At 66.8% G+C, this 112,271-nt stretch carries 115 protein-coding genes and 1 pseudogene (2 of these 116 cut by a window edge); 49 read left to right on the top strand and 67 right to left on the bottom strand.

Annotation, left to right across the window (positions count from 1 at the left end):
- The 4 genes from G6N44_RS18770 to G6N44_RS18755 form a co-directional block, all read right to left on the bottom strand.
- On the bottom strand, positions 1–767 hold the 5' portion of the coding sequence (locus G6N44_RS18770) for an MBL fold metallo-hydrolase (protein WP_179964407.1). It extends 58 nt beyond the left edge of the window; 767 of the gene's 825 nt are visible here — the first part of the coding sequence; its start codon is at positions 765–767; the stop codon falls past the left edge of the window.
- Positions 768–801: 34 nt separating this feature from the next.
- Entirely contained in the window at positions 802–1,353 is a 552-nt protein-coding gene (locus tag G6N44_RS18765; protein ID WP_163666470.1) for a Dps family protein, read from the bottom strand.
- Between the two features lie 71 nt (positions 1,354–1,424).
- Complete coding sequence (locus G6N44_RS18760; protein WP_163666468.1) at positions 1,425–2,324, bottom strand: DNA-3-methyladenine glycosylase family protein; 900 nt, start codon at positions 2,322–2,324, stop codon at positions 1,425–1,427.
- A 9-nt stretch (positions 2,325–2,333) separates the two neighbouring features.
- The gene (locus G6N44_RS18755; protein ID WP_163666466.1) at positions 2,334–2,693 is read right to left on the bottom strand and encodes a DUF427 domain-containing protein; all 360 of its coding nucleotides are present in this window, start codon (positions 2,691–2,693) and stop codon (positions 2,334–2,336) included.
- Positions 2,694–2,767: 74 nt separating this feature from the next.
- On the opposite strand from G6N44_RS18755, the gene G6N44_RS18750 reads away from it, so the two are divergent.
- A complete protein-coding gene (locus tag G6N44_RS18750) occupies positions 2,768–2,920 on the top strand; it encodes a hypothetical protein (protein WP_163666464.1) in 153 nt (50 codons plus the stop codon).
- A gap of 20 nt (positions 2,921–2,940) precedes the next feature.
- Positions 2,941–3,396 carry an SRPBCC family protein gene (locus G6N44_RS18745; RefSeq protein WP_163666462.1) on the top strand — a complete coding sequence of 152 codons (456 nt, stop codon included), beginning with the start codon at positions 2,941–2,943 and terminating at the stop codon, positions 3,394–3,396.
- A 19-nt stretch (positions 3,397–3,415) separates the two neighbouring features.
- Here G6N44_RS18745 and G6N44_RS18740 read toward each other — a convergent pair whose 3' ends face one another.
- A complete protein-coding gene (locus tag G6N44_RS18740) occupies positions 3,416–4,810 on the bottom strand; it encodes an NAD(P)/FAD-dependent oxidoreductase (RefSeq protein ID WP_163670139.1) in 1,395 nt (464 codons plus the stop codon).
- A gap of 103 nt (positions 4,811–4,913) precedes the next feature.
- Here G6N44_RS18740 and G6N44_RS18735 point away from each other — a divergent pair, with 103 nt between their 5' ends.
- Positions 4,914–5,132, top strand: a complete 219-nt coding sequence (locus tag G6N44_RS18735) for a hypothetical protein (RefSeq protein ID WP_163666460.1) — start codon at positions 4,914–4,916, stop codon at positions 5,130–5,132.
- A gap of 78 nt (positions 5,133–5,210) precedes the next feature.
- Here the strand turns inward: G6N44_RS18735 and G6N44_RS18730 are convergent, their stop codons facing one another.
- The 5 genes from G6N44_RS18730 to G6N44_RS18710 all read right to left on the bottom strand — a co-directional run bounded on the left by G6N44_RS18730 (position 5,211) and on the right by G6N44_RS18710 (position 10,464).
- Complete coding sequence (locus tag G6N44_RS18730; protein ID WP_163666458.1) at positions 5,211–6,572, bottom strand: hypothetical protein; 1,362 nt, start codon at positions 6,570–6,572, stop codon at positions 5,211–5,213.
- Between the two features lie 261 nt (positions 6,573–6,833).
- Positions 6,834–7,850 carry an AraC family transcriptional regulator gene (locus G6N44_RS18725; RefSeq protein ID WP_163666456.1) on the bottom strand — a complete coding sequence of 339 codons (1,017 nt, stop codon included), beginning with the start codon at positions 7,848–7,850 and terminating at the stop codon, positions 6,834–6,836.
- Between the two features lie 213 nt (positions 7,851–8,063).
- Positions 8,064–8,882, bottom strand: a complete 819-nt coding sequence (locus G6N44_RS18720; protein WP_163666454.1) for a class I SAM-dependent methyltransferase — start codon at positions 8,880–8,882, stop codon at positions 8,064–8,066.
- 62 nt (positions 8,883–8,944) lie between these two features.
- On the bottom strand, positions 8,945–9,961 hold the full coding sequence (locus tag G6N44_RS18715) for an NAD-dependent epimerase/dehydratase family protein (RefSeq protein WP_163666452.1): 1,017 nt from the start codon (positions 9,959–9,961) through the stop codon (positions 8,945–8,947).
- A complete protein-coding gene (locus G6N44_RS18710) occupies positions 9,958–10,464 on the bottom strand; it encodes a nuclear transport factor 2-like protein (protein ID WP_163666450.1) in 507 nt (168 codons plus the stop codon). The genes G6N44_RS18715 and G6N44_RS18710 overlap by 4 nt, the downstream gene beginning before the upstream one ends.
- A gap of 50 nt (positions 10,465–10,514) precedes the next feature.
- On the opposite strand from G6N44_RS18710, the gene msrA reads away from it, so the two are divergent.
- The gene (msrA, locus tag G6N44_RS18705; protein ID WP_163666448.1) at positions 10,515–11,027 is read left to right on the top strand and encodes a peptide-methionine (S)-S-oxide reductase MsrA; all 513 of its coding nucleotides are present in this window, start codon (positions 10,515–10,517) and stop codon (positions 11,025–11,027) included.
- Between the two features lie 4 nt (positions 11,028–11,031).
- Here the strand turns inward: msrA and G6N44_RS18700 are convergent, their stop codons facing one another.
- Positions 11,032–12,393, bottom strand: coding sequence for a cytochrome P450 (locus tag G6N44_RS18700; RefSeq protein WP_163666446.1), 1,362 nt, complete (start codon positions 12,391–12,393; stop codon positions 11,032–11,034).
- A 93-nt stretch (positions 12,394–12,486) separates the two neighbouring features.
- Here G6N44_RS18700 and G6N44_RS18695 point away from each other — a divergent pair, with 93 nt between their 5' ends.
- Entirely contained in the window at positions 12,487–13,071 is a 585-nt protein-coding gene (locus G6N44_RS18695) for a TetR/AcrR family transcriptional regulator (protein WP_163666444.1), read from the top strand.
- On the opposite strand, the gene G6N44_RS18690 is transcribed toward G6N44_RS18695, so the two are convergent.
- Complete coding sequence (locus G6N44_RS18690; protein ID WP_163666442.1) at positions 13,048–13,617, bottom strand: TetR/AcrR family transcriptional regulator; 570 nt, start codon at positions 13,615–13,617, stop codon at positions 13,048–13,050. The two genes, G6N44_RS18695 and G6N44_RS18690, sit on opposite strands and share 24 nt — an antisense overlap.
- A gap of 54 nt (positions 13,618–13,671) precedes the next feature.
- Between G6N44_RS18690 and G6N44_RS18685 the strand changes: the two genes are divergently transcribed.
- The 3 genes from G6N44_RS18685 (at position 13,672) to G6N44_RS18675 (ending at position 15,443) form a co-directional block, all read left to right on the top strand.
- Entirely contained in the window at positions 13,672–14,367 is a 696-nt protein-coding gene (locus G6N44_RS18685) for a class I SAM-dependent methyltransferase (RefSeq protein ID WP_163666440.1), read from the top strand.
- A 102-nt stretch (positions 14,368–14,469) separates the two neighbouring features.
- Positions 14,470–14,862 carry an XRE family transcriptional regulator gene (locus G6N44_RS18680; RefSeq protein ID WP_163666438.1) on the top strand — a complete coding sequence of 131 codons (393 nt, stop codon included), beginning with the start codon at positions 14,470–14,472 and terminating at the stop codon, positions 14,860–14,862.
- 74 nt (positions 14,863–14,936) lie between these two features.
- The gene (locus tag G6N44_RS18675) at positions 14,937–15,443 is read left to right on the top strand and encodes a hypothetical protein (RefSeq protein WP_235682809.1); all 507 of its coding nucleotides are present in this window, start codon (positions 14,937–14,939) and stop codon (positions 15,441–15,443) included.
- 84 nt (positions 15,444–15,527) lie between these two features.
- On the opposite strand, the gene G6N44_RS18670 is transcribed toward G6N44_RS18675, so the two are convergent.
- The 5 genes from G6N44_RS18670 to G6N44_RS18650 form a co-directional block, all read right to left on the bottom strand.
- Entirely contained in the window at positions 15,528–16,616 is a 1,089-nt protein-coding gene (locus G6N44_RS18670) for an MMP endo-(1,4)-3-O-methyl-alpha-D-mannosidase (RefSeq protein WP_179964406.1), read from the bottom strand.
- A 9-nt stretch (positions 16,617–16,625) separates the two neighbouring features.
- On the bottom strand, positions 16,626–17,363 hold the full coding sequence (locus G6N44_RS18665) for a class I SAM-dependent methyltransferase (protein ID WP_163666436.1): 738 nt from the start codon (positions 17,361–17,363) through the stop codon (positions 16,626–16,628).
- Positions 17,357–18,604, bottom strand: a complete 1,248-nt coding sequence (locus G6N44_RS18660; RefSeq protein WP_163666435.1) for an MMP alpha-(1->4)-mannosyltransferase — start codon at positions 18,602–18,604, stop codon at positions 17,357–17,359. Before G6N44_RS18660 ends, G6N44_RS18665 begins: the two co-directional genes overlap by 7 nt.
- Before the next feature lie 130 nt (positions 18,605–18,734).
- A complete protein-coding gene (locus G6N44_RS18655; RefSeq protein WP_163666433.1) occupies positions 18,735–19,190 on the bottom strand; it encodes a PPOX class F420-dependent oxidoreductase in 456 nt (151 codons plus the stop codon).
- The gene (locus tag G6N44_RS18650) at positions 19,165–19,722 is read right to left on the bottom strand and encodes a hypothetical protein (protein ID WP_163670135.1); all 558 of its coding nucleotides are present in this window, start codon (positions 19,720–19,722) and stop codon (positions 19,165–19,167) included. The genes G6N44_RS18655 and G6N44_RS18650 overlap by 26 nt, the downstream gene beginning before the upstream one ends.
- Before the next feature lie 114 nt (positions 19,723–19,836).
- Here G6N44_RS18650 and G6N44_RS18645 point away from each other — a divergent pair, with 114 nt between their 5' ends.
- From G6N44_RS18645 to G6N44_RS18635, 3 genes are read left to right on the top strand one after another with little or no spacing between them, the layout of a single operon-like run.
- Positions 19,837–20,127, top strand: a complete 291-nt coding sequence (locus G6N44_RS18645) for a hypothetical protein (protein WP_372508134.1) — start codon at positions 19,837–19,839, stop codon at positions 20,125–20,127.
- Positions 20,128–20,162: 35 nt separating this feature from the next.
- On the top strand, positions 20,163–20,957 hold the full coding sequence (locus G6N44_RS18640; RefSeq protein WP_163666431.1) for a DUF427 domain-containing protein: 795 nt from the start codon (positions 20,163–20,165) through the stop codon (positions 20,955–20,957).
- Between the two features lie 40 nt (positions 20,958–20,997).
- Positions 20,998–21,564: an isochorismatase family protein gene (locus G6N44_RS18635; RefSeq protein WP_163666429.1), complete on the top strand. Its 567-nt coding sequence runs from the start codon at positions 20,998–21,000 to the stop codon at positions 21,562–21,564.
- Here G6N44_RS18635 and G6N44_RS18630 read toward each other — a convergent pair.
- On the bottom strand, positions 21,557–22,324 hold the full coding sequence (locus tag G6N44_RS18630; protein ID WP_163670131.1) for an enoyl-CoA hydratase/isomerase family protein: 768 nt from the start codon (positions 22,322–22,324) through the stop codon (positions 21,557–21,559). The genes G6N44_RS18635 and G6N44_RS18630 overlap by 8 nt on opposite strands.
- Before the next feature lie 545 nt (positions 22,325–22,869).
- Between G6N44_RS18630 and G6N44_RS18625 the strand changes: the two genes are divergently transcribed.
- Both G6N44_RS18625 and G6N44_RS18620 read left to right on the top strand, forming a co-directional pair.
- Positions 22,870–24,027 carry an acyl-CoA dehydrogenase family protein gene (locus tag G6N44_RS18625; RefSeq protein ID WP_163666426.1) on the top strand — a complete coding sequence of 386 codons (1,158 nt, stop codon included), beginning with the start codon at positions 22,870–22,872 and terminating at the stop codon, positions 24,025–24,027.
- An 8-nt stretch (positions 24,028–24,035) separates the two neighbouring features.
- A complete protein-coding gene (locus G6N44_RS18620) occupies positions 24,036–25,136 on the top strand; it encodes an acyl-CoA dehydrogenase family protein (protein WP_163666424.1) in 1,101 nt (366 codons plus the stop codon).
- On the opposite strand, the gene G6N44_RS18615 is transcribed toward G6N44_RS18620, so the two are convergent.
- From G6N44_RS18615 to treS, 3 genes are read right to left on the bottom strand one after another with little or no spacing between them, the layout of a single operon-like run.
- Positions 25,086–26,573, bottom strand: coding sequence for an MFS transporter (locus tag G6N44_RS18615; RefSeq protein WP_163666422.1), 1,488 nt, complete (start codon positions 26,571–26,573; stop codon positions 25,086–25,088). The genes G6N44_RS18620 and G6N44_RS18615 overlap by 51 nt on opposite strands.
- A 13-nt stretch (positions 26,574–26,586) precedes the next feature.
- Complete coding sequence (locus G6N44_RS18610) at positions 26,587–27,909, bottom strand: maltokinase N-terminal cap-like domain-containing protein (RefSeq protein WP_163666420.1); 1,323 nt, start codon at positions 27,907–27,909, stop codon at positions 26,587–26,589.
- On the bottom strand, positions 27,906–29,678 hold the full coding sequence (treS, locus tag G6N44_RS18605; protein ID WP_163666418.1) for a maltose alpha-D-glucosyltransferase: 1,773 nt from the start codon (positions 29,676–29,678) through the stop codon (positions 27,906–27,908). The genes G6N44_RS18610 and treS overlap by 4 nt, the downstream gene beginning before the upstream one ends.
- A gap of 282 nt (positions 29,679–29,960) precedes the next feature.
- On the opposite strand from treS, the gene G6N44_RS18600 reads away from it, so the two are divergent.
- The 3 genes from G6N44_RS18600 to pyrE are packed head-to-tail and all read left to right on the top strand — an operon-like array spanning position 29,961 to position 31,805.
- Positions 29,961–30,350: a hypothetical protein gene (locus tag G6N44_RS18600; RefSeq protein WP_163670129.1), complete on the top strand. Its 390-nt coding sequence runs from the start codon at positions 29,961–29,963 to the stop codon at positions 30,348–30,350.
- 30 nt (positions 30,351–30,380) lie between these two features.
- Positions 30,381–31,175, top strand: a complete 795-nt coding sequence (locus tag G6N44_RS18595) for a HugZ family pyridoxamine 5'-phosphate oxidase (protein WP_163666416.1) — start codon at positions 30,381–30,383, stop codon at positions 31,173–31,175.
- Between the two features lie 60 nt (positions 31,176–31,235).
- Positions 31,236–31,805, top strand: a complete 570-nt coding sequence (pyrE, locus tag G6N44_RS18590) for an orotate phosphoribosyltransferase (protein WP_163666414.1) — start codon at positions 31,236–31,238, stop codon at positions 31,803–31,805.
- Between the two features lie 103 nt (positions 31,806–31,908).
- On the opposite strand, the gene G6N44_RS18585 is transcribed toward pyrE, so the two are convergent.
- From G6N44_RS18585 to G6N44_RS18570, 4 genes are read right to left on the bottom strand one after another with little or no spacing between them, the layout of a single operon-like run.
- Positions 31,909–32,949 (bottom strand): ABC transporter ATP-binding protein, encoded by a 1,041-nt coding sequence (locus G6N44_RS18585; RefSeq protein WP_163666412.1) that lies wholly within the window; start codon positions 32,947–32,949, stop codon positions 31,909–31,911.
- Positions 32,946–33,719 (bottom strand): ABC transporter permease, encoded by a 774-nt coding sequence (locus G6N44_RS18580; RefSeq protein ID WP_163666410.1) that lies wholly within the window; start codon positions 33,717–33,719, stop codon positions 32,946–32,948. Before G6N44_RS18580 ends, G6N44_RS18585 begins: the two co-directional genes overlap by 4 nt.
- Positions 33,716–34,588 carry an ABC transporter permease gene (locus tag G6N44_RS18575; protein ID WP_163666407.1) on the bottom strand — a complete coding sequence of 291 codons (873 nt, stop codon included), beginning with the start codon at positions 34,586–34,588 and terminating at the stop codon, positions 33,716–33,718. Before G6N44_RS18575 ends, G6N44_RS18580 begins: the two co-directional genes overlap by 4 nt.
- Positions 34,589–34,596: 8 nt before the next feature.
- Positions 34,597–35,736 (bottom strand): ABC transporter substrate-binding protein, encoded by a 1,140-nt coding sequence (locus G6N44_RS18570; protein ID WP_163666406.1) that lies wholly within the window; start codon positions 35,734–35,736, stop codon positions 34,597–34,599.
- A 126-nt stretch (positions 35,737–35,862) separates the two neighbouring features.
- Between G6N44_RS18570 and G6N44_RS18565 the strand changes: the two genes are divergently transcribed.
- The 3 genes from G6N44_RS18565 (at position 35,863) to G6N44_RS18555 (ending at position 39,076) form a co-directional block, all read left to right on the top strand.
- Entirely contained in the window at positions 35,863–36,285 is a 423-nt protein-coding gene (locus G6N44_RS18565; RefSeq protein WP_163666404.1) for a hypothetical protein, read from the top strand.
- Between the two features lie 34 nt (positions 36,286–36,319).
- Positions 36,320–36,748, top strand: coding sequence for a TIGR03668 family PPOX class F420-dependent oxidoreductase (locus G6N44_RS18560; protein WP_163666402.1), 429 nt, complete (start codon positions 36,320–36,322; stop codon positions 36,746–36,748).
- A 120-nt stretch (positions 36,749–36,868) separates the two neighbouring features.
- Positions 36,869–39,076: an elongation factor G-like protein EF-G2 gene (locus G6N44_RS18555; RefSeq protein ID WP_163666399.1), complete on the top strand. Its 2,208-nt coding sequence runs from the start codon at positions 36,869–36,871 to the stop codon at positions 39,074–39,076.
- 10 nt (positions 39,077–39,086) lie between these two features.
- Here G6N44_RS18555 and G6N44_RS18550 read toward each other — a convergent pair whose 3' ends face one another.
- The gene (locus G6N44_RS18550; protein WP_163666398.1) at positions 39,087–40,361 is read right to left on the bottom strand and encodes a cytochrome P450; all 1,275 of its coding nucleotides are present in this window, start codon (positions 40,359–40,361) and stop codon (positions 39,087–39,089) included.
- Between the two features lies 1 nt (position 40,362).
- The gene (locus G6N44_RS18545; RefSeq protein ID WP_163666396.1) at positions 40,363–40,923 is read right to left on the bottom strand and encodes a carboxymuconolactone decarboxylase family protein; all 561 of its coding nucleotides are present in this window, start codon (positions 40,921–40,923) and stop codon (positions 40,363–40,365) included.
- 105 nt (positions 40,924–41,028) lie between these two features.
- Between G6N44_RS18545 and G6N44_RS18540 the strand changes: the two genes are divergently transcribed.
- From G6N44_RS18540 to G6N44_RS18530, 3 genes are all read left to right on the top strand, one after another.
- Positions 41,029–41,616 (top strand): TetR/AcrR family transcriptional regulator, encoded by a 588-nt coding sequence (locus tag G6N44_RS18540; protein ID WP_163666394.1) that lies wholly within the window; start codon positions 41,029–41,031, stop codon positions 41,614–41,616.
- A gap of 44 nt (positions 41,617–41,660) precedes the next feature.
- A complete protein-coding gene (locus tag G6N44_RS18535; RefSeq protein ID WP_163666392.1) occupies positions 41,661–42,377 on the top strand; it encodes an SDR family NAD(P)-dependent oxidoreductase in 717 nt (238 codons plus the stop codon).
- Between the two features lie 245 nt (positions 42,378–42,622).
- Positions 42,623–43,774: an MCE family protein gene (locus G6N44_RS18530; protein WP_163670127.1), complete on the top strand. Its 1,152-nt coding sequence runs from the start codon at positions 42,623–42,625 to the stop codon at positions 43,772–43,774.
- Here the strand turns inward: G6N44_RS18530 and G6N44_RS18525 are convergent.
- From G6N44_RS18525 to G6N44_RS18510, 4 genes are all read right to left on the bottom strand, one after another.
- Positions 43,764–44,663 carry a DMT family transporter gene (locus G6N44_RS18525; protein WP_163666390.1) on the bottom strand — a complete coding sequence of 300 codons (900 nt, stop codon included), beginning with the start codon at positions 44,661–44,663 and terminating at the stop codon, positions 43,764–43,766. The two genes, G6N44_RS18530 and G6N44_RS18525, sit on opposite strands and share 11 nt — an antisense overlap.
- 100 nt (positions 44,664–44,763) lie before the next feature.
- The gene (locus tag G6N44_RS18520) at positions 44,764–45,051 is read right to left on the bottom strand and encodes a hypothetical protein (RefSeq protein WP_163666388.1); all 288 of its coding nucleotides are present in this window, start codon (positions 45,049–45,051) and stop codon (positions 44,764–44,766) included.
- Positions 45,052–45,183: 132 nt separating this feature from the next.
- The gene (locus tag G6N44_RS18515; protein ID WP_163666386.1) at positions 45,184–45,891 is read right to left on the bottom strand and encodes a histidine phosphatase family protein; all 708 of its coding nucleotides are present in this window, start codon (positions 45,889–45,891) and stop codon (positions 45,184–45,186) included.
- Between the two features lie 15 nt (positions 45,892–45,906).
- Positions 45,907–46,743 carry an AraC family transcriptional regulator gene (locus G6N44_RS18510; protein ID WP_163666384.1) on the bottom strand — a complete coding sequence of 279 codons (837 nt, stop codon included), beginning with the start codon at positions 46,741–46,743 and terminating at the stop codon, positions 45,907–45,909.
- 24 nt (positions 46,744–46,767) lie between these two features.
- Between G6N44_RS18510 and G6N44_RS18505 the strand changes: the two genes are divergently transcribed.
- Positions 46,768–48,030, top strand: coding sequence for an amidohydrolase family protein (locus G6N44_RS18505; RefSeq protein ID WP_163666382.1), 1,263 nt, complete (start codon positions 46,768–46,770; stop codon positions 48,028–48,030).
- Positions 48,031–48,084: 54 nt separating this feature from the next.
- Here the strand turns inward: G6N44_RS18505 and G6N44_RS18500 are convergent, their stop codons facing one another.
- The 5 genes from G6N44_RS18500 to G6N44_RS18480 form a co-directional block, all read right to left on the bottom strand.
- The gene (locus G6N44_RS18500; RefSeq protein WP_163666380.1) at positions 48,085–48,570 is read right to left on the bottom strand and encodes a hypothetical protein; all 486 of its coding nucleotides are present in this window, start codon (positions 48,568–48,570) and stop codon (positions 48,085–48,087) included.
- The gene (locus tag G6N44_RS18495; RefSeq protein WP_372508132.1) at positions 48,567–49,775 is read right to left on the bottom strand and encodes a cytochrome P450; all 1,209 of its coding nucleotides are present in this window, start codon (positions 49,773–49,775) and stop codon (positions 48,567–48,569) included. The genes G6N44_RS18500 and G6N44_RS18495 overlap by 4 nt, the downstream gene beginning before the upstream one ends.
- A gap of 107 nt (positions 49,776–49,882) precedes the next feature.
- A complete protein-coding gene (locus G6N44_RS18490) occupies positions 49,883–51,619 on the bottom strand; it encodes an ABC transporter ATP-binding protein (RefSeq protein WP_163666377.1) in 1,737 nt (578 codons plus the stop codon).
- Positions 51,616–54,189 carry an ABC transporter ATP-binding protein/permease gene (locus G6N44_RS18485; protein ID WP_163666375.1) on the bottom strand — a complete coding sequence of 858 codons (2,574 nt, stop codon included), beginning with the start codon at positions 54,187–54,189 and terminating at the stop codon, positions 51,616–51,618. The genes G6N44_RS18490 and G6N44_RS18485 overlap by 4 nt, the downstream gene beginning before the upstream one ends.
- Entirely contained in the window at positions 54,189–54,902 is a 714-nt protein-coding gene (locus tag G6N44_RS18480; RefSeq protein WP_163666373.1) for a TetR/AcrR family transcriptional regulator, read from the bottom strand. Before G6N44_RS18480 ends, G6N44_RS18485 begins: the two co-directional genes overlap by 1 nt.
- A 100-nt stretch (positions 54,903–55,002) precedes the next feature.
- Here G6N44_RS18480 and G6N44_RS18475 point away from each other — a divergent pair, with 100 nt between their 5' ends.
- Entirely contained in the window at positions 55,003–55,635 is a 633-nt protein-coding gene (locus tag G6N44_RS18475) for a TetR/AcrR family transcriptional regulator (RefSeq protein WP_163666371.1), read from the top strand.
- On the top strand, positions 55,632–56,288 hold the full coding sequence (locus G6N44_RS18470) for an enoyl-CoA hydratase-related protein (RefSeq protein ID WP_163666369.1): 657 nt from the start codon (positions 55,632–55,634) through the stop codon (positions 56,286–56,288). The genes G6N44_RS18475 and G6N44_RS18470 overlap by 4 nt, the downstream gene beginning before the upstream one ends.
- Here the strand turns inward: G6N44_RS18470 and G6N44_RS18465 are convergent.
- Positions 56,285–56,932 (bottom strand): TetR/AcrR family transcriptional regulator, encoded by a 648-nt coding sequence (locus G6N44_RS18465; protein WP_163666367.1) that lies wholly within the window; start codon positions 56,930–56,932, stop codon positions 56,285–56,287. The genes G6N44_RS18470 and G6N44_RS18465 overlap by 4 nt on opposite strands.
- Before the next feature lie 142 nt (positions 56,933–57,074).
- Here G6N44_RS18465 and G6N44_RS18460 point away from each other — a divergent pair, with 142 nt between their 5' ends.
- The 4 genes from G6N44_RS18460 to G6N44_RS18445 are packed head-to-tail and all read left to right on the top strand — an operon-like array spanning position 57,075 to position 61,877.
- Positions 57,075–58,211, top strand: coding sequence for a VOC family protein (locus G6N44_RS18460; RefSeq protein ID WP_163666365.1), 1,137 nt, complete (start codon positions 57,075–57,077; stop codon positions 58,209–58,211).
- Positions 58,208–59,146 (top strand): fumarylacetoacetate hydrolase family protein, encoded by a 939-nt coding sequence (locus G6N44_RS18455; RefSeq protein ID WP_163666363.1) that lies wholly within the window; start codon positions 58,208–58,210, stop codon positions 59,144–59,146. The genes G6N44_RS18460 and G6N44_RS18455 overlap by 4 nt, the downstream gene beginning before the upstream one ends.
- Positions 59,143–60,690, top strand: a complete 1,548-nt coding sequence (gene mhpA, locus G6N44_RS18450) for a bifunctional 3-(3-hydroxy-phenyl)propionate/3-hydroxycinnamic acid hydroxylase MhpA (RefSeq protein ID WP_163666361.1) — start codon at positions 59,143–59,145, stop codon at positions 60,688–60,690. Before G6N44_RS18455 ends, mhpA begins: the two co-directional genes overlap by 4 nt.
- A complete protein-coding gene (locus G6N44_RS18445; protein WP_163666359.1) occupies positions 60,687–61,877 on the top strand; it encodes a cytochrome P450 in 1,191 nt (396 codons plus the stop codon). Before mhpA ends, G6N44_RS18445 begins: the two co-directional genes overlap by 4 nt.
- 31 nt (positions 61,878–61,908) lie before the next feature.
- On the opposite strand, the gene G6N44_RS18440 is transcribed toward G6N44_RS18445, so the two are convergent.
- From G6N44_RS18440 to G6N44_RS18420, 5 genes are read right to left on the bottom strand one after another with little or no spacing between them, the layout of a single operon-like run.
- On the bottom strand, positions 61,909–62,187 hold the full coding sequence (locus tag G6N44_RS18440; RefSeq protein ID WP_163666357.1) for a hypothetical protein: 279 nt from the start codon (positions 62,185–62,187) through the stop codon (positions 61,909–61,911).
- 44 nt (positions 62,188–62,231) lie between these two features.
- Positions 62,232–62,654, bottom strand: a complete 423-nt coding sequence (locus tag G6N44_RS18435) for a Zn-ribbon domain-containing OB-fold protein (RefSeq protein WP_163666355.1) — start codon at positions 62,652–62,654, stop codon at positions 62,232–62,234.
- 5 nt (positions 62,655–62,659) lie between these two features.
- Positions 62,660–63,880 (bottom strand): thiolase family protein, encoded by a 1,221-nt coding sequence (locus G6N44_RS18430; RefSeq protein WP_163666353.1) that lies wholly within the window; start codon positions 63,878–63,880, stop codon positions 62,660–62,662.
- A 9-nt stretch (positions 63,881–63,889) separates the two neighbouring features.
- Positions 63,890–66,124: an acyl-CoA dehydrogenase family protein gene (locus G6N44_RS18425; RefSeq protein ID WP_179964590.1), complete on the bottom strand. Its 2,235-nt coding sequence runs from the start codon at positions 66,122–66,124 to the stop codon at positions 63,890–63,892.
- A 5-nt stretch (positions 66,125–66,129) separates the two neighbouring features.
- A complete protein-coding gene (locus G6N44_RS18420) occupies positions 66,130–67,137 on the bottom strand; it encodes an NAD-dependent epimerase/dehydratase family protein (RefSeq protein ID WP_163666349.1) in 1,008 nt (335 codons plus the stop codon).
- A 120-nt stretch (positions 67,138–67,257) separates the two neighbouring features.
- Here G6N44_RS18420 and G6N44_RS18415 point away from each other — a divergent pair, with 120 nt between their 5' ends.
- Positions 67,258–67,851, top strand: a complete 594-nt coding sequence (locus G6N44_RS18415) for a TetR/AcrR family transcriptional regulator (protein ID WP_163666347.1) — start codon at positions 67,258–67,260, stop codon at positions 67,849–67,851.
- 2 nt (positions 67,852–67,853) lie between these two features.
- Here G6N44_RS18415 and G6N44_RS18410 read toward each other — a convergent pair whose 3' ends face one another.
- The 5 genes from G6N44_RS18410 to G6N44_RS18390 form a co-directional block, all read right to left on the bottom strand.
- A complete protein-coding gene (locus tag G6N44_RS18410; protein ID WP_163666344.1) occupies positions 67,854–68,522 on the bottom strand; it encodes a GNAT family N-acetyltransferase in 669 nt (222 codons plus the stop codon).
- A gap of 88 nt (positions 68,523–68,610) precedes the next feature.
- On the bottom strand, positions 68,611–69,819 hold the full coding sequence (locus G6N44_RS18405; RefSeq protein WP_163666343.1) for a Dyp-type peroxidase: 1,209 nt from the start codon (positions 69,817–69,819) through the stop codon (positions 68,611–68,613).
- Positions 69,812–70,318, bottom strand: coding sequence for a copper chaperone PCu(A)C (locus tag G6N44_RS18400; RefSeq protein WP_163666341.1), 507 nt, complete (start codon positions 70,316–70,318; stop codon positions 69,812–69,814). The genes G6N44_RS18405 and G6N44_RS18400 overlap by 8 nt, the downstream gene beginning before the upstream one ends.
- Positions 70,311–71,711 carry a PepSY-associated TM helix domain-containing protein gene (locus G6N44_RS18395; RefSeq protein ID WP_163666339.1) on the bottom strand — a complete coding sequence of 467 codons (1,401 nt, stop codon included), beginning with the start codon at positions 71,709–71,711 and terminating at the stop codon, positions 70,311–70,313. The genes G6N44_RS18400 and G6N44_RS18395 overlap by 8 nt, the downstream gene beginning before the upstream one ends.
- Positions 71,712–71,818: 107 nt before the next feature.
- Positions 71,819–72,361 carry a hypothetical protein gene (locus tag G6N44_RS18390; RefSeq protein ID WP_163666337.1) on the bottom strand — a complete coding sequence of 181 codons (543 nt, stop codon included), beginning with the start codon at positions 72,359–72,361 and terminating at the stop codon, positions 71,819–71,821.
- 62 nt (positions 72,362–72,423) lie between these two features.
- On the opposite strand from G6N44_RS18390, the gene G6N44_RS18385 reads away from it, so the two are divergent.
- The 9 genes from G6N44_RS18385 to G6N44_RS18345 all read left to right on the top strand — a co-directional run bounded on the left by G6N44_RS18385 (position 72,424) and on the right by G6N44_RS18345 (position 81,446).
- Positions 72,424–73,059 carry a class I SAM-dependent methyltransferase gene (locus G6N44_RS18385; protein ID WP_163666335.1) on the top strand — a complete coding sequence of 212 codons (636 nt, stop codon included), beginning with the start codon at positions 72,424–72,426 and terminating at the stop codon, positions 73,057–73,059.
- 55 nt (positions 73,060–73,114) lie between these two features.
- A complete protein-coding gene (locus G6N44_RS18380; RefSeq protein WP_163666333.1) occupies positions 73,115–73,468 on the top strand; it encodes an ArsR/SmtB family transcription factor in 354 nt (117 codons plus the stop codon).
- Positions 73,465–74,100, top strand: coding sequence for an SRPBCC family protein (locus G6N44_RS18375; RefSeq protein ID WP_163666331.1), 636 nt, complete (start codon positions 73,465–73,467; stop codon positions 74,098–74,100). Before G6N44_RS18380 ends, G6N44_RS18375 begins: the two co-directional genes overlap by 4 nt.
- Before the next feature lie 56 nt (positions 74,101–74,156).
- On the top strand, positions 74,157–74,642 hold the full coding sequence (locus G6N44_RS18370; protein ID WP_163666329.1) for a peroxynitrite isomerase: 486 nt from the start codon (positions 74,157–74,159) through the stop codon (positions 74,640–74,642).
- Positions 74,639–75,874, top strand: a complete 1,236-nt coding sequence (lipE, locus tag G6N44_RS18365; RefSeq protein WP_163666327.1) for a lipase LipE — start codon at positions 74,639–74,641, stop codon at positions 75,872–75,874. The genes G6N44_RS18370 and lipE overlap by 4 nt, the downstream gene beginning before the upstream one ends.
- Before the next feature lie 11 nt (positions 75,875–75,885).
- Complete coding sequence (locus G6N44_RS18360; protein WP_163666325.1) at positions 75,886–77,433, top strand: acyl-CoA carboxylase subunit beta; 1,548 nt, start codon at positions 75,886–75,888, stop codon at positions 77,431–77,433.
- A 294-nt stretch (positions 77,434–77,727) separates the two neighbouring features.
- Positions 77,728–78,126, top strand: a complete 399-nt coding sequence (locus G6N44_RS18355; protein WP_163666323.1) for a heme-binding protein — start codon at positions 77,728–77,730, stop codon at positions 78,124–78,126.
- 168 nt (positions 78,127–78,294) lie between these two features.
- Entirely contained in the window at positions 78,295–80,130 is a 1,836-nt protein-coding gene (locus tag G6N44_RS18350) for a CocE/NonD family hydrolase (RefSeq protein ID WP_163670123.1), read from the top strand.
- A gap of 125 nt (positions 80,131–80,255) precedes the next feature.
- Positions 80,256–81,446 (top strand): esterase family protein, encoded by a 1,191-nt coding sequence (locus G6N44_RS18345; protein ID WP_163670121.1) that lies wholly within the window; start codon positions 80,256–80,258, stop codon positions 81,444–81,446.
- A gap of 62 nt (positions 81,447–81,508) precedes the next feature.
- On the opposite strand, the gene G6N44_RS18340 is transcribed toward G6N44_RS18345, so the two are convergent.
- On the bottom strand, positions 81,509–82,645 hold the full coding sequence (locus G6N44_RS18340) for an FAD-dependent oxidoreductase (RefSeq protein WP_163666321.1): 1,137 nt from the start codon (positions 82,643–82,645) through the stop codon (positions 81,509–81,511).
- 59 nt (positions 82,646–82,704) lie between these two features.
- Between G6N44_RS18340 and G6N44_RS18335 the strand changes: the two genes are divergently transcribed.
- From G6N44_RS18335 to G6N44_RS18315, 5 genes are all read left to right on the top strand, one after another.
- Positions 82,705–83,904 (top strand): acyl-CoA dehydrogenase family protein, encoded by a 1,200-nt coding sequence (locus G6N44_RS18335; protein ID WP_163666319.1) that lies wholly within the window; start codon positions 82,705–82,707, stop codon positions 83,902–83,904.
- Positions 83,897–85,093, top strand: a complete 1,197-nt coding sequence (locus G6N44_RS18330; protein ID WP_235682803.1) for an acyl-CoA dehydrogenase family protein — start codon at positions 83,897–83,899, stop codon at positions 85,091–85,093. Before G6N44_RS18335 ends, G6N44_RS18330 begins: the two co-directional genes overlap by 8 nt.
- A 48-nt stretch (positions 85,094–85,141) precedes the next feature.
- Complete coding sequence (locus tag G6N44_RS18325) at positions 85,142–85,990, top strand: alpha/beta fold hydrolase (RefSeq protein ID WP_163666317.1); 849 nt, start codon at positions 85,142–85,144, stop codon at positions 85,988–85,990.
- Positions 85,987–86,895 (top strand): fumarylacetoacetate hydrolase family protein, encoded by a 909-nt coding sequence (locus G6N44_RS18320; RefSeq protein WP_163670117.1) that lies wholly within the window; start codon positions 85,987–85,989, stop codon positions 86,893–86,895. Before G6N44_RS18325 ends, G6N44_RS18320 begins: the two co-directional genes overlap by 4 nt.
- Positions 86,896–87,199: 304 nt before the next feature.
- Positions 87,200–89,698 (top strand): cadherin-like domain-containing protein, encoded by a 2,499-nt coding sequence (locus G6N44_RS18315; protein WP_163666315.1) that lies wholly within the window; start codon positions 87,200–87,202, stop codon positions 89,696–89,698.
- 3 nt (positions 89,699–89,701) lie between these two features.
- Here the strand turns inward: G6N44_RS18315 and hrpA are convergent, their stop codons facing one another.
- Both hrpA and G6N44_RS18305 read right to left on the bottom strand, forming a co-directional pair.
- Entirely contained in the window at positions 89,702–93,619 is a 3,918-nt protein-coding gene (gene hrpA, locus G6N44_RS18310) for an ATP-dependent RNA helicase HrpA (RefSeq protein WP_163666313.1), read from the bottom strand.
- Positions 93,620–93,810: 191 nt separating this feature from the next.
- A complete protein-coding gene (locus G6N44_RS18305; RefSeq protein WP_163670115.1) occupies positions 93,811–94,632 on the bottom strand; it encodes an IclR family transcriptional regulator in 822 nt (273 codons plus the stop codon).
- 190 nt (positions 94,633–94,822) lie between these two features.
- Between G6N44_RS18305 and G6N44_RS18300 the strand changes: the two genes are divergently transcribed.
- Positions 94,823–95,218 (top strand): nuclear transport factor 2 family protein, encoded by a 396-nt coding sequence (locus G6N44_RS18300; RefSeq protein WP_163666311.1) that lies wholly within the window; start codon positions 94,823–94,825, stop codon positions 95,216–95,218.
- On the top strand, positions 95,211–96,029 hold the full coding sequence (locus tag G6N44_RS18295; protein WP_163666309.1) for an SDR family NAD(P)-dependent oxidoreductase: 819 nt from the start codon (positions 95,211–95,213) through the stop codon (positions 96,027–96,029). Before G6N44_RS18300 ends, G6N44_RS18295 begins: the two co-directional genes overlap by 8 nt.
- A 272-nt stretch (positions 96,030–96,301) precedes the next feature.
- Here the strand turns inward: G6N44_RS18295 and G6N44_RS18290 are convergent.
- The 3 genes and pseudogenes from G6N44_RS18290 to G6N44_RS18280 all read right to left on the bottom strand — a co-directional run.
- Positions 96,302–97,807, bottom strand: a pseudogene (locus G6N44_RS18290) (DUF222 domain-containing protein); the annotation flags it as partial.
- 57 nt (positions 97,808–97,864) lie between these two features.
- A complete protein-coding gene (locus tag G6N44_RS18285) occupies positions 97,865–98,056 on the bottom strand; it encodes a hypothetical protein (protein ID WP_179964404.1) in 192 nt (63 codons plus the stop codon).
- Positions 98,057–98,096: 40 nt separating this feature from the next.
- Positions 98,097–98,990: a mycobacterial-type methylenetetrahydrofolate reductase gene (locus G6N44_RS18280; protein ID WP_163666306.1), complete on the bottom strand. Its 894-nt coding sequence runs from the start codon at positions 98,988–98,990 to the stop codon at positions 98,097–98,099.
- A 171-nt stretch (positions 98,991–99,161) separates the two neighbouring features.
- Between G6N44_RS18280 and G6N44_RS18275 the strand changes: the two genes are divergently transcribed.
- Both G6N44_RS18275 and G6N44_RS18270 read left to right on the top strand, forming a co-directional pair.
- Positions 99,162–99,923, top strand: coding sequence for an alpha/beta hydrolase family protein (locus G6N44_RS18275; RefSeq protein ID WP_163666305.1), 762 nt, complete (start codon positions 99,162–99,164; stop codon positions 99,921–99,923).
- A gap of 9 nt (positions 99,924–99,932) precedes the next feature.
- Positions 99,933–100,385, top strand: coding sequence for a 6,7-dimethyl-8-ribityllumazine synthase (locus G6N44_RS18270; protein ID WP_163666303.1), 453 nt, complete (start codon positions 99,933–99,935; stop codon positions 100,383–100,385).
- Here G6N44_RS18270 and G6N44_RS18265 read toward each other — a convergent pair.
- On the bottom strand, positions 100,382–101,287 hold the full coding sequence (locus tag G6N44_RS18265; RefSeq protein ID WP_163666301.1) for an alpha/beta hydrolase: 906 nt from the start codon (positions 101,285–101,287) through the stop codon (positions 100,382–100,384). The two genes, G6N44_RS18270 and G6N44_RS18265, sit on opposite strands and share 4 nt — an antisense overlap.
- Positions 101,288–101,563: 276 nt before the next feature.
- On the opposite strand from G6N44_RS18265, the gene G6N44_RS18260 reads away from it, so the two are divergent.
- Positions 101,564–102,184: a TetR/AcrR family transcriptional regulator gene (locus G6N44_RS18260; RefSeq protein ID WP_163666299.1), complete on the top strand. Its 621-nt coding sequence runs from the start codon at positions 101,564–101,566 to the stop codon at positions 102,182–102,184.
- Here G6N44_RS18260 and G6N44_RS18255 read toward each other — a convergent pair.
- From G6N44_RS18255 to G6N44_RS18200, 13 genes are all read right to left on the bottom strand, one after another.
- Positions 102,163–102,603 (bottom strand): hypothetical protein, encoded by a 441-nt coding sequence (locus G6N44_RS18255; RefSeq protein ID WP_163666298.1) that lies wholly within the window; start codon positions 102,601–102,603, stop codon positions 102,163–102,165. The genes G6N44_RS18260 and G6N44_RS18255 overlap by 22 nt on opposite strands.
- A gap of 66 nt (positions 102,604–102,669) precedes the next feature.
- A complete protein-coding gene (locus tag G6N44_RS18250; RefSeq protein WP_163666296.1) occupies positions 102,670–103,167 on the bottom strand; it encodes a hypothetical protein in 498 nt (165 codons plus the stop codon).
- Between the two features lie 39 nt (positions 103,168–103,206).
- Positions 103,207–104,454: a cytochrome P450 gene (locus G6N44_RS18245; protein WP_163666294.1), complete on the bottom strand. Its 1,248-nt coding sequence runs from the start codon at positions 104,452–104,454 to the stop codon at positions 103,207–103,209.
- A complete protein-coding gene (locus G6N44_RS18240; protein WP_163666292.1) occupies positions 104,455–104,871 on the bottom strand; it encodes a hypothetical protein in 417 nt (138 codons plus the stop codon).
- 21 nt (positions 104,872–104,892) lie between these two features.
- Positions 104,893–105,600: a hypothetical protein gene (locus tag G6N44_RS18235; RefSeq protein WP_163666290.1), complete on the bottom strand. Its 708-nt coding sequence runs from the start codon at positions 105,598–105,600 to the stop codon at positions 104,893–104,895.
- Positions 105,585–105,713 carry a hypothetical protein gene (locus G6N44_RS29705; RefSeq protein WP_264012348.1) on the bottom strand — a complete coding sequence of 43 codons (129 nt, stop codon included), beginning with the start codon at positions 105,711–105,713 and terminating at the stop codon, positions 105,585–105,587. Before G6N44_RS29705 ends, G6N44_RS18235 begins: the two co-directional genes overlap by 16 nt.
- A complete protein-coding gene (locus G6N44_RS18230) occupies positions 105,713–106,522 on the bottom strand; it encodes a CbbQ/NirQ/NorQ/GpvN family protein (protein ID WP_163666288.1) in 810 nt (269 codons plus the stop codon). The genes G6N44_RS29705 and G6N44_RS18230 overlap by 1 nt, the downstream gene beginning before the upstream one ends.
- 15 nt (positions 106,523–106,537) lie before the next feature.
- Positions 106,538–108,061, bottom strand: coding sequence for a nitric oxide reductase activation protein NorD (locus G6N44_RS18225; RefSeq protein ID WP_163666286.1), 1,524 nt, complete (start codon positions 108,059–108,061; stop codon positions 106,538–106,540).
- 154 nt (positions 108,062–108,215) lie between these two features.
- Complete coding sequence (locus G6N44_RS18220) at positions 108,216–108,935, bottom strand: hypothetical protein (protein WP_407666095.1); 720 nt, start codon at positions 108,933–108,935, stop codon at positions 108,216–108,218.
- 194 nt (positions 108,936–109,129) lie between these two features.
- Complete coding sequence (locus G6N44_RS18215; RefSeq protein ID WP_163666284.1) at positions 109,130–109,729, bottom strand: TetR/AcrR family transcriptional regulator; 600 nt, start codon at positions 109,727–109,729, stop codon at positions 109,130–109,132.
- Between the two features lie 48 nt (positions 109,730–109,777).
- Complete coding sequence (locus G6N44_RS18210; RefSeq protein ID WP_179964403.1) at positions 109,778–110,425, bottom strand: hypothetical protein; 648 nt, start codon at positions 110,423–110,425, stop codon at positions 109,778–109,780.
- Positions 110,422–111,330 (bottom strand): VWA domain-containing protein, encoded by a 909-nt coding sequence (locus tag G6N44_RS18205; RefSeq protein WP_163666282.1) that lies wholly within the window; start codon positions 111,328–111,330, stop codon positions 110,422–110,424. Before G6N44_RS18205 ends, G6N44_RS18210 begins: the two co-directional genes overlap by 4 nt.
- Positions 111,327–112,271, bottom strand: partial view of a hypothetical protein gene (locus G6N44_RS18200; protein WP_163666280.1) — the 3' portion only. It continues 15 nt past the right edge of the window; 945 of the gene's 960 nt are visible here — the last part of the coding sequence; its start codon lies beyond the right edge, outside the window — the gene reads right to left on this strand; the stop codon is at positions 111,327–111,329. The genes G6N44_RS18205 and G6N44_RS18200 overlap by 4 nt, the downstream gene beginning before the upstream one ends.

The following is a 112,271-nucleotide window of genomic DNA, read 5'->3' as shown; positions in this document are numbered from 1 at the left end:
CGCACCACACCCTTGGCGGCGCTGTCGATCTCGTCGCCGCCAAGGGTGTAGAGCCTGTCGTAGTCGTATCGATCGAGCCGATCCACGATCCTTCGCACCACCGCGGCCGACAGCGGGACGTGCTTGGGGAAGTTCCGCTGGAACGACACCCAGTTCCTGGCCAGGCCACCGGAGATGGTGTCCCCCACCAGCAGCGTGCCGTCAGCCGTCAGCGCCACCGAACTCCCCCGCATATGACCGCCCACGTGGATCAGCCGCACTCCGGCCAACGGTTCCAGCTCGCCACTCCAGAGCTGGATCAGTGGATCGGGACCCGGAAGCCATTCCTCATCAAGGGCATTCACGTACACCGGTACTCCGCCGAATGCCCGGCTCCAACTGAGTTGCGCACCGAACATGTGGGGATGGCTGGCAGCGACGGCATCGACGCCACCGAGGCCATGAACGAGGTCGGTGATCTCGTCGTCCAGGTAGCCCGGCGCGTCCCACAGCAGGTTTCCCTGCGCGGTCCGCGCCAGAAACGACCGGTGTCCGATGGCGAACCTGGGCGCCCGCCGCAGACTGTGCACTCCGCGACCGTGGTCGACGTGTTCGGTGTGATGAGGTTGCGCCGCCAGCGCCTCAAGCGTGGTCCAGGTCCCGTGCGGCGGTAGGTCCCCGCGTTCCTCGATCGACACGATCTCGGAGGTCAACACACAGCTGTCAGCGGGCTCGGTGGCGGAATCCGGGTGCTCCACACCGCATCCCGTGCAAATCCAGGTAGGCATACCGCCGAGCTTGGCACCTCAACAATGATTCAGGTCAAGCGCTCTTGCGTCGCGCCTTCCCGGCCGCACCGCGCTCGGTGGGTGCGCCCTCATGGGCCAGCGTGCCTCCGGCACTCTCCAGATGGGCCCGGACGAACCATTGGAACTTCTCGAGTTCGGCGGCGTGATCAATGAGGATGTCCTGGGAGACCAGGTCGAGTTTCTCCATCCGGGCGATCGCCTTGCGGATGTCCTCGATCACCCCGTTGTAGACGAGGTCGAGCGCCGCGAGGTGGGCTTGCACCTTGTCACGCCCGACGGAGTAGTCGTCCCAGGTGCGGTCAGCGACGATGGCGCCCGGGGTGCCCTTGGGCGATTTGCCCAGTGCGGCAATCCGTTCAGCGACCTCGTCGGCGTAGGCTCGCACCAGCTCCACCTGCGGGTCGATCATCTCGTGCACTCCGATGAAGTTCGGACCGACGACGTTCCAGTGGACGTGCTTGAGCGTGAGATGTAGGTCGTTGTATGTGCTGAGCTGCTTCTGCAACAGCTCGGCCACGTCGCTCCCTTGCTTGTCGGTCAGTCCGGGAATGGTGAACGAGGTCATTGCGGCTCCTTTCGATTCACGATGGGTTCCGTCCCCGGGTACCCGACAATCGCGGCGCGCAATCAGCCGGCCTACAGGGCCCGCAGGTTCGGAATGGCCTGACGCGCTCCGAATCGCGGATTACGGGCCAGCCCGCTGGCTTCCAGCAGGCGGACGGCCCGCTGCCGATGCGGGCGCAGCGGTTCGAGCAGTTCCACCATGGCCGCATCATCGATCGGCCGGCCGAGCAGGGTGCGTCCCACCATCGTCGCCAGGTGATAGTCGCCCACCGACAGCGCGTCCGCGTCGCCGAAGGCACGTTGCACGGTCTCTGCCGCCGTCCACTCACCGACACCGGGCAGCGAGCGCAGCGCCGTCATGGCCCGCTCGGCGGTGAGTCTCTCGAGGGTATCGGCGCGCTGCGCGCAGCCGACGATGGTGCGCGCCCGGCCCGGGTCCACGTTGGCCCGGTGGAATTCCCAGGAGGGGATGCGTCGCCACGCCTCGGCGGTGGGCGGTACCCGCATCCCGGCGGGCGCCGGGCCAGGGGCCGGGGCTCCGTACTTCGTCACCAACCGCCGCCACGCCCGCCAGGCATCCATGCCCGAGACCCGCTGCTCGATGATCGCGGGCACCAGTGCCTCCAACACCAGGCTGCTGCGCCCGAGACGCAGATGCGGCACGCGCCGGTGCGCCTCGGCGACGGTCGGCTCGCCGGGGTCGAAGCCGCCGGCGTCGTCGTCGGCTCCCACCAGCGCCGCAAATCCGTCCAGGAACTCCGTGCTACCGGGGCCCCACGCCTCGCAGTCCACGGTTTCGGGCGCCGATTTGGTGATTCGCGCGGTGACCGCACCGCTGGACATCGCCGATACCCGCCAGATCGCGCCGTCGGCACTCACCCGGTTGCAGGGGTCACCGCCGCCGCGCCGCCACGGAGCCAGCGTCAGGCCCGGGCTGGCCGGGCCCTCGAATACGACGCTCGTTGAGGGCACTGCACCAGGTTAAGCCAGGACGATCTGGGCCTTCTCCGGGTAGAACGCCAGGTGGCCGGCGATTTCGGCGACGGCCGGATACGGGTCCTCATAGGTCCAGGTCACGTCGGCGACCCCGCCGACGTCGTAGTAGTTGGCCTCGCCCTTAAACGGACAGTAGGTGGTGGTGGCGCTCCGGGTCAGCGTCTCCCACACGACATCGGCGCGCGGAATATATTGCACGGCCGGATAAGTCGACTCCTGCAGAGTCAGGGCATCATCGGTCTGCGCGATGATCGCTCCACCGACGGTGACGGTAACCCGCTGTCCGGTCGGGGCGACGGTGATGGGGTGGGCTGCGCTCGGCTGCAGCACCTGGCGCTCGGTCATATGCGGCACAACGTCACGGCGCGGCCGCCGATTCCCGGGCAGACTGGGCGATCGGAACTTTGCAGACTGCACGGTTGGGTGGCCTCGAAGTAGCTCGGATCGGTCTGGGCATCGTCGCCGCCGATGCGGTGACACTCAGTCCCGACCAGCTGTCCAGGCTCGACATTCTCGCCGAGCCCGCCGGCGACCATCACACCGCGGCCCAGACGTGGATGATCGACCGGTAGCCCGGGTCTACGATCGGCCCATGACCACACCTGTGAACGCGACTGTGACGATCGCCGCCGACCCCGCAGCCGTGTACGCACTCATCACCGACCTGCCCACCTTGGCCTCGCTCGCCGAGGAGGCGCATGCGATGGAGTGGCAGAAGGGCAACTCGGCCACTCCCGGATCGGTCTTCAAGGGGCAGAACCGCAACGGCTCGAAGGCCTGGAGCACCACCTGCACCGTCACCGACGCCGAGCCGGGCAAGACGTTCGCCTTCGACGTGAAGTCTCTGGTGTTCCCGGTCGCGCACTGGCGCTACGACATCACTGCCTCGGACGGCGGATGCACGGTGACGGAGTCCACCTGGGACCGTCGCGCGGGGTGGTTCAAGAAGGTCGCAGGGCTGGCCACCGGGGTGGCCGACCGCGATGGCGCCAACGCCGAGCACATCGAGCTCACCTTGCAACGGCTGAAGGAACGCGCCGAAGGTTGATCGGCCACCCCGCCCAGGGCTAATGCGGCTTTCGGGTGATGACGTCGGCGACGCCGGCAATCGGCGAGGTTCGAGCCCGCCCTCCGGCCTCGTGCTTGTCGGCCAGCTTGTAGGCGGCATAGAGGCCGCGCACCCCGAGCCAGCGCAGCGGCTCGGGCTCCCAGTTACGTGATCGGTGCCCGACCCACGGCAGCTCGGTAAGGGGAGTATCGCGACGCAGTACCAGGTCGGCCAGGGTGCGCCCGGCGAGGTTGGTCGCGGTGACCCCGTGCCCGACATAGCCGCCGGCCCAGCCCAATCCGCTGGCGTGGTCCAAGACGACACCCGCCTGCCAGTCGCGCGGGACGCCCAGCACCCCGCACCAACCATGGGCGATCGGTATGTCGCGCACCTGCGGCAGGATCGAGTGGAGCACGTCGGTGAGCAGCGCAACGGTGCGGGCAGGCACCTGCCCGTCGACATCGGTTCGCGACGCGAACCGGTAAGGGACGCTGCGTCCGCCGATGGCGATGCGATCGTCGACCGTGCGCTGCGCGTAGAAGAAGCCATGGGCACTGTCCCCCACGGTTTCCCTTCCTTGCCAACCGATTTCGTCCCACAATGCGTCCGGGATCGGGTCGGTGGCGATCATCGAGCTGTTCATCGGAAGCCACGTGCGACGCAGGCCCGGCAGCGCCGAGGTGAAGCCTTCGGTGGCACGCAGGATGATCGGCGCCCGCACCGTGCCGCGGGCTGTGACGGCGCGGCCCGACGCGATCTCGGTGACCGGGGTGTCTTCGTAGATCGTCACACCATGGCGTTCCGCCGCCTCGGCCACCCCTCGAACCAGTCGGGCCGGCTGGATCCGGGCGCAATGCGGAGTGTGGTAGGCGGAAACCACGCCTTTGAATCGAATGCGCTCGGCCGCTTCGTCTTTCGTCAGCTCCGCCACGTCGATACCCCACGACCGCTCCTCGGCGATCGCTGCCGCCAACCGGACGGCCTGGGCAGGGTTGCGGGCGATCTCCAGGGTGCCGCCCTTCACCGCCCCGGCGTCGATCCCCTCGCGGTCCGCCACCGCGATGACCTCATCGACAGCCTCATTGAGGGCTTGCTGCCACGCCAGCACGCGGTCGCGGCCGTGCGCTTCGGCCATCCGGTGCCGGTCACCGGGCACCAGGCCCGACAGCCAGCCACCATTGCGGCCCGAAGCTCCGAAACCCGCGAACCGGGCCTCCAGCACGGTGATCCGCAGCGACGGGTCGGCCTTGGCGAGGTAGTAGGCGGTCCACAGTCCGGTGTATCCCGCACCGACGATGCACACGTCGGCGTCGCGGTCGCCGGGTAGTACGGGCCGGGAAGCCGGCAACTCGTCGAACCAGTGGGAGACCTGACCGTTGACCGTGGTGGGCACGGCAGGATTGTGCCTGAACATACTTCTTTCTGCCATGAGTCGATCAATTTCTGCCACCGGAAATTACCACCCTGAGCTTGCGGTTTAGACAGTCATAACCGCATGAGACAGGAAGAAGCAGGAAATGAAGAAGTTCGGATTCGCCGTCATCGCCGCCAGCGGACTGGGTGCAGCCGTCCTGGGTCTGGCCGCACCGGCCTTGGCTACTGAGCCCGCTCACGTCGCCGCCCCCAGCAGCGTCACCATCTCCGCGGGTGTCGACCACCTCGACTGGCTGAACCAGATCCACCCCAAGGCCACCGCACCCAAGGTGGACACCACTGTTCGCCACAGCGGTCGCTGAGATCTCGACAGCAAAAGAGGGGCAGCCCGGAAGGGCCGCCCCTCTTCGCTTTTCGAACGGGAACCCGTCGACGAGTGACTACTCGCTGTCGTTCGACTTGGAGGCGTTGGCGGCGCTACCCGGCTTCTTGCTCGGCGCATCCGACGCCGAAGATCCGGTACGGTCACCGAACTTGGCCTTGACCTTGTCCGTCACCTGGGACTTCAACTTGGCCGCCAACTTACCGGCCGGTGTCGCACTCACATGCGGCTTGGATGCCGACCCAGCCTTGTCGGCTGCCGGCGAATCAACCTTAAGCACAGGCGATTTGACGGCCGGGTCTGCCGCGACCTTGGTGGCAGCGCGCGGTGCGTCATCGGTGGCGGTATCGGCCTTGACGTCGAGCGTCACCGCGTTGGTCGCAGATGCGGTCAGTGCGGGCACCGATGCCGGATCCGATGGAGCATTGACGGCTGGAGCCTTGGCGGTGATGGCCTTGGGAGCCGACTCGGTGTTCAGCGCGGCGGTTGCGCCGGTCGGAAGATTCAATCCCGCACCGATCGCGGCGACGAGTTTGTCGACGCTTGCGGACAGGGCAGCCAACCCGGCCTCCAGGGTTCCATCCTTGAAGATGTTCTGCGCTCCGGGCGCAACGACGCCTGCCGCGATCAGCTGGGGGATGCGCGTGGTCATCTGGCCGAGGAATCCGGTCGGGCTCAGGAGGCCCCCGGTCGGGTTGTTGAGTACATCTTCGACCAACAAGCCAGGAATGTTTGCCGCATTGCTCAGCGCACCCAACGCGTCACCCTCCTTGGCGGAGTCGACCACACCCTGCAGTCCTTCGGCGAAGGCCGCGCCGGTACCGAGGAGGGCGGAGAGTCCTCCCGTGCCGACAGCGCTCAAACCGCTACCGGCCAATACCTTTATCGCCGCGGCCATGTTCGTCAGCATGTACGCCGGAATGTTGGCAATATTGGTCAGCGGTCCGACCAACAGGAATCCGGCGCTGACCAGCTTGCTGTGAATAGACCTCCAGGCCGTCTCGATGTTGCCCTCTTGGATGTTGCTGACGAGTGCATCAACGAATGCGGGGTCGGTCAATTGACCCGCGATCCGGTCGATGGTGGAGATCTCGGAGGTCATCGACGTGGTGACGATGGTGGCGTACCTGATCCAGTTGGCCGCGACCTGCTGTGCGAGCGGGGCCGGCCGGGCCTGCCAGTTGTTGGCGACCGTCTGCAGGTTGGCAGCGGTCACCTGCAGCGCATCCATCAGGGTTTCGAACGGATTCACCTGCGCCACGAGTTGTGTGGCCGCACTGCTCACCTTGACGGGATCGGGGAGCTGAGTCGCATGCGGCAACAACCCGATGGATGCTGCGGCGATAGCAGTTGCGCCGACCAGCGCGATGCCCTTGGACTTGCGTTGATCTGAACTGTTGGGTTGTACAGCTACGTACATTGAGCGGCTCCTTGCCGACCGAGACGGGACGTGACCGGGACAACATACTCCCTAGTTACCGGTTAGTAGCACTCGAGTCCAACGAAGCGATCTGCGCCACCCGCTATATTCGCAGGTCAGAGCATTGAAAATTTGAGCGAAAATCGACGGCGGCCGGAGCCGCCGATTCAGCGGGTGTGCGACTCAACTCTTCGCGCGGGTCAAATGATCGTGGTCTCGTTCACCATCGAGCGTCCAGCAAACTCGATGACCGCCATGCCGTCATTTCAGCGCGGCTTGTTGTTGGCGCCATGCACGCGGAGCAACGCCGAAACGCTGCCGAAACCAGCGCGTGAAGTTCCCCGGTGTCGAGAACATCAGCATCACCGAGATGTCGGTGAGTGAGTTGCTTGGATTGGTGAGCAGGTGTCTGACGAGCTCGACCCGGGTGGTATCGAGCTGTTCGGTGAATGTCGTTCCGGCGCTGTGAAGTTGCCGGTGAAGCGTTCGCCTGTTGGTACCGAGGCTTCGTGCGACGTGGTCGACGGTGCATCGTCCGGCAGGCAACAGCAGCTCGATGACCTCACGGGTGCGATTGACGATGGCCGCATCCGACGAGTCAGTCGCAGGCTTGAGAAGTTGTTGCGAATACGACAGGAAAGACGGGTTGGCCAGCGCATTGCTGATGTCGAGATCGGCCGAGCGCATCACGATGCCGTTGAAATCACGGTCGAAGCACAGATTGTCGCCGAGTATTCGTCGATGCCGGTCGATGTCGAGGGGTCGAGAATGGCTGAAATAGGTGGCGAGTGGGTACCAGCTCTCGCCGACGAGATCGTTCAGTATCGCGACCAACGTTGCGACCGCCAGCTCGATGGATTGCCTTGGCGGCCTTGATCCTCCGACATTCAAGTCCAAACGGATCGTCGTGATCTCGTCGGCTTCGACAACTCGAATTCGCAGTCCTTCGTTGAGCATGTGGCTGTAGCGGATCAGGGTCTGCACCGCGTCGCGAAGCCGTGGTTCGTCCCGGATCACCAGACCCATCGGTCCGAGATTGGTCAGGTGCCGGTTCTCGGCCAGACGCAAGCCCACGTCGTCGATCCCGGAACACGCCGCAGCGTCCTCGAGCAGGCCGGCGACAGCCTCTGCCGACTCCCACCGGTCCGGTTGCGTGAGTCCGACCAGGTCCAACCCGGACCGGGCGAACAACTCTCCGGCATCCACCCCGATGTCGCCGGCGACCTGCAAGAACCCGGTGAGCGCGGCGTACCGAGTCTGCACCTCGCGATTCCCCATGTCGGTGGCTCCAAATGATCAGAAAGATGTCTCCTGAGGATAAGCATTGCCCCCACCGTCGGTCTATGGTCAAGGCTGCAGCAAGGATGCGGTGGTAGAGGGGTCGCGGAGACAGGGGGCGCAGAGGTACCGCACCGGGGAAATAAGGCTCTCGGCGGCCGACGTTGAACCCACGCAACAATACGTCACGTGACGGTTTATTCGACCGCGCTCTCAGAATGCGTATCGGTGATACTGCGCCATGTATCGGAGCACCGGCACAGGTTTCATGACGGCCAGCATCATCCGGTAGTACCAGGGCAGCGTGTTGAACACCGAATCGTCGAAGGGCGAGGTCCGGGCCAGCAGCCTGGTGCCCGGCACCGCACCCAGGATGTCCTCGGCTTCGTTGATCGCCCAATGCAGTTTGGCGCCGGAGCGACGGACAACCGTGTTGCTCCACTGCGATTTGATACCGAGCGTGTTGAACGCATCGAATTGCAGTTCCCCGGAAGGGAATCCGTCGACGATGCGGCGCAGCAGTGCCACCCCGTCGTGCTCGGTGAGGTACATCGTGATTCCCTCGGCGATCATCAGGGTCGGCCGGTCCGCGGGAATGTCACGCAACCATGCCGGGTCGGTCACCGTGGCGGCGACGACGTGATAGTGCTCGGCCGGCGGGTAGAGCTGTTCACGCAGGTGCGCGACGTCGGGGTAGTCGACGTCGTACCACTCGACTCCGGGACCCGGCTGCAGCCGGAAGAAGCGGCCGTCCAGGCCGCACCCGAGATGCAACACCACGGCTTCGGGGTGCACCGCCAGGAACTGGCGGGTCCACCGGTCGAAGTGCGCGCTGCGGGTGGTCACCGACGGTGACGTCGCCTCGGTGATCGAGGTACGGCTCCAGTCGTAGTCGATGCGGTCGGCGATCTCCTTGGCCAGCTGGTCGCCCAGGATCGGATTGGGCATCCCGGCGTCGAGCGCCTTGGCGTAGAACGTCGCCAACATGGTCTGCGGCGCCCCGGTGAGGTCGACTTTCAGCTTGTCGGTCATATCGCCAGGTTAGGCCGCAATACGCTTGCCGCCCAGTGGCTTAACACCTCACGGCGCGGTGTTCAGCTGCTTTTGCGCGCACGCTTGGCGGCGCGCAGGCCGACCCAGAACTTCGCCGCCTCGGCGATCGATTCCTCGACCGGCCTTGGCTGCCAACCGAGTTCACGCACGGCCTTGGAGTGGTCGAGCTCGGCTTCGGCCCGCATGAGTCGCAGGGATTCCAGCGACAACTGTTCGTCGGTACCGCGCAGTCTGCCCTTGAGGGTGCCCGCGGCGGCCATCGCATAGGACAGCGCCAGCGGAATCGACCGCTGCGGCGGTGCCACACCGGCGGCTTCGGCAGCCAGTCGGGCCACCTCGGCGTTGCTGATCATCTTCTCCGAGATCAGGTAGCGCTCACCGGGAGTGCCTCGGTCGGCGGCGAGCAGCAGGGCCTCGGCGGCGTCGTCGATGCCAACGGACTCCGCGTCGATCCCGCTCATCACGAACGGCAGTTTGCCGAACGCGGCTCCGGCGATGATCGCACCGTGCGGGGTGCGGCCCCAGTCGCCGCTGCCGTACGTGGTGGACACGCACATCGCGACGGCGGGCAACCCGCGGTCGCGCGCGTACTGCAGCACCAGATCTTCGGCCTGTACCCGCGAGCGCACGTACGGCGTCACCTTGGACACATCTACGATGTCGTCCTCGGTGGACCGCTGTCCCCGCTTGCGTTCGACGGTGACGTAACTGCTGGTGTAGACGAACTTTCGGAGCTCGGGGAATTCCGCCGCCACGTCCAGCACGTTGCGGGTGCCCTCGACGTTGGTGCGGAACAGCGGCGCCGGGTCGCGCAACCAACCGCGGGCATCGACGACACAGTGGTAGACGACGTCGCAGCCGCTCATCGCCTCGCGCAGGGCCTCGGTGTCGAAGACATCGCCGATCACCCGCTTCACCGGCAGGTCATCGATCCCGATGGTGTTGGCGTTCGGCCGCACCATGGCCCGGACCTCGGACCCGTCATCGGCGGCGACCAATTGCCGCAATACATGGGATCCCAGGAAGCCGTTGGCCCCGATGACCAGTTTGGCGCTCACTTACCGCCCCCGAACTGCTTCATCCACGCCTCGGCCTCCTCGGTGATCGTGCCGAGTTCGGCGGCCTTGCGGCACCACTTGCGGGCCGCGGAGGCGAAGCGCAACGGGTTGTAGACGTCTTCCTGGCGCGACCACAGGCCGTCGCCGGCGTAGGTCAGGATCGAGATGTTGGTGGCGCTGATGATGGTGCCGTCACCCGGATCCCGCATGGGGTTGTCCAGCTCGCAGATAATGCGCCCGGTCGGCTCGTCGATCACCGACCACAGCGACGGGAAGGCCGTCATGTAGCTGCCGGGGAAGGTGGTCATGGTCTTCCAGATCCACGGCCGTACCTGCTCACGGCCTCTCATTGTGCCCACGGCATGCTCGATGTAGTCGACGTCGACGGTGTAGTGGTCGGCCCACACATCCCAGTTCTTGGTCTGCGCGGCCCGGTCGACGGTCTGCTCGAACGTTTCGAAGGCAGCGGCGAGTTCTTCGCGGCTGAACGGGCTGCTCGTCACCCCAAGACTAGAACACGTTCTACTGCCTTTGTCGAGGCACAATGGAGCACATGGGTAACTATTCGACAGCGATCCTGGCGGGCGGCTGCTTCTGGGGCATGCAGGACCTCATCCGCAAGCAGCCCGGCGTGGTCTCCACCCGAGTGGGCTACACCGGCGGCCGCAACGACCACCCGACCTACCGCAATCATCCCGGCCACGCGGAGGCCGTCGAGATCGTCTACGACCCAGCGCTGACCGATTACCGCGCGTTGCTGGAGTTCTTCTTCCAGATCCACGATCCGTCCACCAGGGACCGGCAGGGCAACGACGTCGGCACCAGCTACCGGTCAGCGATCTTCTACCTCGACGACGAACAGAAGCGCGTTGCGCTGGACACCATCGCCGATGTGGACGCGTCGGGGCTGTGGCCGGGCAAGGTTGTCACCGAGGTGACTGCGGCGAGCGATTTCTGGGAAGCCGAGTCCGAGCACCAGGACTACCTGGTGCATTACCCGAATGGCTACACCTGTCACTTCCCGCGCGCGGGCTGGAAGCTGCCCCGGCGCCAGACCGCCGGATAAGCGGTCAGCCTCCCAGCGGCGTGGCCCGGCGATGCACGACGATACGCCCGCCTGCCGCCGGGGTGTAAGCCACGCCGCGGGAGTGAACCTTCTCGCCCCGTGCGGTGGTGGTCTCGATGACGAAGTGCCGCAGGATGGTTCGCAGCACCACATCCATCTCGACATTGGCGAACACTGCTCCGACGCAGCGGCGGGTACCGCCGCCGTACGGTAGCCACCCCAGGCCGGGCCGACTTCCGACGAATCGCTGCGGATCGAACCGGTCCGGATCCGGGAACTCCTTCTCCGACTCCTGGATCTGCGAGAGCGCCACGATGATCGAGTGTCCGCGTGGAATCTCCCACTCCCCCAGCCGGATTGACGGTGCGTAGACGTGGCGGCCGGAGAAGTCGATGACGGTGCGATTGCGCTGCACCTCCAGGATGGTGGCCTGACGGTATTCGTTGCCGTCCGTGGCCGCCTCGGCCACCAGTTCGGCCAGCACCTCGGGATGGCGGCTGATCCGCTCGAAAGCCCAGCCGAGGGTCGACGCCGTGGTTTCGTGCCCGGCGGCCAGCAAAGTCAGCAGCTCATCGCCTATGTCCTTGCGGGACATCGCCGATCCGTCTTCATACGTGCTACGCAGCAGCAACGCCAGGATGTCGTCACGCTGGTCGAAGTCCGGGTCGGCTTGGACCTTCTCGATCAGCCGATCGATGACGGCGTCATACTTCTGGCGGTACCTGGACAGCCGGCCCCACGGACTGAACCGACCGTAGTTGCGGGACGGGGTGGGCAACACGACCAGGCGCGAGCCCAGGGTGACCCAGGGCGGGATGATGCGGCGCAACTCGTCGAGTTGTTCGCCGTCGGCACCGAACACCGCGCGCAGGATCGCGTTGAGGGTGATCCGCATCATCGGTTCGAGAGTCTCGAACTGCTGACCCTGCGGCCAGTTCGCCGATTCCCGCAGCGCCTCTTCCTCGAAGATCGCCTCGTAGTTCTTGATGCTCTTGCCATGGAAGGGCGGGGTGAGCAGCTTGCGGCGGCGACGGTGATCGGTGCCGTCGAGGGCAAACACCGATCCGGATCCCAGGATTCGGCTCAGGTTGGGCTGAATGTTGCCGACGTCGTCGGGGTTGGTCGCAAAGAGCTGTTTGGCCAGTTGGGCGTCGGCGACCAACACCGTGGGTCCGAAGATCGGGAGTTTCAGGCGGAAGACATCGCCTTGACGACGGGCGATCTGTTTGATGATCCTGCGCCTGGCCAGGGCAAAGCCGATGGCCTGCAACGGCTTCGGTAACCGCGCCGGCGGCGGTATCCGGCCCGGTGCACTGCTCGCGGTGGACTTCTCGGTGGTGGTCTCAGCTGCTGCCAGCTCGGTCATACCATCTCCAGCCAGTTCTGGTACCGATCGGTACCACGGGGTTATGGGGTACGGTACCCCCAGGTACCAGGCAAATCAAGGGGGTCAGCCACGATGACCTACCGGCTGCGGTTGCTCGACGGACTCACGGCGGCGATCAACGACAAGGGCTATCGCGAGACCACGGTGGCCGACATCGTCCGCCATGCCCGCACATCCAAGCGCACGTTCTACGACGAGTTCGGCACCAAAGAGGACGGCTTCCTCGAGCTGCTTCGCGCCAACAACGCCACCCTCGTCGAGCGCATTCAGGCCGCCGTCGACCCCGAGGCGGCCTGGCCCGACCAGATCGGGCAGGCCGTGGGCGCCTATGTCGACCACATCGCGTCCGCCCCGGCCATCACGCTGAGCTGGATCCGCGAACTGCCCGCACTGGGCAGCAGGGCCCGGCCGCTGCAGCGGGCCGCGTTGCGGGAACTGACCGATCTACTGATCGAACTCAGCGGCAGCGCGGGCTTCCGGCGCGCGGGTCTGCCGCGGCTCACCGAGCCGATGGCCATCATCCTGCTGGGCGGACTGCGCGAACTGACCGCGCTGATCGTCGAGGACGGCGGCGACATTCAGGCGATCTACGGACCCGCAGTCGCCGCATCGACAGCGATCATGACGGCGAATTCAGCCCAGCACCAACCGCGCTGACTTCTCCAATCGGCGCGAGATCGCGGCGTAGGACTCGTATCCCATCCCCGCCCACACCAGCGTGCCGGTGTAGAGCAACTCGAGCGCTTCGATCACGTCGAGGTCCACGTCGGGCCCGAGAGCGGCGACCAGCCGGCCCCGCACGTCGGCGCCGATGCGCTGCCGCAGCGCATCCACGTCGGGGTCCTTGCCGAGCAGAGCGTTGGTAACCGCCCCGGCGAACTCTGGCTCGTCGGCCACCAGCGACGCGATGTCCTGCAACACATCGACCACCCGCGTGGCCAGGTCGGCCGACTCGTGCGCGACCGGCGGCGCGGCGGACAGCCTGCGCCAGAACACCTCGGCCACGAGGTGTTCCTTGGAGGAGAAGTAGGTGTAGGCCGTCGCCGCCCCGACTCCGGCCTCGGCGGCCACCTTGCGCACGGTCAGTCCGGCGAATCCGTCCCGGATGATCAGCTGTAACGCGGCCTTACCCAGACGTTCGACGGTATCTGCCTGCCGCGCACTCAGACGGCGGCGCGTCGACTCCAGGGCCGTCTCGGACACGTGTCCGGACGCTACTACAACCGCCGGTGGCCAGCAACGGTAGGTTGGGCATCCATGAGCACCGCTGACACCGCCCCGCCGCCCGGCGCGCAAGCCCCATTGCCGCCCCGCGCCGGGCGCCTGTTCACCCTCGCCGAGCAGGTCACCGGCTTCATGCCCGCCGACGAGGGCCGCGCCCTCTACGACGCCGGGGTGCGCTACCTGGGCGGCGGGGTCGGTGTCGAGATCGGCACCTACTGCGGTAAGTCGACGGTAATGCTGGGCGCGGCCGCACAGGAGACGGACTCAGTGCTGTACACCGTGGACCATCACCACGGCTCCGAAGAGCATCAGGTCGGCTGGGAGTACCACGACACCACGATGGTCGATCCGGTCACCGGACTGTTCGACACGCTGCCCACGATGCGCCACACCCTAGATGCGGCCGGCCTGGACGAGCATGTGGTCGCCGTGGTCGGCCGCTCACCCGTGGTGGCCCGGGGATGGCGAACTCCGTTGCGGCTGTTGTTCATCGACGGTGGTCACACCGAAGAGGCAGCACAGCGCGACTTCGACGGTTGGGCCCGCTGGGTCGAGGTGGGCGGCTCGCTGATCATCCACGACGTATTTCCCGATCCCGACGACGGCGGCCAGGCGCCGTTCCACATCTACCAGCGCGCCCTGGCGACCGGCGCGTTCGACGAGGTCGTGACGATGGGGTCGATGCGGGTGCTCGAGCGGACCTCCGGCGCGCCGGGAGAACTGGACTAATCGCCGCGGAGCGGCTTCAAGGTTGTCCGGTGTGGTTTTAGGGGGTATTTCGAGGTAGAATTCGGGGGTGAAGTAGCGGGGCCGACCGGATGGAGATGCACAATGACCGTTCTGACTGCCTCCGCCGCCGAACGACTTGATTTCGAGGCGACGTCACTATCGGTCGGCGAAATTGCGGAGTACCTACAAGACACGCTGGGTCAGCGGATCAGCGCTGCGATCGCCGGTCTAGCGGACGCAAAGCAAATCGGCCGCTACGCCCGTTCCGATTCCCGCCCGCACGCCACCACTGAGCGGCGACTGCGGGAGGGCTACAAAGTCGTCAGGATGCTCGTCGACGCCTACGACGCGACCACCGCCAAGGCGTGGCTGTTTGGCACGAACAGCCGTCTGGATGACCAGGCCCCGATCGAGGTATTGGGCGACGCGACTGAGACCGCAGATTTCACGACGGTCGTGCAGGCCGCTCGGCAGGTAGCTAGCTTTCAAGGGTGAATGAAACCACCGAGGCCGGCCCGTTGTGGCGGGTCGGGTATCACGCGGCGCCGCTGGAGTTCACACCGCTGGACATGTACGCGTTCAACCATCGATTCGATGATATTGCCGAGCTGCATCGTTTCCGGACAATGTATTTCGCTGACTTCCAGGAGACCTGTCTGCGGGAGGTCCTGACGGACTTCCGCCCAAATCTGGCGGCCCGCCAACGCCATATCAAGCGCTACGGCCCCGAGGCCGCCGACGATATTCCAACTGAGTCGGTGACGGCGAAATGGCGCCGGGAGATTGTTCTCGCGTCGGCCATCCTCGAACTACATGGTGAATTGGTCGACCTGTTCGATCCCGCCACCCGACAGACGTTGGAGGATCGCCACCAGTCACTGCTTGTCGCTCACGAGATGGAACACCTAGACCTGCACGAGATCACGGCCAAACGGCGCATCGTGACCCAGACGATCGCGGGCGATCTCTTCGAACGGGGCGCAGCGGGTGTGCAGTTCCGCCTCGCCTTGATGGCGGCACATGCATCGCGTTGTTCGAGCACAGGGGCACGCCGCGGCAGGTCGGCAACCTCGTAGCACTGACGGACCCGGCGCCTGGGGCCCTTCTCGCAGTGACGGAACAGTGGAAGTTGAAGATGCAACCCGCGCAATAGCTACTGGCTACGCCCGTTTATCCAGGTGCGACCGCCCCGCCACACACTCGCAGTCGTACTCGCCCTCCAGGCCTCGCGGCAGCCCGACGCCCCGGAAGATGCCGCCGGCCGTGGTGGTCTGCGACAGCGCGTCGGCGGCCAGGATCATGGCCGCGCCGGTCCAGGTGGTGCGTTCCTCCGGCCAGCGCTTGCCGTCGGCGAAAACCAAACCGGTCCAATAGGAACCGTCGTCTTCGCGTAGGTGCTGCATGGCCGCGAACTGCTCCTGGGCTCGCCGGGTGTCACCGATCGCGTCCAGGGCCATCACCAGTTCGCAGGTCTCTGCGCCGGTGACCCACGGCCGGTGATCGACGCAACGGATGCCCAGTCCGGGCACCACGAAGTCGGCCCACCGGTCGTCGATGCGCGCTCGGGCCGCTGCCCCGCGCAGCGCACCGCCGAGTACCGGGTAATACCACTCCATCGCGTGGGTGTCCTTGGCGGAGAACGCCTCTGGGTGTGTGGCGATAGCGTGGCCGAGTCGCCCTACGGCGACTTCCCATTCCGGCTGGGGGTCGTCGAGATAGTCGGCGAGCGCCAGCCCGCACCGGATGCTGTGGTACACACTGGCGCAGCCCGTCAGCAGCGCCTCTTCAACCGGGCCGGACGGGCTTGCCGCCCAGTAGATCTCGCCGCCGGGGGCCTGCAGGCCCAACACGAAGTCGAGCGCGCGGGTCACCACCGGCCACATCAACTCGGCGAAGGTGCGGTCCCCGGTGATCATCACGTGGTGCCAGACTCCGGTCGCCACATAGGCACAGAAGTTGCTGTCGCTGTTGGCGTCCTCGATGACACCGTTACGCAATTGGATCGGCCAGGAACCGTCCGGACGCTGCACGGTGCGGCACCAGTCGAAGGCCGCCCGGGCCGGTTCGATCAACCCGGCCACGGTCAGCGCCATGGCGTTCTCCACGTGGTCCCACGGGTCGGTGTGGCCACCGTCGAACCACGGCAACGCCCCCGAAGATTCCTGGGTCGCGGCAATCGACCGCGCCGTCTGCAGGCAGTCTTCGGGCGTCAAAACTCCGGGCACACCGGGGATCTCAGGAACTCGCACCGCTACGGCCTACCCGTTCGATTCCGGCTCGCGGACGGCGGGCTTGACGAAATACATGGCGACGCTCTTGCCGATCACCGGGTTCAGTACCGACTCGGCGGTGCGGGTGACCCAGGGCTTGCCCATCATGTCCCACACCAGCAACTGGTGATAGGCCTTGACCGCGAAGTGGTCGTTCTTCTCGGTGCCGACCAGACATTTCAGCCACCAGTACGGTGAGTGCAGCGCGTGCTCGTGGTGCGTATGGGTGAGCGTGAGCCCGTGCGCCAGCACCTTGTCGCGCAATTCATCGGCCTTGTAGATGCGGATGTGTCCGCCCTCGTTGGCATGGTACTCGTCCGACAGCAGCCAGCACAGCTTCTCCGGGAGCCAGCGCGGGACGGTGATGGCCAGCGCGCCACCGGGTTTGAGGACGCGCACGAGTTCGGCGATGGCGCGCTCGTCCTGCGGGACGTGCTCCAGGATCTCCGAGGCGATCACGCAGTCGAAGCTGGCGTCGGGATACGGGAGGTCGAGCGCGTCACCCTTGACGGCCTCGCCCTTGGCCGACAGCGGGACCTCGCCCTCTTCCCGCATGGCCTGCAGCATCGTGTCGACATCGTTGAGGTCGGACACGCTCTGGTCGAAGCCGACGACGGACGCGCCGCGCCGGTAGGCCTCGAAGGTGTGCCGGCCCGCGCCACAGCCGACGTCGATCACCGTGGTGCCTGGTCCGACACCGAGACGGTCGAAATCGACGGTCAGCATGACGCCTCCTTCTTCGCTACCCGCGCACGGGCCATCTCGTACACCGATACCGTCTGTGCGGCAACCGATTCCCAACTGAAGACCTCGAGCGCCCGCTGGCGTCCGGCGGCGCCGAGCCTGCGGCGCTCCGACGGCGAGTCGAGCAGTTCGCCGAGCACGGCGGTCAGTTCGTCGACGTCGGCCGGGCGCACCAACCGGGCGCAGGCCCCGTCGTCGCCGACCACCTCGGGCAGGGCACCCGCGCGACTGGCCACGATCGGGGTTCCGCTGGCCATGGCTTCCACGGCCGGCAGGGAGAAGCCCTCGTACAGCGACGGGATGCAGGCCACCTCGGCGGAGGACAGCAGCGCGGCGAGCTCCTCATCGCTCAGCCCGCTGGAGCTGTGCACGATGTCGGAAATACCAAGCTCGGCAATGAGTTTCTCGGTCGGCCCGTTCGGTTCGAGCTTGGACACCAACTGCACGTCGAGGTCGCGCGCCACGCGCAACCGGGCCACGGCATGCAGGAGGTGACTGACCCCCTTGAGCGGCACATCAGCGCTCGCGATCGCGATGATGCGCCCGCGCACCCGATGCTCGGCAGGCTTGAACAGTTCGGTGTCCACCCCGAGCGGCACGATATGCAGCTGATTCGGTGTCACCCCGAAGTCCTCGGCGATGTCGGCAGCCGAGGATGACGACACCGTGAGCAGTTCGGGGATCTTGCGGGCCACCTTCTTCTGCATCTCGGCGAACCCGTACCAGCGCCGCACCAGCGGTTTGCGCCACCACTTGGCGGCAGCGACGTCGACCACCCGGTCGCGGGTGATCGGGTGGTGCACGGTCGCGACGACCGGCAGGCCGAGGCCGGCGATCTTCAACAGTGCCGAACCCAGGCTCTGGTTGTCGTGCACCACGTCGAACTCGTCGCGGCGCGCCGCCAGGATCCGGGCCACCCGCATCGTGAACGTCCGCGGCTCCGGGAACCCGGCGCTCCACATCGTGCCCAGTTCCAGGGCGTCGATGTGGTCGCGGATCTCGCTGGGCTTGGGCACCCGGAACGGGTCCGGTTCGCGGTAGAGGTCGAGGCTCGGTACCTTGGTGAGCGTCACCCGCGGATCCAGACCCTCGGGATAGGGCTGGCCCGAGAACACCTCGACGTGATGGCCGAGTTCGGCGAGACCGCGGCTCAGATAACGCACGTAGACGCCCTGGCCACCGCAGTGGGTCTTGCTCCGATAGGACAGCAACGCGATACGCATAATCAGATCACCCGACGGCCGGAATCGTGCTGAGCTGGGAATACACGCTCACGCGTCGACTCCGAACCCTCTGGACATGTGTCCAGACTATAGTTTGACCTGCTAGCCAACGCAACGCGTCGGCCGGCGCTCACGCCGGAGGGAAGCCACCCGTGGCAACGGGCCCCCAGCGCGTAGGCGTGATCCGGATCAGACACTTGCGCTGATCCACCATCGCCTGCCGGTACTCATCCCAATCGGGGTGTTCACCGGCGACCGTGCGGAAGTAGTCGACCAGCGGCTCCACCGCATCCGGCAATCCGATCACCTCGGCGTCGCCGTCGATCTGCACGTACGGTCCGTTGAACTCCTCGGACAGCACGGTCACGCTGGCCCGGGGCGTGCGCCGGAGGTTGGCTGCCTTGGCCCGCTGCGGGTAGCTCGCGATCACGACGCGCCCGTGCTCATCCACCCCGCCGGTCACCGGTGACGTCTGCAGCGAGCCGTCGGCCCGGAACGTGGTCAGCACCATGTGGTGTCTGGGGCGCACGAAATCCAGGAGTTCGTCGATGCCCACTCGGTCAGCGGTCGCGTATTTCCGGGCCATGCGTCGACGGTAGAACAAACGCGTAGGGCCGGGGAAAACCCAATCCGGTCAGCCGCGCGCCGCGCACCGCCGCGACGCCGACCGCCACCACGTTGCCCGACGACGGTTCGTAGCACTCCAGAACATCCCGGCCCTCGCCGACGATCAGCACCCAGTGCCGTGGCACCGCTCGCCGGCCGACGAGCATCGGCACCGGCCAGCCCTCCGCGACAGCGCGGCACACATCCGACAATGCATCGCCGGAACCACGGAAGCGTCGCCATCGATACGTCACTCCACGTTTCGCGCTGTGGTCGGTCAGTGCACGGGCCATCCCCGCGGGCGTGGTCCCCAGTCGCCGGGGCCAAATCCTGTTGACCGCCGCGTGAATTCGGCCCTGCTCCGCAGCGAACCAGGTATCACCATCGGGGTGCAGCAACTCCGCTCGGTAGACGTGATCGAGCATGGCACCGGCCACCACCGCGACCGTCGGGCCACAGGTGACGCCGTCGCGCTGCCGCAGCCGCAGGGCTGCTAATTTCGCTGCCTTCACACAGATCCGGTCATTGAAGCGATCAATTTCTGCCATCGGAACTAAAGCGCCTGAGCTGCCGGTTTCATCCGGCATCGGCAAGCGTAGCGAATATCGGAAACGAGAGGCAGTCCCGTGCGAACCAGAATTGGAAAGTCCCGGATCATCGTCGCCGTGGTCGCAGGCGTCGCCGCGGTGACCATCAGCCTCGCAGGCCCCGCAGCTGCCGCACCCGACGGACCCAGCAACGCCCAAGAGACCATCAAAGAGCTGCAGTCCCAGGGTTACACGGTGATCGTCAACCGCCTGGGTTCCTCACCGCTGAGCGAGGCGACCGTCGTCGCCGTGCGGCCCGGGCCCAACTTCAGTCGCACCGACACACTGAGCGCCGTCACGCAGCGCACGGTGTATATCGACGTCAAGTAGCAGACAGCCACTGCCATCGCCGCGATAATGATCCGATGGCAGTGAAGATGGCCGACCTGCTGGGCAGCGAGTTGGGTGCCCTGCGATACCAGCCCACTGCCAAGCGAATTCGGATCTGCCTGGGCGGTGAGCCGGTGGCCGACACCGGCGCAGCCATCCTGGTCTGGGAGCCGCGCCGGATAGTCCCGACATATGCGGTGCCGCGGTCGGCATTGACGGCACAGCTGGTTCCGGCCGGCGGGGACGTGGGCGACGACGAGATCCCCGGCTTCCTGGATCCGTCGGTGCCGTTCACCGCGCACACGTGTTCCGGCACGGCATTCGACGTCATCGCCGGTGATGAAAGCGGTCCCGCCGCGGCCTTTCAGCCCGACGACCCAGACCTGGCCGACTACCTGATCCTGGACTTCTCGACCTTCGGATGGCGTGAGGAAGACGAGGCGATCGTCGCGCACCCGCACGACCCGTTCCACCGGATCGATATCCGGCGCAGCCGACGACGCATCCGCGTCGAACTCGACGGACGGATACTGGCCGAATCCTGCGATCCCATGCTGTTGTTCGAGACCGGGCTACCCACCCGCTACTACCTGCCCCGCGCGGACGTCACGACCCCGCTCGACGTCAGCAACACCGCCACATACTGCGCGTACAAAGGCCGGGCCACCTACTATTCCGTGCCCGGCGGTGCCCCCGATCTGGCCTGGTCCTATCATGAACCGCTGAGCGACGCGGTACCGGTCGGCGACCGCATCTGCTTTTTCGACGAGCACGTCGATGTGTATGTCGACGGCCAGCGGATGGATCGTCCGGTCACTCCGTGGAGCTGACGGAAGAACAGAAGGCTGGTCGACGGGTAGCGTCGGGACCATGTCGTCCAGGCAGACCCGGGCACTCATCGTCACCGACGTGCAGAACGATTTCTGTGAGGGTGGCTCGCTCGCGGTCGCCGGTGGCGCCGCGGTGGCGCGGGGTATCACCGCACTGCTGGCTACCGACCACGGCTACGACTACGTGGTGGCCACCAAGGATTTCCACATCGACCCGGGTGAGCATTTCGCCGATGTCCCCGACTATCGGACGTCGTGGCCGCGGCACTGCGTGGCCGATACCCCTGGTGCGGCGTTCCACCCCGATCTCGACACGACCACGGTGGATGCGGTGTTCGAGAAGGGCCACCGGTCGGCGGCCTACAGCGGGTTCGAAGGGGTCGACTCTTGCGGGACCACGCTGGCGGACTGGCTCGCCGAGCGCGGTGTCGAAGCAGTCGACGTGGTGGGCATCGCCACCGACTACTGCGTCGCGGCCACCGCCTCCGACGCGGTGAAGGCGGGGCTGCACACCCGTGTGCTCACCGGGCTGACGGCCGGCATCTCGCCGGAAAGCTGCGATACGGCCTTGGCCGAATTACGTTCCGCCGGAGTCGAAGTCACCTAGTGGGGTCGACGGGCCGGCCTGTCCAGCGCGGATCCCGACGCTCGACGTAGGCGCGCACGCCCTCGCGCGCGTCGTCGTGTGCCATCAACTGCAGGTGTATCTCGGTCTCCCGGTTTCCGACTCCCGCGCGGTCGAGGTCATAGGAATCCCACAGCAACCGCTTGCTGGCCGCGACCGACATCGGCGCGGTGTTGACCGCGATGTCGTGTGCGAGTTCCAGTGCCGCAGGCAGCACCTGCTCGGCTGGGAGTACCCGGCTGCCCAGTCCGAGTTCGACTGCGCGATGTCCGTCGAATGTGTCTCCGGTCAACAGGATCTCGGCGGCATTGGCCAGACCCACCAGTCGCGGAAGCACCCAGTGCGAGTAGGCGTCGCCGACCATTCCGCGCCGGGCCTGCACCACGCCGTACCGGGCATCGGCGGCGAAAAATCGGATATCGCACTGCAGTGCGAGGGTCAGGCCGATGCCGATGGCGTGTCCGTTGACGGCCGCGATCACCGGCTTGCCCAGGGTCCAGGCCGGTACGGCGAGGCCGGCGGCGCTGAACTCCTGCTCCGGGTCGGTGAAGGTCTGCTCCCCCGCGCCGAGATCCGCACCGGCACAGAACGCCGGCGGCGTGCCGGTCAGCACGATCACCCGGATCGCATCGTCGGCGTCGCAACGCAGATAGGCCTCGGCCAACTCCTCGCGCATCCCACCACCGAACGCGTTGCGCTGCTGCGGACGGTCCAGCGTGATGATCGCGACCGAGCCATTCATGTCGACCCGCACCGTCGGGCACTCGGGTAGATCGGGGCGACTGGCCACAGGGGTAACGTACCGCCGCCCGGTCGCCCGACCGATGGAGTCCGACAATCAGCACTTCGGCAAACTGAACGAGCGGCACGGTCGCTGCGGTGAACGTGGATGCGCACCCCGTTCTGATGCTGCAATCCGAATCAGATTGAGCGTCAATTCAAGAGCGTTGCTCTTCGCCCCGATATCCCTGCCCTCACCAGGAAATCTGGTAACTTGAACTTGTAGCAGCCGTGGCCGCCTAAGTAGACGTTGAACGCTTGTTCGATGTCACCGGCCGGGCGGGCTGGGGGGTACGAGCCGAAGAGCGGCGGCAACTGCCCTGCGGCCACGGCTGCGGTATCTCATCGGGTATCCGCGCGCCGTTTCGGGCCAGCGATGATCCATTCAATCAACGTCTTCACAACGCGACGGTTTCCGGTGCAGACCACCCTGTCGGCCAGACTCTGGCACCCCCAACCAACCGGGTGGTTTAGTGTGCAGTCAGATCCACCGACAGGGAGACGATCATGCAACTTGCGCTCACACCGGAGGAAGCAGCTTTCCGCGATGAGCTGCGCACCTTCTATACGACGAAGATTCCCGCCGAGCTTCGCGAACAGAACCGGCTGGGATTGCCGATCGGCAAAGAGGGCATCGTCACCGCGCATAAGATCCTGCACGAACACGGCCTGGCCGTCCCCAACTGGCCCGTCGAATGGGGCGGCAAGGACTGGACGCCCAATCAGATGCAGATCTGGCTCGACGAGATGCAGTTGGCCAGCGTCCCCGAGCCGCTGACCTTCAACGCCAGGATGGTCGGCCCGGTGATCGCCGAGTTCGGCTCCCAGGAGATCAAAGAACGCTTCCTTCCGCCCACCGCCGCGCTGGACATCTGGTGGTGCCAAGGGTTTTCCGAGCCGGAGGCCGGCTCGGACCTCGCCTCGCTGCGCACCACCGCGATCCGCGACGGGGACAGCTACGTGGTCAACGGTCAGAAGACCTGGACCACACTCGGCCAGTATGCCGACTGGATCTTCTGCCTGGTCCGCACCGACCCGCAGGCGCCCAAGAAGCAGGCGGGCATCTCGTTCCTGCTGATGGACATGAACACCCCCGGCATCACGCTGCGCCCGATCAAGCTGATCGACGGCAGCGTCGAGGTCAACGAGGTGTTCTTCGAGGACGTCCGGGTGCCCGCCGACCAACTCGTCGGCGAGGAGAACCAGGGCTGGACCTATGCGAAGTTCCTACTCGGCAACGAGCGCACCGGAATCGCCCAGGTGGCCCGCACCAAGGTGCGCCTCGCCGAGGTCAAGGAACGTGCTGCGGCCAACGGACTGCTGGCCGAACCGCTGTTCGCCGCGCGGCTGGCCGAGGCCGAGAACGACGTGCTCGCACTGGAACTCACGCAAATGCGGGTGACCTCAGATTCGGCCGACGGCAAGCCCAGCCCGGCCTCATCGGTACTCAAACTTCGCGGCAGCCAGCTGCAGCAGACCGCCACCGAACTGCTGGTCGAGGTGGCCGGCGCAGACGCCCTGCCGTACGAGGCCGGCGAGATCGCCTCACCGGACTGGGCACAGCACGCCGCCCCGCACTACCTCAACTACCGCAAGACGTCGATCTACGGCGGTAGCAACGAGGTACAGCGCACCATCATCGCTTCCACCATTCTCGGATTGTGAGTTGAACCATGGACTTTCAGCTGACCGACGAACAGACCCTGCTGGCCGATACCACTCGTGACCTGCTGTCGGGCTACGACACCGAAAAACGCAACAAGGTGGTCGAGACCGAACCCGGGTTCGACCGCGCAGTGTGGGGCCAGCTCGCCGAAGTCGGGGTTCTGGGACTGGGTTTCGATGAGGACTCCGGTGGCCAGATCGAGATCATGGTGGTGCTGAACGAGATCGGGCGCCGGCTGGCTCCCGAGCCCGTGCTGCACGGAGCCATCGGTCCCGGCGCGATAATCGCCGAGGTCGGGACCGACGCGCAACGTGCACTCCTCGACGAAGTCGCCTCCGGCAAAAGGATTTTGGCCTTCGCTCACGCTGAACCGGGAGTGCGGAGTTCCGACAGCGTGACGACCGCCGCGACACGCAGCGGGGATGGGTGGACGCTGAGCGGCACCAAGAACCCGGTGCTGGCCGGTGACGTCGCCGATACCTTGATCGTCAGCGCGGCCCTGCCGGATGGCGGTACCGGTCTGTTTCTGGTCGACGCGGCGAATGTCACGCGCCAGGGTTACCGCACGTTCGACGGACAACGCGGCGCCCAGATCGAGCTGGCTTCCGCTGCCGCCGAACCGCTCGGCGAAGCCGCCGACGCCGGCGATGCGATCGCCAACGCCCTGGTCCGCATCTCGGCGGGCCTGTGCGCCGAGGCGGTCGGAGCGATGGATGAATCCCTGCGGCTGACCGCCGATTATCTCAAGGCACGCAAGCAGTTCGGGGTCACGCTCAGCAAATTCCAGACGCTGACCCAGCGCGCCGCCGACATGTACATGTCGCTCGAGCTGGCGCAGAGCATGGGCACCTACGCCGCAATGTCCATTGCCGACGGCGAGCTTGACCCGGTGATCGCGGCGCGGGCCAAACTGCAGATCGGCCGCTCAGGCCGGCACATCGCGCAGGAGTCGATCCAGTTGCACGGTGGTATCGGAGTCACCGCGGAGTACCCGATCGGGCACTACGCCGCCCGGCTGACCGCGATCGAGCACACCCTGGGCTCGTCCGCCGATCAGCTACGGACGCTGGTCGACCAGCTCGACACCTACGAGATCGCCACGCTCTGATCGGAATTGCTTCGAGAGGGCCTCGTCCGGTGCCACCGGTCGGGGCCCTTTCGGTATCGCCATGGCGATGAGTGCGGCACCGGCGGCGGCGGCCGCGGCGATCAGCAGCGCGGTGCGGAACCCACCCAGCGACGGCAACGCCTGCCCGGCGAACATGATGCTCGTCTGGGCCAGCACCGCGGTCATCACCGCGCTCGACGTCGACGTGCCCAGCGAGCGGGCCAGTGAGTTGATGCTGTTGGCCGACGCGGTTTCTGACACCGGCACCGCCGAGTTGATCAGGGCGGGCAGCGCTGCAAAGGCGAATCCGACACCGAAGCTGACGATCAGGCCGAGCACCAGCAGACCGACGGGGCTGCCGAGCATCAAGGTGCCGGCCAGGTAGCCCGCTGCGATGATCGCGCAGCCGATCACCAACACGATCTTCGGCCCACGCGAGGACACCACCCGTGCCGCGACCGGGGCGGCCGCCATCATCGCCAGTCCGCCGGGCGCCATCCACAGGCCGGTGGCGATCATGCTCTGGCCCAGACCGAACCCGGTTTCGCGCGGCATCTCCAGCAGCTGGGGGCCGACCAGCGACAAGGCGAACATGCCGAAGCCCACCGCCACGGAGGCCAGGTTCGTCAGCAGCACAGGGCGTTTCAACGTGGTTCGGATGTCCACGATCGGCGAGGGCACCCGGTACTGCCACCAGGTGAACACCCCGAAGGTCGCCACCGCGGCGGCCAACATCCCCAACGTGGGGGCACTGGTCCAGCCCCACATCGCGCCCTTGGAGATCGGCAGCAACAGCAGCACCAGGCCGGCGCCCAGTGTGACGGCGCCGACCGGGTCGAAGCGGTGGTCGGCGGACACCGGTTCGAGGTCGGGCACCAGCAGGACGAACAGCAGTCCCGAGGCCAGGCCGAGTGCGGCCGCACACCAGAACAGGGCATGCCAGTTGAACTGTTCGGCGATCACCGCCGACAACGGCAGGCCCAGCGCACCGCCGACGCCCAATGACGCGCTCATCAACCCCATGGCCGAGGCCACCCGCTCGGGCGGCAGGGCGGCCCGCAGCACGCTGATGCCCAGCGGGATCACCGGGGCACCGAATCCCTGCAGCCCACGCCCGATGATCAGCGGGATCAGCGAGGTGGTCAGGGCCGCGACCACCGAGCCGACGAACAGCAGTGCCGCACACAACACCAGAATCCATTTGGGGCCGTACATATCCCCGAGCCGGCCCAGCATCGGTGTGGCGACGGCGCCGGTCAGCAGGGTGGCGGTGATGGCCCAGGACGCGTTGGCCGCGCTGGTGCCGAGCAGTGCGGGCAGTTGCGGGATCAACGGGATGATCAGGGTCTGCATGAGCGAGACACTGATGCCCGCTGCAGCAAGCACCGCGACCAGCAGCCCGCCGGACGCCGATCGGCGCGCAGGCTGATTAGGCATGCTAATGAAGGTATCAGCCGATCAGGCGAGTCACCGATCCCAGTGGAACGGGTAACCAACTCGGCCGGAACCGGGCCTCGTAGGCGGCCTCGTACACCGCCTTGTCCAGTTCGTAGGCCGCCAGCAGCGCGGCGTGCTCGCGCGGATCAGTGCCGAGCGCCTCGGTGTAACCGTCGCAGAACGCCGTGCTGTTGCGGTCGGCCCACTCCCGGGCCCGGGCAGACATCTGCCGGGCCCGGTCATCGTCTCCGGCCAGGTCCACCAGGCGGGCATACGCCGCGTAGTCGAACGACCTCAGCATGCCCGCGACGTCACGCAGCGGGGAGTCGGCGGTGCGCCGCAGCTCCAGCGGCCGGCCGGGCTCGCCTTCGAAGTCGATCAGGAGCCAGTGTTCCGGGGTGCGCAGCACCTGCCCGAGGTGCAGGTCCCCGTGCACCCGCTGCACCTTCACCTGCTCGTCGGCCAGTTTGCGGTAGCGGTCCTCGATCAACGAGACATGCTCGCGCAGTTCTGGTACCGCCTCGGCGGCGGCGGCCAGTCGGGTCGACATGAGCTCGGCCGGGAACGGAACCGCCGTGATGCCGAGCTGCTCGGCCAGGCAGGCGTGCACCGAGGCCACCGCCTCCCCCAGCCGGTAGGACTCGGCGGCAAAGTCACCGCCCACCTCGTCGGCGTACAGATCACCCTCGGCGAACAGGTCACGGGTGCTGGCGGTGGCCATATCCCAGCCTTCGGCCGAGTTGGCGGCGAATTCGGTCACCATCCCCAACGCGAAAGGCTCACCGTCCCAATCAATATCGATCGATCCGAGCAGCCTTGCCACGTGCGGGTTGCCGGCCCGGGCCAGCACGCGGTTGAGCTCGATGTCGGGGTTGATCCCCGGAGTGATCCGACGGAACACCTTGAGTACGGCATCCTGACCGAACACCACGCTGGTGTTGCTCTGCTCGGCCGCCGAAACCCGGGGCAGCGCGTCCAGCGACAGGGTGGCCCCCGGCTCCCTGGAACACCTCAGCGTGCCCACCGCCGCCGAACGGTCGACCATATCCAGCAGGTATCGCGCGGCGTCCTGGTCGTAGAGGGCGTCATAGCCGGTCCGCCCCTCATCGCTGCCGATGGTGGCCACCGAGCTGTACTCCTCGAGCGGTGCGCCATCCCACGCCACCAGCACCTGATAGCGCTCGGCGGTCCCGTCGACATAGGACACCTGCAGCAGCACCAGGTCGAGATCCTCGCGCAACTCACACACCAGACCTGTTGTAACAGAAGACAACTCGCGACCGCGGCCACCGTACCAGCGCTGTTGACTCAGCCAGTCACCGAATTCGAGGTTCATTGCTGTGCGGCCTCTCGCTCGGGCCCACGCAGTTCAAACCAGTAGAACCCGTGTCCGGGAAGGGTCAGCAGGTACGGCAGCTGACCGATACTGGGAAAGTCGACGTAGCCGGACATCTCGATGGGCGTATATCCGCTCCACTCCTGCAGATTCAGTTCGATGGGCTGCGGGAATCGCGACAGGTTGTTCACACAGAGGATGGCGTCCCCGCCGACTCCGGCTTCGTCTACGAGCTGGCGCACGTAGGCCAGCACCGACGGATTGGAGCCGCCGAGTTCGCGGAATGTCCCGAGCGCGAACGCGTCGTGGCGGCCACGCACGGCCAAAATGCTGCGGGTCCAGTTCAGCAGCGATGTCGAACTGTCCCGTTGGGCTTCGACATTCACCGACTGATACCCGTAGACCGCGTCCTGGTTGGGCGGCAGGTACAGCCGGCCCGGGTTGGCGGTGGAGAACCCGGTGTTGCGGTCCGGCGTCCACTGCATCGGGGTGCGCACGCTGTCGCGGTCGCCCAGCCAGATGATGTCGCCCATGCCGATCTCGTCGCCGTAGTAGAGCATCGGCGATCCGGGCAGGGACAGCAGCAGCGCGGTGAACAGCTCGATCTGGTTGCGGTCGTTCTCCAGCAGCGGAGCCAGCCGGCGGCGGATACCGACGTTGGCCTTCATCCGCGGATCCTTGGCGTACTCGGCATACATGTAGTCACGCTCGTCGTCGGTGACCATCTCCAAGGTCAGCTCGTCGTGGTTGCGCAGGAAGATCGCCCAGTGCGCCGTGTCCGGGATCGCCGGTGTCTGGGCCAGGATCTCCGAGATCGGGAACCGCGACTCGCGCCGCACCGCCATGAAGATCCGCGGCATCAACGGGAAATGGAACGCCATGTGGCATTCGTCGCCGCCGGTGGCCGGATCCCCGAAGTACTCGACCACATCGGCGGGCCATTGATTCGCTTCCGCCAGCAGCACCCGACCGGGGAACTCGTCGTCGACCACCTTGCGGCAGCGCTTGAGGAAGGCGTGCGTCTCGGGCAGGTTCTCGCAGTTGGTGCCTTCGCGTTCGAAGAGGTAGGGCACCGCGTCCAACCGGAAACCGTCGATGCCGAGATCGAGCCAGAACCGCAGGACGTCGATCATCGCCTCCTGCACCGCCGGATTGTCGTAGTTCAGATCGGGCTGATGCGAGAAGAACCGGTGCCAATAGAACTGCTTGCGCACTGCGTCAAATGTCCAGTTCGACTCCTCGGTGTCGACGAAGATGATGCGCGCATCGGCGTACTTGTCGCTGGTATCGCTCCAGACGTAGAAGTCGCCGTAGGGACCATCGGGGTGGTGGCGCGACTCCTGGAACCACGCGTGCGAGTCCGAGGTGTGGTTCATCACCAGGTCGGTGATGACCCGGATACCACGTCGATGCGCCGCGTCCAAGAGCGTGACGAAATCCTCCACGGTGCCGAACTCGGGTAACACCTTGTAGAAGTCCCGGATGTCGTACCCACCGTCGCGCAGTGGCGAATCGTAGAACGGGGGCAACCAGAGGCAGTCCACACCCAACCACTTGAGGTAGTCGAGTTGTTGGGTCAGGCCCCTCAGATCGCCGACGCCGTCGGCGTTCGAATCGTAGAACGCACGGACCAGCACCTCGTAGAACACCGCTCGCTTGAACCAGTCGCGGTCGGTGGGCAGCGTCCTGGCATGGCCGAAGTCCTCGGCGGTCGGATGCTCGACCACGCCGTGTTCGTCCGCAGGGTGATCGTGAGCGGCGGTGTCCATCAGCATCCCAACGTACCCACTTGGGCGGTACTCGACACCTCCTGGCGACGCCGCGAACCGAATTGATCCTGCAGCAACGTGATTCACCGTCCGGGCGGTGTTTGCGGGAAAACTAACGGTTGAATAAGAGACGGCGACGGGTTACGTTTCTCCCGCATTTGATCTCCTCGTCGGCTATGGGCCGGCGATAACACATTCGACGAGGGATGGCCTGTGGGTGAGTCCGCACCAAATGACGGTGAAGCACCAGTAATCGTTGGTCTGTCTGACGCCGCGATGCACATGTACATCGCCGCAATCGACGCACTTCCGCCGACCGGCGACCCGGAGTACGCCGACCGCGCCGCGGTGGTCCTCAGCGGTCTGCGCAAGCTGCAGACGTCGCTGTCGGAAGCAGCGGGCCGCAGCCGGGTCACCCCGTCGGTCATCGTCGCCCTCAGCGGCGTACGTCACCGCTACGACGAGTTGATGACGACGGCGTCCGAGGGCCCCGGTGCCACGCTCGGTCAGCGTCTCTACGTTGCCCGCGGCAACGCGAAGCTGTCCACCGAGGAAGCCGCCAACGGTGTCGGATTGCGTAAGGACCTCATCGAGGCCGTCGAGGCCGAGGAGCCCGCGACCGAAGCCGAGACCGCTCAGATCAAGGACCTCATCGCCGCGCTCGGCGGCTAGTGACGCAACGCCCGGCGGTAGGGTCGCGATGTGACGCGCGATCATGGCGACCCCGGTGATGCCCCTTCGGTTCCTCCCCCGCTGACGGAAGTGATCGAGGGGGCACGTCCGTCTGCGGCAGAGGAAGCCCGCACCGTCGCCGCCTCGACGAATGCCGGCACGTTGGCCTCGCTCACCGCCGACGGTGACCCGTGGGCGTCGTTCATCACCTATGGCCTCCTGGCCGGCGACCCGGTGCTGTGCGTGTCGAACATGGCCGAACACGGCCGCAACCTCGCCGGCGACCCACGGGCCAGCATCTCGATCGTGGCCCCCGACGCCGGCTCGGATCCGTTGGCCAGCAGCCGCATCACGTTGGCCGGGATCGCCGAGCGGCCCACCGGCGACGAGCTCGCCGCGGCCCGCCAGGCCCACCTGGACGCGGTGGCCGCCGCCCGCTACTACATCGACTACAGCGACTTCTCGCTCTGGGTGCTACGGGTACGACGCGTGCGCTGGGTCGGCGGATACGGCCGAATGGACTCGACCACCGGCGAGGCCTATGCCGCCGCCCAACCCGACCCCGTCGCCCCGCATGCCGCCGGTGCGATCGAGCACCTCAACGCCGACCACGCCGATTCGCTCACCGCGATGGCCCGTGTCCTCGGCGGCTATCCCGACACCAGCGCGGCGGTGTGCACGGGAGCCGACCGCTACGGCCTGGATCTGCGGGTCACCACCGAGCGTGGGATGGCCTACACCCGCGTCGGCTATGCCGCCCCGATCGGCTCGTACGACGAGTTGCGGGCGGCCACCGTCGAGTTGGCTCGGCGCGCTCAGGCTTGATCGGCGCACCGCGCCGGCCAGGCCCGAGACCCCGTCGGGCCGTGCAATACGATCGCGGGTATGCCCGAGCGCCCGGAGACCTGGCAAGCCGCCTTCGACCTGATCCGCACCCGCGGGTACGAACGCCGTGAGGAACCGTTCCGGCTGGCCAGCGGGCAGCTGAGCCACGACTACATCGACGGCAAGTTCGCCATCGACACGGGCGAGCGGATGACCATCGTCAGCCGCGCGGTCGCCGATCTGGCGGTCGCGAGCGGTATCGAGTTCGACGCCGTCGGCGGGCTCACCATGGGTGCCGACCCGCTGGCCCACGGGGTGGCGATGGTGACCGGCAAGGCCTGGTTCTCGGTGCGCAAGGAACAGAAGTCACGCGGCCGCGAGCAGTGGATCGAGGGCACCCGGCTCGAGCCCGGCACCCGCGTGCTGCTGGTCGACGACGTGATCAGCACCGGCGGCTCGACCGAGATCGCCTACGAGCGGGTCACCGCCGTCGGAGCCGTCGTCACCGGCGTCATCCCGATGGTCGACCGCGGCGATATCGCGACCGGACGGTTTGCCAAGCGCGGGGTCCCGTTCGCGGCACTGGTCACCTACCGCGACCTGGGCATCGAACCGGTCAAGGACGTCTGAGCCGCCGTCCGAGATTTTCCGCCGCCGTTTTCCACGCCACGGCTGCCCATCCACGAGAGTTACCGCCCTCTGGTAGAAGGCGACGGGCGTCGGCGACGGCGCGCTAGATCACCAGCACCGGGGTCCGCTCCAGCGCGAGGCTCACCACCACGCCGGGCTGGAAGGCGCGCGCCCGGGAGCTGGGCAGCTGCGCGTGGATCAGCGAGCCGTCGGGCAGCGACATGTACACGTGGGATGTCGGGCCCAGGAACGCCACGGATTCCACCACCGCGGGCCCGTCCGGATCGGCGCGCACCCGAATCGCCTCCGGACGCAGCATCGCGGTACCCGCGCCCGCGGTGATCGAACCGGGCAGGGTCGGCAACTCGGCGCCCAGCAGTCTGGCCCGGCCACCCGACACCCGCGCGCGCACCTTGTTGTGCAAGCCGACGAACTCGGCGACGAACGGCGTCGACGGGCGGGCGTAGAGCACGGCTGGCGTGGCGAGCTGCTCGAGTTTGCCGTGACTCATCACCCCGACCCGGTCCGCAACCGCCAGGGCCTCCTCCTGGTCGTGCGTCACGAACAACGTCGTGATGCCGACTTCGAGCTGCACCCGCCGGATCTCGTCACGCAATTGGGAGCGGACCTTGGCATCGAGTGCCGACAGCGGCTCATCGAGCAGCAGCACTCTCGGCTCGATCGCCAGTGCCCGGGCCAGTGCCACCCGCTGCTGTTCCCCCCCGGACAACTCGTGGGCGTATTTGTTCTTGTGCGCTGCCAGTCCGACCAGGTCAAGCATGTCCGCTGCCCGAAACAGCCTGTCCCGCTTGGTATTCCCGCGCATCTTCAGACCGAACGCGACGTTGTCCAGCACGGTCAGGTGCGGGAACAGGCTGTACGCCTGGAACACCATGCCCATGTCCCGCTTGTTGGCCGGCACCGAGCTGATGTCACGGCCGCCGGCAAGCACCGTGCCGGAGCTGGCCTCCTCCAGGCCGGCCAGGATGCGCAACGCGGTGGTTTTGCCGCAGCCAGACGGCCCGAGCAGCGCCACCAACTCCCCCGGCTCGATGCACAGGCTCAGCCCGTCGAGGGCGTGGACGCTGCCGTACGTGCGGGTGAGGTCACGGAGTTCAACGCGCACACCGGCCCCGAGACTCATGTCTGAACTCCCAACGTCCGGCGGCGGCCCCGCGTGAGCACCGCCAAGACCAACAACAGCGCGAACCCGAGCAACAAGGTGGCCAACGAGGCCGCCACCGACGTCGCGCCGTCGCTCTTGCCGATCGCCACGATCTGGACCGGGAGCGTCTCGAAGCCGATCAGCGAGGCGATGGTGTATTCACCGAGTACCACTGCGATGGAAATGAAGGCCGCAGACAGGATCCCCGACCAGATGTTGGGCACGATCACCCGGGCGATCGTCGACAACCATCCGGCTCCCAACGACCGGGCAGCCTCCGTCAAGGTTTGCAGGTCGATCGCGGACAGCGCGGAGTCGATTGCCCGGTAGGCGAACGGCAGGACCAGCACCACGTAGACGAACGTCAGGGTGAGCGCCGACTCGCCGAGAAGGTAAGTGACCCAGAGGTACACGTTGCGCAGGCCCACCACGATCACCAGGGCCGGGATCGTCAACGGCAGCAGGCACAGAAACTCCACCAACGGTGCGGCCCAGCGGACCCGCACGCGCACCCAGATCATCGTCGGCACCAGCAGCACCAGCATCGCGATGACGGTGAACACCGCGAGCAGCAGTGAAATCAGAATGGCGCGATACAGGGCATCGTCGGCCACCAGATTGCGCCAGGCTGCGCCGGTGCGCCCGCCGGCGAAAAGGTTCCGGGTGGAGAAGTCGGCCATCGCATACAGGGGAAACAGGAAGAACAGGCCGAACAGACCCCCGAGCGCCAGGCGGCCGGCACGGTTCATGTCAGCCACCTTGCCGTGCGGCGCACCAGCGCGTTGTAGGCGATCATCACGATTGCCACCACCACGATCATCTCGCACGCCAGCGCATAGGCGAAGCTGGACTGGCCCAGCACGACCTCGCTGGTGAGTGCGGCGCGGATCAACAACGGCACGATCGGACTGCCCTGACTGACCAGAGCGGCCGCGGTGGCATAGGCGGCAAACGCATTGGCGAACAACAACAACGCCGACCCCAGGAACGCGGGGGTCAGCAGCGGCACCGCGACCTCCCGCAGGTACTGCCACCGTGACGCGCCGAGGCTGACCGCGGCCTCGCGCCACTGCTCACGCAACCCCTCTAGGGCGGGCAGGAAGACGATCACCATCAGCGGGATCTGGAAATAGCTGTAGACCAGGATCAACCCGCCGAGTCCGTACAACCAGCCGGAGCCGACCAGGTCCCAGCCGAGGTTCTCCTTGACCCACAGCGTCAGCACACCGTTGAGCCCGATGGTGGCCAGAAATGCGAAAGCCAGTGCCACACCGCCGAACTGAGCCAGTACACTGCACAGAGCCAACACCGTGCGCCGAAGCATCGATGCCGGTGGACTGCTGACGATCAACCAGGCCAGCGCCGCTCCCAGCACCGCCCCGATCAGGGCTGTACTGGCCGACAGCGCAATACTTTTGGCGAGAGCCGTCAGTGCGGTTCCGGAGAACAGCGCCGCGATGCGGCCGAACGAGAAGGACCCGTCGGCGAAGAACGCCATCACGATCACCGTCACCGTCGGCACGATCAGGAACACCGTCACCACCGCCACGAACGGCAGCAATGGCAGCGCGTCCCGGATGTCCGCGCGTAGATCCCGGCGAGAAGTGCTACCCGGCATAGCGGAACTCAGCCGATCGCCTTGGCCCAGTTGTCGGCCAGATACTTGTTGGCCGTGTCGGTTTGGTCCTGGGTCGCCACCGTCACCGGACCGTCGATGGGAGGCAGTTGACCGAACGCCGCGCGGTCGGCGGTGCCCGCGATGAGCATCTGGTCGGCGCGCACGGGGCGAACCCCACCCTGGGCGTACAGGTTCTGGCCTTCGTCGCTGAACAGGAATTCCTGCCACAGCCGGGCCGCCGCCGGATGCGGAGCATCCTTGTTGATCGCCTGATGGTAGTACCCGGCGACCAGGGCCTCGTGCGGAACCATCACCTGCCAGCCGGGGACCTTCTGGCTCTCGGTGCCGTTGAGGTAATTCCAGTCGATCACCACCGGGGTCTGTCCCGATGCGATGGTGGCCGGCGTCGGGTCGAGTGGCAGGAAGTTGCCTGCCTCATTGAGCTTTTCGAAGAAGGCGACTCCGGGGGCGATGTCATCGGCCGAACCGCCCTGCGCCACCGCCGCCATCAGCACCCCGGCGAACGCCGCACCGGCCTGGGTCGGGTCCCCGTTGAGCGCGACCATGCCGTGGTATTCGGGTTTGAGCAGATCTTCGACGGACGTGACCTGCGGAACCTTCGTCGAATCGAACCCGATGGACATGAACCCGCCGTAGTCGTTGACCCAGGTGCCGTCGGGGTCCTTGAGCTTCTCCGGGATGTCATCGAACGTGGCCACCTTGTAGGGGGCGAACATCGACACATTCGCGAGCGCCACCGACTGCCCCAGATCGAACACGTCGGGCGCAGTGCCCTTGCCCTTCTGCTGGTTGGCCGCGTTGATCTCTTCCTGACTGGAACCGTCGGGTAGCGCCGAGTTCACCTTGATGCCGTACTTCTCGGAAAAGGCCTTGATGATGGCGCCGTAGTTGGCCCAATCCGGGGGCAGCGCAATCACATTGAGTTCGCCTTCGGCCTTGGCCGCTGCCACGAGCTTGTCCATCCCGCCGAAGTCGGCCGCTGACGTGGCCTCGGCGACCTTGACTCCGGTATCCGTGTCGCCGCCGGCAGCGCCCTTCTGCGGCGGCGCGCACGCCGCCAGACCGACAGCGACGACGGCCGATGCGGCCAGAGCCGCCGATGCCGTCACGATCCGGGACGTGATCATTGCCAAACCCTCCGTCGGTCACCAAGCGCGCACCGGCACCCTATCGCGGCCTCACCGCACGCGAGACGCATCGCGGGCCGCCCGGCGGTGGACGGTGGCGATACCGGCTGACTAGGGTTGGCGCCCATGACGCCGATGACGCCCCTCCGCGCGAGCCTCGCACGTCGCCGGCGTCCGCTCGCCACAGCCGCCGTCTTCGTGGGCATCTGTGCCGCAGCTCAGTGGGCGATCGCACCCGCCTCGGCGGCCTTCGACGTGCAGGGCTACGAGAGCTGTACCTCGACGGCCACACCCGGCCCCGACCAGAACTTCGACTCCGTCGCCACGAGCTGCTGCGTCGATAACGCCGGAGTCCCTGCCAACACCAACTACGGCGTCGGTTGTGTCGCGCCGGTCGAGAACCCGCCGGCGGACTACCGGCCCACGATCGTCCTGCCAGTCCGGCCCACGCCACCGGGTGAGGGCGAAGACCTGACCTACGACGAGCTCATGAAGCTGCCGCCACTACCGGATGACGGTGTGCTGCCCGGCGACGTACCGCCACCCTGAGACGTTGCCGGCGTCCTCCACCTAGTCTGGAGTGATGGCTGATCCCGATGCCATTGCCCAGTTCGCCGCCGCGCCCTCGGCGGTGCTCGCCACGCTGGGTTCCGACGGTGCGCCACATCTGGTCCCGGTGGTCTTCGCGGTCCTGCTGCCGGCCGCCCCGCAGACCCCGACCACCATCTACTCCGCGGTCGACGCCAAACCCAAGTCCACCCAACGCCTGCGCCGACTGGCCAACATCGAAGGCGATTCCCGGGTCAGCCTGCTGGTCGACCACTACACCGACGAGTGGGCGCACCTGTGGTGGGTCCGTGCCGACGGGCTGGCCACGGTTCATCACAGCGGTGACCAGATGGCGGCCGGCTATGGACTCTTACGTGCGAAATATCCGCAGTACGAGCGGATTGCGCTGAACGGGCCGGTCATCACCGTCGAGGTCACCCACTGGTCGTCCTGGCAGGTGTGACGTCCGGGACAGCGTCCACGCACCCGCGCAGACCTTGTGCTCCAGATCACATCGGGGAATTGTGGAGTGCAGGTCCGGCGGGCCGCAGCGGGGCGCCCCGGGGACACCAGGAGGAGTGCCATGGCGGATAAGACGCATTCGGCCGGCAACGGGGCTGTTCCCACCGCGGACAGCCCCGCCGCCATTCGCAACGTCGTGCTCGTCGGCCCCTCCGGTGGCGGCAAGACCACTCTCGTGGAGGCCCTGCTGGTCGCCGCCGGTGTACTGACCCGCGCGGGTTCGGTGGTCGACGGGTCGACGGTCTGTGATTTCGACGAGGCCGAGATCGGCCAGCAGCGCTCGGTCGGACTGGCGCTGGCCCCGTTGCAGCACAACGGGATCAAGGTCAATTTGATCGACACCCCCGGATACGCCGATTTCGTCGGGGAGTTGCGTGCCGGATTGCGGGCCGCCGACTGCGCGCTGTTCGTGATCGCGGCCAACGAGAACATCGACGAGCCGACGAAGGCGTTGTGGCAGGAATGCGCGGCGGTCGGTATGCCGCGGGCGGTGGTGATCACCAAGCTCGATCACGCCCGCGCCAACTACGCCAATGCACTGGCCGGCGCCCAGCAGGCTTTCGGTGACAAAGTGGCGCCGCTGTACTTCCCCGCGGGGGAGGGAGTCATCGGACTGCTCACCCGCACGCACTACGACTACAGCGGCGCCACCCGCACCACCCGTCCGCCCGACGGCGGCTACGACGACGAGATTGCCGAACTCCGCGGCTACCTGATCGAGGGAATCATCGAGGAGTCCGAGGACGAAACGCTGATGGAGCGCTACCTCGGAGGCGAGGAGATCGACGAGTCGGTGTTGATCGCCGACCTGGAGAAGGCCGTGGCCCGTGGGTCGTTCTTCCCGGTGATTCCGGTGTGCAGCGGATCCGGGGTCGGCACGCTCGAACTGCTCGAGATCGCCACCCGCGGCTTCCCGTCACCGCCCGAGCACCGCCTGCCTGAGGTGTTCGCCGCCAGCGGCGCTGCCCGCAAGCCGATGAGCTGCGACCCGTCCGGACCGCTGCTGGCCGAGGTGGTGAAGACGACGTCGGATCCCTATGTCGGCAGGGTCAGTCTGGTCCGGGTGTTCTCCGGCACCATCAGGCCCGACGCCACCGTGCATGTGTCGGGCCATTTTTCTGCCTTCGACGACTCCGTGGCTGCCGAGGGATCCCACGGCCACGCCGGCTCAGGCCCGATTGCCGGCCACGCCGGCTCAGGCCCGATTGCCGGCCACGCCGACCATGACGAGGACGAGCGCATCGGCACCCTGTCCTTCCCGCTGGGCAAGCAGCAGCGTCCGGCACCGTCGGTGGTGGCCGGTGACATCTGTGCGATCGGTCGGCTCAGCCGCGCCGAAACCGGTGACACCCTCAGCGACAAGGCCGATCCTCTGGTGCTGCGCCCGTGGACCATGCCCGACCCGCTCCTGCCCATCGCGGTGCAGCCTCGCGCCAAGACCGACGAGGACAAACTCTCGGTCGGGTTGCAGCGGCTGGCCGCCGAGGATCCCACGCTTCGCATCGAGCAGAATCCCGAAACCCACCAGATCGTGCTGTGGTGCATGGGTGAGGCGCATGCCGGGGTGGTCCTCGACGCGCTCTCACGCCGCTACGGGGTCTCGGTGGACACCGTCGAGCTGCGGGTACCACTGCGGGAAACGCTCGGCGGCAAGGCAAAAGGGCACGGCAGGCACGTCAAACAGTCCGGCGGGCACGGACAGTACGCGGTCTGCGACATCGAGGTCGAGCCACTGCCGGAGGGCGCCGGATTCGAGTTCGTCGACAAGGTCGTCGGTGGATCCGTACCGCGCCAGTTCATCCCGAGCGTCGAGAAAGGTGTGCGGGCCCAGATGGAGAAGGGAGTCGGGTCAGAGGTCGGGTACCCCGTCGTCGACGTCCGGGTGACGCTGGTCGACGGCAAGGCGCACAGTGTCGACTCGTCGGACTTCGCCTTCCAGATGGCCGGCGGGTTGGCATTGCGCGAGGCCGCTGCGGCTGCCGGTGTGAACCTGCTCGAGCCGATCGACGACGTGACCGTGGTGGTGCCCGACGATCTGGTCGGCTCGGTGATGAGCGATCTGGCGAGTCGGCGCGGACGGGTACTCGGCACCGACAAGGCCGACGAGGACAAGACGGTGGTGAAGGCGGAAATTCCCGCGGTCGAACTGGTCCGGTACGCGATCGACCTACGGTCCCTCTCACATGGCGCCGGCAGCTTCACCCGGCAGTTTGCCCGCTACGAGCCGATGCCCGACGCAGCCGCCGCCCGGATGCGCAAGGCGGTCTGATCGAGCGCCTTCATCGCGGGGTGACCTCGAGGTGCAGGGCGGTCAGACCACGCAGGATGTACGTCGGAACGTAGTCGAACCTACGACCGCCTTCCGGGCCATGCTCGGCCTCAGAAAGCCGGATCTGCTTGGTGCGAGCGAGAATTCGCTCCAGGCACACCCTGGTCTCGGCCCGGGCAAGTGGCGCACCCGGGCACGAGTGCACACCGCGGCCGAATGCGATGTGCCTGCGGGCGTTCGGGCGGTCGACGTCGAAGGTGTCCGGGTTCTCGAACTGGCGCGGGTCCCGGTTGGCCGCACCGTTGCACACCATCAGCGTGGCCCCGGCGGGCACGTCGACGCCGCCGATCGTGGTCGCGCTGCGCGCCAGCCGGAAGTCACCCTTGATGGGGCTCTCCCACCGCAACGCCTCCTCGATGAAGTTCGGGATCCTGGCGGGTTCGGCGCGCAGCAGGTCCTGCAGATCCTGGCGTTCGGCAAGCAGTTTGAGCGCGGAACTCAGCAGCCGCACCGTGGTTTCCTGCCCGGCCAGGTAGAGGTTGGCGGCCAACCGGACCACGTCGATGACCTCGGGGGTCGAGCCGTCCGGGAACTTCGCCGCGGCCATCCCGGTGAGGGTGTCTTCTCGCGGATTCTCCCGACGCTCGGCGATGTAGGTCGAGAACTTCTCGTACAGGTACTCCAGCGGATTCTGTTCGACGGACTGCTCGGCGGTGCTGCCGATGCCGGCCTGATCGTGCCCACCCATCCGGGCCGCGAACTCGGCGCGGTCATCCTCAGGGACACCGAGCAGGTCGGCGATCACCAGAAGCGTGAACGGACCGGCGAATTCAGAGATGAACTCACCGCCACCGCGGGCCAGGTAGGGCTCGAGTGTCTGATCTGCCAGCCGCCACATGAAGTCCTCGTTCTGCTTGAGGCGCTTCGGCGTGATCAGCCCCATCAACAGCGCGCGGTGCTGGGTGTGGGTGGGCGGGTCGAACGTGGTGATCTGGTCACTCATCGGCAGTTCGTCACGATGCCGGTCGATGAGCTCACTGACCTCTTGGTCGGAGTGGCCCTCCAACGCGACCGGGAATCCGGGAAATGGTCCGGTCACCGAGGTGGCCGACGAGAACGCCTCGGGGTCGCTGCACACCGCGACGGCCTCGTCGTAGCCGGTCACCATCACCACGTTCTGATGCGGTTCCCGCTGCACCGGACAACGCTCCCGCAGCCCGGCCAGGAACGGATAGGGGTCGGGCACCAGGCTTTCGTCGCGAAAGAAATCCCGATTGTCGTTCATCTCAGTTCTCCATCGACGCGTAGAACTCGTCGGTGCCCGCACCGTCTTCAAGCGGGACATCGAAGGTGTTCAGCGCGAAGGCCAAGGTGCTGTACCCGCCGACGGTGAACATCAGGTCCATCCGCTGCCGATCGTCGAGGCGCCGCCCCAGCCGCTCCCAGGTCGGCGCGGAGATCCGCGACCCGCTGTACAGTTCGTCGACCGCTTCGAGCACAGTCTGATCGAATTCGTCTGCCGCCGAGCCGGTTTGGGTGGAAGCGACATCGCCCTCGGTCAACCCCACCTGCCGGGCCATCGCGCTGTGATGACCCCACTCGTACACACAACCGTGGTGGAAGGCGGTACGCAGGATCACGAGTTCACGGAGCCGCTCCGGCAGCGTGGAGTCTTTCTGCAGGTAGGTGTTGAATGGTAGAAAGGCCCCGGCCAGGACCGGATGGTGGACCAGGGTCGAGAGCGCGTTGCCCGCCTTGTCGGGGCGGCGTCGCTCTGGCGGCACCGTGGAGGCCAGGGCCTCACGCGCCTGATCGTCCCACTCCTCTGCCGGCAACGGCGTCAGCATCCGCATAGTCCTTCCGATGGGCCGATCTGCTTTACGATCGACTAGCAACGTACTTTACGATCGTAAAGTAGATCGACTAAGAATGCACATGGAGCGGAGGGCTGAATGGACCACGCCGACGAGGCGGCCGGCGACACTGCCAGTGCAGGAGCCACCCGCGAGCGGCTCGTCGAAGCCGCCGTCCGGTTGATCACCCGCCACGGCTTCGCCGGGACATCGCTGCAGATGATCGCCGACGAGCTGGGCTTCACCAAGGCAGCGATCTACTACCACTTCCGCACCCGCGAACAGTTGTTGAGCGCGGTGGTCAAACCGTTCCTGGCCCGGTTGCAAACCGTGATCGAAAAGGCCGAGGGGCAGCGAAGCGCGTCCGGCCGCGCCGATCAGATGGTGCGCGGCTACGCGGAACTGGCGGTTGACAACCGCGCGCTGGTGTCGGTTCTGGCCAGTGATCCGAGCGTGAACGAGGCGCTGCGGAACCGGCCGGAATGGGACGGCGTGATCAACCGGCAGATGGCCCTGCTGGCCGATGTCGATCCGGGCCCGGCCGGGACGGTCAAGGCGGCGATGGTGTTCTCCGGCATCGCCGGGGGCGCTGGCGTCGCCGGCGAGGACACCTCCGATGCGGACCTCGCCCGCTACCTGATCGACGCGGCGCGCCGCACCCTCGGACTGCGGACTCCCCGGCACTGACGAAAACGATTGATATTCAAACGAATTACCGAAAGGAACTCCCGATGACCACCCCACGGCAGAAAACAGCTCTGGTGACCGGAGGCGCATCCGGAATCGGCAGGGCGATCACCGAGCGGCTGGCCGCCGACGGATACCGGGTCGCCACCCTCGACCTCAATTCGACGGACGACGAGCACTCCTACGCCGCCGACGTCACTGATCGGGCGCAGGTCGATGCGGTGTTCAAAGCGGTCCGCGAGCAGTTGGGCCCCGTCACGATCCTGGTGAACTCGGCTGGTCTCAGCGATTTCACGCCGTTCACCGAGCTCACCTTCGAGCGTTGGCAGAAGGTCGTCGACGTCAACCTCAATGGCGTCTTCCACGTCGTGCAGGCCGCCCTACCCGACATGATCACCGCCGGCTGGGGCCGCATCGTCAACATCTCCTCGTCGAGCACGCACTCCGGCGTGCCGTACATGTCGGACTATGTGGCGGCCAAGTCCGCGGTGAACGGGCTGACCAAGTCACTGGCCCTGGAGCTGGGACCGGCCGGCATCACGGTCAACGCCGTACCGCCGGGATTCATCGACACCCCGATGCTGCGCGCCGCCGAGTCCCGGGGCGAACTCGGCGATATTCAGCGCACGATCGACGCCACCCCGGTACGCCGAATGGGTCGGCCCGAGGACATTGCTGCCACGTGTTCGTTCCTCATTTCCGAAGAGGCCAGCTACATCACGGGCCAGATCGTTGGCGTGAACGGCGGTCGTAACACCTGATCGGCGCCTAGTCTGTGACATGGGTCTCCCAGAATCGGCAATTTGATGTTCGCCGCACTGGGTGGCTCGCAGTTGCAGTTGTCTCGGCTCGTTTGCGACAGTTTTCTCACTCACTAGCTGGCTGGCTGCGTCAATATGTCGGAGGTTTGCACGTGGCCTCATCCACCGCGTCGGTACGGGACCGCTTCGAACAGCGGTTCAAGCACTGGCGGTACGACCCGCCGTACAAGTCCGCGTGCGCGGGCATGGTCATCCTGCTGGTCGCGGTGCTGGTGCTGACATGGATGCAGTTCCGCGGGGCGTTTGAGGAAAAGACCCAGCTCACCGTGCTGTCCAACCGGTCAGGTCTGTCGATGGACCCCGGCTCGAAGGTCACCTTCAACGGCGTGCCCATCGGCCGCCTCACCGCGGTGGACGTGGCCGAAGTGGACGGCGATCAACAGGCCAGGCTGACTCTGGACATCAAGCCCAAGTACATGAAGCTGATCCCGGAGAACGTGACCGCCGAACTGAAGGCCACCACGGTGTTCGGCAACAAATACATCTCGTTCGTCGCACCGGAGAATCCGTCGCCGCAGCGGTTGTCCCCGGAGACACCGATCCGGGCGCAGGGTGTGACGACAGAGTTCAACACGCTGTTCGAGACGATCACCGCGATCTCCGAGCAGATCGACCCGATCAAGCTCAACGAAACTCTGACCGCGACCGCGCAGGCGCTCGACGGGCTGGGCGACAAGTTCGGCCAGTCGATCGTCAACGGCAACGACATCCTGGCCGACCTCAACCCACGGATGCCCCAGATCCGCCGCGACATCGCCGGCCTGGCCGACCTGGGTGAGATCTACGCCAACGCCGGCCCGGATCTGTTCGACGGACTGACCAACGCCGTCACCACCGCCCGCACCCTCAACGAGCAGCGCGCCAACCTGGACCAGGCGCTGGTGGCCGCGGTCGGCTTCGGCAACACCGGTGGCGACATCTTCGAGCGCGGCGGCCCGTACCTGGTCCGCGGAGCCCAGGACCTGCTGCCGGTCAGCGCGATGCTCGATCGCAACAGCCCGGCCTGGTACTGCATGATCCACACCTACGCCGAGGCCGCCCCGCGGTTCGCTCAGCAGACCCGCAACGGCTACGCGTTCGAGTTGCAGAACTTCGTGGTCGGCGTGGGCAACCCCTGGGTCTACCCCGACAACCTGCCCCGGGTGAACGCCACCGGCGGGCCCGAGGGCCGGCCGGGTTGCTGGCAGCCGATCACCAAGGATCTCTGGCCGGCCCCGTACCTGGTGCTCGACGTCGGTGCGTCCGTCGCGCCCTACAACCACCTGGAGATGGGCCAACCGCTGGTGGCCGAGTACGTGTGGGGCCGCCAGGTCGGCGAGCACACCATCAATCCCTAGTGGTCTTGACTTCCAGTTCGGCCTCGAGCTTCTCCTCGTAGGCGCCCTCGTCACGGCCCAGCGCGATGGTGGCTGCGGCCATCGCCCCGATGGCCACCGAGAGTGCCACCGGCTCCCAGCCGGTGACCGACAGGTGCTCGCCCAGCACGATGGAGCCGAGCACCACCGCGACGACGGGCTCGAGTACCAGCATGGCCGGCACCGAGGTCTGCAACGATCCGGCGTGAAATGCCGACTGTTGAAGCAGCGTCGCGACCAACCCGAGAGTGACCACCAGGTACAGGGCCGGCGTGGTCAGCACGGCGAGCACGCCGTCGACGACGATCGTGTGCATCACGATCTTGGTCAGCACCGCGACCACGCCGAACATCATGCCGACCGCCAATGCCAACAGCATCGCGCGGCGCCAGTCGGTGCTCCGCGTGGCAGCCAGCACACACAGGCCGACGGCCGCTGTGCACACCACGGCGACGGTGACGGTGGTGGCCACCGAAACGCCATAGGTTCCGGTGCTGGCCCTGGCCAGCGCGACGAATACGGTCAACGCCCCGGTCAGCAGCAGTGCCCAGGCCCATTCGGCGCGGCTGACCTTCCGGTGGGCCAGGCGGGCGCTGAGCGGGAGCGCGAACAGCAGTGCCGACACCAGCACCGGTTGGACGAGCAGCAGCGAACCGAACCCGAGTGCCAGCGCCTGGAATGCATACCCGGCCACTGCGGACGCGGTTCCCGCCCACCACAGCTTGCGACGCAGCAACGTGCGCAGCATGACGGTGCTGACGCCCTTCTCGGGCGGAACGTCCATGGTCGCGCGCTGCCGCACCACAATGCCTACAGCCGCGAAAACCGCTGCACACAGGGCGAACAACACGGCAAGACTGTTGCCGAGCAAGCCTCGTCAACCCCTCCCGGGCCGGTGTGTCGGCCCCTCCGGGGGAGCAGGCCAGTGCCCTTCAACCGTAGAACGTTGACGGTTGTCGCGCCGATCGGGGCTAGACGACCTGCAGGTGCCGCTTCGGTGGCTGGTCGGCGGAGTCCGCGGGATCGGTCTGCGGGGCGGGCGCGATCTTGTCGTTGACGCTGGCCACCGCATGGTCGACGCGGTTCACCGCGGTGTCGCACAGCTCGCGGACCCGGCCGCTGGCAGTCTCGACCTCGTCGGCGGCGCTGCGCAGGTAGGCCCGGAGGTTGACGCGCAGCCGTTCACCGGCCCTACGCGCCCGCAACCGGACCCGATCATCGACCTCGACGGTCACGTAGGGCAACAACCGAAACCTCATGACAGAAACCTCATGGCCACGCTCCCATCGCCGCTTGTCTTGGCACACAGTATCCGCGCCCCACCAAGGATCGAGCCAGACGTGACGGGCGCCGCATTCCGGCAGTTTACGGCCGGTGGAGCACATCGACAGCTAGCTCCCGGCGCCGTCCCAGTCGGTCAGCGTCCAGCCGTCGGTCGGATTGCCCACGACGACGACATAGCCCGTGTTGTCGAGCGGGTGTTCCATCAGCAGTTGAGGATTGGGGTTGTCGACGTTCATCTGGACCCACAACATGATCGCCGCGCCGTGCGAGTAGGCGACGGGATCGTCGTCGCCGGTGTCGTAGATCTGCTGCACCGCTCCGTCGAACCGGGCATCGAACTCGTTGCCGTCGATCGAACCGGGTATCCGGGCGCTGCGATCCCCACGCAACCACTGCTCAGGTGCCGCGAAGTAGGTCTGGACGGCGCTCGCCTCGGGCTGGCCCTCGTAGACGCCTGCCTCGACCTCGTGGAGCCCGGGCAGCACGGTGACCCGCTCGTGCAGGACGTCGGCCATGGGTTGAGCGGTCTGCTGGGTCCGGACCATCGTCGAGGCGAAGATGCCGTCGTAATGGTGGGGCGACAGCCGCTGCGCGCTGGCGACGGCCTGGGTCCGGCCCAGATCGGTGAGCGAAGGACCCGGCGTGGAGCTGTCGATGAGGCCGGAGGCGTTACCCGCCGACTGGGCGTGCCGGACAAAGGTCAGGGTGATGGAGCGGTAGCCGCCTGCGGCTGCGGTCGGGACCGGCAGTGTGGCGAGAGCAAGAACGAACGCGGCCAGCAGCGGGAGTGCACGTAGTTTTCGCACACCGGCCATCATTCCCCCTCGGTCCTAGTGCTCCTCACGCGCGCGGCTCCGGTACGCCGACGGGGTCTCCCCGCAGAACTGACTGAAGCATCGGGTGAACGAGCTGAGATTCTCGAAGCCGACGGCCGTCGCAGTCGCCTGCACCGATTGATCGGGCCCGGCCAGCAGCGCCATGGCCCGCAGCATCCGGGCGTGCAAAAGGTATGTCCGCCAAGATATTCCGATCGTCTTGGCGAACAGGCGACGCAGCGTCCGCTCGGATACCGCCACCGCCCGGCTGACATCCTCGGCTGTCACCGAGGCGAGGTGTTCCTTGGTGTAGGCCAGTGCCGCGGCCACGATCGGGTGGTCACTGGTCGGCAGGCTCAGCGGCGCCTCGTGATCGAGCGCGTCGGCGACGAGGTTGGCCAGGGTTCGGAAGAACGTGTCGGATGTGTCGTCGCCGTGCGGGCGATCGACCGGCCAGCGCAACCCGTAGATCATCATCTCGCGGATCAGCGGGGACACCGCGATGATGCGGGCCCGGTCCCCCGGGTCGGCGATCAGCTGCGGATCGAACATCACCGCGACGGTCTTGACGTCGGGGTTCATCACCGCCTGGTGTTGCAGGCCGGCCGGAATCCACGCGGCCTGCTGCGGCGGGAGCAGATAGTGCGCGGCGTCGGTCTCCACCTCGACCACGCCATGCAGGGCGTACTCGATCTGGTGGACCTCGTGGGAGTGCCACCCGGTGATCAGCCCGTCGCCTTCGTAGAGGTAGCTGCCGGCCGGCGCGTGCCCGCCGCGGCGCAGTTCGATCACCGGCCGAGGCAAGTTGGCCGATTGCGTTAAACCTCTGTCCGAAAGTGCAGAGACGGTCACGCCTCCCGAGGGTACTAGTTAGATATGCAGACTGACGACCTGATCCTCATCAGCATCGACGACCACGTCGTCGAACCGCCCGACATGTTCCTCAACCACGTCCCGGCGAAGTACAAGCCCGAGGCACCCATCGTGGTGACCGACGACAAGGGTGTCGATCAGTGGATGTACCAGGGCCGCCCGCAGGGCGTGTCCGGCCTGAACGCCGTGGTGTCCTGGCCGGCCGAGGAGTGGGGTCGTGATCCGGCGGGGTTCGCCGAGATGCGTCCCGGTGTGTACGACGTGCACGAGCGGGTCCGCGACATGGACCGCAACGGCATCCTGGCCTCGATGTGCTTCCCGACCTTCACCGGGTTCTCCGCTCGCCACCTCAACATGCACCGCGAAGAGGCGACGCTGGTCATGGTGTCGGCGTACAACGACTGGCACATCGACGAGTGGGCCGGGTCCTACCCCGGCCGGTTCGTCCCGATCGCGATCCTGCCGACGTGGAATCCCGAGGCCATGTGCCGCGAGATCCGCCGAGTCGCCGCCAAGGGCTGCCGGGCCGTCACGATGCCCGAACTGCCCCACCTGGAAGGACTTCCGAGCTACTTCGACGAGGGCTACTGGGGCCCGGTGTGGCAGACCCTGTCCGAGGAGAACGTGGTGATGTGCCTGCACATCGGCACGGGCTTCGGCGCGATCTCGATGGCCAAGGATGCGCCCATCGACAACCTGATCATCCTGGCCACCCAGGTATCGGCGATGTGTGCACAGGACCTGTTGTGGGGACCGGCGATGCGCAACTACCCCGACCTCAAGTTCGCCTTCTCCGAGGGCGGAATCGGTTGGATTCCTTTCTATCTGGACCGCAGCGACCGCCACTACACCAACCAGAAATGGCTGCGCCGCGACTTCGGCGACAAGCTACCGTCGGACGTGTTCCGCGAGCACTCGCTGGCCTGCTATGTCACCGACAAGACCTCGCTGAAGCTGCGCCACGAGATCGGGATCGACATCATCGCCTGGGAGTGCGACTACCCGCACAGCGACTGCTTCTGGCCCGATGCACCCGAACAGGTGCTGGCCGAGCTGAATGCCGCGGGCGCAAGCGATTCCGACATCAACAAGATCACCTGGGAGAACTCGGCGCGGTTCTTCAGTTGGGATCCCTTCAAGCACACCGCACGTGATCAGGCCAACGTCGGCGCACTGCGCGCCAAGGCCACCGACGTCGACACCTCGATCCGTCCGCGCGCGGAGTGGGCCCGACTCTACGAGCAGAAGCAGCTCACCCAGGCCTGACGGTTTGTCGTCGAGTCTGTGCTGAGGGCGCGAAAGTTCGAGTAATGACCGCCCTCAGCGCAGAGTCAACGATGTGGTGCTCGTCACCGACGTGAAGGCCTCGGCGGCTGGCACCTCGCCGGCGGCGATGCAGGCGACGGCGACGGCCAGTGTCTTGAATGACTGCGCGGCGGCACTCAGGGTGTGCCCGAACAAGCGGTTCGGATCCGGTGATTCACCCCAGACCAGCACCTCGGCGCACCCCGCGGGCAACTGTTGGCCGTCCCCCGAAATCGCATGGGCATATGCGTCGGCACTCATCACCAGCACGCACTGCTCTTCGTCCACAGGCCCCGGTGGGGTCGCCACATCGACAAGCTGGGCGCCGAGAATGTGCACCGGCCGAACGTCATCCGCGTCGGACAGTGCCACACTGACCCGCCAACCACTCATCATCCGGTCGACGATCAGCCCACCGGCGTTGGCGGCCAGTTCCGCGGCGTCTCGGGCCATCACGTGCATGCGGTATCCGACCGCGCCGCTGCCCTTTTCACCTTTCATCGCAGCACCCGCACCGGGACGTGGGCCCAGCCCGCGACGTTCTGCATGCTGACCCGTTCGCAGCGATCCCAATCGACCTCGTAGTGGGGCATGAAGTCCAGGAGCTTGTCCAGGGCGATGCTGCACTCCATGCGGGCCAGCGCCGCACCGAGGCAACTGTGGATCCCATATCCGAATCCGAGGTTCTGGGCTTCGGTACGGTCCCGGTCGATGTCGAAGGTATCGGGGTCCGTCCAGGCGTCGGGGTCACGGTTCGCCGAACCACCGACCAGGAACACCGGCTTGCCCTCGGGAATCGTCACTCCGTGCAGACGGATCTCACGCTGTGAGCGTCGAACGTTGTACTGGGCCGGGGCTTCGTAGCGAAGCAGTTCCTCGATCGCGGCCGGGATCTTGCTGCGGTCCTCGCGCAACCGCTGCCATTGTTCGGGGTGGCGGGCGAACATCACCACGGCAGCACCGACCAGCTTGGTCACCGTCTCCGCGCCGGCACCGCCGAGAAGGGTGGTGAATCCGGCGATCTCGGAGTTTCTCAGCCGGGTGAGCTCGCCGTCCTCCCGTTCGATTTCGGCGGAGATCAACCGGCTGATCATGTCGTCCTGCGGTTCGGCGCGGCGCTGTTTGATCAGGTCGTAGTACATCAGCCAGGTCTGGGCCATCGCCTCGACACCCGCTTCGGACACCTCGATCTGCCCTGGCTCACGGTGTAGTTGCTCGTCGATCCACAGCCGCACCTGCTGGCGCAGCTCCGCGGGGACTCCCAGCATCGTGGTGATGACCTCGACCGGGAAGTACGCCGAGAAGTCGGAGACCACATCGAACTCCACTGGATCGACGGCCTCGAGGTAGCGGTCGATCTGATCGGACACCATGCCCTGCAACGCACCGATGGCCCTCGGCGTGAACACCTTGTTGACCAGGCTGCGCATGTGCCGGTGCTCGGGAGGGTCCATCGAGATGATCATCTTCGCGGGGACCTTCTGCCCGGTGCGCACCATGGCCAGGTCGACCCCGTAGGCCGACGAGTAGGTCTCGAAGTCCTTGAACGCGGCCGCCACGTCGACGTGCCTGGTCAGCGCGTAGAAGTCGTATTCGGCGCTGTAGTAGACCGGGGCCTCTTCACGCATCCGCCGATACGTCTCGTACGGACCGTTGAAGAAATCCGCCGAGAACGGGTCGAAAACCACCTGCGACGTCGTCAACATGACCTCCGGCCGGATAGGCAACCTGCCCCGATATGGTTCCGGGACGCTCAACTGTAATGGTTACAGTAGCTTCGGTTCAAGTATCCGATCGGCTAGTCACAGCCATCTCAGTGCGTGATCTGCCAGTCCGCCGCCTCACGCTGCTGATTCCAGAACTCGTCAAAACGTCCGCGTGCAGCCAGCAGTTCATCGATGCTGCCGTCCTCGACGATGCGTCCGCCGTCCAGGAAGAGCACCCGGTCGGCGTGCCGGATGCTGGCCAGCCGGTGCGCGACGATCACCCGGGTCCGGGAACGCTCTTCGGCAGTCAGTGCATCGACCACCGCGGCCTCGTTCTCGGTGTCCAGCGCACTGGTCGCCTCGTCCACCAACAGCACGGGAGCCGGCTTGACCAGGGCCCGGGCGATGCTGACCCGCTGCCGCTCACCGCCCGACAGTGCGGTCCCCGCTTCACCAACCTTGGCGCGTTCACCGTCGGGCAACCGCGCGGTCAACTCGTCCACGCGGGCCAGTCGCGATGCGGTGGCGAGCTGCTCGGCATCGGCGGCCGGGTCGCCGACCAGGATGTTGTCCCGGATCGTCCCATCGAAAAGATAGGGATGCTGGAACACCACACTCGTTGCCGCCCTGCGCGTTTCGGCGTCCATCTGCGCGGTGTCGACTCCGTCGATCAACACTCGGCCCGCGTCCGGGTGGTACAACCCCGCGATGAGCGACAGGATGGTGCTCTTTCCCGAGCCGGACGGGCCGACTATCGCGGTGGTGCCGCCGGGCTCCAGGACGAAGCTGACGTCTCGGAGCACCGAGGTTTCTCCGTAACCGAAGCTCACCCGGGAGAATTCGATCCGGGCCGCGGTGTCCGCGGTCAGCGTGGCCGTGCCGGTGGCCATCACCGGGGCATCGAGGACGGCCCGGATCCGGCCGAGGGAGGACCGGGTGGTTTCGATCGCCGGGGCCAGTTCGGACAGTGAGGTGAACGGCTCGAGATAGCGCGCGGCGACGACGATCATCGCGATCGCCTCGGGCACACCGAGGGTGCCGCGCACCGTGAGGAAGGTCGCCATCCCAGCCAGGATCAGCAGGGCCAGTTGACTGGCGAGGCTGAACAGCAGCTGTCCCGGTACCTGCATGAGCAACAGCCGCATGCCGGCACCGTGCTGCGCCGCCAGGGCGTCACCGACCATGCTGCGGGCCGGCTCGACCCGCCGGGCCGCGCGCAGTGCCTGCTGGGTGCGGGCGAACTCGATGATGCGTTCGGTGAACGCCCGGTTCGTCTCGTCGGCCACCGTATCGGCCTTGCGGCTCAGCCGGCCCGAGGCCCAGAATGCACCGAGCAGGATCACCACGCCGGCCAGTGCGGCCAACCCGAGCGGGACCGAGATGAACAGCAGTGCAACGGCAATGGCCGCGGGCAACAGGATCGCACCGATCAACGGGGTCAGCAGGTTGACCACCAGGCCGACCAGTTCCGGTCCGGTGGCGGCGATCGCCTGACGGGCGTTGGCGGTGTTGGCGCCGCTGTTGCCACCCAGCCAGTCCATCCGGATGCCGGGCAGTCGGTCGGCCACGTCGTGCTGGGTGTGGTCCAGTAGCGCGAAGCCGAGGTCGAATCCGAGCCGTGAGGTCGCGGTGTCGACCATCCAGCCGATGACGGTCGCGGCGGTGAGCCAGCCCAGCCACGGCAGCGCATCGCGCGGCGCATCGCTGAACAACGCTGCCACCAACGGAATCAGCAACACGGTGCCGGCCGCACGGATCACCACCGACACCAGCGTGAGCACGGCGTAGCTGCCGACCCGTCCGCGGCGGTCGGCCGGGATGAGGGCGATCAGCGTGCGGATCATCGGGCGTCTCCTGCGGTGACGGCATCGCCGGGGTGCAGTGACCGTCCGGTCTGCCAGAGTTGGTGGTAGCGCCCGGCTTTTCCATTCACGCCGGCCAGCAAACCTTCATGCGTGCCGGTTTCGGCGATGTGTCCGCCGTCGAGGACCACGATCTGGTCGGCGTGGGTGATGGTGTGTAGCCGGTGCGCGATCACCAGCACCGTCCGGTCCTTGGTCAGCCGGTTGAGCGCCTGCTGCACAAGGTATTCCGATTCCGGATCGGCGAAGGCCGTGGCCTCGTCCAGGATCAGCACCGGGGTGTCGGCCAGGATGGCCCTGGCGATGGTGAGCCGCTGCCGTTCACCGCCGGACAATGCCGACGACGCGCCCAGCACGGTCTGATAGCCCTCAGGTAGCCGCAGTATCCGATCGTGGATCTGGGCGTCGCGCGCGGCCTGTTCGATCCGTGCGGGGTCGGCTTCCGGGTCGGCCAGCGCGATGTTCTCGGCGACGGTGCCGGCCACCAACTGGGCCTCCTGCAGCACAAAACCCACCCGGCGGTACAGCTCATCGGCAGTCAGTGACCGAATGTCTTTGCCGTCCAACCGGATCGACCCCGTATCGACATCGTGGAAGCGCGCCAGTAGCGCGGCGAGCGTCGACTTCCCCGATCCCGACGGGCCGACCAGTGCGGTCACGGTGCCCGGGCGCAGGGTCAACGACACGTCCTTGATCACCGGGACACTGGGCCGGTAGCCGAACGTCACCCCGTCGAACACGACCGCGTCCGGAGCCCCCTCTTCGCCCTGGTGCTCAAGGAGCGCCAGGTCCGCCTCGTCGAGCGTGTTCTGAATGCGACGCGCGGCCAGCATGCCGCCGCGGATTCCGCCCAGTCCGTAGCCCACTCCCAGCAGCCGGACCCCGAATGTGGTTCCCAGCAGCAGGAACGGCAGCAGATCGACCGGATCCATCGAGCCGCCGATGATCATCGGGGTGCCGACGGCGGCGATCAGCCACAGGAAGGTGGCGGGCCGGGTCACCAGGTCCATCAGCGACTTCTTACCGGTGAATGGCCGCTGCCAGTCGACGAGGAAACCGATGTACTCGTCGAGGCGGCGACGGAAACTCGACGACGCGGCACCGCCGAACACCCGGACGACGGGCTGGCCTTCGAGGTAGGCGCCGGCCTCGCCGCTCATCCGGTCGGCCCAGCGTTGCGCCTGGCCGATCTTGGCGCCGGACTGGATGGTCATCAGCGACATCAGCACCAGATAGGTGAGCACCGGGACGAACAGCACCAGGGCCAGCCGCCAGTCGACGGTGAACAGGTAGATCAGCACGGCCACCGGGGCGATCACTGCGGCGACGGCATCCGGGATGGCGTGGGTGACCAGGTAATGCAGCGACAGCGTGTCGTCTTGCACGAGTTGCTTGATCGAGCCCGAACCCCGTGCGGTGAACCAGCCCAGCGGTAGCCGCGACATCTTGGTCAACAACCGGGTCCGCAGTTCACGGGCGAACTGCGCGTCGAGGCGATGCAGCCACAGGGTGAGACCCGCGCCCAACAGCGCACCGAAACCCAGCAGCCAGACCGCGGTCAATCCCAGTGTCCACAACCGGGATTCCTCGGCCCCGGCCAACAACAGTCGAGCCAGCTCGACCAGCAGCACGAACGGAGCGAGCTGGATCAGGGTGATGAGCGCCTGCAGTACGCCAGAGATGATCAGCGGGGTTTTCAGCGGGGCCAGCAGGCGGCCCGCGCCCTGCGCCCGCCAGGTGCCGCGGGCGGGCGCGGCGGGGATGGGAGCGGGAGCGGGAGCGGAAACAGGCTCGGGCTCGGCGACTTCAGTGCGGTCGGTGCCCATCGCCCGGCCCTCGGTCCAGTAGGCCTGGGCGTGCAGTTCGGATTTGGGAAAGCCGAACTCATCCCGCAGCCGAGTACGCAGATGCTTGAGTGAGCCGGCCTCCGGCGTCACCCAGCAGTACCAGTCCGACCAGTCCCGCGCCTCGATCGCAGCCGCCAGCGACGTGGTGTCGTGGCGCTTGATCCAGTGCACCCGCAGCCGCGGATGCTCGGCGATCGGGATGAGTAGATCGTTCTCGTCGTGCTGCTCGAGGTAGACCTCGACCGGAATATCTTGCGGCAGAACGCCGATGATGCCGTTGATAGCCGGCGTGGCCGCCGCATCACCGATCAGCAGGTATCCGGCGGGCAGATCGTCCGGCACGGTGAATCCCGTCGAGCCCAGGGCCATCACCGGGATGGTGTCGCCCGGCTCGGCGGCCCTGGCCCACTTGGACGCCGGCCCCGACGGTTCATGCAACACGACGTCAACGGCGAAATGACCGGTGGCGGGGTCCATTTCGGACATGGTGTAGCCCCGCTGGAACTCGGTCTTCGAGCCGTCGGGGTCCGGAACCCAGAATCTCAGGTACGACGTCGGCTCGGCCACTGCGTCCTCGAACACCGTCGGCGACACCAGGCGCAGGCGCAGCAGGTTCGGCGTCAGGTAGGTGGTCTCGACCACGGTCGCCTGGTGATCGCGCGCGCCGAAGCCGCGCATCATCACTCCCTGAAATCCGCGTGCCATCAGCGGTCCTCTCCCCCGGCGGTCAGATCCGCCATGATGTCGTTTATCGGCCTGCCGGGAACCACGGACGTCAGCAGTCCCCGGATCAGTGCGTTCAGCAGAAGTTCCAGATACTGCGGACTGCTCAGCTGCATGCCCGCGCTGTGTACCGGGCCCAGTGCCGCGTCCCCGGCCAGCCGTTCGGCGGCGGCATCACGTTCCACGACGAATCCGTCGTCGCCACCGCTGGCCTCTGCCTTGAGCTCGTGCTGCGCGGCCAGTCCGATGGCCAGGACGGCCACCGAGCTGCTCAACAGCGCCGCACCCTCGGCGGTGTAGCCGCGTCGGCCCAGCGCGGCGATCTCGTCGGCCAGCAGCCGAGCGCCGGCTTCCCCACGCGGGAACAGCACCTGCATGTAGGTGGCCAGCCCGGGATTGTCCAGGGCGTAGCGGTGCAGGCTCACCCCGAAGGCCCGCAGGTGGTCTTCGGCCGACCGCGCCGGGTCGTCGACCAGCTCGAGTTCGGCGAGCAGACTCTCCCCGACCAGGCGTTCGAGCTCCCACCGGCCGCTGATGTGGCGGTACAGCGCGGTTGCCGACACCCCCAGCCGGGCGGCCACCGCGTTGATGCTGAGGTTGCGCATCCCGAGCTCACGCCCCGCGGAGACGATGTCGGACACCGCGATGAGGGGCGGGCGTCCGCCTACTCGCGCGGGGACACCAGATCCGGCCACGACCACCTCCACAGGAAAGTTACCCCCACAAACTAAGGGTCACCTTAGTGATCGTCAACCGGCCCCGATAACAGAGCAGTTGCTCTGTTAGGGTGGCGAGGTGCCACGCCCTCGCCTCTACGATCCGGATTCGGTACTCGACGCCGCAGAAGCCCTGGCCGTGCACTCCGGACCGGCATCCGTGACGGTCCGGGCGATCAGCGAAGCCGTCGGACTGTCCAACGGCGCGCTGTATCACTCCTTCGGTTCGCGGTCCGGCCTGCTTGGCCAGGTCTGGCTCCGCGCCGGACGCCGGTTCCTGACACTGCAGCGTGAACTGGTCGAGGCCGAGCACCACGGCGGCGACGCGATCGCTGCGGCCGCCTACGCGCCGGTGATCTTCGCCGAACGGCACCCCGCTTCGGCACGACTCCTGCTGCAGATCCGACGCGAGCAGGTACTCGGCAACGACCTGCCCGCGGAGTTGGCCGAGCAGGCGCACGAACTGGAAAAACAGTTGGTGGACTTGATGATCGAACTCGCGGTGGCCACCTGGGACCGGCGCGACCGGGCCGCCGTGGACACCGTGACGACGTGCATCGTGGACCTGCCGACAGCAATCCTGCTGCGCCGCAACCGACTCGACGACCCGACGGCCCGCCACCACCTCAACGCGGCGGTGGCGGCCGTGCTGACTGTGGGGCCCGCCCCGAAACCTGCGCCGAAACACGGCACCAAGAAAGGAATCACATGACCGCCACCCTGGATTACGACGGTGACATCGCCATTCTCAACCTCGGCGACGATGAGAACCGGTTCTCCCCCGAGTTCCTAGATACGGTCGACGCGCACCTCGACACGGTACTGGCCAAGGGCGCACAGGGTCTGGTGACGACCGCCGACAGCAAGTTCTATTCCAACGGGCTGGACCTGGATTGGCTTGGCGCCCACAGCGATCAGGGTGACTGGTACGTCGGCCGAGTACAGGGCCTGTTCGCGCGGGTGCTGACGTTTCCCCTCCCGACGGCCGCAGCTGTCGTCGGCCATGCGTTCGGCGCCGGTGCGATGCTGGCCATCGCCCACGATTTCCGGGTGATGCGCGACGACCGTGGCTTCTTCTGTTTCCCCGAGGTGGACATCAGGATCCCGTTCACGCCGGGCATGGCCGCGCTGATCCAGGCCAAGCTCACCCCACAGGCCGCCGTAGCGTCGATGACCACCGGACGCCGGTTCGGCGGTGTCGATGCGCAGGCATACGGAATCGTGGACGCGACCACGGGCGAGGGTGCGGTCACCTCCGCGGCCACCAACCTGCTGCGGCCCCTGGCCGGTAAGGACTCCGGCACGCTGGGCGCGATCAAACAGGGCATGTTCGGCACCGCGGTCCAAGCGCTGCAATCCAACTAGCCGAGATCGGGCAGCGGTTGCCGGCAGAGCCGGCCGGCCTCGTCGGCCGGCATGCCGAGCAGCACGAGCAGGTTCTGCGTCACCGTGTCCGCGGCTTCCGCGTCGTCGCGATCCAGTTCGTCGCTGAGCAGTTGGCCCAGCCCGAGGAGTGCCCCTCCGACGATGGCAAGTGCCAGGTTGACATCCGTGACGTGGAATCGGCCGGCCTCGACGGCGGCGGCGATGTCGCGCCGGGCCCGCGGTGCCAGGCCCCTGTCCGAGGACAGTAGGGACAGTCCGGTGGACAGCAGGACCCGGCACTCCTGGGGACGTCGACGGAACATCCGCCCGGTCAAGCGGAAACTGCACGCGAAGGCCTCAGCCGGGTCGTCGAGCGACTTGGCGTACGCGTCCAACAGATCGGCGTGCATGTCGAGCGCGTCGGCGAGGGCCGCGTCGAACAGTTCTTCCTTGCTGTCGAAGTGGTTGTAGAACGACCCCATCCCGACGTCGGCCGCCTGGGTGATCTCCAGAACCGGCGCGTTGAGCTTGCCGGCCGCGATGAACGATTGCGCCGCGGCGATCAGCGCCGCGCGGGTCCGCTGTTTGCGCCTAGCCAATCGGTTCGGCGGTTCGTCATGCCGGTCAGCCGGTTGCGTCGTCATCGCGCTGGCCCCCTTCGCCGCGGATCCTTCCGGGATTCAACTGATTCTAACCGGCTCATCAATTGTGAGGATTTCGTCAGAACAGCTTGACTGATGATTACGGCGCATGTGACGATTTCGTCAGAATTCAAGGGAGGCGGCCATGGGCGATGCCGTAGGCGCACATCAAGATCTGCACAGCGACCAGGGCGCACGGCGGGGCGAGCACTCAGGCCGGTCCCGCAATCCGGTGATCAAGGTGCGCGACATCGCCTGGTTGGAGTTCGAGAAACCTGACCTCGTCCGCACCGAGGCGTTCGCGGCGGCCTTCGGCTTCACCACCGCAGCAAGGATGTCCGACGAGTTGCAACTGCGGGGCACCGACGCCGGCGCACCGTGTCTGATCGTGCGCCGGCGCCCCCGTTCGAGATTCGCCGGCATCGCCTTCGCCGCCGCTGACGAGGCCGACGTGTTGCGCCTGGCCGAGGCGGCAGGCGCACCGACGCGCACGCTGCCCGAGAGCATCGGCGGACTCGCGGTCGACCTGGTCGACCCGAGCGGCGTCCCGGTGCACGTCGTCGCCGGCACCCACCAGCTGGCCCCGCTGCCGTCACAGACCCCGCTGGTCACGAACTTCGGACATGATCTGTTGCGCGCCAACAGAACCCAGCGACCGCCGCGCGTTGCAGCCGGTGTGCAGCGCCTGGGCCACGTCGTGATGCAGTGCAGCAAGTACGGCGAGACACTGAACTGGTACCTCGACAACCTCGGGATGATCGTCAGCGACTTCCAGTTCTTCCCCGGCCAGCGCGACCGAGGGCCCACGATGAGCTTCATCCGTTGCGACCGCGGCGACGTACCCACCGACCACCACACGCTCGCGATGACGCTCGGCCCGCGCAACCGGTACGTGCACTCCGCCTACCAGGTGGCCGATCTCGACGCGTTGGCCGCCGGCGGCGAATACCTGCGCGAGCGCGGATATCAGCGATCGTGGGGCATCGGCCGCCATGTCCAGGGCAGCCAACTCTTCGACTACTGGCGCGACCCTGACGGCTTCCTCGTCGAACACTTCACCGACGGCGACATGTTCGACAACACCGTCGAACCCGGATGGGCGCCATTCACCGCGTCCGGCCTGGCCCAGTGGGGACCGCCCGTCACCAAGGACTTCCTCGGGATCACTCCCAACCGGGAGTCGATCGACGAACTGCGCTCGATGCTCACCGCAGTCCGGGACCACGACAACGAATTCACCCTCACCCGCCTGCGCGGCCTCTTGAAAGTAGCCAGCTCGTGACCACAACAGTTCTCCGTACCGCCGACGCCTGGTACGTCCAAACCGACCGTGGCGCAGTGAAGATCGACACGTCGGCAACGACCACCGCCGAACTGCTCGGCGACCGGACCGCCATCGACGCGGCCACGACGGGCCCCGATCCGGTCCCGGTCGACACCCTCGACCTTGTCTCGCCGGTGACCGCACCCTGCCGGGTCGTCGCGCAGATGGCCAACTTCGCCTCGCACGCCAAGGATGCCGGCCTGAATCCCAAGACGCTCCCACTGGCGTTCTTCCGAAAGGCATCCGGGTCGATCAACGGGCCGAGCGACGATATCGTCAAGCCCAAACACGTCAAGCTCTTGGACTACGAGGTGGAGATCGGCCTGGTCTTCGGGCGCGAACTCCCGGTCGGCACCGTCCTGCACGAGGCGGACCTGCCCACCTACGTCGCCGGGCTGGTCGTCACCAATGACGTGTCGGCCCGCGACGTCCAGCTGCCGAAAACCCAGTTCTACGAGGCCAAGTCGTATCCGACGTTCACCCCGGTCGGGCCCGCGCTGGTGCTGCTCGACGCCGATGAGCTCAAGCGCTTCGGCGAGTTGCGCCTCCAGTTGCGGGTCAACGGCGAACTTCGTCAGGACGCCAAGGTGGCCGGCGACATGATCTACCTTCCGCTACGCGCTCTTACCGAACTGACGCGATTCCAGCGGATGGACGTCGGCGATCTGCTGCTGACCGGCACCCCGGTCGGGACCGCGTTGAGCGCACCCCCCAAGCCGATCGAGATCATCGGCGCGCTGCTACCGCCCGCCCTGAAGTGGAAGGCGTTCTTCAAGGCCCAGGCCAAGAACACGAAGTACCTGCGCGACGGCGACGTCGTCGAGACCAGCGTGGCAACCGATGACAAGGCAATCGATCTGGGCACCCAACGCGCGGTGGTCCGCTACGCATGACGGCGGCGGCGCACGTCCCCGTCGTCGTCATCGGCGCCGGGCCCACGGGAGTCACGGCGGCAACTCTGCTCGCGCAGTACGGTGTCGACTGCCTTGTTCTCGACCGTTGGGCGAAGGTCTATCCGCAGCCACGGGCCGTGCATCTGGACGACGAGATCTTCCGCATCGTGGCCCGTCTCGGCATCGCCGATGAGTTCGCGGCGATCTCACGCCCCACCCTGGGTCTTCGGCTACTCGACAAATCGATGCACACCCTCGCCGAGTTCAGGCGTGATACCTCGCTGAGCCGCAACGGCTTTCCGCAGGCAAACATGTTCGACCAGCCCGAATTCGAGGCCGTGCTACGGACAAACCTCGCACGCCGGCCGCACGCAGAGCTACGAGGTGACGTGGAGGTCACCGACATTGCCGACGAGGCGGGCGGGCGGGTCCGCGTCACCTACACCGACCGTACCGACGGCAGCGAGCACGTCGTCGTGGCGGACTACGTGCTCGGCTGCGATGGCGCCAACAGCATTACGCGGTCCCGGATCGGCTCCCGCATGCAGGATCTCGGCTTCGAGCAACGCTGGCTCGTCGTCGACGTCGCCACCGCCGCCGATCTGGCTCACTGGGAGGGCGTCGATCAAGTCTGCGACCCGGACCGGGCCGGCACGTACATGCGGATCGGCGAGACGCGCTACCGGTGGGAATTCCAGCTGCTGGACGGCGAGACCGCCGATGACTTCGACACTCTCGACGCACTCGGCCCGCTGATTCACCCCTGGGTCGACCACGTTTCGACCGCCGAATTGCAACTGCTGCGCGTCACCGAGTACACCTTCCGCGCGCAGCTTGCCGACCATTGGCGACGGGGCCCGATCTTCCTGCTCGGCGACGCCGCCCACCTCACGCCGCCGTTCGTCGGACAAGGCATGGGCGCCGGACTGCGCGACGCGATGAACCTCGCCTGGAAACTCGCCGGTGTACTGGCCGAGGCTTTGCCCGGTGATGTCCTGGAAACCTATGAGCAGGAGCGGAAACCGCATGCCCGGCACATGATCCGGCTTGCCCTCGCGGTCGGCCGGGCCATGACAGCAGGCGGCGAGTTCGGGAACCTGATCCGCCGGATGGTCGTGCCGCGACTGCACCGGTTGCCGGGCCTGAGCGCCAAACTCGTCGAGAGCGAAACACCGGCGTTGCATCGATCGGTGCTCGTCCAGAAGTCCAGGGCACCCCGGCAGCTGGCCGGCACGCTCTGCCCGAACCCGTTGGTGGCGAGCGGGACACGTCTCGACTCCGAAATAGGAAACGGCTTCGCTGTCGTCACCCGCACTGAACCAAGTGCCGCCGAGCGCGCCCTCGCCGACCAACGCGGTGCCGTTGTCCACTTCGCCGCACCGGGTTCCGCACTGGCGAACTGGCTGCGCCGCGGCCGCGCCGATGCCGCCATCGTTCGACCCGACCGCACCGTCATGCGCGCAGGCCGCGATCTGACCATCTTGTTCGACGCCCTGCCCAGCTCTTGCGGCGGGACCATCTGGAAAGCGACGCCGTCCCAATGATGCGGATGCACCACCGAATTCCCACCTATCGTTCCGACATCTACTCGACTTCGGCGATCGTCGACCCCTATCCGCACTACACACGGCTGCGTGCGCTCGGCCCCGTCGTCCGACTCACCCGGCACCGGGCCTACGCCATCCCCCGCTTCGCCGAGTGCAAATCGATCCTGCGCGACGACAAGACCTTCATCTCGGGCGCCGGGGTCGCACTGAACCCGATCCCGAACACCTTCTCGAAGGGCACCACCCTCACCAGCGATGGGGCGACCCACGACGAACGCCGCAAGCTCGTCGCCCACCGCCTGCTACCGCGTGCCCTGCGCGCGATGGCCGACGACATCGACCGGTTCGCCGCCGACATCGTCGACCAGGCCGTCGCGAAGGGTTCGGTGGACGGCGTCGACGACATCGCGTCGGCATTGCCCCTCGCGGTCGTCCCCGACCTCGTGGGCTGGCCGCGGAACCAGCGAGCGGACCTGATGGCTTGGGGCGGAGCCACCTTCGACCTGCTCGGGCCCTTCAATCGGCGTGCCGCGAAGGCCATCCCCGACTCTGCGCGGATGCTGCGCTTCGCTCACCAGGTCGTCAAGAACCGCTCGGTGCTCGACGGCAGCCTGGGTCATGACGTCCTGCTCGCTGCCGACAACGGCGAACTCTCCGACGCGGACTGCGCATCGCTGATGATCGACTACATCGTCCCGTCGCTGGACACCACCATCAGCGCCATCGCCAACGGCGTCCACCTGCTCGCCACCCACCCCGAACAGTTCGAACTACTCAAGAGTGATCCCGAACTGCTCCCGAACGCGGTCAACGAGATCATCCGGTACTCGTCGCCGCTCCGCGCGTTCACCCGCAAGGCTCGGCACGACGTCGAGATTGGCGGCGCCATCGTTCCCGGTGGTGCGCGGGTGCTGGTGATTTACGCGTCCGCGAACCGGGACGAACGTGAATGGGCTGACCCGGACGTGTTCGACATCCGCAACGACGCGACTCGTCAGCTCGGCTTCGGCAATGGCGCCCACGCGTGCGCCGGGCAGGGGCTCGCGCGCCTCGAGACGCAGGCCATGCTGTGCGCACTCATCGAGCGGGTGGACCGTATCGAGCTGACGGCGACACCAGTCTGGGCGCTCAACAACATCATTCGCCGGCATTCATCACTGCCGGTCAAGCTGACCGCCGCCTAGCCCCGTCGGTGACGGGGGTCAGCGGTACAGGTCAGTTGCCCCAGCCGCGCTGGCCGTCCCAGCCACCGCAGATGCCGTTGATGCAGCCATGGCCGAAGCCACCCTGGGTCGGGTTCCAGCCGCCGCAGCCGTTCCAGCCGGGACCGCTGTCGCAGCCACCGCCACCGCCGGCGTCACCGCCACCGCTGGGTTGAGCACTGATCGTCGTCGCGGGCGCGTCAGTCATGAGTACGGCGGTCGGTCCTGCTGCAATCGCCACCGCGGCTCCCGCTACGAACACTGACCCCATGAGTTTTCGTATGGTTAGCATGACTCCATAGTCCTCTCCTGTGAGCCTCCTGCCAAGGGATGTGATCAAGCCCGCGTGTAACGCAGCATCGTCACACCGCCTCCGGCAAAGGCGTCCGGGTAGTCGCAGAAAACAGGTTTGACCCGCATTCCGACGCTGAGCACTTCGGGTGCGACGTCAACCATTTCGGTGGAAAACCGCGGACCCTCGTCCCATTCTACTATCGCCAACATTTGCGGAACCGCGTCGGCGAAGTGCGGACCGACCGGGCGGCGGGCCACCGTGTACGAATACAGCGTGCCCATCCCCGAGATCTCCCGCCATTCCAGGTCATCGGCGAGGGTTCGGGGTGCCAGCACCCTCGGGTAGAACACGTAGGCCTGCGTCGATGGCGAGTACTGGATGACGATGCGGTGCTGTGCGAGCGCATCCCAGAACGGCGCGCTGGTAGGGGTTTTCACCGGCATGGGCCGGGCGAATCCGGTCATGGCTATCAGTCGCCTTCCAGGATCAGGGTGGTTTGCTCGGAGAGGATGCCGCCGTTACCGGAGACGAATGCACGATGACAGTCGGCGACCTGGGCGGCACCGCCGCGGCCCATGATCTGGCGGGTGGCATCGCAAACGTGATGCATGCCGCCGGCCAATCCTGCTTGTCCGAAACCGAGTTGGCCGCCGGCGGTGTTCAGCGGGAAATCACCGCGAAAGGTCAGGTCGTGATCGGACACGAAGGACATGCCCTTGCCCTTCTCGCAGAAGCCGGCATCTTCCAGGCTCAGCAGAACGGTGATGGTGTAGCAGTCGTAGATCGACACCATGTCCATCTGGTCGCGGGTCAGCCCGGTCATCCCGAACGCGGTGTCGGCCGCCTTGCGAATCGGTGTGTCGAGCAGCTCCTCGGCGTAGGTGGGCGTCTTGAACGGCACGTGCTCACCAAAACCCTTGACCCACACCGGCCGGTTACGGGCACGGGCGGCAACCTCGGCGCTGGCCACGACGACAGCGGCCCCGCCGACGCACGGCATCACGATCTCCAGCATGTGCAACGGATCGGCGATCACCGGGCTGGCCAACACGTCCTCGATGCTCAGCGGGGTGTCTTTCCAGATCGCGCCGTCGGTGTGGTTGGCGTTGACCCGTTGATCCACCACGATCTTGGCCATCGCCCGCTCGTCGTAGCCGTACTGGTAGGCGTAGCGCTGCGCCACCTGCCCGTACGGGCCGTTCTGCCCGAGGTTGCCGTAGGGAATCTCGAATTCGGCCTGCGGCGAGCCGAATTGGTTGCTGGACGAGCCGAAGAACACCGCGTCGGTCAACGTCGGGGGTTTCAGTTCGGAGGCCGCGGTGATGTAGCGCGCCGGAAGGGCGCACAGCACGACGTCGCACAGCCCGAGTTCGATAGCGGCGGCCGCCCGCCACACCATGCCCGCGGCACTTGCTCCGCCGAGGTCCAGCAACTCCGCGAAGTTCGCTCGTACACCCAGGTATTCGGCCACCGTGGAGGGTACGAAGATCTCCGACTCACCCAGGTGCGACGTGACGATGCCGTCGACCTGCTCGGCCGACAGGCCGGCATCGTCCAGGGCCGCCGCCGCCAGCAGCGCCCACTGTTCCAACGTGAATGGAGCCGGCGAGGCTTTGCTCATCTTTTCCGGCGGCAACTCGACGTATCCGACGATCGCGGCGTCGCCCTGTAGTCCCCTACGCGGTCTCATACGTGCTCCTCACTTTCGGGGTAGTCCCAGAATCAGCTGGGCGATGATGTTGAGCTGGATCTCGGTCGTTCCGCCGCCGATCAGCTCGGCGGGAAGGTCCAGGTAGGGCCCCACCACGGCCGGTTGGCTGTCCTGTTCCAGCGCAAGCGGTCCGGTGAGGCCGAGGGTGAGTTCGGCTGCCCGACGAAGCATCACGTTGGTGGCCACCTTGGCGATGCTCGACGCCGGACCGGGGGCCTGCCCGTCGAGCAGGCGCAACGTCTCCCGCACTCCCAATGCCTTGAGCGCGTTGGTGTAGGCGTCGATCTCGCCGATGGCATGCAGCACCGGATCGGGATCGGGGGTGACTGCGACGAGTTCGCGCAGAGCGCCCATCCGGTCGATGTTGACGTAGCCGCTGATCGCCACCCGCTCGTGGGCCATGGTGCTGATGGCCAGCTGCCAGCCCGATGCCGGGTCGCCGAGCAGCATCCCGTCGGGCACGAAGACATCGGTCAGGAACACCTCGTTGAACTCGGCTCGCCCGCTGGACTGAGTAATCTGGCGGACTTCCACTCCGGGCAAACGCATGTCGAGGATGAAATAGCCGATGCCACGATGCTTGGGAGCGTCGGGATCGGTCCGGGCCAGCAGCGCACCGTAATCGGCCCGGTGCGCCAGCGAGGTCCAGATCTTGTGCCCGTTGATACGCCAGCCACCCTCGACCCGCACGGCCCTGGTACTCAGCGCGGCGAGGTCGGAGCCCGCGCCCGGCTCACTGAACAGCTGACACCAGGACAGATCCCCGCGCAGGGTCGCGGGTACGAAACGTTCCTGTAGTTGCGGGGTTCCGGCCGCCATCACGCTCGGCAGAATCCATTCGGCGATACCGACCGACGGGCGCACCAGGCCGGCCCGCTTTCCGAACTCCTCTTCCACGATGAGCTGTTGACGCACGCTCGCGTCACACCCCCACGGTGCGGGCCAGTGCGGGGCGATCAGGCCAGAGTCGGCAAGCAGCTCACGTCGCGGTCCTACCGCGAACTCCGGATAGTCACCTTGACGACTGAAACCGTTGTCGGACAGGCCGAGTGCGCGGTCGAGGATCGCGACGACCCGAGCCCGGAAGTCGGCGTCGACCTCACCGAGGTTCACGGTCAGGTCGCGGGTGGCGGTTCCCGACAACGTGCCGAGGGTGCGGGTCCACCGCGACACCGGGCCGATCGAGGCGGCCAGGCTGGTGGCCCGTCGCCAGTACAGGTGCAGGTCGTGTTCCCAGGTGAAGCCGATCGCACCGAGCATGGTGAGCGCCTCGAGTACCAGGCCGGGAACCGGCATGACCGCCATCACCGCGGCCGAGCAGGCGGTCAGCCGGCGCTGGTCGGTATCGGCGGATCCGCTCAGTGCCCGCACCGCATCCCAGGCCGCTGCCGTTGCCAGCGCACTGTTCACCAGCAGCATCGCCGCCTTGTGCTGCAACGCCTGGAACGTCCCGATCGGCTTGCCGAACTGTTCGCGGGTACGCAGGTGTTCGGTGACAGTGTCGACGCACCATTGGGTGATCCCGGCGGCCGCAGCTGCGGTGAGCGCGACGGTCAGATCACTGACCCGGTCGGCGTCCAACCCGGTCAGGATCGCGCTGGCCGGCACTGCATGATCACGCAGGTGCAGGATGCCCAGATCGGTGGTCAGGTCCGTGCCGCGACGCGCTTCCACCTGCCCCTCAGCCGGATTCAACACCGCCCAGAGCAGGGCGCCCGTCTCTTCGGTGAACGGCACCACGGCGCGCTGCGCCGAGCACATTCCCAGGGTCAGGCCCGACGAACCGGTGAGGCGCCAACCGTCCCCGTCACGCCGGGCTGTGAACGCGGCCTGGTCACCGGACAGTACGGCCGCGGGGGCACCGGCCGCGATCTCTTTGAGCAGCGTCGCGGCGGCCGCACCTTCGTCTGAAGCGCCCGCTGAGGCCATTACTGAGGCCCCGGCTATCGCCGTGGTGAGCAGCGGCCCCGGCAACAGTGCCGATCCCGCGGCCTCCAACACACAGGCCATGTCCTCCAGCCTGCCGCCCTGTCCTCCGACGGATTCGGGCAGGTGCACAGCGTGGAAGCCGTTGTCTGTCAATGTGTCCCACCAGGACGGCAGGTGCCCGTCGGCCAGATCGTCCGATCCGGCCCGGGTCGCATCGATCGGTGCGTGCCGGGCCGCGAACTGCTCAACGGCCGCACTGAGCTGCTGCTGCTCCGGAGTCAGAGCTATGGACACATGGGTCATGAGCGCCTACTTGACTTGGAACGTCCGGCCGCGAAGAAGCGGGCGCCCTCGGCGATGGCCTCCGTCGTCGGCTTCGGCTGCCATCCGAGTTCTCGGACCGCCTTGCCGTGATCCATCGGCGACATCACATGCATCAGCCGTACGGTCAGCGGGCTGAGCTGGTTCTCCTTCTTGCGCAGCCGGGCCACGGGATCGATCACCGCGCCCGCGGCCGCCAGCAGGCGAATCGGGATACCACGCCGTGGAGGTGCGATATCAACAGCTGTACAGGCGGTTTGGTAGATCTCCTGAGCCGTCATGAAACGCTCGGACACGATGTAACGCTCACCGACCCGGCCCCGCTCACCCGCCAGGACCAGCGCCTCGGCGGCGTCGGTGATGCCGACAGTCTCGGCCCCTGCACCTTTGACGTAGAACGGCATCTTGCCCCGCACCGCTGCGGAGACCAGACCACCGTGGGGCGTCGGCAGCCAGTCTCCCGGGCCGTACGTATTCGCCACACACATCGCTACCGCGGGCAGGCCGTGCTCACGGGCGTAGCGCAGCACCATCTGCTCGGCGAGCATCCTGGTGTGTACGTATTCGCCACCCACGTCGAGCCAATTGTGTGCCAGATCTTCTGTGGCAAGCCCGGATTCGGCGATGCCGATGGTTGCGATCGAGCTGGTGAAGACGAACTTTTCCAGTCCCGCCTCGACGGCGACATCCAGGACCTCTTGCAGCCCTTCGATATTGGTTCGCCACAGCGGGGCCGGATCGTGTAGCCAGGCCCTGGCGTCGACGACGCAGTAGTACACCACGTCGCAGTCGTCCATTGCGGCGCGTACCGATTCGGGATCGAAGATGTCGCCGTAGACCCGCTCCACGTCGAGGTCGTCGATCCCGCGGGTGGAGCTGGTGCGGCGGATGAGCACCCGAACATCCTCGCCACGCTCGACGAGTCGCCTCGTGACATGCGAACCGAGGAATCCGCTGGCCCCGATGACCAATTTCTTTGTTGCCATGCGCCCTTGCGTCCGTCGTTCATCACCAAATTACGAGACGCTACGTCTCGTCTTGTGGGAGACTACGGGCGGTAGCTTTCTGTGTAAAGATCCCTGCGATGGAGCGACGAGGACGTGCCGATGGCCCCCAGCACCGATGAAGCTGCTCCCCCGCGGCGGCGCAGTGAGAAGTCACGGGTCGCCATCATCGAGGCCACGCGTGCACTGCTGCTGGACCGGGGTTTTGACGGGCTGAGTATCGAGGCTGTCGCCGCCCGAGCCGGGGTCGGCAAACAGACCATCTACCGCTGGTGGCCGAGCCGGCCCGCGCTGGTCGCCGACGTGCTCCTGGAAGACGCCGACAAGATCCTGTCCACCATGCCGCACACCGACGACGTCACCGCGGACCTGGTCTCCTGGGCCCGCACTCTGGCCGCCGCGCTGACCACCGAGCGCGGCTACGCGATGCTGCGCATCCTGACCGCCGCCTCACTGGAGCACGAAGACACCGCGGCGCGGCTGCGGGCCGGTTTCAGCCGGCCACTACTGGACTCGGTGCGCACCCGACTGCTGGCCGAGCACATCGAGCCCGACCTGGCGTCGGCCGCCGCCGACGCCCTGCTCGGCGGTGTGGTCTATCCGATGCTCTCCGAAGGACGGAGCTACCCGCGACAACGCGCCGAAATCTTGGCGCGCACCATCGTCGCGAGCCTGCTCCACCCGACTTCTGGCTGAGATCAGGCCGGAGGTTCGGCCCCGGGTGCCCGCACCACCATCGGGACGGCGGGGAAGTACGTTGCCATCTCCGAGCGGCACTTGCGCAAGGCGGCGGTTCCATAGCCGTGCTTGCGGAAGCCCGGGTGGATCCAGATCCGGACGTTGACCTCGCCGTGGGTCAGCTCGCCGAACACCATGCCGACCTTCTGGTCCCCCTCCAACGCCACGAACCAGGCGGCCTCTTCGGCGTCCACCCGGCCCAGGGCCGCGCGGATCTCGTCATCGACATCGGCCGCCGGGGCACCCGACCCGTCACCGGAGGCCCCGACATCGGTGGTCCGGGCGACGAAGATGTCGCGGTCGGTGTCGGCGGCGAACGCCCGCAACTCCAGCGAATCACCCGAGGCCGCCGGACGCTCGGACACCGTGAAGCTCAGCTGGCTGTTCAGGTCGTCGAGTTCGGCGGCGATCGCCTTCCGCGAATCCTTGGTGATGTGTGCGAAGGACAGCCCCACCACCGCTTCCGACGCCGCGTGGGAGGTGCCGAGCAGCTCGGCGACCGCCTCGACGGCGGCGGCCCGATCGTCGGCGTCCACAATCACGTCGAGCACCTCGTGGCGCCGGTTCAGGGCGTTGAGCAGAGCGTCGGCAATTTCACGCCGGGCTGCGGCTTTATCGTGATCGGTCATACCGCGAGCGTAGATCAGCATCGTGTGCTGTGTGCACGGCAACGTCAGCTCAGAGTCGGTCCATTTCTCGTGCCGTGGTGACCAGCGGTCAGCCGACCAACTCCTGCCCCAGGTAATCGTCCGGTGTCCGCACCCCGGGCGGCACGACGAACACCGACGACCCGATCGCGGTGGTCCACTGGTTGAGCGCATCGAACTGGGCGAGGCGGCGCTGCACCGGGAGGAACTGCTCGTCGATATCACGTTGGAAGGTCGCGAAGATCAAGCCGCTGTTCGACGTCTGGCCGGGTTCTGGCGGATCGTCGTAGTTGTAGGGCCGTCGCAGGAACCGCTCCCGCGTGCCGTGATGATGCGCCAGCGCGACATGGGAATTCTGCGGGATGACCGGAATCCCGTTCTGTGTCAACGTGAAATCCGGTTCGTCCGTCTCACGGGTGCCGGTCAGCGGTGCACCCGAATCCAGGGTGCGACCGACGGCGAACTCCTTGCTCTGGCGATCCAGCTCATCCCAGGTGTCCAGTTGCATCGCGATGCGCCGGATGACCAGCAACGTGCCGCCGACCAGTGCCGGGTGTACCGGACCGGCCATCCAGACCAGATCATCGAAGTCGGCGTCGGCGAGATTCGCCGTGCCGTCGACCTGCCCCATCAGGTTGCGCATGGTGGTACCGCTCGCGTCTGCGCCGCGGGCATTGCGGAACCCGGCCTGCCGCCAGCGTGGCATCGCCATCGACCGGACGTTCTTGGTCAGCACCCGGTTGGCATGCGCCACCGTCACCGGATCGTCGGCACAGATCTGCAACAGCAGATCACCGCCGGACCACCTGTCTTCGAGCCGGTCCACGTCGAACACCGGCAGTTCACGGGCCGACCGCGGTCGGGAACCCGGTGGCCCGATCCGATCGAACAGGCCGATCCCCAGACCGACCGTGATGGTCAATCTGGCCGGGCGGGTGGCGAGTTCGGGCTCGGTATCGGCCAACGCCGGGGCGCCGCGGGTCAGGCGGGCCGCATCGGCCGTCCACAACCTCAGGATCGCGGCGACGGTTTCCCGCTCGGTGCGCCGTCCGTCGGTCTTCAGGTCGAATGCCACGAACAACCCGTGTGACTGCGGTGCAGTGGCGATCCCGGCTTGGTGCGGTCCGTAGAACGGTTCCACGTCGACACCGAAACCCTTTTGCACGGTGGCCGAATGGGCCGCACCGGATTGGTTCAGCACCGCGCCGACGGCCAGTGCGGCCGCACCTCCGGTGAGGAGGCGCCGCCGGTTGACCGCCAGCCGGGACGGCTCAGCCATGTCCGTGTGGGGACGACGGCTGATAGCTCTCGTTTCCACCGGCGAAATCACGCACCTGGGCCGTGACCGGCAGTGACGAGCCGTCCTCGAATACCAGTGAAACCGGAACGTCCGCGCCGGGTTGGAGCGGGGCCTTGAGGTCCATCAGCATCAGGTGATCCCCGCCCGGGGCCAGTTCGTGCGTGGCTCCGCCCGCGATGGCGAGCCCACCTGCCTTGGGCTGCATGGTTTTCGATCCGCCGCCATCGCTGACGACCTCGTGCAGTTCCACCATGCCTGCCGCCGGCGAGGTCGCCGCGACGATGCGCACATCGTGGTGTCCGGTGTTCGTGAGAGTGCCGAAAACTGCGGTCATCCCGCCGTCTGCGGCGCTGGCCCATTGCTCGCTGACCTGCACCGTATCGGCCATGTTCTGCTCTTGATGGCTCTCGGTACACGCGGCCAACCCGACCGCCAAGGCCAATGCGGTCCCCGTCAAAACAGCTGCAAACTTAGACATTTGATCTTTCCTTCCAACGCATCACAGCAACATCGACCAGCAGGAAGGCCAGCAGGCTCAACCCGAACAACGGCAGGGACCACCCGACGACGACCGCCACGACCACCGCGGCCACCCTGCCCCAGAACGGCAACTGACGAAGAACCCCACGCAGCGGCGGACGACCCACCGCCCACGCCGAACCCCGCGTCGGCCTGCGCTGCCACCACATCCGATAACCGCGCACGATGACGGTGATCAACCCGACCATGGTGAGCGCCAACACGATCTGGTTGGCAACACCGAACAACAGGCCCATATGGGCGTCGATCGTCCAGTCCGTGAGCTTGGCCAACAGCGGCCACTGCGCGAAGTTGACCCGGTCGGTCACCTTGCCCGTATCGGGGTCGACCGCGATCTCGTCGGCACGGGTAGGCCAATCACGTTTGCGCTCAGCAACTTTCCAGGCCTCACCGGCCTCGGCCGGCGGATACATCCACATCGGGCCGCGCAGCCCGGCCTGCTCGGCGGTCCGCAGCACGGTGTCGGCGCCGCCCAACTCGGACGGGCCGCCGTGCTGACCGTGATGCTCAGCGGTAGCGGCCTGGGCACCCGACAGCGAGGTGTCGACGGCAGGCGCCGTGGTGTTCAACCTCGCCTGGATACCGTTGACCGTCTCCCCCGCATAACGGGACCAGGTGATACCCGACACCGACAGCGCGAGCAGGACCGCCACTATCCACACCCCCACCGCTCCGTGCCAGGACAGCGTGCGTCGACGCCCCGAAGCCGTACGGTCCGGCAGGACCAGATCACGCGGCGTGCGGTTCTCCCGGCGACGCAGGATCCACAGGGCCAGCCCAGCCAGCGCGATCACCCACATCCAGCTGGCCGCCAGCTCGCTGTAGTTGCGGCCGACCACCCCGAGATGCAGGTTGCGGTGCAACTCGTCGAACCAGGCCCGCACCGGCATCCACTGCCCGTAGGTGGTCAGCGCCCCGCGCACCTCCCCCGAGTAGGGGTCGACGAACACCGTGCGTGAGTAGTCCGGCGGAACGTCGGTGTATTCCGGGCCCACCAGCAGGCGGATCTGGGTGGTCTCGTCAGGCGCCGCGGGCGGGCGGATGCTCTCTACCGTGCCCTCCGGATGGGCATGACGCGCCGCGGCCAGCTGGTCGGCCAGCGGCAGCCGCTCGGTCCCGACGTGCTCGACCGTCAGCTCGTGCCGGTGGACGAACGTGTCGATCTGCGGGATCAGCGCGTAGAGCAGGCCGGTGACGGCCGCGATCAGGAGGAACGGGCCGACGAATACACCGGCATAGAAGTGCAGCCGCACCAGAAGGGGACGGATGGAATGGGGTTTGACGGGTGGAGGGGATTCCTCCCGTAGTTGATCGTCAGGGGTGATGGTCATGGAAATGCCTTCGCGGAAAAGAACGTGAAAGTGCCACAGGTGCACACGGGGCACCACGGGAAACAGCCCGGTCAGTGATCGACCGGCTCAGATGAAGGAGCGGGCGTTCAGAAGCCCATGCCGGGCACCGCCGGCGGTGCCCGCATTCCCAGACCGGCGCGCAGCAGAACCGGCCGCGCCACAACCACATTCGAAGGCCACCAGAGGTCACGGACCAACGGGTGGAGACGGGCGGTGCCGAAGATCCGCAACCAGGACAGCACCGATGCGCAGACCACGAACAGGTACTCGGCCATGCCGATGACCAGACCGAGACCCACCGCGGCCACGGCGTGCATCCCGATCATGGGTGCGGTGAGAAGCGATGCCGCGTGATGGTGCCCGCCGGACATCGCCAGTGCGAAGTGACCGAGTAGCTGCCCGGCGACCAGACCCGCAATCAGCAGACCGGTCTTGACCGAACGCGCCTGCGGATTCAGACCACCCACTGCGGCACCGAGCGCCGCGCACAGCAGCAACAACACGACCAGTGGGCTGCTGGTCGGAGCCATGCCGCCGGCCGCGGTGTGCGCGACCATCGCGGTCAGTGCCGAGCACGCGCCGACCAGACCACCGCGCAGGCGCGCGGCATGCTTGGCATACGTGCTCACCTGCGGAACCTTACCGTGCGGCCTGAGCAGGGCTTCCGGCATCTGGCCCTAGGGTGACGACCGTGACGAGCCCGGCACACGACCAGTACGAGTTGATCGCCCCCGAGTACGCCCGGACCTTCGCCGGCGAATTCGAATCCCGGCCCTTCGACCGTGCGGTTCTGCGGTCCTTCGCGGACCTGGTGGCGCGGGCCGGCGGACGCAACACCCTCGATGTGGGGTGCGGGCCCGGTGAGGCCGCCGCCGAGCTTGCCGACTGTGGATTGGAGACCGAAGGGATCGACGGCTCGGCTGCGATGGTGTCTCTCGCCAGGCAGAAATGGCCGGAGCTGCAGTTCCAGACCGCCGACATGTTCGACCTCCCGTACGCGCCGGGGACCTTCGATGCGGTGTGTGCCTGGTACTCGATCATCCACACCCCCGCCGAGGCGTTGCTGGAACTGTTCATCGAGTACCGCCGGGTCCTGACCAAACCGGGATGGGTGCTGTTGGCATTCCAGACCGACGGTGAGCCCGCGGTCTACGACCACGCCTTCGGCCACGATGTGGCGCTGACATTCCTGCGCCACGACACCGCCGCGGTGTGCACCGCCCTGGAGGCCACCGGGTTCACCGTGTACGCGACAACCAAGCGGGCGCGGCAGGTTCACCTCGATGAGCCCACGGCCCAGGCCATGGTCATCGCGCAGACGTCGTGACTCGGTGCAAGATTCAGCCTTGACTTATATAAGTAAGAGCTTTTAGAGTCGTGACGTGCACGCCTTCGACATCCTCGGAGATCCGGTGCGCAGGCGGATCCTGGAGCTCATCCAGGCGGGCGAACTGACCTCCGGCGCCATCACCGAGGTGATCCGAGCCGAGTTCGAGATCAGCCAGCCTGCGGTCTCGCAGCATCTCAAGGTGTTGCGGGACAACGGTTTCGCCAGTGTGCGGGCTGAAGGCACACGTCGGCTGTACCGCGTCGACACCGCACCGTTGCGTGAGGTCGACCAGTGGCTGGAGCGGTTCCGGCGCAACTGGACGCCGCATCTGGATGCGCTGGCGACCGAGATTGCCCGCGGCAAACGTGGGCGAAGAAGAACCGCGAACAAGGAGGGTTCCCCGTGATCGATGTCCAGCACCAGCTCAACGCAGTCCGCCGCAGCGTGGGCCGCACGACGTTCGAGGCCCGCGAGGCGCGCGTCGTGAGTGTCAGCCAGATCTATGACACCGACGCCGCCGACCTGTGGGACGCCTGCACCAGCATCGAGCGGATCCCCCGCTGGTTCCTGCCGATCACTGGTGAGCTGCAGGTGGGCGGTCGATTCCAGCTGGAAGGAAACGCCTCCGGCGAGGTGCTGACGTGCGAACCGCCGCGCTCCTTCACGACCACGTGGGAGGCCATGGGGGCGACCAGCTGGGTCGAGGTGACCATCACCGACGCGGGTGAAGGCCGGGCCACGTTCACTCTCGACCACATCATGCACTCTGGCGACGACGACGAGTTCTGGCTGCAATTCGGACCGGGGGCAGTCGGAGTCGGTTGGGACTCCGCACTTCTCGGACTTGCCGGATACCTCGGTAGCGGCGACCGCATCACGCCGGAAGAGGGGGCGGCCTGGGCGGCCGGCACCGAGGGTCGTGCCTTCATGTCCGGCGCAAGCGAACTCTGGTACCAGGCCGCGTTGGCCGCCGGCGAGGATCCCGCTCAGGCACGCGCCGCGGCGGATCGCACCACCGAGGCGTACACCGCGGGCTGACCTGGGCAGACGCGCCGTGACGCGGTGCCACCGGACCACCGCCGTACCCTGTCGGTGTGCCTGACCTCCACCCGAACCTGACTGCGCTGGCCCCTCTGCTCGGCACCTGGGCCGGCCCCGGAACGGGTGAATATCCGACGATCGAGTCGTTCGACTACCTCGAAGAGATCACCTTCGACCACGTCGGCAAGCCGTTCCTGACCTACAGTCAGCGCACCAAGGCCCGCGATGACGGTCGCCCATTGCACGCCGAGACCGGATACCTGCGGGTGCCGGCGCCCGGCCGGGTCGAGTGGGTGCTGGCTCACCCGACCGGCGTCACCGAGATCCAGGAGGGCACGGTCCGGGTCGTCGACGGCCGTATCGAGATAGAGCTGGTCGCGACGACCATCGGGCTGACCGCATCGGCCAAAAATGTTGCGGCACTGTCGCGTTCCATCCGGGTCGACGAAGACCGACTTACCTACGACCTGCAGATGGGCGCGGTCGGACAGCCACTGCAGCACCATCTTTCCGCGACGCTGACCAGGAAGAGCGCATGAGCCCAGACGGCAAGATCGCCCTCCCCTCCGACCTGGACGCGGTCACCGACATCGGCGACGAGGACCACTCGGAGATCGACCCGAAGACCGTCGAGCGGATCTGGGAATCCGTGCGGTACTGGTACGGATCCGGGTTGCACCCGGCCATCCAGGTGTGCTTGCGGCGCAACGGAAAAACCGTGCTGAACCGGGCCATCGGCCACGGCTGGGGCAACGGCCCCGACGAGGCACCGGATGCCGAGAAGATTCCGGTCACCACCGCGACCCCGTTCTGCGTCTACTCGGCGGCCAAGGCGATCAGCACCACGGTGGTGCACATGCTCGTCGAGCAGGGACATTTCTCCCTCGATGACCGAGTCTGCGACTACCTGCCGAGCTACACCAGTCACGGCAAGGACCGCACCACCATCCGGCATGTGATCACCCACAGCGCCGGAGTCCCGATCCACACCGGACCACGTCCCGACGTCACCCGCGTCGACGACAGCGAGTACACCCGTGAGCAATTGGCCCTGCTCAAGCCGGTCTACCGGCCGGGACTGGTGCACATCTACCACGGGCTGACCTGGGGCCCGTTGGTCCGCGAGATCGTCTCGGCGGCCACCGGTCGCAACATCCGAGACATCCTCGCCGACGAGATCCTCGACCCGCTGGGCTTCCGGTGGACCAATTACGGTGTTGCCCCAGAAGAGGTTCCACTGGTCGCGCCCAGCCACGTCACCGGCAAGCCGCTGCCCGCACCGATCGCCGCGGCGTTCCGGGCCGCGGTGGGCGGGACGCTGGACCGGATCATCCCGCTCAGCAACACCCCGTTGTTCCTCACCAGCGTCATCCCCTCGTCGACCACCGTCTCCAATGCCGATGAGCTGTCCCGGTTCGCCGAGATCCTGCGGCGCGGAGGCGAACTCGACGGGGTCCGGATCATGAAGCCCGAGACCCTGCAGGCCGCGACGGCACCGGCCCGGCGGATGCGACCGGACGTGGCGACCGGCCTGAAGCCGATGCGCTGGGGCACGGGGTACATGCTCGGCGGCAAACGGTTCGGGCCCTTCGGCCGTCACACCGAGGGTGCGTTCGGACACACCGGCCTGGTCGACATCGCGGTGTGGGCCGACCCGAAACGCAGCCTGTCGGCGGCGATCGTCAGCAGCGGCAAGCCCGGCGCGCACCGCGAAGCGAATCGCTATCCCGCCGTGCTGGACCGGATCGCGGCCGAGATCCCGGTCGACTGAGGAGTCAGCCGATGCCCGATGAACCACTCCGCGACGATCTCGCCGAACTGCTGCGCCGGAAAGCGCTGACAGAGGATGCGGGCAGACCGGAGGTGGTCTCCCGCCGCCGTGCCGCGGGGGGCCGCACCGCGCGCGAGAACATCACCGATCTGATCGACGACGGATCGTTCGTCGAGTACGGGCGGTTCGCGATCGCGGCTCAGCGACAGCGTCGCAGCCTCGAGGACCTCATCGAACGCACACCCGGTGACGGTCTGCTGGCCGGCACCGCACGGATCGGCGGAGTCGCGTGTGCGGTGCTCTCCTACGACTACACGGTGCTGGCCGGAACCCAGGGCGCCATCGGTCACCGCAAGAAAGACCGGTTGTTCGAGATCATCGAGCGGCTGAAGTTGCCGACGGTGTTCTTCGCCGAAGGCGGTGGCGGACGCCCGGGTGACACCGACATTCCGACGGTCTCGTCCCTGGACATCCGGGCATTCGCGTTGTGGGCCGGGCTGTCCGGCCTGGTGCCACGCATCGCCGTGGTCAAAGGCCGGTGTTTCGCGGGCAACGCGGTGATCGCCGGGGCGGCCGACCTGATCGTCGCGACCGAGGACAGCTCGATCGGGATGGGCGGACCGGCGATGATCGCCGGCGGTGGCCTCGGCGAGGTCGCCCCCGACGATGTCGGCCCCATCTCGGTGCAGGCGCCCAACGGTGTCGTCGACATCGTCGTGGCGGACGAACAGCAGGCGGTCGCGACCACCAGGACATTGCTGGGTTATTTCACCGGGCCGACCGAACCGGGCCCGGCTGCCGACCAAACTGCGCTACGCACAATGATTCCCGAACGGGCGCGGCGTGCCTATCTGGTGGCACCGATCATCGAGACACTGGCTGACGCCGGCTCGGTGACCTTCCTGCGGGAAAAGTTCGCCCCGGAGATGGTGACGGCTCTGGCGCGGATCGACGGTCGGCCCGTCGGCATCATCGCCAACAACACCATGGTGATGGCCGGCGCCATCACCGCAGCGGCGTCCGACAAGGCCGCCCGGTTCCTGCAGCTGTGCAATGCATTCGATCTGCCGGTCATCTCCCTGGTGGACTGCCCCGGTTACATGGTCGGCCCGGCCGCCGAGGCAGAAGCCCTGGTCCGGCGCGGTTCACGGATGCTGGTGGCGGGCGCGGCACTGACGGTGCCGTTGATCGCGGTGATCCTGCGGCGGGGGTACGGCCTTGGTGCCCAGGCGATGTGCGGCGGAAGTCTGCACGAGCCGCTGCTCACGCTGGCGTGGCCGGGTGCCCATCTGGGTCCGATGGGCCTGGAGGGTGCCGTGCGCCTGGGCCTGCGTAAGGAGCTGGAGGCCATCGCCGATCACGACGAGCGCGAGCAGGCGGTGCGGGCTGCCACCGCAGCTGCCGAGGAGAACGCCCGGGCGCTCAACTCCGCCGCACTGTTCGAGATCGACGATGTCATCGACCCGGCCGAAACCCGGGGATTGATCGCCGCCACGCTGGCCGCGGCCGCTCAGCACGAACGGCTGCCCACCCGTGCGCGGTTCATCGATACCTGGTGAATATTTCAGTTAGCTGGACGGCGCCCGGATAACAATTCGGTCACCACGCCGGACGGCGCAGATCACGATCAATTAAGAATGGCGCCCGGTCTCTGAGACAATTCAAGATCATCTACCGCTATTCGCTGATATTGAGGCGCAATTCACGCCGCCAGATGTAACGCCACCACACCCGCCACAGCCGTCTCTCAGTGGAGATGCTTTGCTCGGCGGCATGGGGGCTACCTTCGAATTCGGGTCGGGGATATCCGCGATCACGCATTGCGACCCAACACAATCCCGAAGGAAATGATCATGAAATTAACTGCTATCACCGCGCGCCGTGGAATTGCCGGCGCCTGCACGGCAGGTCTGCTGGGCGGCGTTGCCGCGGCGATGATCGGTGCGCCGACGGCGGCCGCAGCACCCGATTGCAGCGCCAGCGGGGTGGCCGGCACCGTCAGTAGTACCACCGGAGCCGCGCGCACGTATCTGAGCAGCCACCCGGGTGCGAACCAGGCGGTGACCGCTGCGTTCACCCAGTCGCGTCCGGAGGCTGCGGCCACGCTGCGCGGGTACTTCACCGCGAATCCGCAGGAGTACAACGACCTGCGGAGCATCCTGGCGCCGATCGGGGACACGCAGCGTGCATGCAATGTGACGGCGTTGTCGCCCGAGCTGGCCTCGGCCTACTCGGAGTTCATGGCCGGATAGCCCACTGGCTACCGTGGAACCAGGTCGAGACGTCGAGGAGGACGGATGGCGAACCGGTGGCCGAATGCCCGTGGCACGACCGTGGCCGGGCAGAAGACGGCGAGAGCCCGTAAACGCACACCGTCGCCGCTGCAGCCGGAATGGACACCTCCGCCGGCGCGCTACGGCATCGGAATCCACCACAATGTGGCCGTCCGCGTCTCCGACGGCACCGTGCTCCGAGCCGACATCCACTATCCGACGGTCCCCGAGACCGGCGCACCGGCGCCGGGGCCGTTCCCGGTGCTGTTGTCCATCACCCCGTACGGCAAGAAGGCCCCGCCGCCGGCCGCCCAGATCGGTGGCGGGGCCACCCCGTATCTGATCCGCCGCGGCTACATCGAGGTGATGGCCGATGTGCGTGGCACCGGCGCCTCGGGCGGATCCTTCGAGATGCTGGGTGCAGTCCAGGTCCAGGACGGGGTGGATCTGGTGAATTGGGCTGCACGACTGCCCAATTCCAACGGCCGGGTCGGGATGTTCGGCATCTCCTACCTGGCGATCAACCAACTGCTCACCGCTGCCGCGGTCGGCCCTGACTCGCCGTTGAAGGCGATCTTCCCGGTGATGGCCGGCAATGACTTCTACCGCGATGTGGTCACCATGGGCGGTGTGCCGCACATGCGCACGGTGCGGGCCTACGGCGCGGTCTATTCACTGCTGAACCTGGTCAACCCGGTCCTGGAGTTCACGAGGCGCGGCACACATGAGCGCCCGCGGGCCGGTGGCCTGGCCACGGTGCGCCAACGCGGACGCGACCAACGCCAGTACTTCCGCTCGATGATCTCCGACGCCGCCAGCGGCGGGGACACCGCCTTCGACGGGCCGTTCTGGGACACCATGAGGGCCTCGGACGTGCTGCCCGATATCGCGCACAACCAGGTAGCCGTGTTCCTCGTCGGCGGCTGGCACGACGCCTTCCAGCGCGGTGCCCCACTGAACTACACCGCGCTGCAGAACGCCTACACCGGTCGGCCGCCCAACGCTCCGATGGTGCCCGGCCAACCGGTGTCGGACCGGGTGCAACTGATCATGGGCCCCTGGTATCACGTATCGGATCTCGACGGCCTGCACATGCATGCCTTGCAGTTGCGCTGGTTCGACCGCTGGCTCAAGGACGATGCCTCCGCCGAGGTGACCGGTGCCCCGATCCGCTTCCGGGCCATCGGCAGCTCGGAGTGGTTCCAGGCGCAGGATTATCCGTTTCCGGAGGCCAGGCCGACCCGGCTGTATCTCGCCGAAGGCGGGCAGCTGGCGGCCGAACCGGCCACCGACCAGACCGAAGCGACACTGCGATACGCGGTCCGCGGTCCCGTTTCCGGACGCAGCCTGGAACAGTGGACCCTGGGAATGGGCAGCTTCATGGCCTCCCAGCGGGGCCGCCGCATCGGGTACGACCTGGACAACCGCCGCCTGCAGCGGGAGGCCCTGACCTACACCACTGCCGAGTTCGCCGAGGCCCAACTCATCGCCGGCCCAGTCACTTTGACCGTGCAGGCGACCGCCGACACCACCGAAACCCTATGGGTCGCTCACCTCGACGACGTCGCACCGGACGGGGCCAGTCGGCCGCTGACCCAGGGTGCACTGCTCGGCTCCCACCGGGCCCTGGATCCGGAGAAGACGTGGTTTACGCCGGACGGGCCAGAAGGAGAAGTGCTACGACCGCATCACATCAGTACCCGCGCCGCCGCCGAACCCGTCGTGCGCGGCGAGCTGACCCGATATGACCTGGAGATCTTCCCCACCGGCGCCCTGATCGAACCGGGGCACCGGTTGCGGCTGACCCTGACCACCTACGACTTCCCCCACCTGGTTCCCACTCAGCCGGCGCGGGAGGCGCTGTTCGCGGGGACGTACCGCATCCGTCAGGGTGGGGATTCGCCGTCGAGTCTGCTCATCCCGTTGGCCGCGCCGGCGGCGTTCACCACTGCGCCATCCGGCATCAGAACCGAATCACCTTGATAACAGACGGGTTACGCCGGGCGCGGCCACGATAGCCGCCGCTCGGGCATTGTTAGCGTGCCGGTGTGAGACTGAGAATATTCGGTCGGGTGTCGCGCCGCGTGACGGCTGCGGCCATCGCAGGGATGCTGCTGCCTGGTCTGGTCGTGGCCGGGCCGACACCGACCGCCGCAGCATATTCGCGCGAAGGCCTGCCGGTGGAACGCCTCCAGGTGCCGTCGGCCGCAATGGGCCGCGACATCACGGTTCAATTCCAGGGCGGCGGCCCGCACGCGTTGTATCTGCTCGACGGGTTGCGCGCACAGGACGACGACAACGGTTGGGACATCAACACCGCGGCGTTCGAGTGGTTCTACAAGTCGGGGATCTCGGTGGTCATGCCGGTAGGTGGGCACTCCAGTTTCTACACCGACTGGTACCGCCCCGCGGCCGGCAGCGCCGGCACCACCACCTACAAGTGGGAAACCTTCCTCACCCAGGAACTTCCGACCTACCTGGCCGCCAAACGCGATGTGGCACCGACCGGCAATGCCGTTGTCGGGCTGTCGATGTCCGGTGGGGCAGCCCTGACTCTGGCCATCTGGCATCCTGCCCAGTTCATCTTCGCGGGCGCCCTGTCAGGCTTTCTCAATCCGTCACAAGGCCTGTGGCCCACCATGATCGGCTTCGCGATGAAGGATGCCGGCGGCTATAACACGACGGACATGTGGGGCACCACGAACGATCCGGCCTGGCGTCGCAACGACCCGATGGTCAACATCAACCGGCTGGTGGCCAACAACACCGCGATCTGGGTGTACTGCGGCAACGGTGTCCCTTCCGAACTCGACAGCCCGGGCGGTAATTTCGGCACGCTGTACAGCGCTCAGTTCCTGGAGAACATCACGATCAACACCAACAAGGAGTTCCAGCAGAAGTACGTGGCCGCAGGCGGGCGCAACGCAAAGTTCGACTTCCCGTCGAATGGCACCCACACCTGGAACTACTGGGGCGCACAGCTGCAGGCGATGAAGCCCGACATGCTGCGGGTGCTCAGCCAGAACGCGGCAGCCGCAGCCGCACCGCCTGCTCCGGCCGCTCCGGTGCCGGCCGCTCCGGTGCCGGCCGCTCCGGTGCCGGCCGTGCCCGGCCAGGTCGCGCAGGCACCCGGGCAGGTGCCTGGTGTAGCCGCAGCACCGGCAGCACCGGCCATGCCCGGCCAGGTGCCCGGTGTTGCCGGAGTGCCGCGGGTAGCGGGGGTACCAGGCGTCGCCCCCGCACAGGTCGCTCCGGTAGTCCCCGGCCTGCAGACAGTGCCCGTGGCGCTGCCCCGGTAACGACCGCGCATGTCATGGAGGCATGGCCCGCACACGCCTCGCCTCGGCCACATTCGCGTCGATCAGCCGTTGGTGACCGGGTACTGATCCCCGGACCGCACGCCACGGTAGATACCGCAGCGGACTATCCACGGCTGCAGCACCCGTTCGATGGACCATGACGGGAATCGGAAGGCAAACCCGTTGGGCGCGAAGACCTCCAGCCCGTCAGGCTGCACGCCCAGTACCGAACCCCAACGGCTGGCCGGCGGCCGGTAACTGCGCATGCGGCCGCCGGTGAAATAGGCCGCCACGTTTCGGGCCAGCAGGCCGTCGGCCCGGTTGCGGGCCGAGGAGCGCAGCGGGTCGGTGGCAGCGACATCACCGACCGCGAAGACACCGTCGACGCCTGGCACCCGCAGCTCCGGTGTCACCCGCACGAACCCACGCTCGTCGAGGACGTCTGCGGGTAGCCAGGCCGTGTTCGGCCGCACCCGGCCGATGGCCCACAGCACGGCATCGGCATGCGCCGGAGCCTGGCCGCCGCTGAAGTGAACGGGTTCGGAGGTGATGGCCGCGCAGTCGAAGCCCTCGGGCACCACTGCTCGGTGTCCGGGGTGCAGCGTCACGCCCGCGGCGGCCAACCTGTCTTCGACCCGCTTGCGGGTCCGCCAATGATGCTGCGGCAGAGGATGTTCGCCCGGGTAGAACAACTCGACTCGAATATCCGGCCACCGGAGGGCGATGTTGACGGCGCTACTGACCGCCGCAGCACCACCTCCGATCACGGCAACGGACCGTGCTGAACCCAACCGATCGTGTGCGGTCCGCAGCCCGGCGTCGACATCGCCTGCCGACTGCAGAACGGCTCGTCGCCAGAAGCCGTTGGTGACACCGGTGGAGATGACCAGTGCGTCATAGGGTTCCACCCGTTCAGTTCCGCCGACATCACGCACACTGACCGTGCGGGCCGACAGGTCGGCCCCGGTGAGCACGCCGTGCACGGTGCGGACGCGGTCGAGTGCGCGGAAACGATCGAAGCCGATCCGGTAGTTGCGGGCCCAGTCCTCCGGCCGGGCCAGCCGGGTGCCGAGCTCCTGGCCGCTGACCAGACCGGGGTTCACCGAGATGCCGACGACGTCGAACCGACGCGCCAACCGGATCGCGGTGAGCACGCCGGTGTCGCCGAGCCCGGCGATCACCACGCGCTTTCGGTCCACGCCCGTCGACGCTACCGCCCGCGCGCGGGCCGCTGAATCCCTTTCCCTATCGTGGCTGGATGAGCAGCGTCGCTGATGCGGACCGGGTCGCCGACCTCGCCCGCCGGGTCGTGGCCGACCACGACCCCAAGAAAGTCCCGATCCCCGAGTACCTGGCCGCCTGTTACGACGCGGGCCTGTCCTGGGTGCACTTCCCCGAGGGCCTCGGCGGTCTCGGGGTGTCGCGCGGTCTGCAGGCCGTGGCCGACCGCATCCTGCAGGGCGCCGGCGGCCCCATACCGCTGGGCCTCAATCCGATGGGCTACGGCATGGCCGCCCCGACGGTGCGCGAGCACGCTCAGTCCGACGAGCTCAAGAAGTCCTGGCTGCGGCCGCTCGCGAGCGCCGAACACATCTGGTGCCAGCTGTTCTCCGAGCCGGGCGCCGGATCGGATCTGGCCGGCCTGGCCACCTCCGCTGTCCTCGACGGCGACGAGTGGGTGCTGAACGGCCAGAAGGTGTGGACCAGCCTGGCGCACCGGGCCCGGTGGGGTCTGCTGCTGGCCCGCTCGAATCCCGATGTGGCCAAACACAAAGGCCTGACGTACTTCGTGCTGGACATGCACGGGCCGGGTGTCGAGACCAGGCCGCTGCGGCAGATGACGGGCCAGGCCGAGTTCAACGAGGTGTACATCACCGACGCCCGTATCCCGGATGCTCATCGGCTCGGGGAAGTGGGCAACGGCTGGAACGTCGCGATGACCACGCTGATGAACGAGCGCAGTGCGCTCGGCGGTAGCGGCAACCGTCGCGGCGCCGGGACCATCTCGGATGCCGTGGCGCTATGGGCCTCCCGCCCGGATCTGCGTACTCCGGTTCTCCGTGACCGCCTTTCCCAACTGTGGCTGCGCTCGGAGGCCCAGCGGCTGACGTCGGAACGCTCCCGAGCCGCCGCAACCGTCGGCGGACCCGGACCTGAAGGCTCGATCGGCAAGCTCGTCGGTGCCGAACTGAATCAGCACATCTACCAGTGGTGCATGGATCTGCTTGGACCCGAAGGGATCCTGTACCACGGGTACGGAAAGGGCGACCGCGACGACGAGAACGCCGACGACTGGCGCGGACCCATCCAACAGCGCTTCCTGCGCAGCAAGGCCAACACCATCGAAGGCGGCACCTCAGAGGTGATGCGCAACATTCTCGGCGAACGGATCCTCGGGCTGCCCGGCGATCTTCGCGCCGATGCCGGCATGCCGTGGAAGGAGATCCCGCGTGGCTGAGAAGTTTGCGGATCAGCCCAATAGTGTGGCTGAGGACCAGGGTGAGTTCACGTTCACCGACGAGCAGGCTCAACTGCGGACAGCCGTCCGCAAGTTCTGTGCCGAAAACTTCGGCGAGCAGGCAGCACGGACCCTGATGGAGTCCGAGCCGCGGTTCGATCCGTTGGTGTGGGCGCGGCTGGGCGCCGAACTGAGTGTACTCGGCTTGGCAGTTCCCGAGGCCGACGGCGGTGCCGGCGGCACGCTGGTCGATCAGGCCATCGCGGTCGAGGAGTTGGGTGCGGCCTTGGCCTGCGGGCCGGTATTCGGCACAGTTTTCCTGTCGATCCCGGCGCTCGTCGCCGCCTCGGCTGGCCCGGTGCGCGACGAACTCCTCGGCGCACTCACCGAAGGCACCCGCACCGCAGCGTTCGCGGTCCAGGATCACGCGGGTGCGTTCGATCCCGCCGCGGTGAATGTCACTGCCGCCGAGGACGGGACACTCACCGGCACGGTCGAACGGGTCGTCGACGCCGACGCCGCCGACGTCCTGCTGGTGGCCGCCACGAGACCTGACGGCGTAGCTCTGTACGCGCTCGAGGCGACGGGCCCCGGGGTGCAGCGCAACCCGTTGACCACGCTCGACCTCACCCGCCCGCAGGCCACCATCGTCTTGACCGCAGCGCCCGCCCACCTGGTGGCCGGGCCCGACCAGGCCGATCGCGTCCTCACCCATACCTTCCAGGTGGCCTCAGCGCTGCTGGCCGCTGAACAAGTCGGCGCCGCACAGCATCTGCTGGATCTGTCGGTGGAATACGCGAAATCGAGGTTGCAGTTCGGCAGGCAGATCGGTTCCTTCCAGGCCGTCAAGCACCGGCTGGCCGATTGCCTGGTCGATCTCGAGCACGCCCGCTCGGCGACCTATCACGCCGCGTGGGCACTGACCGACGGCACCGACGACCCGGCGCTGGCGGCCAGCATCGCGCAGGCCACGGCGTCGGCGGCGTTCGCCAGGATCGCGGCTGACACGATCCAGGTGCACGGCGGGATCGGCTTCACCTGGGAGCACCAGGCCCACCTGTACTTCAAACGGGCCACCACCGACGCAGCCCTGTTGGGCAGCGCGGAAGCCCATCGGTCCCGCGTGGCGGACCTGGTGCTCGACGCACCGGCCGATCGGGTTCCGTGGGTGGCCACCGGTAAGCAATGATCGGTTGAAAGGGCGCGGCGAGCCTTACGCGACCGTAAAATCCCGCTGATGGACAGCGCTGCCGAACACCGCACGCTGGCTGTCGAGGGGGTGCGGTCGCCGGTGTTTGTTGCCGGCCCGACAGGACCGGACCGGCGACAAACACCAGAAGCAGTGGTGTTCGTACACGGCAACAACGCCGGGGCCAAGTGGGATCAGCTGCTGACACCGGTCACCGGTTTCGCGCGGGTGATCGCCCCGGAGATGCCGGGTTTCGGCGCGGCCGACAAGCCGGCCCAGTGGCCGTACACGGTGGCCGCCTACGCGGCCCACCTCGACGCGATCCTGGACCAACTCGGCGTCGAGCGCGCGCATCTGGTCGCCCACGACTTCGGCGGACCGTGGGCACTCGCGTGGGCCGTCGACCATCTCGACTCGGTCGCCAGCATCACGCTGATCAACGCCCCGGTGGTGATCAACCACTTCGCCGCCAAGCTGTGGCGCACACCCGTGCTGGCCGAGGCGATGTGGCGGATGGGTAATCGCACCATGATCCGGCTGATGTTGACGATGCGCGATCCTGGGCTACCGCCCGAGGCGCTGGATTCGATTGCCGAGCACATGCTTGCCCGCGGAACACCTGAGGCGGTGCTGAAGTTGTACCGGTCCACCGGACCGAATGCCCTTGCCCCGTACGTAGATCGACTCACCGAGTTCGACGGCGACGTTCTGGTGGTATGGGGTGCCGACGACCGCTACGTGTCGTTCGCACAGACCGACGAGTATCGCCGGATCTTCAGGAACTGCGAGGTCCAGCCGATTCCGGGGACCGGCCATTGGCCCTGGCTCGAACAACCCGATGTAGTGGCCGGGTACGTCACCACATTTCTGCGCAGGCAGCTCGGGTGCGGGCAGTGAAGCTGCGCCGGGTCCGCACCGCCACGGGTGGCGTGGACGTGCAATCCCTTGATACCGAGGGTAATTGGACAACCCACCCGGACCTCACCCCGTTGGGCGGGCGCGTGTTCGACGATGCCTGGCTGGTGGCCGCGGCCGACCGCCAGTTGGCACACAGCGACCATCTGTTGCCGTTCCAGCCGCTGTCCTTCCGCGACTTCATGCTGTACGAACAACACAACATCGACGCGGCCCGCGGGCTGATCCGGCGCTTTCATCCCGGCCTGTACCGGGTGACGTCGCTGTACGAACGGGTGACCGGCAGACCGGTGCCGCAGTTCAAGCCCAAGCCGCTGTTCTACCGGCAGCCGATCTATTACATGTCCAACGCGCAGACCTTCGTCCCGACCGGCACCCCGGTTCCCGTGCCGGACTATTCGCAGGCGTTGGACTTCGAGCTGGAGATCGGATTCGTCTTGGCCGCACCGCTGTTCAATGCGACACCGGAGGCGGCGGCCGCGGCGATCGGCGCGTTCGTCGTACTCAACGACTTCAGCGCCCGCGATGTGCAGCGCCCGGAGATGCTCAGCGGCTTCGGACCGCAAAAGTCCAAGCATTTCGCCAGTTCGATGTCGGACACCGCGGTCACCGCCGACGAGGTCCTGCCCCGGATCGAGGTCCTCACCGGTTCTGTCGTACTCAACGGGGCAGTCGTCAGCACGGTCAGCAGCGCCGGGATGCAGTACAGCCTGGGCGAGGTGCTGGCACACGCCTCACGGAGCGAACCCCTCTATCCGGGTGAGCTTTTCGGCACCGGAACGCTGCCAGGCGGCAGTGGCATGGAGACCGGGCACTGGCTGCGCCCAGGAGACACACTCACGTTGAAGCTCGACGGGATCGGCCGCATCGAGCACGCCATCCGTTAGTCCGGAGCGCTGCTATTCACCGGATAAATATCCGGGTCCGTCGCGGATTAATACACGGTTACACGCGGTATCAATCGCCGCCATCCTCGCTTTAAATTACGCAAGTCGAAATTATTGATACATTGCTGTGAAACTCGTTACTTCGGCGAAATAATGATTTGTCCTCGGGATATGCTTAGTCTGACGGAAACGTGAATATTTGCGATAAACGGTATGCATCTTGAATTTATGTCGTAGATTCTGCACACGCGACCTGGCCCTTCCAGATATGCACAATGCCGCGACAGATTTGGAGATGTCACTCATGGAATTTCCCAACAACGCACAGTCTCGACTAGGCGGACTGACCCTTGCGGTCGGCCTGGGCCTTGCCGTGACGAGCGGTCAGGGTGTGGCCAATGCCGCCCCCGATTCGGACGATGACACCTCGTCCTCGGAGTCGTCGACCGGACCGGCGAGCCCCGCAGACACTCCGACGTCGGCCGCCGCGGAGACGAAACGGAAAGCCGGGCCGGCGACCAAGAAGGCGCGAGGGCCGTTGTCCTCGGTATCCGCTTCCGGGGGTGCCAACACGTCCACCTCGGCCGACCGGTCGGAACGGTCCGAGCGACTGGAGCGGCTGGAGCGGCTGAAGAACCTGGCCAAGCCACGCGCCACCGGCACCTCGATTCGGCCGTCGTCGCAGGTCACCACCGCGACGGGCGCCGACACTGCCACATCCACGGACCCTTCCGAGCCAACCGACCCCGACGCGATCCCTGCCCCGGAACCCGCTCCGGCGCGCATACCCGTCACGGATGTGGTCGCGGATTCCAGTGATTCGGACTCCGTCTCCACCCCGAAACCCCTCGCGCTGACGCCCACCAAGGTGAACAAACTGCCGTCCCTCACCTCCGCCGCGGCCCCCCGCCGGCTGATCACCGTGTCGGCCGAGACAACGGCGCGTGCGGAAAAACTCGCTGCCGCGCAGATATTTTCCGCGACGGTGGACACCCCCGCCGAGCAGGTGACCGTGCAGGTGACAACGCCGGAACCGCCCGCCGCGCCGACGAGTGCCCCCGCCCCGGCGCCGATCGCCACGATCGTTGCCGCCCCGGCCCGCGTCGTCGTTGGCCTGCTGTCCTGGGTGGGTTTCAGGCCGAGTGCGTTCTCGCCCCATGCACCGATCGCCCCGACCAAGCTGGTGGAATTGGCCTGGGTGGCGCTGCGTCGCACCTTCTTGAACACCACGCCGACATCGACCGTCGTGGTGGGCCAACCACATTCGTCCGGCGTCATCACCGGCTCCGTGGTCGGTGCCGACGCCGACGGCGATCCACTCACCTACGGCGTCATCGACGCACCCGAGCGCGGCACCGTCACGGTCGACCCCACCACGGGAGCGTTCACCTACACCCCCGATGCCGAACTCGCCGAGACCGGCGGTGCCGTCAGCTTCACGGTCGCGATCCGAGACCAGGGTCTGCACCTGCACGGACTGCAGGGCTTGTTCACCCCTGGCGGCGGACACGTCGCGATGGCCACGGTGAATCTCGTCGTCCCGCCGGCCAACGAAGCGCCGGTCTCCGGGACACCGCCGTACACCGTCGATCACGCCACCATCGACCACAACACCGGTGCGGTGCGCGGCACCGTCAACATCACCGACCCCGACGGCAACACCCTCACCTACACCGTCACTCAGCCCGATCCGGACCACGGAACCGTCGAAGTGGACAGTGCCACCGGTGACTGGACCTTCACCCCGACCGGACAGGCCCGGCTGGATGCGACCGAGTCCGGCCTGCCTCAGACCACACAGTTCACCATCACCGCCAATGACGGCAGGGAAAGCACCTCGGTGACCGTGACCGCGCCCATCGACCCCGCTCAGGTGGCGGTCGTCGACGTCATCGCGGTCCCCGGCGGACCGATGGTCGTGGAAGTCACCCCCGACGGCAGCATCATCCTGATCGGGGCTCTGCCGACGCTGACAGTGGTCAACCCGGACACGACCGTCACCACGATTCCGATCGACTTCAATCCGGGCACCATCTGGGTCGACAAGCCCACCGAGACGGTCTACGTCACCTCCACGGAGAATGTTGTCTTCACCCTCGATCCCAGCACCCAGACGGTGGTCAACACCGGGATCCGGCTCGACCGGCCGGTCACCGGCCTCACGACGACGACCAGTGGCACGCTGGTCGTGGCCTCCGGCGACACCCTGCACGCCTACAACGGTTCGGAGAAGCTGGTCGTCACAGGCCAGGTGCCGGGCCACGAGGTCGACAAGATCAAATTCGTGGTGGACAGCGGGGAAGACACCGTGGTGGCCACGTCAACACATGCGGTGTCACGCCTGGCAGTGAGCATGGATCTGGGCGAAGCCCGGATGATGGGCGCCAACTCCAGCGCCGGCGGCACCGTGGCATTCGAGGAGATGGGGCGTATCGACTTCGGCGAGGAATCCACCGTGACCGCGGTGTCCTACCAGGACGGACGCCTGGTCGCCCTCGTCAACACGAACGGCGAGGACCAGCTGGTGCTGATCGATACGAACTTCTACGGCATGGAGGAGATGGACCGGTTCGCCGTGGGCTCCGGGGCGACCGGGGTGGTGTTGAACAACGACATCGCCTACATCACCAACGCCGCCGCCGGGACCGTGACGGTCGTCGACGTGTACAGCCAGGAGGTTCTCGCGACGATCCACACCGGATCAACGGGCGGGGTGGCCGCGCTGCCCGGTGGCGGCGCGGTGGTGACCAATCCAGGTGCGGGCACGGTGATGACCATCGGCCACGCGGTGCCACAGGACTGACGGCTACCGCGTGACGGCGTCGATCGCCTTGTAGATGCGCTGCTCACTGACCGGCCGGGGCGTGCCGAGCTGCTGTGCCCACAGGCTCACCCGCAACTCCTCGATCTGCCAGGCGATTTCACGCACCTTCGGGTCCTCGGCCCGCGCTGCCGACAGGGCGGTCACCAGGTCGTCGTAGGCGTCCTCCACGGCATGCACCCGGCCCATCCGGTCGCGGTCGGCACCGAGCGCCTGCGGCAACCGCTCCAATCGGCGGGCAATCGCGGTGACATACCGGGTCAGGTCGTTCAGCCGGGTGACGCCGGTCGCAGTGACAAAGCCCTCGGGCAGCAATCGATCCAGTTGCGATCGGATGTCCGCGACCGCGTCGGCCTGGCCGGGTGGCGGCGTGTCGGGCAACGCGACCTGCACTTCGTGGGCGGCGGCCAGCACCTTCTCGACGCGGCTGACGGCAGCGTGGGTGGTGGGGCCGAGATCCTTGCCGGCCCGGGCCAGGACACCGGTGAATTCGGCCTTCGTCCACACCGGTTTGGGAACCAGCACATCGGCGGCGGCGTCGGCGCAATCCTCGAGCAGAGCCGCCAGCGAACCGTCGGGATTGGCGTTGAGCGCCAGGCGCGTCCGGGTACTCAAGCCCCGTTCGATCGCCTTGACCGGTGACGCCGCGGTCAGCCGCAGCAGCCGGCGCAGACCCGGGCGCATGGCCGCGGCTTGTTCGGCCGGGTTGGCGAAGACCGTGATGTCGACGGCCTTCCCGGTATCCACGAAGGCCGGGTATCCGCGGACGGTGTGCCCGCCGCTCACGTTCTCCACCGTCCGCGGCAGCTCGTCGAGGTCCTCGGGCCAGCCCCGCAAGCCGGTGCGTTCCAGGGCGCCACCCAACGCCTCGGCCACGGCCTGGGCGACGGGCACAGCCAGCTGATCGCGCAGCGCGTCGATGTCCTTGCCCCGGGCCACCTCTTTGCCGTCGGCCGATTCCACGGCGAAGGTCATCCGCAGATGATCCGGGATCTTGCCGAGGTCGAACGCGTCGATCGGCACCAGAATGCCACTGCGCCTGCGTAGTTCGCGCTGTATTTCGTCCAGCAGTGAGTCCGCGGACGGATCGATGTCGGCCAGGATGGCCCGCGCGGTATCGGGGGCCGGGACGAAATTGCGGCGCAGATCCTTGGGCAGCGACTTGATCAGTGCGGTGACGAGTTCCTCCCGCAGGGCGGGTACCTGCCAGGCGAAGCCGTCACCGCCGAGCCGGGCGAGCACACCCACCGGCACGTGCACGGTGACGCCATCGTCGGCGGCGCCGGGTTCGAAGCGGTATGTCAATGGCAACGCAAGATCGCCGGCCTGCCAGGTGTCGGGATTATCCGCACCATCCTCGGACCGCAGCAGATCGTCCCGGGTGAAGGTGAGCAGGTCAGGTGTCTTGTGCCGCTGCTTTTTCCACCAGGCGTCGAAGTGACGGGCGGAGACGATGTCGGCCGGGATGCGCGCGTCATACAGGGTGTAGATGTCGTCGTCACCGACGAGCAGATCACGCCGACGGGCCCGCTCCTCGATCTCTTCGAGTTCGGCCCGCAGGCGCGCGTTGTCGCGGAAGAAGTGGTGTCGGGTCTGCCAGTCCCCTTCCACGAGCGCGTGCCGGATGAACAAATCGCGGCACAACTCCGGATCGATTTCGGTGTAACCGATCTTCCGGCGCGGAACCAGCGGCAGCCCGTAGAGCGTGACTCGTTCGAACGCCACCACCGCGCCGCGTTTGGCCTCCCAGTGCGGCTCGCTGTAGTTGCGTTGCACCAGATGTCCGGCCACCCGCTCGATCGCCTCGGGTTCGACCTTGGCGGCGATGCGGCCGAACAACCGGCTGGTCTCGACCAGGTCGGCCACCACGATCCAGCGCGGGGGCTTGCGCGTCAGCACCGAGCCCGGCGCGAGTACGAACTTGGAGTTGCGGGCACCTTGATATTCGCGTGACTCTCCCTCGCGCAGCCCGACGTGGGACAGCAGGCCCGCGGTCAGCGCGGCATGGATGGCGGCCGGCTCGGCAGGCTCATCACCCTCGCGGATCCCGATGTCACGCGCGATGCTGCGCAGTTGGCCGGTCAGGTCCTGCCATTCCCGGATCCGCAGGTAGTGCAGGAACTCCTCGCGGCACATCCGTCGGAAGGCATTGCCGGAGCGTTGGTTTCGTTGCTCGCGGAGATAGTTCCAGAGGTTGAGGTAGGAGATGAAATCGGAATGCTCGTCTGCGAACCGGGCGTGCTTCTGCCGGGCCGCGTCTTCCTTGTCGCTCGGGCGCTCACGCGGATCCGGGATCGACAGCGCCGCGGCCAGCACCAGCACCTCGCGCACACAGCCCTCGGTGTCGGCCTGCAGGATCATCCGCCCGACGCGCGGGTCGAGCGGCAACCGGGCCAGGCGTCGCCCGACGTCGGTCAACGCGCCGGCCGCATCGAACGCGCCGAGTTCCTGCAGCAACTGCACACCGTCGCGGATGCTGCGGGAATCCGGTGGGTCCAAGAAGGGGAACTCCGCGATATCGCCGAGCTGCAGGGCGGCCATCTGCAGGATGACGGCGGCCAGGTTGGTCCGCAGGATCTCCGGATCGGTGTAGCGGGGGCGGGATTCGAAATCAGCCTCCGAGTACAGCCGGATGCAGACGCCGGGCGCGGTACGCCCGGAACGTCCGGCCCGCTGGGCGGCCGAGGCCTGCGAGATCGGCTCGATCGGCAGACGCTGCACCTTGGTACGGCGGCTGTAACGGGAGATTCGGGCAGTGCCGGGGTCGACGACGTAGCGGATACCGGGCACGGTGAGCGAGGTCTCCGCCACGTTGGTGGCCAACACGATTCGCCGCCCGGTGCGGCTGGGCTGGAATACCTTCTGCTGGTCGGCGGTGGGCAGTCGCGCGTACAGCGGGAGCACTTCGGTGTTGCGCAGGTCCTTCAATGCCTCTGCAGTGTCGCGGATCTCGCGTTCACCAGACAGGAACACCAGTACGTCACCCGGCGGTTCGGCCTCCAGTTCACGGACCGCGTCGACGATGGCCTCAGTCGGGTCGCGTAGCTCGGATGAGCCGCTTGCGCGAAGACCAACAGCCGGAGTGCGCACGATCTCGTGGTCAGGGTCGTCGGGATCGTCGGTGTCGTCATCGCCGCCAACGGGGACTTCCAGTGGCCGGTACCGGATCTCGACGGGATATGTACGACCCGACACCTCCACGATAGGGGCTTGCGAGAAGTGCGCCGCGAAGCGCTCCGGCTCGATGGTGGCCGAGGTGACGATGACCTTGAGGTCGGGCCGGTGCGGCAACAGCTCGCGCAGATAGCCGAGCAGGAAGTCGATGTTGAGACTGCGCTCGTGCGCCTCGTCGAGGATCAGTGTGTCGTAGCGCAGTAGCCGGCGGTCCCGTTGAATCTCGGCGAGCAGGATGCCGTCGGTCATCAGCTTGATAAGGGTGGAATCGCTGGCCTGGTCGGTGAAACGCACGGTGTAGCCGACGGCATCGCCGAGCGGGGTGCCGAGTTCGTCGGCGATGCGTTGCGCGACCGTGCGGGCCGCGAGCCGCCGCGGCTGGGTGTGGCCGATGGTGCCGCGGATGCCGCGTCCCAACTCCAGGCAGATCTTGGGCAACTGCGTGGTCTTGCCCGAGCCCGTGGCGCCGGCGACCACCACCACCTGGTTCTCGGTGATGGCCTTGGCCAGCTCATCGCGGTGCTGGCTGACCGGCAGGTCGGGGTAGCTGATGGTCGGGACGGCGGCCTGGCGGTTGAGCACGAGGGCTTCGGCGGTCGCGATCTGTTGGGCGATCTTGGCCGTGTCCCCGCCACGGAGATTGCGCAGGCGACGGCGCAGCCGGTCGGCGTCGCGGATCGTCAAACCGTCGAGGCGAGAGCGAAGCTCAGCGACTGACGGTTCGGACACTCGGTCAAGGATAGGGGCTCGACTCAATGTGGTGCAGGTCACATCCAGCACTGAACTGGCAACCTCCGGTTCCGTAGCCGTCGACCTCGCACCGGGCGACCTGATCTACAGCGGAACCCCGGCCGGGGTCGGTCCGATGCAGCCCCATGATGTTGTCTCCGGTGGCGTCGGAGGAGTCGCGGAGTTCAGCTTCACGGTCGGCTCAGCCGATCGGCGGCACGCCTGACCCGCTGTCCCGCGGTGTCCACCTGGCGGGCGGTCATGGATCGCAGCGGGTGCACCGACAGGATGAGCGCGACCCGGCCGTCGGCATCGAAGACGGGTGCGGCAATGGTGGCCACCGGCTGCGGTTTGCCCTCATTGCCGCCGGCCGGGGCCAGGCCGATGGTGGTGAATTCGGCGAGCAACTGATCGGTGATGCCCCGGACGTGATCGGGCAGCCCATCGCTGGGCAGCGAGCCGACCACCTGCGCGGCCCGGGTCAGGTCCGGCGTCGTCCAGTCGACGTCGAAGCCCCGGGCTCTGGTCTGGGCCAACACCTGCTCCAGACGCCCCGCGATGGCCGCGGGTGCACGCTCGATCCAGGCGCGCTGCTCAACGGGCGAATCCCAGGCGGCGAAGGCGACGCCAAACGGCGGGGCGTACCGGATACGATCCCCCGGCGCTGAGGCTGGCTGCCGGCCGGCGCCTTCGAAGGCGGTGATCACGAGCTCCTCCGCGGCCCGCTCGACCACAGAGGCGGCATGCCCGAGCTGCTCTGAAAGTTCTTGTGCGGCAACACGGGCCGCATGTGCCAGCGGTCGCACTGCCTCGGCGCGGGCAGCCACCACGGCCAGCCCGGGTCCGAGCACAAACGTCTTGTCAAGGGGATCGCGGATCAGCCAGCCCCGGTCGCATAGGGTCTTGAGGATCGCGTGCGCGGTGGCCTGAGTCAGGTCCAGTGCGCTGACCACGTCGGAGAACCGCAACCGTGCATCCCCGGAACTCGCCAGCAACTCGATGACGTCGAGCACCCGGCCGGTCGGCGCCGAGCCCGCACCGCGCACCCTTGACTCCATTCTGGACGGTTCCTACAGTCATCTTGTCAATTCGAGAGACTATCTCGATTATCCGAGAAGTTGTAGGTGCGATGCGCGCAGTCGTCTCACGGAAGACTCACGGCAGGACCGGTACGAATCCTCGTTCATCCGAATGGAGTTCACAATGAGCGACCGTGAAGACATCACCGACGTACTGGTCCGCTACGCCACAGGGATCGACCGGCGGGACTGGCCGTTGTTCCGCACCGTGTTCACCGACGACTGCGTACTGGACTACGGCGAGATCGGTACGTGGAACGGGGTGGACGCCGTCACCGAGTTCATGGATCAATCCCACGCGATGGCCGGGCACACCATGCACCGGTTGAGCAACCACGCGATCGCCGTCGATGGCGACACCGCAACCGCGCGGACTTATATCGACGGGCTGATCATGGCACAGGACAACAGCTCCGGTGTCAACGCCGTCGGCTACTACGACGACGAACTGGTGCGCACCGCCGCTGGTTGGCGCATCGCGCGACGACGCTTCACCGCGGTGCGGATCGCCAATGTCTGAGTTCGCAGACAAGTACGGGCCGTGGGCGCTCGTGGTCGGGGCCTCCGACGGGGTCGGCTCGGCAATGGCCGACGAGTTGGCACGCCGTGGCCTCAACGTAGTGCTGCTGTCCCGGCGCCAGGCGGTTCTCTCCGAGGTGGCTGCTGATATCTCGACGCGCACCGGAGTCCAAACCCGCACGCTGGCAATCGATCTTGCCGCGCCAGGAGCTGCCGGGACGGTGATCGAAGCCACTGCGGATCTCGACGTCGGCTTCCTGGTCTACTGCGCGGGCGCCGATCCGGGCTTCGCACCGTTCCTGTCCAGCCCCCTGTCGGACGCCGAATCGCTGGTGCAGCGCAACTGCATGGTGCCGATGCAGCTGTGCCATCACTACGCGCGGCCCATGGTGGAGCGAGGTCGAGGCGGCATCGTCATCTTCGGGTCGGGAGCCGGGTTCGCCGGCGGGCCGAACATGGTGGCCTACGGCGCGAGCAAGGCCTTTGACATGGTGTTCGCCGAGGCACTGTGGACTGAGTTGCACGACAGAGGCGTCGACGTGCTCGGGCTGATCCTCGGCAAGACCGACACTCCGGCCCTACGCAAGCTGGAATGTGAGCGGGGCCAGATTCCCTCTCTCGAGGACACTCCGCCTGGCGCGGCGGCCGTCGACGACGTGGTGGCGGCGGCGTTCGCCAACCTCACCGACGGGCCAACCTGCCTGGCGGGACCGGAGATTCAGGCTGCGGCACAGCTGATGGCCTCGGTGAGCCGCAACGATGCCGTGCGGTTCATCGCCCAGGCGGTCACCGCCGCGATGGGTGACAACTAGGGCCCGCGCACGCCTTTGCCTCCGACGGCGCAGTCGGGGATGGATTGCGGTGGGTGGGGGGTGTTGAGCTGGATCCATCCGGGTGGGAGTACGGGGTGGGTTGGGTCTGTGGTGAACGGGTCTGGGTTGAATGCTTGTGTGTTCCAGAGGTGTTCGATGTGGGGTGGGGTGGGTTGGTCGAAGTCGGTGTGCCACTCCGGAGCCCACTCGGGGTGCCATCCGGGGTCCCATTGGGGGTTTTGCTTCAGGTACCACTCGGGGTCCTGCGTCAGGTCCGGCTCTGGTGTCTGGTCGGGGTCCTGCGTCAGGTCGGGCTCTGGTGTCCGGTCGGGGTCCTGCGTCACGTCCGGCTCGGGTTCCGGTTCGCGGGTGAGTTCTGGTTCTGATGCGGGTGCTGGGGGGTGGTCCTCGGGTGGGGTGAGCAGCAGTTCGGGGCGGTGGTGGTAGTTGATGCGGTGTTGGCCGTGCTCCAGCTGTGGTGGGGGATGCCATTGGACTTCGCCGTGGTTGTTGATGGTGGTGGTGTAGCCGCCGTCGGTGTTCACCAGGCGGTTGTCGGGGCCACACGCCAACGCCATCTCATCGACGTTGGTGTTGCCCCCCGCAGCCCAGTCAGTGACCGCGTGGTGGGCTTGGCAGCCGTAGGCGCCGACGGTGCAGCCCGGTTTGGTGCAGCCCCCGTCGCGGGCGATCAACATGATGCGTTGGGCGGGGCTGGCGATACGCCGGGCCCGGAAATGGTTGAGCGCTGATCCGGTGGCCTGGTCGAACACCGCGAGGTGATGGTTGGCGTGTGCGGCCATCCGGATCACGTCGCGGATGGGGATTTTGGTGCCCCCGCCGCTGACCCCGATCCCGGCGCGGGATTCGAGGTCTTGCAGGGTGGTGCGGATGATCAGTGAGACCGGCAGGCCGTTGAGCTGACCCAGATCCGGAGTCATCAACGCGATCCGGCCGATGACGAGCAGGGCGTCGTGCTGGCGTTGGGCCTGGCTGCGGTGATCGTTGTCGATCTGGGCTTGGCTGGGGGTGCCGCTGGTGCAGGGTGTCTCGTCGTCGGGGTTGCACATGCCCGGTGCGGCGAACTTGGCGAACAACACTTCCCACACTGCGGCGGTTTCGGGGTCCAGGTGCGCGGTCAACGCGGTCATCCTGTCGCGGCCCTGTTTGGCCATGCTCACGCCGCGTCTGCGGGCGCGTTCGGTGTCATCGGGTTCGGGGCCGTCCTGATCGAGCAGGAACAGGCGTAGTTCGGCGGTATCTTTGAGTTCTTTGGGGCCCACCCCGACCGCGACACGCACCAGATCAGCTTCGAACTGTTCGCGGGTCGTGGTGTCGATGAATCCGGGGAGCCGGTCGATGACCTCGCGCAGCACCTTCACATGATCGGCGTTGATCAGACCGGCGCCTTGGGCGGCGGCGGCCACCGGCAGGATCGGGGGCAGCGGGTCACCGGTCAGGGTGCGCCGAGGCCCCAGTTGGGCGGCTTCAGCCAGACGGCGGCCGGCCTCGGTGGTGGACAGGCGCCAGCGGATGCGTAGTACCGCGTTCCAGGATTTGGCGCCCATCTCCTGGGGGGTGGTGTCGGCTTGTAGCTGGGCCAACAGTCGATGCATCACCGACGGCAGCTGACAGGTCAACGCTTCGTACTCGTCGAGCACCCCGATCAGCTCGGCCCGGGTCAGTGACCGGTAATCGCAGGCGGTGACCGCGTCGAACGCCGCCCGCAACCCCGCTACCGCCTGGACCGCACCCACCTGCATGACTCGAACATACATTCGACCACCGACAAGTCCGGCGTGTGGTGTCTCAGGACATCGGTGACAGTTGGTGTATCAGGACTTCGGTGACACTCGTGTTTTTCTCGGTCTGGTTCCTGGGGGTCGGCCGTTGCCGACGTAGCGGATGCCGGGTGCGGGTCGGGTGTGCTCGGCGAGTACCGCGCCTTGCAGGTCGGTGACGATGATCGGGTCGCCAGCCTTGTCGCCGGTGCTGACGACGAGGACCTGCTCGAATGCGAGGTACACGTCGACCTTGTAGCACGCGTTCGGGGCGGATAGACGCGGACTAGATGCGGTCGGGCGCCCAGTACTCCAGCATCTCGGCGAAGGTCTCGAACGCGGGCTTCGAGACCCCGTAGGCCGCCTCGAAGTGGATGCTCAACGGGAAACCGAGCTCGGCCACCCCGTCGATCACCCGCTTGTACAGATCGAGCATCAGCCGGCGCTTGTCGGCGGGTTCCCGCTGAGCCAGGTCGGAGACGAACGCCTGCTCAGCGGCGACGGCCTCGTTGCCCGGGTCCTGGATGAGCCAGTTGATCAGACCCACCTTGGTCTCCATCTTCGGCACGAACCCGAAGGACAGCAGGATCTCAGGGCGGTGATCGGTGGTCTTGGCGAGCTCGGTCAGGAACTCGACGATGGCGTCGGAGTACAGGAGTTGGGTCATGCCGTACGTGGCGCCCTGGTCGCACTTGAAGTTGAACCTGCCCTGCTCGCCCTCACGGGTGGGGATCAGGATGGCGCCACGGTTGGGCACCAGCTCCTCATAGGCCGACAGGGCATCGGTGGGGGCCACGCCCTCGCCCTCGCCGTCCTTCATCGTTCGGGGTACGCCGACGAACGCAATGCCCTCGAAACCCGCCGCACTCAGATCGGTCAGCCGCTTGCCCAGCGCCTCGGAGTCCAGGAACGAGGTGACCTGTGTGCACAGCCCGTGCATGCCGGACAGCTCGGGCCGGAGGATGTTCCAGTAGTCCAGGACATCCATCCGCGGTTTCATCTCGATCGGACGGTCGTCGTCCTCATCGATCATCCCGGGGATCATCACGTGGCGGATCCGGCCTTCGATACCGGTCTCAGATGCCAAGGCGAGTACTTTTCGCGCCTCGTCGACCGGGTACTGCACACCGCGTTCAAGGGTGGGCGGGACAAGTTCCAGCGCGATGGTGTTCAGGGGCACCTGATTGCTCCACACTCTCATTACGTTCAGACACGGCGTCATGGGCGGCATTGACAATGACCGGCCGGTCCACCCACCCTACGGAGCCAGCTTGGCAACCAAGCAGGTACCTCCGCTGAACGCCGCGCGGAATCATCGCGGCGCTGCTCGCCCCGTGGTAAACCACCGTGCATGGCTGAACGCGTCGCATTCCCCAGTTCGACGGGCCCGACACTTGCCGGAGTGATCGATCGGCCCGAGGGCCCGGTGCGCGGCTGGGGCGTGTTTTCGCACGGTTTCACCCTCGGCAAGGACTCTCCGGCCGCCTCGCGCATCTGCAAGCAGCTGGCCGCCGACGGCATCGGGATGTTGCGCTTCGATGCGTTGGGCCTGGGTGATTCCGCGGGCGACTGGGGCGACGGCTCGTTCACCTCCAAGGTCAACGACGTGATCGCGGCCTGCACGTTCATGGCCGAGCGCGCTACCCCGGCCGACCTCCTTATCGGACATTCATGGGGCGGCGCCGCGGTGATCGCCGCGGCCCGCCGATCCCCCGGCGTGCGGGCCGTGGTGACCGTGGGTGCACCGTTCGATCCCACCCACGTCGAGCGCCAGTACGACGCGGTGATCGAGCAGGTTTACGCCGAGGGCAGTGGCCAATGGATGGTCGGCGGGAAGACGCTGACGCTCAAGAAGGCATTCGTCGAGGACGTGCGGGCCACCGAGCTCCTCGACAAGATCAAAGGCCTCAAACTGCCGCTGCTCATCCTGCACTCGCCGACCGACAACACCGTCGGCATCAAGAACGCCAGCGACATCTTCTGGGCCGCCCGCCACCCGCGCAGTTTCGTCTCGCTGGAAGGTTCCGAACACCTGCTGACCGGGCCCGGGCAGGCCAAACGCGCCGGCCGAATCATCGGCGCCTGGGCCGATGCCTACCTCGACGTGCGATAGCGTCGCTACATGTCGGACGCAGCCACTCAGATCGCATTCGTGCAAGCCACCTGGCATCGCAGCATCGTCGACAAGGCGCGCGAGGGATTCACCGAACAGATCGGCACCCACGGGATCGCCGGCGATGCACTGGAATTCTTCGAAGTGCCCGGTGCGTTCGAGATTCCGCTCACCGCAAAGCGTCTGGCACTGACCGGGCGCTACCGGGCGATCGTCGCGGCGGGTCTCGTCGTCGACGGCGGGATCTACCGCCACGACTTCGTGGCCACCGCGGTGATCGACGGGCTGATGCGCGTGCAACTCGACACCGACGTGCCGGTGTTCTCCGTCGTGCTCACCCCGCACCATTTCCACGAGCACGACGAGCACATCGACTACTTCACGAGGCACTTCGTCAAGAAGGGCGCCGAGGCGGCAAACGCCGTCGCGGCCACCCTGGCCTTGCACGCCACGCTGGATTAATCGCCGGTGGCGCGCCGGACGTGCCCGGCGATGTGCTCGTAGGCCTTCCGGGTGGCGTCGACGTCGTTGCTCATGACGTTGTAGCCATGGTCGACGCCGGGCACGTCGTAGTGCTCGACCAGGGACCCGACCGCGTCAAGTTTCTCGGCGTATTGGCAGGCCTCATCGCGCAGCCTGTCGTACTCGGCGGTGACGATCAGCGCCGGGGCGATCCCGTCGATTCCGTCTGCGTTTGCGCCCCATACCGGCGACGCCAGGCGGTGGGTGCGCCGGGCACGATCAGGAATGTAGGCGGAGTTGAACACCTCGCCCATCCACGGCTTCAACACGGCCTTGGCGCCGACCGGGGTGCGCTTGTCCTTGGGGGCGGTGACCATGTCCAGCCCTGGGTAGTGCAGGACCTGTAGTGCGATCCGCGGCCCACCGCTTTCCAAGGCCAGCCGCGCGGCCGCCGCGGACAAACTGCCGCCCGCGCTCTGCCCGCCGACACACAACCTGCTGCCATCCCAGTCGCGGTCTGGCGCCGAGGCCCAGCTCAGCACGTCATAGACCTGTTCGACCGGGACAGGGAACCGGTGCTGGGGGGCCAGCAGGTAATCGACGTTGACCACAACGACATTCGCGTGTTCGGCGAGGAAACGGCACCAGGGGTCGTCCTGCTCGCGGTGCCCGACGACGAAACCGCCGCCGTGCACGTTCACATACACCGCGGGCTTCTCCCCACCGGCCGCCGGGTGATACAGCGTGGCCGCAACGTCACCGTACCGGGTCGGGATCTCGATAAGCGTTGTGCGGCAGGTTATTTCGGGGAACCGAACGCCACGCATGGGCCCCGGTCTCACCCCTACGGCGAAGATCCGGGCAATGACATCAGCCAGCATCGGCGTGGAAAATATGGACACGGTTTCCTTCAACTGAGAGGTGTCGGGACGGATTCTCACCGAAGGTACCGATAGGCGGTCGCGAAACACCCGGTATGGGTAAATCCCCATCGCGCCGCAACGGCTTGCTCCGTCGTTGTCGACGAATCGAGGGTGCCTGGCACGGGCTATGTTCACCCCCCTTATGTGAATCCGACCACCAGGCTGTGGTCAGGCGCCCGGAAAACCCCTGGCTATCGACCGAAGGTCGAAAAAGGTGAACATGGCTCACGTAAGCAAGTGTGGGACCATTCAGAGGTGGTCCCCCACAAGCCCCTACGGCGCCGCCAACCAGTACAGGAGCGCAGCAGACGACGAGTCGAGCGCATCCGGGCCGCGGCGCTCGAGCTGCTCGAGACCGAAGGCGTCGACGCCGTCACCACCCGGGCCATCGCTCAACGCGCCGATGTCCCGGTCGCAACGGTGTACCAGTTCTTCCCCAATCGCGACGCCATCCTGCAGGAGATCGTCACCGACCATCTCGACCGGCGCGACGCCGAAGGCGCAGCGGTCCTGGCCGCGCTGGCACCGACCAGCCTGGCCGAGGTCGCCCGCGGCATCTTCGATTTCCATTACGAACACCTGCGCAACCATCCGCACCTGGTCAACCTGCACTACACCAGCCTGGCCAGCGGTCTGATCAGCGACCCGCGCGTGCGCCGAGCCGAGTTCGCCAACGCGCTGCATATCGGCCTTCTGCACTGGGGTCTGCTGCGCGAGGGCACCGATCCACTGGTAACGCTGGTCGCCGTCGAGATGGGTGACCGCCTGCTGGAGATGGCCTTTCACGCCGGCCCCGTGAAGGACCGTGCGATCCTCACCGAGGGCCAACAGGCGCTGACGCAGTACCTGCAGGCCTACGCCGCACCCGCCGCCTGATCAAGGCCACCGGCACAAAGCTGCTTGGCCAGCGCGAACCGGGTTAGCGTGCCGACAAACCGGTCGAGTTCTGTAGGCCGGGCGCGCATCCGCGAACCGAAGACCCAGTGCCCATCACACCGTTCGAGCACCAACTCCTCCACCGGTTCGTCGAACACCGGCGTCGCCACGCCTGGCGAACTCGCATCAGTCCAGTTTTCGACGATGTGCACCTGCAGGCGCCTGCCGTCGACCCGTCGGACCCGCACCGCCGTGTTGGTGGCCGATACGGCGACCGTGGTGGTTTCGAAGTCGCCGCCGATGCCGACCTGGACGATGTCGGCGACGAGCGGAACAGTCAGGCGGGTAGTTCCGGGCCGGAGTTCGTCCAGCAACCGGTCCAGACCAGCCGACTGCAGGGGCGACGAATACACACGCATACCGTTAATGATTATCATTTTCATCAACGGCCCTCAACTTCTCGGGCAACCGCGCTGCTCAGCGCGTCAGCGACGGGCGGCGCCGCCTCCGACTTCGGCAGCCAGCGGCGGCGGCAACGGCGTCGTGGGGGTCGGCGACGCGGTTGCCGGAGCCGCGCCGGGGCGATGGAAGTCGACCATCGCCTCCTCGCGGATCACCTTCTCCCCAGCACTGAGCACCAGCGACTTCGCCGTCACCAGGTATTCGATCCCGGCGTTCTCCACCCGGAACGCACCGTCGTCGCTGCGCGTCGCGGGCGCCATCAGTGTGGCGCCGTCGCGCAGGCGGACACCGCGGTACTCGTACTTGCCGCCCGACGCCGAACAGATCGCCACCCTGGAGGCGTCGGTGCTGCCGAACAACACGGTCGCGTCCGCACTCGCGCATCGCGCCGTGGAGTCGACGTAACCGCGCGCATCGGCGGCCGGCGCGGCCGAGGCCGACGCAACACCCACCGCGAGCAACGTAATACCCGCCGTCACCACAGCGGTGAGACAGCGACGCGGGGACCGGACTCCAGACATCGGTTCCACTGAACCACGACTTTGCTGCCCGCCGGGGTGTCAACCCCGAGACAGCACCGAATCGTTAGGTCCCCGCAATACAACCGGTTCCCCCGGGGAGAACACCACCGGAATCCGACGGTAGCCCCGCGTCACGGAGTTACCGTGGAACACCGCGGTGCCCGCGGGATCCAAACCGACATCGGGCATCCGGGCCAGCACCTGCTCGAGCCCGATGGCGAACTCCAGGCGGGCGAGGTTGGAACCCAGGCACCGGTGGACTCCGGCCCCGAAGCCGAGATGCCGGTTGGCCGAGCGGTCCAGCACGCAGCGGTCCGGATCGGGGAACTGCGCCGCGTCCCGGTTGGCCGCGGCGTAGTTGAGCACCACGGCATCTCCCGGGCACAGCCGCTGTCCGCTCAATTCCACGGCCTCAGCCACCGTGCGGGGCAGGCTGTGGATCGACCCGGCGAACCGGATGAACTCCTCCACCGCCCTCGGCACGATCTCGGGTTCGGAGATCAGCCGGTCCCGTTCCCCAGGGTGGGTAGCCAGGTAATGGAAGGCGAAAGACATTGCACTGGCGGTGGTCTCGAGGCCAGCCTGAACCAGCAGGATCGCATTGGCGACAATGTCGTTGAACGGCAGCGGTTCTCCGTCGATCTCGGCACGAAGCAACACGTCGATCATGTCATCGCGCGGGGGGTCGGCGGTGCGGGCCGACACCGCATCGTGCAGATGCTGATACAGCCTTCCCCAGGCCAGCATCCGGTCCTGCTCGACCGCGCCATTGAGTGCGGTATCGACCAACTCGAGGCACAACGGAACATCGCCGACGGGCATGCCGAGCAGATACTTGAAGAACACGATGCCGGGCTGCTGCCAGGCGACCTGGCCGAGATCCCCCTGACCCTGCTCGATGAACGCGTCGATCAGCAGGTCGGTTTCGGCCCGGATCTCCTGCGTCAGCGCCTTCATCCGCGCTGGGGAGAAGTACGGGTTGAGCACTTTTCGGAACTTCTGCTGCCGCGGCGGGTCAAGGGTGATCACCAGGTCACCGCCGGCCTGGCGGGCTCCCTCCGGTGTCGGATTGCTGGAGAAGTGCTCCCAGTCCTGCGCAATCCGATAGCACTCGTCATAACCCAGCGCGACCCACGCACCGTCCGTGTGAAAGAAGGGCGCCTCGGTGTGTGCTACCGGCGCCCGTTGGCGCATCACCGAATACACCTCGTAGAGCAGGTCGTGATCGTTGAAGTCCTCGTGACGCAGATCCCAGTTACGTGCGTGCTCTTCAGGAGATTTGGGCATCTACCTGCCCGGCTCCTGTGCCTGGCGGGCCAGCCGCTCCTCATGCCGACGAACCAGCTCACGAAAGCCCAGCCGGTCATATTTCGGCGTCGGCTGGATACCCCACTCGTCGCGGGCGGTGTCCTTGCCCTCGGCGCCCTCGGGCGGTCCGAGCATCGGATACGGGTGCTTGCACTCAAGGGTGTCGTCGGAATAGCGGACCTTCAGCAGCTCGCTGCAGATCTCGGTCATGCTCAGCGTCGGATACCCGTAGTAGACGGCCATGAACGGCAACGTGAACGCGCCCTCCACGACGAGTGCGACCAGGCAGACCAGCACGGCCCGCTTGATCCATTTGTGCATGTTCGCGTAGTACGGCGTGGTGCCCGGTGGCAGATCCTCGACCGGTTCTTTCTCGTCTTCGACAGTGCTCGACACAGTGTGCTCCTTGAAAGAGGTTCAGTCGGTGAAGATCTCGCGGTTGACCGTGTGCAGATACGGGATCGCGAGGAAGGGGGTGATGTAGAAGATGTCGTAGAGCCACCAGCCGATCACCGGGAAGATCACCCCGGCGTAGCGGACGTCGGCGAACATCGTCATGTTGAAGACATAGACGCACCAGATCACCACGCCCATCCAGCAGGTGACGATCATCCACTGGTGCCCCCAGCGCTTCATCTGCAGGAACCCGATGGCCGCGGCGCAACGCATCGCGAAGACGGTGACGATCATGCCGAAGACCATCGACTTCTCGCCCGGCGCACCCGCCCCACCGATCCACAGTTCGTTGTAGTGCCAGAAGTACCCGGCGTCGAACATGTTGCCCCAGCCGACCATCAACACCCGGTTGATCAGGGTGTGGTTAGCGACCAGATCCAGCGCCCAGCCCAGGCTGTTGAGCGCCCCGTCGATGAGCACCAGGTAGCCGATCAGCGTCACGATCATCGGGCGCACCGACAATCCCGCGCGCTGAGCCTGGCGCTGCAGCCACACCCCACGCATGAAGATCGGGAACCCGATCAGGCCGGGGATCCACATGCCCATCAACAACGCCCCGACGATCATCCACTTGTCGGCCCGCCGCTGAGCCAGCCGGGACTGCTCATGATGCTCCTCGAGGGTCACCGAATTTTCTTGGGACAGTGGGGGACTCACAACTCCCACCAACCTCGGGCGAACGACATGTACAGCTGGATACAGAACATCGCGAACAGGTAGCCGTAGATGACCACCTGCAGAACGATCAAGGCCCGCTTGCGCTTTCGCTCCTGCTCGTTCATCAGACGTCCTTTCCTCGGTTCCTGGTGGTGCCGTCGAGCAGGCTGGCCGCCGCGACCTCGCGTAGCCCGTCGTTGATCGCGCCGTCGGTGCTCAGCGGTGCGAGCACGCAGGCCTGTGCGGCATCCAGTTCGGTGGCGCCTTCGGCGACCAGCTGCGCAGCGGTGACCAGCACCCGCGTCGAGGGCGGCTCGAAATGGAAAGCGGCGTCGGCGCTGCGGATCGCCGTCGCGCAGGCCACCAGGCGCGCCGCGGTATCGCGGCCCACGCCGGTCTCCGCGACGATCACCTCGGCTTCGCGATCCGGCGGCAGGTAGGTCATCGGCAGCGTGGCAAACCGTTGCCGGAAGGATGGTTTCAGCTCCTTGAGCGAGCTGCGGTACGCCGGGTTGTAGGAGCACACCAGCATGAAGGTCTCCGGGGCCTGCACGACTTCGCCGGCCCGATCGAGGTAGAGCGCGCGGCGATGGTCGGTGAGCGAGTGCAGGATGGCCAGCGAGTCGTGACGGGCCTCCACCACCTCGTCGAGATAACAGATGGCGCCGGCCTTGACCGCGCGGGTCAGGGGTCCGTCGGTCCACACGACGTCGCCTCCGGTGACCATGAACCGCCCCACCAGATCCGAACTGGTGAGATCGTCGTGGCAACTGATCGTCACCACCGGGCGTTGCAGCAACGAGCCCATATGCTCGACAAGGCGGGTCTTGCCGCAGCCGGTGGGCCCGGTCAGCATCACCGGGATCCGGCGGGCATAGGCCTGCTCGAACAGCTGAATCTCGTTGCGGTTCGCGAAGTAAAGGTCTGTACTCAAGTTCATTCCCTCCGGTTACGCCGCGACCAGTTCTCGGTGTACATGGGCCAGAACCCGCGGAAGCTCCTCGACCCGGCGGATCCGTTGGGACCGCCGTGGTCCGAACACCTCGGGCAGCGGATCGACGCGTGTCGGCCCGACGCCGACGTAGTACACGGCGACACCGGCGTCGTTGGCCTCCTCGACCGCATGCGCGGTGTCCGCCCAGGCATAGCGGCCCTCATAGCCCTCGTCGGAGATCAGGCCGTCTCCGATCACGATGAGCAGACGCCGCTCGGACGGCTGAGCCAGCAGACGACTGGTCAGGTGCCGCAGCGGTGCGCCCAGACGGGTGTATCCGCCGGTGACCAGGCCCGCCGCGCTCGGTGGGACGAACCGCCGGTCCTCGAAGTCCTTGAGGCACTGCACTTCCACCCGGTGACGGGTGTTGCCGGTGAACACGAAAATGCCGTGACGCTCTTTGGCCTGGGTCATCGCCTGGGACAACGCATCGGCGCAGGCCAGTTCCAGCCGGAAGATCCGCCCGCCGTGGACGCCCAGCGACGAACTGCCGTCGAGCAGCAGCGCGGTGGACACATCCCGGTCGCTGGGCAACAGCTCCCGGAACACCCGGGGCTCCCCGGCTTCGCCGGTGGCCAGGTCGATATGGTGGCGGACATAGGAATCCACGTCCAGGTCCGAGCCGTCCTCAAGCCGGTCGGTCATCGCCCGGTGGGTGTGTTCGGAGAACCAGGCCCGCAGATCGGCCGGGACCGGTGCGGACTGCCTACTGCGCGGCGGCTTGGCGTGCTCGACGACGGCGACGTGATCGCGCAGGAAGCTGTCGGTCCACGCGTTCCATTCCGGGTACGGGATCCCCGGCCGGTGCTGCGGGGTGACGTCGAGGTCGTTGTCCTGGGGCCGGCTCGGCGGCGGCAGATTGGGGTTGCGCACCCCGCCCTCTCCCCCGACCGGCACGGAGTACGGCCGGGGCAGTCGCTTCTGGGTGCTGGTCCACGGCATCCGGCCGAATCTGCGTCGTAGCCCATCGGTCAGTCCGGCGGGCGCGGTGTAGGCGGCGGGCAGCCGGCCCAGCAGCGGGTCGACCTCGACGGACCCGCCGGTGCGGGCCAGTTCGACCGCACATCGCAGCATGTCATCGGCCGGCATGTCACCGTCGGCTGGTTCCAGTTCAGGTAGCAGCCTCCGGATTTCACCGATCAGACCGGGCCATCGAGTAGCGATCCAGCCCAGCGCCACCCCGGCCTCGACCAGGCTGAGGGCTTGCAACTCCCGGCCGGACAGTTCATTGAGCCGGTAGTGCACCAGGCGCTCTTTGGACGGCGCGCACTGCAGTGCCACACCGCAGGTCAACGACCGTCGCGTCCAGTCGCGGACCTGACCCGGATACGGCACGTGCACGTAGTCGAGCGCGGCGTTCAGCCCGAAAGCGCGATGCTCGCCGGTGACCAGCCGCACGCCGTCGCGTCGGCCGCCGCTGAGGGCAACGGCGGTCAGGGCGCAGCTGCGCTCGACCGCGATCGCGTCGTTGTCGGTCATCGGTTCAGAACGTGCCGATGTTGGAGAACATCCAGTACCAGAACCAGATGATCAGGGCGGTGCCGCCCCATGCCCCGATATAGCGGCAGATCTCCCAGAGCATGTGCCCTCCTCGTGCGGTAGAACTCTCTGACTTCAGTCAATGTTCGAGTATTCAATCGGTGAAGATTTCGCGGTTGACCGTGTGCAGATACGGGATCGCGAGGAAGGGGGTGATGTAGAAGATGTCGTAGAGCCACCAGCCGATCACCGGGAAGATCACCCCGGCGTAGCGGACGTCGGCGAACATCGTCATGTTGAACACGTAGCCGCACCAGATCACCACGCCCATCCAGCAGGTGACGATCATCCACTGCTGCCCCCAGCGCTTCATCTGCAGGAACCCGATGCCTGCGGCAATGCGCATGGTGAAGACGGTGAGGATGAGTGCGACCTCCCAGGCCTTCTCACCCGGACCACCGGCGCCGCCCACCCACAGCTCGTTGAAGTGCCAGAAGTAGCCGGCGTCAAACATGTTGCCCCAGCCGGTCAGAAGCACTCTTGCCAGCAATGAGTGGTTACCGATCAGGTCCAGCGACCAACCCATCGCATTGATCGCCGCGTCGATGATGACCAGGTAACCGAGCAGGGTGACCATCATCGGCCGGACCGACAGTCCGTCCCGCTGAGCACGCCGGAGCAACCACACCCCGCGCAGGAAGATCGGAAGGCCGATGATGCCGAGAACCGCGCTGCCGATCAGGAGCGATCCGACGATCAGCCATTTGTCGGCATGGCGCTGGGCCAGCCTGGACTGCTCGTCATGGTCGGCCCCCGACTGCCCGCCCGCACCTGCCGCAGCCGTGCGAGCGGGTCTGATCGTCGGCAGATTCAAGGGTCCTCCAGTAGGCCGGGCGCGAACTGTTGACTGACTATAGTCAACGAACTGCCCGGCTGCACAGAGGCTCTATCGCGCGCGTCTCCGCGCCGGTTTCTACAACTGGGCTGCCGATCGGAGAGCAGCACGACCCACACGTGAAAATGCGCGACGGATGCGAATTCTTCGCATCACAGGTCCGGCCAGAGCTACTAAGCAGTCAGGCTTCGCATCGTCCTGATCACATAGTCGTCCAGAAGATCGTCGCGGTTGGGCCAGTCGTTGGTGGTGATCAGCAGGGCGTAGAAACCGAGCAGGAAGAACACCGCGCTGTTCCAAGGCTTCACGTCGGCCGCGACCTCACCCTGTTCCTGGGCCAGTTCGATCTCGCGCGCCACCCCGGAGATCACGGGATGGTCCTGGCTGTCCGGCGCGGGCGGCCGGGTCTGTGAGAAGTGCAGGGCCAGAAAGTCTTTGAACAAGACCTTGCCGAGCCGACGTTCCAGTCCGATGACCAGCCGCATCGACTCGCGCAGCCCTCCCTCGAGACTGTGCGGTTTTTTGAGGAATTGGATGTACTGCTTGGCGATGCGGTCCTCTTCACGCTGTTCGAGTTCCAGCAGCACATGTTCCTTGGTGGGGAAATGGAAGAAGAACGTGCCGTGCGCGACGCCCGCCGCAGTGACGACCGCGCCGACATCCGCTTCCGCCATCCCGGCCCGTTTGAACTCGGCGATCGCTGCACCCATCAAACGCTCACGCGTCTGCAGGCGCTTTGCCTCACGCGCGGACAGTCCGTCTGCCACAGCCATTTCATTCCTTCATGTTGACCGGACTCGACGAGCCCGACTCACCCGAATCTAACCTGTGGCTGCGTCGCGCAGGATCTGTTGCAGCCGGTCCAACGGATCACCGGAGGTCGGGTCGAGCCGATTCGGCGGCTGAGTAGGCGCCGTCCCGTCGGCCCCCGGCGGTAGCGCCTGCGCTGCCGGTGGTGGCGGCGGATTCGGCGGCACGATGGGTTCGGCCGCACCGATCTTGCTCTTCAACCGCCCAGGGGCCTCGCTGCCGGCAAAGCAACCCGCAGGGGCGCGGTCGATCACATCCCGTGCCGACAGGTAATGACTCAGTGCCGTCAGGCCGTCGGAAGCCGCGGTGGCATGGTCACCGAGTGTCTCTCGTACCAGTTCCAGATTGATCCTCGCCGAACATGCTTCAGCTCCGCTCAGACGGGCCGCCGCGTCACTGAAATTTTGATCGGCGTCGACGAGCCGGTCCTCGAGAACGGCCAGGGCGCCCGCGGCGAAGCGGGCCTTGCCGGGTTCGACGACGTCCAGCACCTGGAGCCGGCCCACCTCGCTCCTCAGCGCCTCGGTGTCCCGGTCGGTGAAGCTTGCCGCCGTCGAATTGCCGATCAGCACCACCGAGAGCAGTTTGACGATCGCGATGACGAGTACCAACGCCACCGGGGCCGAATACACCAGTAGGCGACGACGCACCGTGCTCATGACCGCAGCTCCATGTCGATCGCTTGGGTGCGACGGAATTCGCGAAGCACCAGGTAGAGCTCCACCAGGATCAGCAGGGCGGCCACGGCGGCGAAGACCCAGTACAGCTCCACAGCGGTGGACACCGGTGCGGCCGCAGGTGACTGACTTCGGGTTTCGTCGCCGGGAAGCGCTTCGGCCAACGCTGTCGCATCGGTACGCGACACGAACGGCACCCCGATCTGCTCGGCGACCCCGCGGAGCGCCTGCGCCCCGGCGTCGTCGTACCCGAGTACCGCGCCCCCGTCGACAGCATTCTCGGTCAGCTGGAATTCGCGTTGCGGTGCTTGCGATTCCGGTGCGCCCGCGCCGAGATAGAACACGAGGTTCTGGGACCTCGGAAATTGCTGTACGGCGCTGATCAGCTGGTAGCGCACGATGTTGGCGGCGGCGCCGACGTTGGCATCCGGGGTGTCCGGCGCCTCAGGTGCGGCATCGGTCGCAGCCACCACGGGACGCAGGCTCCAGGTGTCGGCGGACAGCGGCCAGTCCACCGACGGGCGGTCGGCGAAGGAGATCAGGGCGAAGCGTGCCTGTGGGTAGCGTTCGATCAGGGCCGTGATGTCGTCGCGGGCCGCCGCGATCCGCTTCCCCGACATGTCCGGTGAACGGTCCAGCAGCACAAAGATATTCGGGTCGCGGTCGCCGGCGGGTCGGGGCACGGTGTCGTGTGTTCTTCCAGCGACGGGGCCGAGCGCAGCCACCAGCAGCAGCAAGCCGGTTGTGGTGAGTGCCGACCAGCGCCACACCGATGCCCAGCCACCTCCTTGCACCCGGACCCGCCCGAAGCTGATGCCGCGGGCCACGAGCAGCACCACGGCGAGCACCCCGACCAGCAGCGGCGGCAGGATCGGTTCAAGCCTCATCGCCGCATCACCACCGGCCACCACCACAGCACCGCCATCGCCAGCAGCGCGAGCAACACCGGAACCCCGGGCGTTTCGGCCGACCGGACGTCCGCTAACTCGCCGGTTGATCCCGCTTGCGGCGGATGGTCCCGGATCTCGGTCAGATGCGAAGCGACATCGGCCGTTCCAACCGACCTGCCCCCGGTGGCGCGGGCCAGTTCGCCGGCAACGCCGTCGCCGGATCCGGGAGTGATGGCGTTGACCTGAACACCGGCCGTCACCGCCAGGTCCCTGAGCCGGTCCGTATCGAACAGCGGTGCCACGTCACCAGGTCGGGGTAGGGACTCAGGGCCCACATAGATCATTGATCGGCGCTGGGCGGACGGTTCGGACAAGGACGGAAACCCGGTCAGACACATCGCCAGCACATCCTCGACGCTGGCGGCGTAGTCGACGTAGGACACCGGCGCGACGAACGGCCGCGCACCTTCCCGCTGCCCGAATGCGGCGAATTGTGCTGCGGCGTATTGGTAGTCCCGGGTCAGTGGAATTACCCGCCGGTTCGCCGAGGTCAACCCGACCCGTTCGGTGCCGAAAGAGCCGGCCCGATCGGCGAAGTACTGCAGTGTGGCGCCGATCGCGGGATCGGTGAGCGGGCCGCCGACGCACACCATGATGTCCTCCGGAGTCGCAACCTGGTTGGCACGGCTCCACGACGGCAGGCCGGTGGGGCGTGCCGCGATCAGCGCCGAGGCCGCGAAGGCGACCGTCAGCGTCACCATGGCGACGACGGCCGCAATGCTCCGCCGGCGCGCGGCGCGCACGTACTCGGGCAACCGGGTCAGCCGCCGGGTATTGGCCAGCGGCATGAATTCGTCCGGGTCGACCGACTGCTTCGGGAGCAGGGCCAGGCCCACGCACCCGGCGAGTGCGAGGCAACCGGCGGCCGCCACCGCCCA

It is taken from the genome of Mycolicibacterium alvei (assembly GCF_010727325.1).
In the GTDB taxonomy this organism is placed as follows: domain Bacteria; phylum Actinomycetota; class Actinomycetes; order Mycobacteriales; family Mycobacteriaceae; genus Mycobacterium; species Mycobacterium alvei.
Note: the sequence above shows the minus strand (reverse complement) of the source record. Positions and strands in the feature narration are given on the sequence as shown.

Excerpts from the sequence above, each read along its gene's own strand:
- G6N44_RS18765 (WP_163666470.1), bottom strand. The coding sequence starts at position 1,353 with ATGACCTCGTTCACCATTCCCGGACTGACCGACAAGCAAGGGAGCGAC.
- G6N44_RS18755 (WP_163666466.1), bottom strand. The coding sequence starts at position 2,693 with ATGACCGAGCGCCAGGTGCTGCAGCCGAGCGCAGCCCACCCCATCACC.
- G6N44_RS18745 (WP_163666462.1), top strand. The coding sequence starts at position 2,941 with ATGACCACACCTGTGAACGCGACTGTGACGATCGCCGCCGACCCCGCA.
- G6N44_RS18740 (WP_163670139.1), bottom strand. The coding sequence starts at position 4,810 with ATGTTCAGGCACAATCCTGCCGTGCCCACCACGGTCAACGGTCAGGTC.
- G6N44_RS18735 (WP_163666460.1), top strand. The coding sequence starts at position 4,914 with ATGAAGAAGTTCGGATTCGCCGTCATCGCCGCCAGCGGACTGGGTGCA.
- G6N44_RS18730 (WP_163666458.1), bottom strand. The coding sequence starts at position 6,572 with ATGTACGTAGCTGTACAACCCAACAGTTCAGATCAACGCAAGTCCAAG.
- G6N44_RS18725 (WP_163666456.1), bottom strand. The coding sequence starts at position 7,850 with ATGGGGAATCGCGAGGTGCAGACTCGGTACGCCGCGCTCACCGGGTTC.
- G6N44_RS18720 (WP_163666454.1), bottom strand. The coding sequence starts at position 8,882 with ATGACCGACAAGCTGAAAGTCGACCTCACCGGGGCGCCGCAGACCATG.
- msrA (WP_163666448.1), top strand. The coding sequence starts at position 10,515 with ATGGGTAACTATTCGACAGCGATCCTGGCGGGCGGCTGCTTCTGGGGC.
- G6N44_RS18700 (WP_163666446.1), bottom strand. The coding sequence starts at position 12,393 with ATGACCGAGCTGGCAGCAGCTGAGACCACCACCGAGAAGTCCACCGCG.
- G6N44_RS18695 (WP_163666444.1), top strand. The coding sequence starts at position 12,487 with ATGACCTACCGGCTGCGGTTGCTCGACGGACTCACGGCGGCGATCAAC.
- G6N44_RS18685 (WP_163666440.1), top strand. The coding sequence starts at position 13,672 with ATGAGCACCGCTGACACCGCCCCGCCGCCCGGCGCGCAAGCCCCATTG.
- G6N44_RS18680 (WP_163666438.1), top strand. The coding sequence starts at position 14,470 with ATGACCGTTCTGACTGCCTCCGCCGCCGAACGACTTGATTTCGAGGCG.
- G6N44_RS18675 (WP_235682809.1), top strand. The coding sequence starts at position 14,937 with ATGTACGCGTTCAACCATCGATTCGATGATATTGCCGAGCTGCATCGT.
- G6N44_RS18665 (WP_163666436.1), bottom strand. The coding sequence starts at position 17,363 with ATGCTGACCGTCGATTTCGACCGTCTCGGTGTCGGACCAGGCACCACG.
- G6N44_RS18660 (WP_163666435.1), bottom strand. The coding sequence starts at position 18,604 with ATGCGTATCGCGTTGCTGTCCTATCGGAGCAAGACCCACTGCGGTGGC.
- G6N44_RS18655 (WP_163666433.1), bottom strand. The coding sequence starts at position 19,190 with ATGGCCCGGAAATACGCGACCGCTGACCGAGTGGGCATCGACGAACTC.
- G6N44_RS18640 (WP_163666431.1), top strand. The coding sequence starts at position 20,163 with ATGGCAGTGAAGATGGCCGACCTGCTGGGCAGCGAGTTGGGTGCCCTG.
- G6N44_RS18635 (WP_163666429.1), top strand. The coding sequence starts at position 20,998 with ATGTCGTCCAGGCAGACCCGGGCACTCATCGTCACCGACGTGCAGAAC.
- G6N44_RS18630 (WP_163670131.1), bottom strand. The coding sequence starts at position 22,324 with ATGAATGGCTCGGTCGCGATCATCACGCTGGACCGTCCGCAGCAGCGC.
- G6N44_RS18625 (WP_163666426.1), top strand. The coding sequence starts at position 22,870 with ATGCAACTTGCGCTCACACCGGAGGAAGCAGCTTTCCGCGATGAGCTG.
- G6N44_RS18620 (WP_163666424.1), top strand. The coding sequence starts at position 24,036 with ATGGACTTTCAGCTGACCGACGAACAGACCCTGCTGGCCGATACCACT.
- G6N44_RS18615 (WP_163666422.1), bottom strand. The coding sequence starts at position 26,573 with ATGCCTAATCAGCCTGCGCGCCGATCGGCGTCCGGCGGGCTGCTGGTC.
- G6N44_RS18610 (WP_163666420.1), bottom strand. The coding sequence starts at position 27,909 with ATGAACCTCGAATTCGGTGACTGGCTGAGTCAACAGCGCTGGTACGGT.
- treS (WP_163666418.1), bottom strand. The coding sequence starts at position 29,678 with ATGGACACCGCCGCTCACGATCACCCTGCGGACGAACACGGCGTGGTC.
- G6N44_RS18600 (WP_163670129.1), top strand. The coding sequence starts at position 29,961 with ATGTACATCGCCGCAATCGACGCACTTCCGCCGACCGGCGACCCGGAG.
- pyrE (WP_163666414.1), top strand. The coding sequence starts at position 31,236 with ATGCCCGAGCGCCCGGAGACCTGGCAAGCCGCCTTCGACCTGATCCGC.
- G6N44_RS18585 (WP_163666412.1), bottom strand. The coding sequence starts at position 32,949 with ATGAGTCTCGGGGCCGGTGTGCGCGTTGAACTCCGTGACCTCACCCGC.
- G6N44_RS18580 (WP_163666410.1), bottom strand. The coding sequence starts at position 33,719 with ATGAACCGTGCCGGCCGCCTGGCGCTCGGGGGTCTGTTCGGCCTGTTC.
- G6N44_RS18575 (WP_163666407.1), bottom strand. The coding sequence starts at position 34,588 with ATGCCGGGTAGCACTTCTCGCCGGGATCTACGCGCGGACATCCGGGAC.
- G6N44_RS18570 (WP_163666406.1), bottom strand. The coding sequence starts at position 35,736 with ATGATCACGTCCCGGATCGTGACGGCATCGGCGGCTCTGGCCGCATCG.
- G6N44_RS18565 (WP_163666404.1), top strand. The coding sequence starts at position 35,863 with ATGACGCCGATGACGCCCCTCCGCGCGAGCCTCGCACGTCGCCGGCGT.
- G6N44_RS18560 (WP_163666402.1), top strand. The coding sequence starts at position 36,320 with ATGGCTGATCCCGATGCCATTGCCCAGTTCGCCGCCGCGCCCTCGGCG.
- G6N44_RS18555 (WP_163666399.1), top strand. The coding sequence starts at position 36,869 with ATGGCGGATAAGACGCATTCGGCCGGCAACGGGGCTGTTCCCACCGCG.
- G6N44_RS18550 (WP_163666398.1), bottom strand. The coding sequence starts at position 40,361 with ATGAACGACAATCGGGATTTCTTTCGCGACGAAAGCCTGGTGCCCGAC.
- G6N44_RS18545 (WP_163666396.1), bottom strand. The coding sequence starts at position 40,923 with ATGCTGACGCCGTTGCCGGCAGAGGAGTGGGACGATCAGGCGCGTGAG.
- G6N44_RS18540 (WP_163666394.1), top strand. The coding sequence starts at position 41,029 with ATGGACCACGCCGACGAGGCGGCCGGCGACACTGCCAGTGCAGGAGCC.
- G6N44_RS18535 (WP_163666392.1), top strand. The coding sequence starts at position 41,661 with ATGACCACCCCACGGCAGAAAACAGCTCTGGTGACCGGAGGCGCATCC.
- G6N44_RS18530 (WP_163670127.1), top strand. The coding sequence starts at position 42,623 with ATGGTCATCCTGCTGGTCGCGGTGCTGGTGCTGACATGGATGCAGTTC.
- G6N44_RS18520 (WP_163666388.1), bottom strand. The coding sequence starts at position 45,051 with ATGAGGTTTCGGTTGTTGCCCTACGTGACCGTCGAGGTCGATGATCGG.
- G6N44_RS18515 (WP_163666386.1), bottom strand. The coding sequence starts at position 45,891 with ATGGCCGGTGTGCGAAAACTACGTGCACTCCCGCTGCTGGCCGCGTTC.
- G6N44_RS18505 (WP_163666382.1), top strand. The coding sequence starts at position 46,768 with ATGCAGACTGACGACCTGATCCTCATCAGCATCGACGACCACGTCGTC.
- G6N44_RS18500 (WP_163666380.1), bottom strand. The coding sequence starts at position 48,570 with ATGAAAGGTGAAAAGGGCAGCGGCGCGGTCGGATACCGCATGCACGTG.
- G6N44_RS18495 (WP_372508132.1), bottom strand. The coding sequence starts at position 49,775 with ATGTTGACGACGTCGCAGGTGGTTTTCGACCCGTTCTCGGCGGATTTC.
- G6N44_RS18490 (WP_163666377.1), bottom strand. The coding sequence starts at position 51,619 with ATGATCCGCACGCTGATCGCCCTCATCCCGGCCGACCGCCGCGGACGG.
- G6N44_RS18485 (WP_163666375.1), bottom strand. The coding sequence starts at position 54,189 with ATGGCACGCGGATTTCAGGGAGTGATGATGCGCGGCTTCGGCGCGCGC.
- G6N44_RS18470 (WP_163666369.1), top strand. The coding sequence starts at position 55,632 with ATGACCGCCACCCTGGATTACGACGGTGACATCGCCATTCTCAACCTC.
- G6N44_RS18465 (WP_163666367.1), bottom strand. The coding sequence starts at position 56,932 with ATGACGACGCAACCGGCTGACCGGCATGACGAACCGCCGAACCGATTG.
- G6N44_RS18460 (WP_163666365.1), top strand. The coding sequence starts at position 57,075 with ATGGGCGATGCCGTAGGCGCACATCAAGATCTGCACAGCGACCAGGGC.
- mhpA (WP_163666361.1), top strand. The coding sequence starts at position 59,143 with ATGACGGCGGCGGCGCACGTCCCCGTCGTCGTCATCGGCGCCGGGCCC.
- G6N44_RS18445 (WP_163666359.1), top strand. The coding sequence starts at position 60,687 with ATGATGCGGATGCACCACCGAATTCCCACCTATCGTTCCGACATCTAC.
- G6N44_RS18440 (WP_163666357.1), bottom strand. The coding sequence starts at position 62,187 with ATGCTAACCATACGAAAACTCATGGGGTCAGTGTTCGTAGCGGGAGCC.
- G6N44_RS18435 (WP_163666355.1), bottom strand. The coding sequence starts at position 62,654 with ATGACCGGATTCGCCCGGCCCATGCCGGTGAAAACCCCTACCAGCGCG.
- G6N44_RS18430 (WP_163666353.1), bottom strand. The coding sequence starts at position 63,880 with ATGAGACCGCGTAGGGGACTACAGGGCGACGCCGCGATCGTCGGATAC.
- G6N44_RS18420 (WP_163666349.1), bottom strand. The coding sequence starts at position 67,137 with ATGGCAACAAAGAAATTGGTCATCGGGGCCAGCGGATTCCTCGGTTCG.
- G6N44_RS18415 (WP_163666347.1), top strand. The coding sequence starts at position 67,258 with ATGGCCCCCAGCACCGATGAAGCTGCTCCCCCGCGGCGGCGCAGTGAG.
- G6N44_RS18410 (WP_163666344.1), bottom strand. The coding sequence starts at position 68,522 with ATGACCGATCACGATAAAGCCGCAGCCCGGCGTGAAATTGCCGACGCT.
- G6N44_RS18405 (WP_163666343.1), bottom strand. The coding sequence starts at position 69,819 with ATGGCTGAGCCGTCCCGGCTGGCGGTCAACCGGCGGCGCCTCCTCACC.
- G6N44_RS18400 (WP_163666341.1), bottom strand. The coding sequence starts at position 70,318 with ATGTCTAAGTTTGCAGCTGTTTTGACGGGGACCGCATTGGCCTTGGCG.
- G6N44_RS18395 (WP_163666339.1), bottom strand. The coding sequence starts at position 71,711 with ATGACCATCACCCCTGACGATCAACTACGGGAGGAATCCCCTCCACCC.
- lipE (WP_163666327.1), top strand. The coding sequence starts at position 74,639 with ATGAGCCCAGACGGCAAGATCGCCCTCCCCTCCGACCTGGACGCGGTC.
- G6N44_RS18360 (WP_163666325.1), top strand. The coding sequence starts at position 75,886 with ATGCCCGATGAACCACTCCGCGACGATCTCGCCGAACTGCTGCGCCGG.
- G6N44_RS18355 (WP_163666323.1), top strand. The coding sequence starts at position 77,728 with ATGAAATTAACTGCTATCACCGCGCGCCGTGGAATTGCCGGCGCCTGC.
- G6N44_RS18345 (WP_163670121.1), top strand. The coding sequence starts at position 80,256 with ATGCTGCTGCCTGGTCTGGTCGTGGCCGGGCCGACACCGACCGCCGCA.
- G6N44_RS18335 (WP_163666319.1), top strand. The coding sequence starts at position 82,705 with ATGAGCAGCGTCGCTGATGCGGACCGGGTCGCCGACCTCGCCCGCCGG.
- G6N44_RS18325 (WP_163666317.1), top strand. The coding sequence starts at position 85,142 with ATGGACAGCGCTGCCGAACACCGCACGCTGGCTGTCGAGGGGGTGCGG.
- G6N44_RS18315 (WP_163666315.1), top strand. The coding sequence starts at position 87,200 with ATGGAATTTCCCAACAACGCACAGTCTCGACTAGGCGGACTGACCCTT.
- G6N44_RS18300 (WP_163666311.1), top strand. The coding sequence starts at position 94,823 with ATGAGCGACCGTGAAGACATCACCGACGTACTGGTCCGCTACGCCACA.
- G6N44_RS18295 (WP_163666309.1), top strand. The coding sequence starts at position 95,211 with ATGTCTGAGTTCGCAGACAAGTACGGGCCGTGGGCGCTCGTGGTCGGG.
- G6N44_RS18275 (WP_163666305.1), top strand. The coding sequence starts at position 99,162 with ATGGCTGAACGCGTCGCATTCCCCAGTTCGACGGGCCCGACACTTGCC.
- G6N44_RS18270 (WP_163666303.1), top strand. The coding sequence starts at position 99,933 with ATGTCGGACGCAGCCACTCAGATCGCATTCGTGCAAGCCACCTGGCAT.
- G6N44_RS18255 (WP_163666298.1), bottom strand. The coding sequence starts at position 102,603 with ATGCGTGTGTATTCGTCGCCCCTGCAGTCGGCTGGTCTGGACCGGTTG.
- G6N44_RS18250 (WP_163666296.1), bottom strand. The coding sequence starts at position 103,167 with ATGTCTGGAGTCCGGTCCCCGCGTCGCTGTCTCACCGCTGTGGTGACG.
- G6N44_RS18245 (WP_163666294.1), bottom strand. The coding sequence starts at position 104,454 with ATGCCCAAATCTCCTGAAGAGCACGCACGTAACTGGGATCTGCGTCAC.
- G6N44_RS29705 (WP_264012348.1), bottom strand. The coding sequence starts at position 105,713 with ATGAACGAGCAGGAGCGAAAGCGCAAGCGGGCCTTGATCGTTCTGCAG.
- G6N44_RS18225 (WP_163666286.1), bottom strand. The coding sequence starts at position 108,061 with ATGACCGACAACGACGCGATCGCGGTCGAGCGCAGCTGCGCCCTGACC.
- G6N44_RS18215 (WP_163666284.1), bottom strand. The coding sequence starts at position 109,729 with ATGGCTGTGGCAGACGGACTGTCCGCGCGTGAGGCAAAGCGCCTGCAG.
- G6N44_RS18210 (WP_179964403.1), bottom strand. The coding sequence starts at position 110,425 with ATGAGCACGGTGCGTCGTCGCCTACTGGTGTATTCGGCCCCGGTGGCG.
- G6N44_RS18205 (WP_163666282.1), bottom strand. The coding sequence starts at position 111,330 with ATGAGGCTTGAACCGATCCTGCCGCCGCTGCTGGTCGGGGTGCTCGCC.